This is a genomic window from Echinicola soli (assembly GCF_006575665.1).
In the GTDB taxonomy this organism is placed as follows: domain Bacteria; phylum Bacteroidota; class Bacteroidia; order Cytophagales; family Cyclobacteriaceae; genus Echinicola; species Echinicola soli.
Map to the genome: position 1 here is coordinate 67,501 of NZ_CP041253.1, position 115,343 is coordinate 182,843.

103 protein-coding genes, 1 tRNA gene and 1 pseudogene (2 of these 105 only partly in view) are annotated in these 115,343 nt (G+C 44.5%); 39 read left to right on the forward strand and 66 right to left on the reverse strand.

Annotated elements, in window-relative coordinates; translation table 11 throughout:
- On the forward strand, nt 1-663 hold the 3' portion of the coding sequence (locus FKX85_RS00325; protein WP_141612848.1) for a porin family protein. 78 nt of this gene lie to the left of the window's left edge; only the last 663 of its 741 coding nucleotides appear in the window; its start codon lies off the left edge, out of view; it ends in the stop codon at nt 661-663.
- Between the two features lie 53 nt (nt 664-716).
- Here FKX85_RS00325 and FKX85_RS00330 read toward each other — a convergent pair whose 3' ends face one another.
- Genes FKX85_RS00330 through rpoN form a run of 3 tightly spaced genes read right to left on the reverse strand, consistent with a single transcriptional unit; the run spans nt 717 to nt 3,574 of the window.
- Entirely contained in the window at nt 717-1,496 is a 780-nt protein-coding gene (locus FKX85_RS00330; RefSeq protein WP_141612849.1) for an enoyl-CoA hydratase/isomerase family protein, read from the reverse strand.
- Nucleotides 1,497-1,502: 6 nt separating this feature from the next.
- Complete coding sequence (locus FKX85_RS00335; protein ID WP_141612850.1) at nt 1,503-2,123, reverse strand: PA-phosphatase; 621 nt, start codon at nt 2,121-2,123, stop codon at nt 1,503-1,505.
- Entirely contained in the window at nt 2,123-3,574 is a 1,452-nt protein-coding gene (gene rpoN, locus FKX85_RS00340; protein ID WP_141612851.1) for an RNA polymerase factor sigma-54, read from the reverse strand. The genes FKX85_RS00335 and rpoN overlap by 1 nt, the downstream gene beginning before the upstream one ends.
- 207 nt (nt 3,575-3,781) lie before the next feature.
- On the opposite strand from rpoN, the gene asnS reads away from it, so the two are divergent.
- On the forward strand, nt 3,782-5,233 hold the full coding sequence (asnS, locus tag FKX85_RS00345) for an asparagine--tRNA ligase (RefSeq protein WP_141612852.1): 1,452 nt from the start codon (nt 3,782-3,784) through the stop codon (nt 5,231-5,233).
- A 65-nt stretch (nt 5,234-5,298) separates the two neighbouring features.
- Here the strand turns inward: asnS and FKX85_RS00350 are convergent, their stop codons facing one another.
- The 6 genes from FKX85_RS00350 to FKX85_RS00375 form a co-directional block, all read right to left on the reverse strand.
- Nucleotides 5,299-6,810, reverse strand: coding sequence for an NAD(P)H-hydrate dehydratase (locus FKX85_RS00350; protein ID WP_141612853.1), 1,512 nt, complete (start codon nt 6,808-6,810; stop codon nt 5,299-5,301).
- Between the two features lie 10 nt (nt 6,811-6,820).
- Nucleotides 6,821-8,125, reverse strand: coding sequence for an MFS transporter (locus FKX85_RS00355; RefSeq protein ID WP_141612854.1), 1,305 nt, complete (start codon nt 8,123-8,125; stop codon nt 6,821-6,823).
- A 78-nt stretch (nt 8,126-8,203) separates the two neighbouring features.
- Nucleotides 8,204-8,668, reverse strand: coding sequence for an ExbD/TolR family protein (locus tag FKX85_RS00360; RefSeq protein WP_141612855.1), 465 nt, complete (start codon nt 8,666-8,668; stop codon nt 8,204-8,206).
- Nucleotides 8,669-8,670: 2 nt separating this feature from the next.
- Nucleotides 8,671-9,303 (reverse strand): ExbD/TolR family protein, encoded by a 633-nt coding sequence (locus tag FKX85_RS00365; RefSeq protein WP_141612856.1) that lies wholly within the window; start codon nt 9,301-9,303, stop codon nt 8,671-8,673.
- 6 nt (nt 9,304-9,309) lie between these two features.
- Nucleotides 9,310-9,639 (reverse strand): hypothetical protein, encoded by a 330-nt coding sequence (locus tag FKX85_RS00370; RefSeq protein ID WP_141612857.1) that lies wholly within the window; start codon nt 9,637-9,639, stop codon nt 9,310-9,312.
- A 63-nt stretch (nt 9,640-9,702) separates the two neighbouring features.
- Nucleotides 9,703-10,518 (reverse strand): MotA/TolQ/ExbB proton channel family protein, encoded by an 816-nt coding sequence (locus FKX85_RS00375; protein WP_141612858.1) that lies wholly within the window; start codon nt 10,516-10,518, stop codon nt 9,703-9,705.
- A 232-nt stretch (nt 10,519-10,750) separates the two neighbouring features.
- Between FKX85_RS00375 and FKX85_RS00380 the strand changes: the two genes are divergently transcribed.
- Nucleotides 10,751-11,041 (forward strand): hypothetical protein, encoded by a 291-nt coding sequence (locus FKX85_RS00380; RefSeq protein ID WP_141612859.1) that lies wholly within the window; start codon nt 10,751-10,753, stop codon nt 11,039-11,041.
- Between the two features lie 251 nt (nt 11,042-11,292).
- Here FKX85_RS00380 and FKX85_RS00385 read toward each other — a convergent pair.
- From FKX85_RS00385 to FKX85_RS00420, 8 genes are all read right to left on the reverse strand, one after another.
- A tRNA-Ser gene (locus FKX85_RS00385) sits at nt 11,293-11,380 on the reverse strand.
- A 206-nt stretch (nt 11,381-11,586) separates the two neighbouring features.
- Nucleotides 11,587-12,663, reverse strand: a complete 1,077-nt coding sequence (locus FKX85_RS00390; RefSeq protein WP_141612860.1) for an asparaginase — start codon at nt 12,661-12,663, stop codon at nt 11,587-11,589.
- Nucleotides 12,660-13,436 carry a TatD family hydrolase gene (locus FKX85_RS00395; protein WP_141612861.1) on the reverse strand — a complete coding sequence of 259 codons (777 nt, stop codon included), beginning with the start codon at nt 13,434-13,436 and terminating at the stop codon, nt 12,660-12,662. The genes FKX85_RS00390 and FKX85_RS00395 overlap by 4 nt, the downstream gene beginning before the upstream one ends.
- Nucleotides 13,436-14,539, reverse strand: coding sequence for a glycosyltransferase (locus FKX85_RS00400; protein WP_141612862.1), 1,104 nt, complete (start codon nt 14,537-14,539; stop codon nt 13,436-13,438). Before FKX85_RS00400 ends, FKX85_RS00395 begins: the two co-directional genes overlap by 1 nt.
- Complete coding sequence (locus tag FKX85_RS00405) at nt 14,536-15,162, reverse strand: polysaccharide deacetylase family protein (protein ID WP_141612863.1); 627 nt, start codon at nt 15,160-15,162, stop codon at nt 14,536-14,538. The genes FKX85_RS00400 and FKX85_RS00405 overlap by 4 nt, the downstream gene beginning before the upstream one ends.
- Nucleotides 15,163-15,169: 7 nt before the next feature.
- The gene (locus tag FKX85_RS00410; protein ID WP_141612864.1) at nt 15,170-16,381 is read right to left on the reverse strand and encodes a PP2C family protein-serine/threonine phosphatase; all 1,212 of its coding nucleotides are present in this window, start codon (nt 16,379-16,381) and stop codon (nt 15,170-15,172) included.
- Between the two features lie 11 nt (nt 16,382-16,392).
- A complete protein-coding gene (locus tag FKX85_RS00415; protein WP_141612865.1) occupies nt 16,393-16,644 on the reverse strand; it encodes a hypothetical protein in 252 nt (83 codons plus the stop codon).
- Between the two features lie 40 nt (nt 16,645-16,684).
- Nucleotides 16,685-17,803 carry a glycosyltransferase gene (locus FKX85_RS00420; RefSeq protein WP_141612866.1) on the reverse strand — a complete coding sequence of 373 codons (1,119 nt, stop codon included), beginning with the start codon at nt 17,801-17,803 and terminating at the stop codon, nt 16,685-16,687.
- Nucleotides 17,804-17,835: 32 nt separating this feature from the next.
- On the opposite strand from FKX85_RS00420, the gene ruvC reads away from it, so the two are divergent.
- Nucleotides 17,836-18,405: a crossover junction endodeoxyribonuclease RuvC gene (ruvC, locus tag FKX85_RS00425; protein WP_141612867.1), complete on the forward strand. Its 570-nt coding sequence runs from the start codon at nt 17,836-17,838 to the stop codon at nt 18,403-18,405.
- 125 nt (nt 18,406-18,530) lie between these two features.
- Here ruvC and thiL read toward each other — a convergent pair whose 3' ends face one another.
- Both thiL and mce read right to left on the reverse strand, forming a co-directional pair.
- Nucleotides 18,531-19,574 (reverse strand): thiamine-phosphate kinase, encoded by a 1,044-nt coding sequence (gene thiL / locus FKX85_RS00430; protein ID WP_141612868.1) that lies wholly within the window; start codon nt 19,572-19,574, stop codon nt 18,531-18,533.
- Nucleotides 19,575-19,640: 66 nt separating this feature from the next.
- On the reverse strand, nt 19,641-20,060 hold the full coding sequence (gene mce / locus FKX85_RS00435) for a methylmalonyl-CoA epimerase (RefSeq protein ID WP_141612869.1): 420 nt from the start codon (nt 20,058-20,060) through the stop codon (nt 19,641-19,643).
- 187 nt (nt 20,061-20,247) lie between these two features.
- Between mce and FKX85_RS00440 the strand changes: the two genes are divergently transcribed.
- From FKX85_RS00440 to FKX85_RS00450, 3 genes are all read left to right on the forward strand, one after another.
- On the forward strand, nt 20,248-20,574 hold the full coding sequence (locus FKX85_RS00440) for a HesB/IscA family protein (protein WP_141612870.1): 327 nt from the start codon (nt 20,248-20,250) through the stop codon (nt 20,572-20,574).
- A gap of 362 nt (nt 20,575-20,936) precedes the next feature.
- Entirely contained in the window at nt 20,937-22,031 is a 1,095-nt protein-coding gene (gene gcvT / locus FKX85_RS00445) for a glycine cleavage system aminomethyltransferase GcvT (protein ID WP_141612871.1), read from the forward strand.
- 187 nt (nt 22,032-22,218) lie between these two features.
- Entirely contained in the window at nt 22,219-22,941 is a 723-nt protein-coding gene (locus FKX85_RS00450; protein WP_141612872.1) for a 2-phosphosulfolactate phosphatase, read from the forward strand.
- A gap of 157 nt (nt 22,942-23,098) precedes the next feature.
- Here the strand turns inward: FKX85_RS00450 and FKX85_RS00455 are convergent, their stop codons facing one another.
- Nucleotides 23,099-23,635 (reverse strand): hypothetical protein, encoded by a 537-nt coding sequence (locus FKX85_RS00455; protein WP_141612873.1) that lies wholly within the window; start codon nt 23,633-23,635, stop codon nt 23,099-23,101.
- Between the two features lie 613 nt (nt 23,636-24,248).
- Between FKX85_RS00455 and FKX85_RS00460 the strand changes: the two genes are divergently transcribed.
- The 3 genes from FKX85_RS00460 to FKX85_RS00470 are packed head-to-tail and all read left to right on the forward strand — an operon-like array spanning nt 24,249 to nt 27,121.
- Nucleotides 24,249-25,370: an aminotransferase class I/II-fold pyridoxal phosphate-dependent enzyme gene (locus FKX85_RS00460; protein ID WP_141612874.1), complete on the forward strand. Its 1,122-nt coding sequence runs from the start codon at nt 24,249-24,251 to the stop codon at nt 25,368-25,370.
- A complete protein-coding gene (bioD, locus tag FKX85_RS00465) occupies nt 25,363-25,965 on the forward strand; it encodes a dethiobiotin synthase (RefSeq protein WP_141612875.1) in 603 nt (200 codons plus the stop codon). The genes FKX85_RS00460 and bioD overlap by 8 nt, the downstream gene beginning before the upstream one ends.
- Before the next feature lie 22 nt (nt 25,966-25,987).
- Complete coding sequence (locus FKX85_RS00470) at nt 25,988-27,121, forward strand: beta-ketoacyl synthase N-terminal-like domain-containing protein (RefSeq protein WP_141612876.1); 1,134 nt, start codon at nt 25,988-25,990, stop codon at nt 27,119-27,121.
- 305 nt (nt 27,122-27,426) lie between these two features.
- On the opposite strand, the gene FKX85_RS00475 is transcribed toward FKX85_RS00470, so the two are convergent.
- The 3 genes from FKX85_RS00475 to dtd form a co-directional block, all read right to left on the reverse strand.
- Nucleotides 27,427-27,753: a nucleotide pyrophosphohydrolase gene (locus tag FKX85_RS00475; RefSeq protein ID WP_141612877.1), complete on the reverse strand. Its 327-nt coding sequence runs from the start codon at nt 27,751-27,753 to the stop codon at nt 27,427-27,429.
- A 79-nt stretch (nt 27,754-27,832) separates the two neighbouring features.
- A complete protein-coding gene (locus FKX85_RS00480) occupies nt 27,833-29,341 on the reverse strand; it encodes an ATP-binding cassette domain-containing protein (RefSeq protein WP_141612878.1) in 1,509 nt (502 codons plus the stop codon).
- Between the two features lie 135 nt (nt 29,342-29,476).
- Entirely contained in the window at nt 29,477-29,929 is a 453-nt protein-coding gene (gene dtd, locus FKX85_RS00485; protein ID WP_141612879.1) for a D-aminoacyl-tRNA deacylase, read from the reverse strand.
- Between the two features lie 34 nt (nt 29,930-29,963).
- Between dtd and FKX85_RS00490 the strand changes: the two genes are divergently transcribed.
- Nucleotides 29,964-31,175 carry a hypothetical protein gene (locus FKX85_RS00490; protein ID WP_141612880.1) on the forward strand — a complete coding sequence of 404 codons (1,212 nt, stop codon included), beginning with the start codon at nt 29,964-29,966 and terminating at the stop codon, nt 31,173-31,175.
- 22 nt (nt 31,176-31,197) lie between these two features.
- On the opposite strand, the gene FKX85_RS00495 is transcribed toward FKX85_RS00490, so the two are convergent.
- The 4 genes from FKX85_RS00495 to FKX85_RS00510 are packed head-to-tail and all read right to left on the reverse strand — an operon-like array spanning nt 31,198 to nt 33,529.
- The gene (locus tag FKX85_RS00495; RefSeq protein ID WP_141612881.1) at nt 31,198-31,917 is read right to left on the reverse strand and encodes an NAD-dependent epimerase/dehydratase family protein; all 720 of its coding nucleotides are present in this window, start codon (nt 31,915-31,917) and stop codon (nt 31,198-31,200) included.
- Between the two features lie 11 nt (nt 31,918-31,928).
- Entirely contained in the window at nt 31,929-32,540 is a 612-nt protein-coding gene (locus FKX85_RS00500; RefSeq protein WP_141612882.1) for a thioredoxin family protein, read from the reverse strand.
- Between the two features lie 38 nt (nt 32,541-32,578).
- Entirely contained in the window at nt 32,579-32,995 is a 417-nt protein-coding gene (locus FKX85_RS00505; protein ID WP_141612883.1) for a YkvA family protein, read from the reverse strand.
- Nucleotides 32,996-33,007: 12 nt separating this feature from the next.
- Complete coding sequence (locus FKX85_RS00510; RefSeq protein ID WP_141612884.1) at nt 33,008-33,529, reverse strand: DUF7935 family protein; 522 nt, start codon at nt 33,527-33,529, stop codon at nt 33,008-33,010.
- Between the two features lie 104 nt (nt 33,530-33,633).
- Between FKX85_RS00510 and FKX85_RS00515 the strand changes: the two genes are divergently transcribed.
- A complete protein-coding gene (locus FKX85_RS00515; protein ID WP_141612885.1) occupies nt 33,634-33,954 on the forward strand; it encodes a HesB/IscA family protein in 321 nt (106 codons plus the stop codon).
- Nucleotides 33,955-34,915: 961 nt separating this feature from the next.
- Here FKX85_RS00515 and FKX85_RS00520 read toward each other — a convergent pair.
- The 4 genes from FKX85_RS00520 to FKX85_RS00535 are packed head-to-tail and all read right to left on the reverse strand — an operon-like array spanning nt 34,916 to nt 37,627.
- A complete protein-coding gene (locus FKX85_RS00520; RefSeq protein WP_141612886.1) occupies nt 34,916-35,377 on the reverse strand; it encodes a DUF4268 domain-containing protein in 462 nt (153 codons plus the stop codon).
- 8 nt (nt 35,378-35,385) lie between these two features.
- Nucleotides 35,386-35,751, reverse strand: a complete 366-nt coding sequence (gene folB / locus FKX85_RS00525; protein ID WP_141612887.1) for a dihydroneopterin aldolase — start codon at nt 35,749-35,751, stop codon at nt 35,386-35,388.
- Nucleotides 35,752-35,753: 2 nt separating this feature from the next.
- Nucleotides 35,754-36,710 (reverse strand): DivIVA domain-containing protein, encoded by a 957-nt coding sequence (locus FKX85_RS00530; RefSeq protein ID WP_141612888.1) that lies wholly within the window; start codon nt 36,708-36,710, stop codon nt 35,754-35,756.
- Complete coding sequence (locus tag FKX85_RS00535; RefSeq protein WP_141612889.1) at nt 36,707-37,627, reverse strand: WD40 repeat domain-containing protein; 921 nt, start codon at nt 37,625-37,627, stop codon at nt 36,707-36,709. The genes FKX85_RS00530 and FKX85_RS00535 overlap by 4 nt, the downstream gene beginning before the upstream one ends.
- 39 nt (nt 37,628-37,666) lie before the next feature.
- Here FKX85_RS00535 and FKX85_RS00540 point away from each other — a divergent pair, with 39 nt between their 5' ends.
- Together FKX85_RS00540 and FKX85_RS00545 are read left to right on the forward strand one after the other, a co-directional pair.
- Nucleotides 37,667-38,296, forward strand: coding sequence for a 4'-phosphopantetheinyl transferase family protein (locus FKX85_RS00540; RefSeq protein WP_141612890.1), 630 nt, complete (start codon nt 37,667-37,669; stop codon nt 38,294-38,296).
- A 60-nt stretch (nt 38,297-38,356) separates the two neighbouring features.
- Complete coding sequence (locus FKX85_RS00545) at nt 38,357-38,941, forward strand: redoxin domain-containing protein (RefSeq protein ID WP_141612891.1); 585 nt, start codon at nt 38,357-38,359, stop codon at nt 38,939-38,941.
- Here the strand turns inward: FKX85_RS00545 and FKX85_RS00550 are convergent.
- From FKX85_RS00550 to FKX85_RS00560, 3 genes are all read right to left on the reverse strand, one after another.
- The gene (locus tag FKX85_RS00550; RefSeq protein WP_141612892.1) at nt 38,934-39,785 is read right to left on the reverse strand and encodes a transglutaminase-like domain-containing protein; all 852 of its coding nucleotides are present in this window, start codon (nt 39,783-39,785) and stop codon (nt 38,934-38,936) included. The two genes, FKX85_RS00545 and FKX85_RS00550, sit on opposite strands and share 8 nt — an antisense overlap.
- A gap of 78 nt (nt 39,786-39,863) precedes the next feature.
- Entirely contained in the window at nt 39,864-41,489 is a 1,626-nt protein-coding gene (locus FKX85_RS00555) for an acyl-CoA carboxylase subunit beta (protein ID WP_141612893.1), read from the reverse strand.
- Between the two features lie 138 nt (nt 41,490-41,627).
- Entirely contained in the window at nt 41,628-42,428 is an 801-nt protein-coding gene (locus tag FKX85_RS00560; protein ID WP_141612894.1) for an N-acetylmuramoyl-L-alanine amidase family protein, read from the reverse strand.
- Nucleotides 42,429-42,492: 64 nt separating this feature from the next.
- On the opposite strand from FKX85_RS00560, the gene FKX85_RS00565 reads away from it, so the two are divergent.
- The gene (locus tag FKX85_RS00565; protein ID WP_141612895.1) at nt 42,493-45,255 is read left to right on the forward strand and encodes a putative LPS assembly protein LptD; all 2,763 of its coding nucleotides are present in this window, start codon (nt 42,493-42,495) and stop codon (nt 45,253-45,255) included.
- Between the two features lie 441 nt (nt 45,256-45,696).
- Here the strand turns inward: FKX85_RS00565 and FKX85_RS00570 are convergent, their stop codons facing one another.
- The 4 genes from FKX85_RS00570 to FKX85_RS00585 all read right to left on the reverse strand — a co-directional run bounded on the left by FKX85_RS00570 (nt 45,697) and on the right by FKX85_RS00585 (nt 52,208).
- The gene (locus FKX85_RS00570) at nt 45,697-46,914 is read right to left on the reverse strand and encodes an arginine deiminase (protein WP_141612896.1); all 1,218 of its coding nucleotides are present in this window, start codon (nt 46,912-46,914) and stop codon (nt 45,697-45,699) included.
- A gap of 202 nt (nt 46,915-47,116) precedes the next feature.
- On the reverse strand, nt 47,117-49,177 hold the full coding sequence (locus FKX85_RS00575; protein ID WP_141612897.1) for a M13 family metallopeptidase: 2,061 nt from the start codon (nt 49,175-49,177) through the stop codon (nt 47,117-47,119).
- A gap of 98 nt (nt 49,178-49,275) precedes the next feature.
- A complete protein-coding gene (lysS, locus tag FKX85_RS00580) occupies nt 49,276-50,994 on the reverse strand; it encodes a lysine--tRNA ligase (protein WP_141612898.1) in 1,719 nt (572 codons plus the stop codon).
- Nucleotides 50,995-51,011: 17 nt separating this feature from the next.
- The gene (locus FKX85_RS00585; RefSeq protein ID WP_141612899.1) at nt 51,012-52,208 is read right to left on the reverse strand and encodes a proline dehydrogenase family protein; all 1,197 of its coding nucleotides are present in this window, start codon (nt 52,206-52,208) and stop codon (nt 51,012-51,014) included.
- Nucleotides 52,209-52,753: 545 nt separating this feature from the next.
- Between FKX85_RS00585 and FKX85_RS00590 the strand changes: the two genes are divergently transcribed.
- The 6 genes from FKX85_RS00590 to FKX85_RS00615 all read left to right on the forward strand — a co-directional run bounded on the left by FKX85_RS00590 (nt 52,754) and on the right by FKX85_RS00615 (nt 59,148).
- On the forward strand, nt 52,754-53,857 hold the full coding sequence (locus tag FKX85_RS00590) for a chorismate mutase (protein ID WP_141612900.1): 1,104 nt from the start codon (nt 52,754-52,756) through the stop codon (nt 53,855-53,857).
- A 25-nt stretch (nt 53,858-53,882) separates the two neighbouring features.
- On the forward strand, nt 53,883-54,920 hold the full coding sequence (gene aroB / locus FKX85_RS00595; protein ID WP_141612901.1) for a 3-dehydroquinate synthase: 1,038 nt from the start codon (nt 53,883-53,885) through the stop codon (nt 54,918-54,920).
- A complete protein-coding gene (locus tag FKX85_RS00600; RefSeq protein ID WP_141612902.1) occupies nt 54,917-56,131 on the forward strand; it encodes a 3-phosphoshikimate 1-carboxyvinyltransferase in 1,215 nt (404 codons plus the stop codon). The genes aroB and FKX85_RS00600 overlap by 4 nt, the downstream gene beginning before the upstream one ends.
- 139 nt (nt 56,132-56,270) lie before the next feature.
- Nucleotides 56,271-57,110: a prephenate dehydratase gene (locus tag FKX85_RS00605; RefSeq protein ID WP_141612903.1), complete on the forward strand. Its 840-nt coding sequence runs from the start codon at nt 56,271-56,273 to the stop codon at nt 57,108-57,110.
- Between the two features lie 5 nt (nt 57,111-57,115).
- Entirely contained in the window at nt 57,116-58,276 is a 1,161-nt protein-coding gene (locus FKX85_RS00610) for a pyridoxal phosphate-dependent aminotransferase (RefSeq protein ID WP_141612904.1), read from the forward strand.
- A gap of 23 nt (nt 58,277-58,299) precedes the next feature.
- Complete coding sequence (locus tag FKX85_RS00615; RefSeq protein ID WP_141612905.1) at nt 58,300-59,148, forward strand: prephenate dehydrogenase; 849 nt, start codon at nt 58,300-58,302, stop codon at nt 59,146-59,148.
- A 10-nt stretch (nt 59,149-59,158) separates the two neighbouring features.
- On the opposite strand, the gene FKX85_RS00620 is transcribed toward FKX85_RS00615, so the two are convergent.
- The gene (locus FKX85_RS00620) at nt 59,159-59,926 is read right to left on the reverse strand and encodes an ABC transporter substrate-binding protein (RefSeq protein WP_141612906.1); all 768 of its coding nucleotides are present in this window, start codon (nt 59,924-59,926) and stop codon (nt 59,159-59,161) included.
- A 296-nt stretch (nt 59,927-60,222) separates the two neighbouring features.
- The gene (locus FKX85_RS00625; RefSeq protein WP_141612907.1) at nt 60,223-60,690 is read right to left on the reverse strand and encodes a type I restriction enzyme HsdR N-terminal domain-containing protein; all 468 of its coding nucleotides are present in this window, start codon (nt 60,688-60,690) and stop codon (nt 60,223-60,225) included.
- A 50-nt stretch (nt 60,691-60,740) separates the two neighbouring features.
- On the opposite strand from FKX85_RS00625, the gene FKX85_RS00630 reads away from it, so the two are divergent.
- The gene (locus FKX85_RS00630; RefSeq protein WP_141612908.1) at nt 60,741-62,372 is read left to right on the forward strand and encodes an amidohydrolase; all 1,632 of its coding nucleotides are present in this window, start codon (nt 60,741-60,743) and stop codon (nt 62,370-62,372) included.
- Between the two features lie 83 nt (nt 62,373-62,455).
- On the opposite strand, the gene FKX85_RS00635 is transcribed toward FKX85_RS00630, so the two are convergent.
- A complete protein-coding gene (locus tag FKX85_RS00635) occupies nt 62,456-63,154 on the reverse strand; it encodes a ComEA family DNA-binding protein (RefSeq protein ID WP_141612909.1) in 699 nt (232 codons plus the stop codon).
- A gap of 281 nt (nt 63,155-63,435) precedes the next feature.
- Between FKX85_RS00635 and hemA the strand changes: the two genes are divergently transcribed.
- A complete protein-coding gene (gene hemA, locus FKX85_RS00640; RefSeq protein WP_141612910.1) occupies nt 63,436-64,707 on the forward strand; it encodes a glutamyl-tRNA reductase in 1,272 nt (423 codons plus the stop codon).
- Between the two features lie 155 nt (nt 64,708-64,862).
- Nucleotides 64,863-66,431 carry a WG repeat-containing protein gene (locus tag FKX85_RS00645; RefSeq protein WP_141612911.1) on the forward strand — a complete coding sequence of 523 codons (1,569 nt, stop codon included), beginning with the start codon at nt 64,863-64,865 and terminating at the stop codon, nt 66,429-66,431.
- 295 nt (nt 66,432-66,726) lie between these two features.
- Here FKX85_RS00645 and floA read toward each other — a convergent pair whose 3' ends face one another.
- From floA to proS, 3 genes are all read right to left on the reverse strand, one after another.
- Nucleotides 66,727-67,734, reverse strand: coding sequence for a flotillin-like protein FloA (gene floA / locus FKX85_RS00650; protein WP_141612912.1), 1,008 nt, complete (start codon nt 67,732-67,734; stop codon nt 66,727-66,729).
- 6 nt (nt 67,735-67,740) lie between these two features.
- Nucleotides 67,741-68,199: an NfeD family protein gene (locus FKX85_RS00655; protein ID WP_141612913.1), complete on the reverse strand. Its 459-nt coding sequence runs from the start codon at nt 68,197-68,199 to the stop codon at nt 67,741-67,743.
- A gap of 335 nt (nt 68,200-68,534) precedes the next feature.
- Nucleotides 68,535-70,016, reverse strand: coding sequence for a proline--tRNA ligase (gene proS, locus FKX85_RS00660; RefSeq protein WP_141612914.1), 1,482 nt, complete (start codon nt 70,014-70,016; stop codon nt 68,535-68,537).
- A gap of 132 nt (nt 70,017-70,148) precedes the next feature.
- Between proS and FKX85_RS00665 the strand changes: the two genes are divergently transcribed.
- Nucleotides 70,149-71,438, forward strand: coding sequence for a hypothetical protein (locus FKX85_RS00665; RefSeq protein WP_141612915.1), 1,290 nt, complete (start codon nt 70,149-70,151; stop codon nt 71,436-71,438).
- A gap of 113 nt (nt 71,439-71,551) precedes the next feature.
- Complete coding sequence (locus FKX85_RS00670; RefSeq protein WP_229239725.1) at nt 71,552-73,054, forward strand: OmpP1/FadL family transporter; 1,503 nt, start codon at nt 71,552-71,554, stop codon at nt 73,052-73,054.
- 620 nt (nt 73,055-73,674) lie between these two features.
- On the opposite strand, the gene FKX85_RS00675 is transcribed toward FKX85_RS00670, so the two are convergent.
- From FKX85_RS00675 to FKX85_RS00685, 3 genes are read right to left on the reverse strand one after another with little or no spacing between them, the layout of a single operon-like run.
- Nucleotides 73,675-74,208 carry a shikimate kinase gene (locus FKX85_RS00675; RefSeq protein WP_141612916.1) on the reverse strand — a complete coding sequence of 178 codons (534 nt, stop codon included), beginning with the start codon at nt 74,206-74,208 and terminating at the stop codon, nt 73,675-73,677.
- Complete coding sequence (locus tag FKX85_RS00680; RefSeq protein ID WP_141612917.1) at nt 74,208-75,299, reverse strand: BT_3928 family protein; 1,092 nt, start codon at nt 75,297-75,299, stop codon at nt 74,208-74,210. The genes FKX85_RS00675 and FKX85_RS00680 overlap by 1 nt, the downstream gene beginning before the upstream one ends.
- Complete coding sequence (locus FKX85_RS00685; RefSeq protein WP_141612918.1) at nt 75,292-75,843, reverse strand: DUF1599 domain-containing protein; 552 nt, start codon at nt 75,841-75,843, stop codon at nt 75,292-75,294. Before FKX85_RS00685 ends, FKX85_RS00680 begins: the two co-directional genes overlap by 8 nt.
- A gap of 17 nt (nt 75,844-75,860) precedes the next feature.
- On the opposite strand from FKX85_RS00685, the gene folP reads away from it, so the two are divergent.
- On the forward strand, nt 75,861-76,745 hold the full coding sequence (gene folP / locus FKX85_RS00690) for a dihydropteroate synthase (protein WP_141612919.1): 885 nt from the start codon (nt 75,861-75,863) through the stop codon (nt 76,743-76,745).
- The gene (cdaA, locus tag FKX85_RS00695) at nt 76,742-77,608 is read left to right on the forward strand and encodes a diadenylate cyclase CdaA (protein WP_141612920.1); all 867 of its coding nucleotides are present in this window, start codon (nt 76,742-76,744) and stop codon (nt 77,606-77,608) included. Before folP ends, cdaA begins: the two co-directional genes overlap by 4 nt.
- An 80-nt stretch (nt 77,609-77,688) precedes the next feature.
- Here cdaA and kbl read toward each other — a convergent pair whose 3' ends face one another.
- The gene (kbl, locus tag FKX85_RS00700) at nt 77,689-78,882 is read right to left on the reverse strand and encodes a glycine C-acetyltransferase (protein ID WP_141612921.1); all 1,194 of its coding nucleotides are present in this window, start codon (nt 78,880-78,882) and stop codon (nt 77,689-77,691) included.
- A gap of 259 nt (nt 78,883-79,141) precedes the next feature.
- Here kbl and FKX85_RS00705 point away from each other — a divergent pair, with 259 nt between their 5' ends.
- A complete protein-coding gene (locus FKX85_RS00705; protein WP_141612922.1) occupies nt 79,142-80,098 on the forward strand; it encodes an NAD-dependent epimerase/dehydratase family protein in 957 nt (318 codons plus the stop codon).
- Between the two features lie 7 nt (nt 80,099-80,105).
- On the forward strand, nt 80,106-80,591 hold the full coding sequence (locus tag FKX85_RS00710) for a copper resistance protein NlpE (RefSeq protein ID WP_141612923.1): 486 nt from the start codon (nt 80,106-80,108) through the stop codon (nt 80,589-80,591).
- Nucleotides 80,592-80,725: 134 nt separating this feature from the next.
- Here the strand turns inward: FKX85_RS00710 and FKX85_RS00715 are convergent, their stop codons facing one another.
- The 13 genes and pseudogenes from FKX85_RS00715 to FKX85_RS00775 form a co-directional block, all read right to left on the reverse strand.
- Nucleotides 80,726-81,082 (reverse strand): Spx/MgsR family RNA polymerase-binding regulatory protein, encoded by a 357-nt coding sequence (locus tag FKX85_RS00715; protein WP_141612924.1) that lies wholly within the window; start codon nt 81,080-81,082, stop codon nt 80,726-80,728.
- Nucleotides 81,083-81,090: 8 nt separating this feature from the next.
- Nucleotides 81,091-82,380: a glutamate-1-semialdehyde 2,1-aminomutase gene (gene hemL, locus FKX85_RS00720; RefSeq protein WP_141612925.1), complete on the reverse strand. Its 1,290-nt coding sequence runs from the start codon at nt 82,378-82,380 to the stop codon at nt 81,091-81,093.
- Nucleotides 82,381-82,389: 9 nt separating this feature from the next.
- Entirely contained in the window at nt 82,390-84,063 is a 1,674-nt protein-coding gene (locus FKX85_RS00725; protein ID WP_141612926.1) for an ABC transporter substrate-binding protein, read from the reverse strand.
- A gap of 220 nt (nt 84,064-84,283) precedes the next feature.
- Complete coding sequence (guaA, locus tag FKX85_RS00730; RefSeq protein WP_141612927.1) at nt 84,284-85,813, reverse strand: glutamine-hydrolyzing GMP synthase; 1,530 nt, start codon at nt 85,811-85,813, stop codon at nt 84,284-84,286.
- A 154-nt stretch (nt 85,814-85,967) separates the two neighbouring features.
- Nucleotides 85,968-87,380 carry a Gfo/Idh/MocA family protein gene (locus tag FKX85_RS00735; protein WP_141612928.1) on the reverse strand — a complete coding sequence of 471 codons (1,413 nt, stop codon included), beginning with the start codon at nt 87,378-87,380 and terminating at the stop codon, nt 85,968-85,970.
- A 60-nt stretch (nt 87,381-87,440) separates the two neighbouring features.
- Nucleotides 87,441-88,367 carry an amidohydrolase family protein gene (locus FKX85_RS00740; protein ID WP_229239727.1) on the reverse strand — a complete coding sequence of 309 codons (927 nt, stop codon included), beginning with the start codon at nt 88,365-88,367 and terminating at the stop codon, nt 87,441-87,443.
- Nucleotides 88,368-88,424: 57 nt separating this feature from the next.
- A complete protein-coding gene (locus tag FKX85_RS00745) occupies nt 88,425-89,249 on the reverse strand; it encodes a class II fructose-bisphosphate aldolase (RefSeq protein WP_141612930.1) in 825 nt (274 codons plus the stop codon).
- A gap of 8 nt (nt 89,250-89,257) precedes the next feature.
- Complete coding sequence (locus tag FKX85_RS00750; RefSeq protein WP_141612931.1) at nt 89,258-90,202, reverse strand: carbohydrate kinase family protein; 945 nt, start codon at nt 90,200-90,202, stop codon at nt 89,258-89,260.
- Nucleotides 90,195-91,118, reverse strand: a complete 924-nt coding sequence (locus FKX85_RS00755) for a 1-phosphofructokinase family hexose kinase (RefSeq protein WP_141612932.1) — start codon at nt 91,116-91,118, stop codon at nt 90,195-90,197. Before FKX85_RS00755 ends, FKX85_RS00750 begins: the two co-directional genes overlap by 8 nt.
- On the reverse strand, nt 91,118-92,293 hold the full coding sequence (locus FKX85_RS00760) for an SIS domain-containing protein (RefSeq protein WP_141612933.1): 1,176 nt from the start codon (nt 92,291-92,293) through the stop codon (nt 91,118-91,120). Before FKX85_RS00760 ends, FKX85_RS00755 begins: the two co-directional genes overlap by 1 nt.
- Before the next feature lie 482 nt (nt 92,294-92,775).
- Nucleotides 92,776-93,843: a M42 family metallopeptidase gene (locus tag FKX85_RS00765; protein WP_141612934.1), complete on the reverse strand. Its 1,068-nt coding sequence runs from the start codon at nt 93,841-93,843 to the stop codon at nt 92,776-92,778.
- 366 nt (nt 93,844-94,209) lie between these two features.
- Nucleotides 94,210-94,377: pseudogene (locus FKX85_RS21830) on the reverse strand (four helix bundle protein); the annotation flags it as partial.
- Between the two features lie 165 nt (nt 94,378-94,542).
- Complete coding sequence (locus tag FKX85_RS00775) at nt 94,543-96,126, reverse strand: acyl-CoA carboxylase subunit beta (protein WP_141612936.1); 1,584 nt, start codon at nt 96,124-96,126, stop codon at nt 94,543-94,545.
- Between the two features lie 198 nt (nt 96,127-96,324).
- Between FKX85_RS00775 and FKX85_RS00780 the strand changes: the two genes are divergently transcribed.
- The 3 genes from FKX85_RS00780 to FKX85_RS00790 all read left to right on the forward strand — a co-directional run bounded on the left by FKX85_RS00780 (nt 96,325) and on the right by FKX85_RS00790 (nt 99,143).
- Nucleotides 96,325-97,290: a Ppx/GppA phosphatase family protein gene (locus FKX85_RS00780; protein ID WP_141612937.1), complete on the forward strand. Its 966-nt coding sequence runs from the start codon at nt 96,325-96,327 to the stop codon at nt 97,288-97,290.
- A 163-nt stretch (nt 97,291-97,453) separates the two neighbouring features.
- The gene (locus tag FKX85_RS00785; protein WP_141612938.1) at nt 97,454-98,530 is read left to right on the forward strand and encodes an Ldh family oxidoreductase; all 1,077 of its coding nucleotides are present in this window, start codon (nt 97,454-97,456) and stop codon (nt 98,528-98,530) included.
- 121 nt (nt 98,531-98,651) lie between these two features.
- Nucleotides 98,652-99,143 (forward strand): OsmC family protein, encoded by a 492-nt coding sequence (locus FKX85_RS00790; RefSeq protein ID WP_141612939.1) that lies wholly within the window; start codon nt 98,652-98,654, stop codon nt 99,141-99,143.
- Between the two features lie 113 nt (nt 99,144-99,256).
- Here FKX85_RS00790 and FKX85_RS00795 read toward each other — a convergent pair whose 3' ends face one another.
- Entirely contained in the window at nt 99,257-100,327 is a 1,071-nt protein-coding gene (locus tag FKX85_RS00795) for a mannose-1-phosphate guanylyltransferase (protein ID WP_141612940.1), read from the reverse strand.
- 8 nt (nt 100,328-100,335) lie between these two features.
- Entirely contained in the window at nt 100,336-101,304 is a 969-nt protein-coding gene (locus FKX85_RS00800; protein WP_141612941.1) for a KpsF/GutQ family sugar-phosphate isomerase, read from the reverse strand.
- A 100-nt stretch (nt 101,305-101,404) separates the two neighbouring features.
- On the opposite strand from FKX85_RS00800, the gene recQ reads away from it, so the two are divergent.
- From recQ to FKX85_RS00820, 4 genes are read left to right on the forward strand one after another with little or no spacing between them, the layout of a single operon-like run.
- A complete protein-coding gene (gene recQ, locus FKX85_RS00805) occupies nt 101,405-103,582 on the forward strand; it encodes a DNA helicase RecQ (RefSeq protein ID WP_141612942.1) in 2,178 nt (725 codons plus the stop codon).
- Nucleotides 103,583-103,599: 17 nt separating this feature from the next.
- The gene (gene purD / locus FKX85_RS00810; RefSeq protein ID WP_141612943.1) at nt 103,600-104,892 is read left to right on the forward strand and encodes a phosphoribosylamine--glycine ligase; all 1,293 of its coding nucleotides are present in this window, start codon (nt 103,600-103,602) and stop codon (nt 104,890-104,892) included.
- Between the two features lie 60 nt (nt 104,893-104,952).
- On the forward strand, nt 104,953-106,350 hold the full coding sequence (locus tag FKX85_RS00815; protein WP_141612944.1) for a PSP1 domain-containing protein: 1,398 nt from the start codon (nt 104,953-104,955) through the stop codon (nt 106,348-106,350).
- Nucleotides 106,340-106,828 (forward strand): gliding motility lipoprotein GldH, encoded by a 489-nt coding sequence (locus tag FKX85_RS00820; RefSeq protein WP_141612945.1) that lies wholly within the window; start codon nt 106,340-106,342, stop codon nt 106,826-106,828. The genes FKX85_RS00815 and FKX85_RS00820 overlap by 11 nt, the downstream gene beginning before the upstream one ends.
- A 1-nt stretch (nt 106,829) precedes the next feature.
- On the opposite strand, the gene FKX85_RS00825 is transcribed toward FKX85_RS00820, so the two are convergent.
- Both FKX85_RS00825 and FKX85_RS00830 read right to left on the reverse strand, forming a co-directional pair.
- A complete protein-coding gene (locus tag FKX85_RS00825; RefSeq protein WP_141612946.1) occupies nt 106,830-110,822 on the reverse strand; it encodes an AAA domain-containing protein in 3,993 nt (1,330 codons plus the stop codon).
- Between the two features lie 6 nt (nt 110,823-110,828).
- Nucleotides 110,829-111,641 carry an SDR family oxidoreductase gene (locus FKX85_RS00830; protein ID WP_141612947.1) on the reverse strand — a complete coding sequence of 271 codons (813 nt, stop codon included), beginning with the start codon at nt 111,639-111,641 and terminating at the stop codon, nt 110,829-110,831.
- A 687-nt stretch (nt 111,642-112,328) separates the two neighbouring features.
- Between FKX85_RS00830 and rlmD the strand changes: the two genes are divergently transcribed.
- Together rlmD and FKX85_RS00840 are read left to right on the forward strand one after the other, a co-directional pair.
- A complete protein-coding gene (gene rlmD / locus FKX85_RS00835) occupies nt 112,329-113,738 on the forward strand; it encodes a 23S rRNA (uracil(1939)-C(5))-methyltransferase RlmD (RefSeq protein WP_141612948.1) in 1,410 nt (469 codons plus the stop codon).
- A gap of 193 nt (nt 113,739-113,931) precedes the next feature.
- On the forward strand, nt 113,932-114,306 hold the full coding sequence (locus FKX85_RS00840) for a hypothetical protein (RefSeq protein WP_210416889.1): 375 nt from the start codon (nt 113,932-113,934) through the stop codon (nt 114,304-114,306).
- Nucleotides 114,307-114,330: 24 nt separating this feature from the next.
- On the opposite strand, the gene FKX85_RS00845 is transcribed toward FKX85_RS00840, so the two are convergent.
- Nucleotides 114,331-115,343: the 3' portion of a DUF4347 domain-containing protein gene (locus tag FKX85_RS00845; protein ID WP_141612950.1), read on the reverse strand. The gene runs 1,660 nt beyond the window's last position; the window shows 1,013 of its 2,673 coding nt (coding positions 1,661-2,673); the start codon falls outside the window, past its right edge — the gene reads right to left on this strand; the stop codon is at nt 114,331-114,333.

Genomic DNA, 115,343 nt, shown 5'->3' on the forward strand with positions numbered 1-115,343 from the left:
CCTTTAAAAGGGCGTCCGGATCTAAAAGGAGACCTATTTCTGGATTTTGGTTTTAACATGCTCACCAATAATAATGCGGCTGAAATGAACAGGCGGTTCTTTCCTTCCAAGACAGCCAATATCTACTTCCAACGCCCGATCAATTTGGGCGAAAAGTCTGGTTTCACGTTAAACCCAGGTATCGGATTTGGGCTGGACAAGTTGGCTTTTAAAGATGATATGATGCTGGTCAATGATCCCGATAAAGGAGCCAACTCCAGTAAACTGGTAGAGGTGGAAGATGTATATGGCGAAGGCATTTCGGTAGACAAGAACACTACAGCCCTTAACTATATTGATATACCTATTGAATTCCGCTATCACTTTAATAGGAGTGACTACCAGCAAGGTTTCAGAATTGCCCTTGGAGGAAAAGTAGGTATGCTCTACGAAGCACATACTAAAGTTAAATACACAGATGCCAATGGGTTAACACAGAAGGTAAAAACTTCAGGGGATTTTGGACTAAACAAATTCCGCTATGGCGTATATACCAGGGTAGGACTGGGTGGATTTAATCTTTGGGCTTATTATGGATTAAACGAAGTATTCAAAACAGGTCAAGGGCCTTTTGAAACAGAGGCCAAACAATTCAATTTTGGAATGTCGGTAGCCCTGTTTTAAGTAAACCCAACTCCATAAAAAAAGCCTTCACTTTGCAGTGAAGGCTTTTTTTATTACTCAAATCGAGGTTTTCTTTTTTCCAAAAATGCAACCACCCCCTCTCTAAAATCGCGGTGCCTTCCTGCTTTTTCCTGATATTCTGCTTCCATTTCCACAACGGCCTCTAAGGACATCCCATCGGCCCTATTGAGCATTTCTTTGATCATTCCCACTGCATTGGCGGAGGCATTTACGTAAACTTCTATATATTGCGCCACCACTTCATCCAGGGTGGTATGCTCTACCGCTTTATTGACCAAACCTAGTTTTTCCGCCTCCTCTGCAAACACTTTTCTACCGGTGGTTGCCAGCTCAAAAGCCAAAGGGTACCCTACCCTTTTCGGCAGAAAGTAAGTAGAGCCAGCGTCCATCACTAGCCCGATGTGGGCAAATATCTCGGCCAAATAAGTATCTTTAGAAGCAATTATTACATCGGCAGCTAACGCCAAAGAGCACCCTGCTCCAGCCGCTACACCATTGAGTTTACAAATAATAGGCTTGGATAGGCGTCGCATTAGTAAAATCAGCGGATTGTAGTAATCCCTGATGATTTCTTTAAATGGAATATTATCCAAATCATTCCCTACAGCCTTCAAGTCCTGTCCACTGCAAAAAGCCTTTCCTGCACCAGTTAAAACAATGCACCTGATGTCGCTGGTTTCCCCCGCTTGGCCAAAAGCAACTTTAAGCTCTTCCAGCACTCCCCTATTAAGTGCATTATAGACTTCCGGTCTATTAATTGCTATCTCCACCCAATTTGCGTGAAGTGTGTAAGTGATATATTTATAGGCCATTTCTGATCATAATAGAAAGTAGTAAAACGCCACAAAGCACGTGATAAAACCGAGCCCAAATCCAGCTGCCAGCTCTGCAGGTTTATGTGCGTCCAAATACAACCTACATGAAGCCACTACGCCACATAACAGCACGGTACCGATTACAGGGTATAACAATGTCCCTCCGGGGAATTTCCAACTCATCACCACCAAAATGGCCAAGAAGCCTGACAGGCCTGTCAAATGCGCACTGACTTTCCAAAAAAAAGTCACTACGGTCAATAAAATAATGGTACCTGTCATGGCAATCATGCTAAATACGATCAACTCATCGTAGTTTAGTCTGGCATAAAAGAAATAGGTGACCACTACATAAAATATGCTCACCATCCCGAAAGGCAGGAAACGCTCCCTTTTGTTTGCCATATGAATACTTGGAATGGTATCCATATACCTCAGCCCAAACACGCTCAGCATAGGAATCAACAAAGTGGTCACCAGAACCATCAGCAACAGTGATCCCTTAATTTCATCCGGCACGTTGGTGGCATTTGGAACCAGGTAAAGGATCACGGCAAACACCATTGAAGGGACCACCAATGGCTGAAACACAATAGAAAGGAGAAGTGCTAGTTTCCTGTACACTATAATTCTTTTCTTAGTCTGGCCACTGGAATCTGTAGCTGTTCTCTATACTTTGCTACGGTTCTCCTGGCAATATTATACCCTTTTTCGTTCAATAGTTTTACTAGCTTATCATCGGAAAGTGGCTTACGCTTCTCTTCATTATCCACCAATTTCTGCAGAACGCTCTTCACTTCTCTGTTACTTACATCCTCCCCTCCTTCTGTAGAAATCCCTTCTGAGAAAAAGTACTTAAGCGGAAACACACCAAACTCGGTTTGGATCGCCTTGCTGTTGGCCACCCTGGAAACAGTAGAAATATCCATATCGATTCGCTCAGCAATATCCTTTAGAATCATAGGCCTGAGCTTCGTCTCATCGCCCTCCTCAAAAAACTCTTCCTGGTAATCCAAAATCGCATGCATGGTCTTTAACAAGGTCTGTTGTCGTTGCTTAATGGCATCGATGAACCACTTGGCGGCATCCAGCTTTTGTTTCACAAAGCTGACCGTATCCTTCAATTTCTTATCCTTCTTATCACTTTTTTCATACGCCTCAAACATTTCTGAATACGACCTGCTCACCCGGAGCTCTGGTGCATTTCTGGAATTCAGGGTAATTTCCGGTTTTCCATTTACCATATTGAGCAGAAAATCGGGAATAATATACTGTGTCCTCATAAGCCCATCGGACCCTCCCCCTGGCTTAGGGTTCAGGCGGGTAATCATCTGAATGACTTCTTTGAGATCCTCTTCGGTAAGATTACACTTCTTTAGGATTTTATCGTAGTGCTTTTTGGTAAACTCATCAAAACAATCATTGACCACCCGGATGGCTTTTTGGACTACCTCATCCTCTTGGTGCTCTTTTCGCTCCAGCTGAATAATCAAACATTCCTGTAGGCTTCTGGCTGCTATTCCGGCCGGATCAAAGTTTTGGACCTTTCTCAACACTTCTTCCACCTCATCCAAGTCCGTCTCCACATTTTGGCTAAAGGCCAGGTCATTGATAATGGCCTCCAGGCCCCTTCGGATATAACCGTCACTTTCTATACTCCCAATCAATTGCTTTCCAATGAGCTTTTGGCGCTCATCCAATCTCAAGAAACTGAGCTGGGAGAGCAATTGCTCATGAAGGGAAGTCCCACTGGACAGTGGCATTTCACGCTCTTCCTCATCTGGGGAATAGTTTCCATCTCCCTGCATTTTATATCCACCATAGTCATCCGATAGATAATCGTCCAAGTTGATATCTTTATCATCCTTATTACCTTCTTCAAAATTATCCGCCAACACCTCCTCTTGTGTATCTTCGCCCTCTTCTTTTCCCTCCTCAAGTGCCGGATTGATCTCCAGCTCCTCTTCCACCCTAGCTTCGAGTTCGGCGGTAGGTACTTGCAATAATTTTATGAACTGAATCTGTTGTGGACTCAGTTTTTGGGAAAGTACCTGACTTAAATTTAGCTTTTGCATATATCGCTTACTACTTATCTCTATTTTAAAAACATTCCTTGCTAACCAATTTACAAGCAAGGCCCTTTTCTTGTATTCAAATTTAGGAAATTACAGCAAAATTTTGACAAAAAGGTGATTATATCGTTTTTTTGCATTCCATTTTAAAACATTGATTAGCTTTAAAACTTGAAAACAACGTATTAAAGTTTCAAACCTTCAATTCCTATGGCATTCAACAAACGATCAAAGATAAAATTATTGCTCGAAAGCAGCAAAACAGGTGAAAAAACCACCATCATGGGCTGGGTACGTACCAAAAGGGGAAATAAACACGTCTCCTTCATTGCTGTCAATGATGGCTCTACCATCAGCAACTATCAGGTCGTTGCAGATCCGAATGTCATCAGCGAGGATATCCTAAAGCGCATCACTACCGGTGCCTGTATCAAAGTAACCGGAGAAGTGGTTGCCTCCCAAGGGGCTGGTCAGGATTCAGAATTAATTGCAAAGCAAATAGAAATATTGGGAGAGGCAGACGCTGAAAAATATCCCCTCCAACCCAAAAAGCACTCGATGGAATTCTTACGTGAAAACGCCCATCTTAGATTGCGTACCAATACATTTGGAGCAGTATTCCGAGTGCGCCATGCGCTGGCATTTGCAGTACACCAATATTTTAATGATAAAGGATTTTTCTACATCCATACCCCTATCATCACGGCATCGGATGCCGAAGGAGCTGGGGAGACATTTAGGGTAACAACATTGGACATGAAAAACCCTCCAATGACAGGTGATGGGGCAATAGACTATACCCAGGATTTCTTTGAAAGAGAAACCAACCTTACCGTCTCTGGACAGCTTGAAGGAGAACTTGCCGCCATGGCTTTGGCAGAAATATATACTTTCGGGCCTACCTTCAGGGCTGAAAATTCCAACACCACCCGTCACTTGGCCGAATTTTGGATGATCGAACCTGAAATGGCTTTTTACGATGCAGAGGACAATCAAGACCTGGCAGAGGATTTTCTGAAGTACATTATCTCCTATGCAATGGAACATTGCAAAACAGACTTGGAATTCCTCGATAAAAGGGCTGCTGATGAAAATGCCAATAAGCCTACCAATGAAAGGACTGAGCTAGGCTTATTGGAGCGCCTTAGGTTTGTGGCAGATCATGATTTTGAACGTATTACCTATACAGAAGCCATTGATATTCTCAGAAATTCGAAGCCAAACAAAAAGAAAAAATTCAATTATCTTATTGAAGAATGGGGCGCCGACCTGCAATCTGAACATGAGCGATTCTTGGTAGAAAAGCATTTCAAAAAGCCCGTCATCCTTACTGACTACCCTAAAGACATCAAAGCTTTCTATATGAAACAAAACGATGACGGAAAAACTGTCGCAGCGATGGACATTTTATTCCCAGGCATTGGTGAGATCGTTGGTGGTTCACAGCGTGAAGAAAACATGGAAAAGCTTACCACCCGAATGGATGAGATGGGAATCAGTCAAGAAGAGTTGTACTGGTATCTGGATACGAGAAGATTTGGGGCCACACCACATTCCGGATTTGGACTTGGGTTTGAGCGAATGGTACAGTTCGTTACCGGCATGGGCAATATCCGTGATGTCATCGCCTTCCCAAGGACACCTGGAAATGCAGCGTTCTAACGCCAAACTCCACTTATGAAAATCAAAAAAACTGGCCAGCGTATGAAAATACGTTGGCCAGTTTTTTAATCCACACCCAATGTCACATAACTCTTGGGAATCGCTTTAATAATGTCGGTGGCTATTGTGCCTCGCTTTTTGTCTACAGAAGCTATCTCCCCGGCCAATCCATGCTGGTACACTCCACAAAGCACAGCATTCTTCACCCCATATCCCTGTCCCAAAAAAGAAGTGATCATCCCTGTCAAAACGTCTCCTGCTCCACCAGTGGCCATGTGCTTATTTCCTGTTGAATTAAAGTACTGCGTGCCATCCGGAAAGGATATACAGGTATGTGCCCCCTTTAAAACCAACACACAACCATGTGCCTTGGAAAACTCCAGTGCTTTTTCCAAGCGCTGCTTATGGTTCTCGCAAATTCCTACTAACCGTTCAAACTCTTTAATATGCGGTGTGAGAACATCTTCCCGGCCAAGGTATTGCTGAATTCCTTTATTCCGCGCAAGTATATTTATAGCGTCGGCGTCTATTACTTTTGGTCCCTTAAAAGTCATTAAAAAGTCCAAAAGAAAGTCTTCTGCCTCAGCTGTAGTTCCCATTCCAGGGCCAATTCCCACGGCATCAAACCGCTCAAGTCCTTCTTTCACATAGGGTAGACTCAAGTATTTTTCGGAACTGGAAGAGAACACCTGAATTTCAGGTAAACTGGCTTGGAGGATATCCACGCCACAAGAGGGAACCAGGCAAGTGGCCAATCCACTACCTGTTCGAAGAGATGCCTCGGCTGCCATTCTGATGGCCCCCATGGAGCCATAACTTCCCCCCACCAACAGTACCCTGCCAAAATCGCCTTTATGAGCAAACCTGCTGAAATTCAAATGCCGGCTTACGACATCCTTTCGCTGCAAATAGTACCTGTTTTGGGAAAATTGACGCATAAACTTATTTCCGATCCCTATATTAGCCACATGGAGAATCCCCACGAAAGCAGCATGTTCTGGAAACATTAAGGAAAACTTAGGGTATTGGAAAGTTACCGTAACATCAGCTTTAAAGGCCTCTCCTTCCAGGCACTCATCAGAGGGAAGCCCTGTGGGGATATCCACTGCCACCCTGTTGACATTAGGAAGGGCATTAAGCTTGATAACCATGTTTAAAAAATCTCCGGCCAACGGCCTGTTCACACCGATTCCCAGCATGGCATCAACGACCACATTAAGATCAAATTCCATATGGGCTATATCGTCGCTGCTCATGGAAATGGCCGGTAACTTATCGGGTAATAGCTCTCTGTTCAGCCTACAGTCGGCAGAAACTTTTGCATCACCCCCCACCAGAAAAATGATTACATCATATCCCTTTCTCCATAACAAGCGCCCAATGGCCAAACCGTCACCGCCATTATTGCCATGCCCACAAAAAATCCCCACTTTGTCATTGCGATGATATTCACCTTCAAACCAATCACAGAAAGCTTGGGCGGCATTTTCCATTAATCGGTGCGAGGTAATGCCCTTTTCAGCAATAAAATCCGTATCTAGTTTCTTAACGGCAGCACCGGAGATTATTTCTAACATCTTCGTTACATTAAGCTTTTACCAATTTATACCCCGGGAAGGTCACCCTTAACAAGAATAACATACCAATGATAAAAAAAACACCAAGAACAAGGGAACTATCCCTCATACTTCCAGTAAATTTTTCTATGATTCCATATGAAAATGTTCCAAACACAATGGCCATCTTTTCTGTTACATCATAAAAGCTAAAATAAGATGCGTTATCACCTGTATTTTCTGGTATTAGCTTTGAGTATGATGACCGTGATATAGCTTGTATACCTCCCATGACCAGTCCTACTACAAAAGCCAGACCATAAAACTCATATTCGCTCGTTACAAAATAGGCTGACATACAGATGCCGATCCAAATCAGCACCATGCTCATCAGAGAGATTTTATTCCCTCTATTTTTGGCAATCCACCCAAACAGAAAACTCCCTAAAATAGCCACGACTTGAATAATCAATATGGTGAGAATCAATTTATCTCCCTCCAATCCAAGCTCCTTATCACCAAATGAAGCAGCCATGTACATCACGGTCTGAACCCCCATGCTATAAAATAAAAAAGCCAATAAAAACTGCTTGAGATCACCTCGATCGGTAAGCTCTCCATAGACTTTCTTGATCTCACTATAACCAGACCAAAACAAAGATTGATTGGTAATGCGATTAGTCCTTTCCGTACTTTTGGGCAAATACCTGAAAGGAATCCCTGCAAAACCTAACCACCAAACACCTGTAATCAGAAACGACCAACGGGCAGCTGATCCACCATCACTTAACAGAAACCATTCCGGTTTCTGAATCATAACAAGATTGATGATAAGTAAAATGACACTTCCTATATACCCTAATGCAAAACCACGCGCACTGAGGATATCATATTCCTCAAAATCACTTATTTCAGGTAAAAACGCATTATAGAAAACGATACTTCCTGCATATCCTATGCTGGCCAATACACTGAAGATAATCCCCAGTTCCAAATTACTACCGTCAAAAAAGAACAACCCCATGCAGGACAAAGAACCAATGGTTGCAAAGATTTTCATAAATAACAGTTTCTTACCACCATAATCTGCCATTCCTGATAAGAGAGGTGACAGCGATGCGATAACCAAAAAAGAAAATGAAATGGACCAGGAATACAAAACTGTATTTACCACGTGAAACCCAAAAAATGTCACCACATCTCCTTTTCCGTGAGAGGCGGTGACATTGTTAAAATATACCGGGAATATCGTAGAAGTGATCACCAAGCTATACACCGAGTTTGCCCAATCATACATGGCCCAAGCAAACTGCACTTTCTTCTTTTGTGCACCCATTTGTTTACAAAAACATCGTTAAACTAAAAAAGCTATTCGCAGTCGCGAATAGCTTTCATAATGAAATTAGTTATTTTATTATTCTTCATTCAGTTTCCCAACGGAAGCGTACAGGATTTTTCTTGCATCTGCTTCTCTCAGTTCTAGCTGAATGTCGGCCACAGGTCCCATTTTCACGTCTCTGTCAGCCTTTAGGGAAATATAAATCTGGTCTCTTTCTGCTTCTGACAGCTTATCTTTCTCTTGGTTTACCCACTGAATGATATCTTTAGTGGTGATCAAAGCATCGTTAGCTTGTATCCTAGGCTCGGTACCATAGACACTTGGGTTTTTAGGCTTTCCCAAAAACAGATAGGAAATCAAAGACTTCTTCTCCAATTTTTGAAGCTGCGTTGCTTGTGGCAATTTCTGCTCTACCAATAGCTCTTGCTCTCTCAATACAGTAGTCACCATGAAGAAGAATAGGAGCATAAAGATGATATCTGGCAATGCAGAAGTCGGAATATTCTCTTCAGTTTTCGTCTTTTTCTTAAACTTAGCCATAATTATTCTCCTCCTTTATCTGGTTCTGCAATTGAAATCGCCATTGGAAGGTTTTCCTTACCCCTGTCCATAAGCTCTTTCTCAGCAGCAGTTCTACTGGACAGTGCCCGGTATTCATCTGCTGTAAGGCCTACTCTTTCGGCATAGATTTCATAATACGCTTTCTTCACTTTATCAAGCACCTCTAAATAAAGATCATAGCTTGTACCACGGTTTGTCTTGATAGAAACTACAGCTTCATTAGGATGGTCAGATGAATTGGGATCCTGACCTGCCTGTGCCTTTAAAGACGGTGGCAAGCTATTGAAAAGATCCACATTCTCTTGATCAGGATCACCAAAATTGAGGATAAATTCTTTTATTTCCTTATCCAAACCATCCGTATTGTCCCGGAAATCTTCCTCCACCAATAATTGGTCATTTGAGTTGATCAATATCTTAAAGATATTCCGCTCATTTTTATCAACCTCAGGCGGTGGCTGATTCGGGTCAATTTTAGGAGGTAGTACGTTGGTAATACCCTTGTCAGAAGCAATTGTCGTTGTCACAAGAAAGAAGATAAGTAGCAAGAAGGCGATATCCGCCATGGACCCTGCATTTACCTCCTGACTCATTCGGCTTTTCTTTCTTGGCATACTAGATTACTTTATAAGTTTATTAAGTTCCGTTGCCACAATTCCTACAAGAGATAGTAAGAATAGTGCATAAGTAGTAAATAGAATACCACCTACTGCCTTTGAGCTTGAAGCGGTGATGTTAAAAGGATCCACCGTATATTTTGGGGCTACTTCATCGCTCGCAAGAGAGTAAGCAATGAAGAACAGTACGGCAACACCGATCACACCAATACCTATCTTAAGCAAACTTTTAGGATTATCTAATGACTTTACCAAGGGCATAAGAATCGCTGCTAGCGCGCCCAGGCCAATCAGAAGATACCCTACATATAACATTATATCGTAAGAATCCATATTGTTAAGTTCTTTGGTTGATTGTAATTAATTAATCAATTTTTTAAAGCAACTAGGGACCTATTATTTGGTCAGTTTGTGCTTTACAAGGATATCAACCAACGTAATGGAAGCATCCTCCATATCGTTTACCAAAGAGTCGATCTTCGCTACACAATAGTTATAGAAAAGTTGAAGGATAATCGCAACGATCAAACCAGCAACCGTAGTCAAAAGGGCGATTTTAATACCACCTGCTACGAGGGAAGGAGAGATATCACCGGCAGCCTCAATGGAGTCGAATGCACCGATCATACCAATTACCGTACCCATGAAACCAAGCATTGGAGCCAAGGAGATGAATAGTGAAATCCATACCAAGCCTTTTTCCAAACGGCCCATTTCTACAGATCCATAGGCAATGATTGACTTCTCTACCATTTCGATACCTTCTGAGTATCTCATCAGGCCTTGTGTAAAGATAGAAGCTACTGGTCCTTTAGTGCTCTTCGTCACGTCTTTAGCAGCTTCGATACCGCCTTGGTCAAGTGCATCTTCCACTTTGGCAAGAAGTTTTTTGGTGTTTGTAGTAGCCAGGTTAAGTGTGATGATTCTTTCCAATGCTACAGCAAGACCCAAAATCAAACAAATCAATACTGGAGTCATGAAAGTAGGATCACCTTCGATGAACTTGTCTTTGATAATTTGGTGGAATGGTTGCTCTTCAACTACAACTTCATCATCTGTAACTACAGGAGCTGGGGCTGGCGCAGCAGCTTCTTCCTCCATCATTTCAGTAGTGTCTCCTGCAGAAGCTTCTTCTGAGGTGTCTTGTGCTTTTGTAATAACCGGAGAAATAAGCAGTCCGGTAAGCATGAACAAAGCGATTAACTTTTTCATAATTTAGTTTTTAATAGACTTTAAATAAAGGTTAAACGGTTTCTAACTTTAATATTGAGCTTTTAAAGATATAATTTTTTCAATTCAAATGACAAGGGATGATGTTATAATTTTTTCTCGCCTCGCCTTTTTAACAAATGTTCTTACAATGTAACCATCTTTTTATGAACTAAAAAAGCTTTACTTAATAAGAATAATGAAGGGTTCTGTAATTATGAAGTGGAGTAGCTGAATGAAAGAACTTTTTGAGTTTGCCAAAATGGGTGAAGCAGAAAATCAAAATGATTGCTTGTCAGGTGGTTTCATGCCACCTATGCCTTACGGCAAAATTTTTAAAATCTCCCGATGGTCGATTTCAAACCCGAGGGATCTCATCCCTTCCTTTTTACGGAGACTGGATGTTGAACCCTTTATGTTTTCCAATCGTCATTGGCAGAATTATGCTGCAGAGAGGAAGGGATTACTCGTACCCGCCTGGCATGCCGCACTTGCCTCTCGTGAATCTCCCTATGGTCGATTTTAAACCCGAGGGATCTCATCCCTTCCTTTTTACAGAGACTGGATGTTGACCCCTTTATGTTTTCCAATCGTCATTGGCAGAATTATGCTGCAGAGAGGAAGGGATTACTCGTACCCGCCTGGCATGCCGCACTTGCCTCTCGTGAATCTCCCTATGGTCGATTTCAAACCCGAGGGATCTCATCCCTTCCTTTTTACAGAGACTGGATGTTGAACCCTTTATGTTTTCCAATCGTCATTGGCAGAATTATGCTGCAGAGAGGAAGGGATTCGAACCCTCGATACCCTTTAGGGGTATACACGCTTTCCAGGCGTGCTCCTTCGACCGCTCGGACACCTCTCTGTGTTTTTTTGGCCTCAATTGAGGCGACAAATAAATGGATAAAATTTAGTTCCTGCAAGGAAAATGGTGCTTTATTTGTCCTAATTCACTCCACTTCGATGGCACTTCATCGCATTTCCAAACTACACCTCTGAAAATCAAAAGATTGCCCTTTTTAAATATTTTTGATTTTTTAGGCCTTTATTCTTAAAAATAAAGGCAAAGCTTTACTTACTGGTAAGGGACATCTCTCCTGCAAGTGGCGTAATCAGCTTCCTTCTGATTTCATCCTCATCAGTTTCATTGGCCAGTAAAAACATCATCTTACAAATGGCCGCCTCTGAAGTGATGTCCCCTCCACTGAGCACTCCCAGCCGTTTCAGTTCCTTACTGGTTTCGTACCTGCCTTGGATTACCCGACCTCCATTGCACTGGGATACATTCAAAATGATAATCCCTCTCTCCACAGCCTTGCGGACAGTTTCTATGAACCACGGTTCTGTCGGACTGTTTCCAGAGCCATAGGTTTCCAAAACGACTCCTCTCAGTCCCTTAATGCTAAAACAGCTATCGATTACCTCTGCTGTGATCCCAGGAAACAACTTCAGGATCATCACCCGCTTGTCCAGTTTGTTAAGGTATTTTAGCTGTACGCCTTCTTTGTATGGTTTTATGGCAGCGTAATTATAATCGATCACAATTCCTGACTCGGCCAGCGGCGGATAATTTTCCGACTCGAATGCATCAAAATGAACACTCTGCATTTTCTTTGCCCGATTCCCCCTGAGCAGCATGTGGTTAAAGAAAATACACACCTCAGGAACAATCGGTTTGCCATTTGCCTGGCTGACAGCAATCTCCAGGGAAGTCATCAGGTTTTCGCGAGCATCGGACCGCATCGCACTAATGGGCAACTGCGCCCCAGTAAAAATCACCGGTTTGCTCAGTCCTTTAAGCATAAAACTCAGCATCGACGCAGAGTATGCCATGGTATCGGTACCGTGCAGCACCACAAAACCATCATAGGTGTCGTAATTCTCATATATAATATAGGCCATATCCACCCAATGCTGCATGTTGACATTGGAACTGTCGATGGGTTCTGGAAATGAAATCACCGTAATGGCTATATTTAGATTGCCAAGATTAGGGATTTTTTCCATTATTTGGCCAAAGTTAAAGGGAACCAAAGCTCCCGATTCGTCATAGGCCATCCCCAAGGTGCCCCCTGTATAGATGATCAGTACAGATGACTTTATCTCACTTTTTGCTGCCGTATTTAACCTTACGATTTTATAGTTCATCCTTTCCCCCAGTTAAAAACCTTATTGGCGTTTGAATTCGTAATTTCTGACACCTTCTCCATGGTAGAAGCTGTTAGATCCCCCACTCGCTCCGCTATAATCGGGATGTACTCAGGAGTGTTTCTCTTCCCCCTATGAGGGACAGGGGCCAAATAGGGCCCATCGGTTTCCAACACTAAATGATCCAGGCCAATTTCAGGCAGTACTTTATCCAGTCCTCCGTTCTTGAAGGTAGAAACACCTCCTATGCCCAGCAAAAAACCCATTTCGATAATTTCCTTGGCCTGCTCCACCGATCCACTAAAACAATGAAATATCCCCGTGAGATGTTCATCATTCATCTGGCCAATAATCGCAATGGTCTCATCAATGGATTCGCGACAATGCAGCACTATTGGAAGTTGCTTCTTCTTTGCCCAATCCACTTGGATCTTCAGGGCTTCCTTTTGGATTTCAAAGCTTCCCTTATCCCAATACAAATCCGTACCGATCTCTCCAATAGCCACAAAAGACCGCTTGGACAGCCAATCCTCCATCACATACAGCTGCTTTTCGAAATCCTTGTCCACATCACAGGGGTGCAGCCCCATCATTGGTATGCACATTCCCGGATAACGCTCCTCAGCTTCCAACATGGCATCAATCGATTCCACATCTACATTGGGCATGTAAATTCTATTTACTCCATTTGCCTTGCACCGCTCGATAACTTCATCACGGTCACTATCGTACTTTTTGGAATATATATGGGCGTGGGTATCAATAAACTGCATTAGTATTTTCTCTCTTTCCAATTAATTTTCGAAGGCCAAAAATAACACACTATTGTTGACCATGAAATTACTAGATAATAAACTTCAAAAATAAACAATTCCCATAAAGGAATATAAATATCTACTTTTTTTGCCAATCCCCTGACAAAAATCACCTGAAACACCAACTTACACATCCATAGGCCCGCCCCTAACAACGGAGCGTAAAATAATATACTTATCACCATTGGAAAAAAAAGCACCTGAAATACCAGCAATGCTTGCCAATACCAGGGCAAACTCCGCGCCCCTTTCATCCAGCGCTTTCGCTGTTCCAGTAAGCTTACCAGCCCAGTTTCTGATTTGGTCAGCAATTGGCTCTCTTTACTATATTGAAAAACGGGATAAAAACCTGCTGTTTTCATGGCTTTACCCATCATAAAATCTTCCGTTACCGAAAATGGCAGCCCTTCAAAACCTCCAACCCTTCTGTACGCTTTATGGTTGATCAGCATATTATTTCCCACTGCTGTCAGTAGGTTGCCCAAATCGGAGGAGACCTTTATCATGCCCAAAGTAAGCCACCAGTCCTGGCCTTGAAGCTTCCCAAACAGCCCTACCCTGCGTACGCTCGTGAGCCCAACTACCAATCCCGCTCTGGGGCTAAATGCCTTCACCATGGCTTGTACCCACTGTGGATTCACTTCACAATCCGCATCCGTAAAGAGGAGGAATTCTCCCGACGCCTCATGGGCCATCTGGGCCAAAGCATTCGCTTTTCCATTTAGATGGGGATATTTCCCTGCGATTTCCACTTTTAAACGATTTGGTGATTCCCCCACCCATTCATTCAGGATCCTTCCAGTCTGATCATCGCTATGGTCATCAGCCACGATCACTTGCAGTTTTTCCTCTGGATAATCCAATCCGGAAAGACCTTTCAAGCAGACAGGCAACACGTTCTCTTCATTTCTGGCCGGAACCAGAATGCTCACAGTAGGCAAATCCTCCTTTGTCAGCGGCGACTGATCATAACTTTTAAACCGACGATAAAAGAAATATACCAGCAAAAGATCCTGCACCAGCAATGCCGCTACGACCATCAATGCCCCCCAAAGTATCATAACAGTGCCGCCTGAAATCCACTTTCCTGAATAAACCTCAAATATGCCGGCAACACTTCCCTGATAACCGCTGCTGTCTTCTGCTGATCATGAAACAATATAATCGCCCCGTTTTGGGTATGCCTTTTTGTTTTTAAAAGGCACGTTTTGGGTGGTTGGTTTTGATCAAAATCTCCCGAAAGCACATCCCACATCACCACCTCAAAATCCTTACTTAAAAAAGTAGCCTGCTTTCCTTTTATCCTTCCATAGGGTGGACGAAATAACGAAGGGCGGATTTTGGTCACTTCATAAATAGTATCGCTGCATTTAGCGATATTATCAAAATACCGGGCATCTTCCGTCTTGGAGCCATTCAGGTGGTTATACGTATGGTTACCTATTTGGTGCCCCTCCTCGACGATCCTTTTGGCCAGATCAGGATGCTTCCGCACATTATCCCCTACACAGAAAAACGTTGCCTTAACATGGTGCTTCCCCAGCTCATCCAGCACAAAATCCGTAACTCCTGGCACAGGTCCATCATCAAAGGTCAGGTAAATGTAATGGTCTTGACGGCTCCTGTTCCAAGTGAGTTTTGGGAAAAGCCATTTTACTATTTTAGGCACATGATGAACGACCATATTGACCTTATTTAAACCGCATGCTCAACAGTGTGATATCATCCCTTCGTGGCTCCCCTCCTGCGAATTCATTCCACTCCTTAAAAAAATCCTCGTGGAATTGCTCTGGTTCCACACACATATTCCTATGAACGAAATCCAAAAACCGCTCATCGCCATATTCTACGTTTTGCGGATCAAAGACCTCTGTTAGTCCATCTGTAAACAAATGAATGGTGAAATCGCTTAGGCCATAACGCTTCCCCACTTCCAAAAACGGCAACTCAGGAAATGCCCCTAGAATCGTCGTTCCTGCATCCAACACTTCGCTCTTCCCTTCCTTTTCCCGACAAAGTACAGGAGGATTGTGGCCGGCATTGATATACCTGAGGGTTTGTGTCTTATAGTTATAATGCCCCAAGAAGAAGGTAATAAACCGTTCTCCATTGGTATTTTCGAAAATCGTGAAATTCAGCTGATCCGTTATCATCTTTAGATCAGAAGAACTCCTCAGCAATGTCCTTAAGGCAGCTTGGAAATTGGACATCAGCAGTGCTGCGGGCATTCCCTTTCCTGAAACATCGGCTATACAGAAAAAAACCTCATTGTCAGATTTCTTGATCAGGTCATAATAATCCCCCCCCACTGTGCTATGTGGAAAATATGTCACCTTCGCTCTTAAACGATCGGTTTCAGGAAGGGTCGCAGGAAAAAGCATCCGCTGTACATTACTGGCAATTTCCACTTCCTTTTTCAGCCTTTCCTGCTCCAGTTGTCTTCTGGCAAAGCGCTTGTTCTCCAGTGCCACCACCAGAATATTGGTCAGGGCCTGGGTGAAATCCAAATCAAGATCTTTTTCACTATCCTTGGTCTTCAGCAGTAAAATAGCCAGCATTTTATCCTTATGGTAAACGGGCACATAAATATCCAGTTCGGTAAAGGAATACTCTGGAGGCATCACCAAATTAAGCTTACCGATTTCTCGGTTATCATCGACGTCACCATATGGTATCAACGGGGGCAAATTCTGCTTCACCCCATGCTTTACACGCTCCTCAAAGCCCGTCTGATTGGCCACATACAATACCAAGGCTTTGATATTCAAATGCACCAAACAGGTGAACTTAAATATATTGAGCAACACAGATTCGTCCTTATTCTCGTTGATCGCCTGGGTGATCTCGAGCAGTGCCTTTAGCTCTAATTCTTTTCGTTGGTATTTGAGGGTTTCTGCAGTCAAGGTTTTATGATTTACAAGGTATTATGCTCCATCAGTCCCTTTTTGGTGGCCAGGTAATAGTAAGACTTTCCATTTTCCAAGATCTCAGCATCTCGGAAAATCTCTTCATCAGGCTCAGAAAGACACTTGATCAATCCCTTATTGTATAGCCCTTGCAAGGTAGTCAAAAGCTCCTCATCATCCCAGTTGAGTACTTCTTTTAAATAGGTAAACGGCTGCACAAAATACAGCTCATCCATCATTTCGTATTCTTCTTCAGACATCGTGCTGGTCTTTTCGATTTGGTCAAATGATCTTTTATCATCACTTTCTCCCTTTCCAGCTGGTTTTCACAAAGAAAGAAAGAAACGCCACCGCTACTACATAAATAGGATGGCAAATACTCGCCACTATAAAGTACCCTATAGATGGTTTTATTTCATAGGTCTTGAGCACCCTACCGAGTACAAAATATTCAAATATAAGTTTTAAAAACCAGTATAAGGCAAACATCCCCACACCTGTTGGCCCTGCCAAGATTAGCAGCACGCTACAGATACTGGCAAAAGACAGCACAGCACTCAGCATGGCTCCTCCTGCATTTTGCCAAAACTGGTGCTTATTCCACTTGCTGGCCCATCTTGCTCGCTGCGCGAGAAATCTTCTAGGGCTACTGGCAGGGTTGGTTTTGACCAATACATTGCTTTCAGGCAAATAGCGGATAGCCTGAGGACCAAATCGCTGGTATACCTTTTCCAATAAAAAGGAATCGTCTCCGGAAAGATTTCCATGGTTTCCCTGATATCCCTTCACATGGTAAAACACCTCCTTACGATACCCCATATTTGCTGCACTGCACATAATGGGCTTTTTGATACTAAAAAAGAAATTGGTCATCAACAAGATTCCCGCCCAATCGATCTGCTGGAAATGGTCAAAAATCCGGTTACCGCCTTTGGTCATTATAGGTCCGGCCACCATCTGCACGGAAGGGTCATCAAATGCCATTAGCATATTCTGCACCCAATCTGCTGAAAGGGCACAATCCGCATCGGTAGTCAGGATGATATTGGCATTGGCCATGACCACTCCCTGCTCAAGGGCGGCCTTCTTCCCCCGTCCTTGATTGGAAATCAATTTAAAATTATGCTTCTTTTCGGTCGATATCCATTCTTCCACCAGCTTTTCCCCTCCGTCTTCACTATGATCGTCGATAAGGATAATTTGCAAATTGGGATAGCTTAGATTGGCCAAGTTGCCTAGCAACTTATCAATATTTTCCCTCTCGTTTCGAAAAGGCACCAGCAGGGTCACGGGATAATCCACGCCTCCCTGTACAGGCTCCTTGGTAGCTTTTATCCGTTTCCATTTTGACGACAACACCACCAACGCGAGCAGGTATACCACTAAGGCCGCAAATAATAAAATTGGCAAAAGGTTCATGTCGATGGAAGGATTTCTAGTACATTGCACTAATGAGCAAAATAGCGAAAAAGGAGGTAAAAGAGCAAATCATTTTGGGAATAGATCCAGGCACGAACGTCATGGGCTATGGCTTGGTACTGGTGAGAGGCAACAAGTATGAACCGCTCCAGTTTGGTGTAATCCATCTGAAAAAATATGGCTCCCATGAATTAAAGCTCAAAAAGATCTTCGAAAGGGTAACCGGCATCATCGATGAATTTTTACCGGACAAGGTTGCTCTGGAGGCTCCGTTTTATGGCCAAAACGTCCAATCCATGCTCAAATTGGGGCGCGCTCAGGGAGTAGCCATGGCGGCAGCTTTGGCCAGAGATATCCCCATCGCTGAATATTCTCCAAAAAAAGTCAAACAGTCCGTCACTGGCAATGGAAACGCCTCCAAAGAACAGGTGGCCGAGATGCTCAAAACCCTGCTCCATATCGACGTTCCCAAACTCTTGGATGCTACCGATGCCTTAGCCGTAGCCCTTTGTCATCATTTTCATGATGGGCGCCTACAGACGCGCGGCCGCTCAGCAGGCTGGAAATCCTTTCTCGACGAAAACCCCGGTAGAATTAAATAAAAGCCAATGTCGCAGAAGTCATGAGTCATGAAGTAATGCCTGGCTTGGCCCATCGTATCGACCAATCCATAGTTGGCACACACTTCTTCCGAACCGCCAGGCCTCTGCGACCTTAGCACTCACATTTATTTTGAATCCCCGGAAAAATGCACCCAGCCTTGCGCTTTCAGCTCCACAGCAGTTTCACTCTTGGTCACCATAAACTTCCCGCTTTCCTCATTGGTGATGTGACCAATGAAGTGGATATCCGGATGTTTTTCCAGCTTTGAAAAATCTTTTTGGTCAATAGTGAAAATCAGCTCATAATCTTCACCTCCATTTAGCACACAGGTGATTGGATCCATATTGAATTCTACGGCAGTATCGTAGGTTTGCTTGTCTATGGGCAGCTTGTCCTCATAGATAGTCACACCGACTTTAGATTGCTTACAGATATGAAAAAGCTCTGAAGCCAGCCCATCGGAAACATCCATCATGGAAGTAGGCACCACACCGAGATCCCGTAACTCATGGATGATATCCATCCTTGCATCCGGCTTCAGTTGCCTCCCCGTTACCAAGGTATATTTCTCCAACTGCGGTTGCATATTAGGATTGGCCATAAAGACTTCTTTTTCGCGTTCCAAGACCTGCAAGCCCATCAAAGCTCCTCCCAGATCACCGGTCACACAGACGATATCGTTCTCCCTGGCACCTGAGCGGTACACCTCTTTGCCTTTTTCCACTTCGCCAATAGCCGTAATCGAAATCACCAACCCTGATCGGCTCGAGGTCGTGTCACCACCGATCACATCAAGGTCATAGTGCTCCGCGGCGGCATTGATCCCAGCATAAAGTGCTTCTACCGCCTCCACCGCAAACCGGTTGCTGAGGGCGATGCTCACGGTAATCTGCCTTGGAATCGCATTCATCGCCGCAATGTCCGAAACATTCACGGCTACTGCCTTGAATCCCAAATGGTGCAAGGGCGCATAGGAAAGGTCAAAATGAACGCCTTCCAGTAATAAGTCGGTGGTCACTACCTTGACCTTATCGCCTGCATCCAGCACAGCAGCATCGTCACCAATACCTTTTAGGGTATCTCGATGGCGAATTTTTACTTTTTCATTGAGCCGATCGATCAGCCCAAACTCTCCTATTTCACCTATTTCCGTTCTCTTCTCGCTCATAAACTATTGTTTCAAATCTATTTTGTACTCGTGTCTTTATTCTCATGTCTCAATACTCATATCTTGCTACTTGATACTCGACCCTCCTCCCATATCTTGACACAACTCCACCAATACCCCATTGGTACTTCGGGGATGCAAAAATACAACTAATTTATGATCTGCCCCCCTTTTTGGAATATCATTGAGCAATTCGAAGCCCTCTTTCTTCAGCCTATCCATCTCTGCGTAAATATCGTCCACCGCAAAAGCCACATGATGGATTCCCTCTGACCTTTTATCGATAAATTTGGCGATTGCACTGTCTTCCGAAGCAGCTTCCAGCAATTCTATCTTGACATCTCCAATTTGGAAAAACGAGGTCACCACGGCTTCTCCTTCCACTTTTTCTACCTTATAGGCTTCCTGACCAAACAACCTGGAAAACAATTCATTGGATTTTCCCAGGTCTTTTACCGCTATTCCCAAATGTTCGATTTTTCTCATGGCCGAATTTTGTGTATTTTTGTATCAGGAATTATTTCTAAGGTAAGTATGTTTCCTAAATAATAATTCTCAGTTTATTAATTTTTGCCCAATATGGCCGCAAGAACCTAAAGATTTTCTTTATAATCTAAGTTTCTTATGGCATTGGAGAGCAAAAAAGCGTTAAAAATAAAAACACTATAGCAATATGATCATCGTTTCAGACCAAGCAAAAGAGCGGATTAAAGAATTGAGACAGGAAGAGGGCCGAACGGAAAATGAAAACATCCGGGTATCTGTCAAGGGCGGTGGCTGCTCAGGACTTATGTACGACCTGGGCTTTGATGAAAGCATCACAGACAGCGATCAGGTATTTGAGGACCAGGGCGTCAAAATCGTCGTGGACAAAAAAAGCCTGCTCTACCTGGCTGGCACCACCTTGGAATTTTCTGACGGCCTCAATGGCAAAGGCTTTCAGTTCGTCAATCCCAACGCCTCCAGAACCTGCGGCTGCGGGGAAAGCTTTTCGATTTAGTTTCTGGTGTAATTTAAGTCATAAGCTATATTAAGGCTTTGATATTTTAAGTAAAAGACCGGTTTTGTCCGGTCTTTCTTAGTTTAAACCCAGATTAACCATAAAGAATCGTAGTAGCCTGTCCTCCCGAAGGGTTTCAGCAGGACAGGCTGACAAATGTCGGGAAGAGCTGAAAGTACCATAAATTTAATTCCACCGACTCTTCGCTCTTGGGCAGAAAGAAAAACAATACACCGCATTGCCCCAATGACAAATACTTTTTCTTTGATTTAGGTATAAGCAGCCTTGCTTTTTCCCCAGCCCATTCGCTATGTTAACTGGCTTTTATTACCTTTGCCAAAACTGAAATTAAACCCAGATATATGGAAAATACGATTAAAAAAGTCGCGCTAAACGACAAGCACATTGAATTGGGCGGAAAAATGGTGCCATTTGCAGGATATAATATGCCGGTACGCTATTCTTCCGATAAAGAAGAGCATAACACCGTCCGCAATGGCGTTGGGGTATTTGATGTTTCCCACATGGGCGAATTTATGGTCACTGGTCCCCATGCCCTGTCCCTGATCCAAAAAGTCTCTTCCAATGATGCTGCCAAACTGGTTATTGGCCAGGCGCAATACTCCTGTCTCCCCAACGAAGCAGGAGGAATCGTAGATGACCTGCTCGTGTACAAAATGGATGAAGAAAAGTACCTGCTCGTGGTCAATGCTTCCAATATCAAAAAAGACTGGGACTGGATCAACAAACACAATGACATGGGGGCGGAGTTGGAAAACATTTCTGATGACATGTCCCTATTTGCTGTACAAGGCCCAAAGGCAGTGGAAACACTCCAGAAAATAACCCCCGTAAACTTAGATGAGGTGAAATTTTATCACTTTACCGTTGGTGAATTTGCGGGCAAAAAAGACGTCATTATCTCTGGCACAGGTTATACAGGCGCTGGCGGATTTGAGATTTATGTCAAAAATGATGATGCACTGGAAGTATGGAATGCCATCTTCGAAGCTGGTGCCGCTGCTGATATAAAACCCATAGGATTGGGTGCACGGGACACCTTGCGGATGGAAATGGGCTACTGTCTTTATGGCAATGACATCAACGACACCACTTCTCCACTGGAAGCTGGCCTTGGCTGGATCACCAAGTTCACCAAGGACTTCATCAACAGCGAAAACCTGAAAAAGCAAAAAGAAGAAGGTGTCAGCAAAAAACTGGTAGGCTTTAAGTTTAAGGACAAAGGCATCCCAAGAACCCACTATCCGATTGTCAATGAATCAGGAAGACAAATTGGAGAAGTGACCTCCGGCACCATGTCTCCGAGCATGAGTATCGGCATTGGCCTTGGCTATGTGGAAAAAGAATACGCCAAACCGGGTACTGAAATTGCTATTACTGTTAGAAACAAAAACTTGGCTGCTGTAGTAGAAAAGCTCCCGCTGCTAAAGAAATAAAGTATAAATCAAACCAAGGCTGTTTCAAAATATGAAATACGTCCCCGAATGCTTTCGGGAAAGACTATCACGAACGAAGCGAAGTGATGTTGACGTGCCTTCATGGCGCGTAGAAAGGGATTGTTTCTCTTGGCTATCGCTACGATCGCAATGACGTTGACTTTTGAGACAGCCTCTTCTTCCTAAAATGAACAAAATCGAAGTCTGTCTAAGCCCAGAGCTGATCCACCTCCATGACCTGAAGGGAAAAATCGTGGTAGTTGTGGATATTTTTCGTGCCACCTCCACCATGGTCACCGGACTGGCCAACAAGGTAACATCCATTACGCCTGTCGCTGGACTGGAAGCATGTCGGGACATGAAAGACATCGGTTACATCATCGCCGGTGAACGCAATGGCCAAACGGCACAAGGCTTCGAATTGGGAAACTCTCCACTCAGCTATCTTAACAATGCCTTTGAAGGCAAAAAAATAGCCGTTACCACCACAAATGGCACCCTCACCATCGAAAAGTCCAAAAAAGATGCTTCGGAAGTGCTGATTGGCGCCTTTCTAAACCTTAGGGCCACGGCAGAATACCTTACGCGGCAAGGCAAGGATGTTGTGGTACATTGTGCTGGCTGGAAAGGTATGTTTAACCTCGAAGATTCATTGTATGCCGGTGCCTTAGTAAGTGTGTTGGCAGACCACTTTGACTTTGATTGTGATGGAGCCATCGCCATGAAGGCACTTTACGAACAGCATAAGAAAGACCTTAAAAGCTTCCTTGGCCAAGCCTCCCATGCCAAACGCCTCCAAAACCATAATATCGAAGCAGACATTGATTTTTGTCTGACCCTGGATAAGTTTGACTTTATCGGCAAGCTCCAGGGGGAGGAACTTGTGAAGGTAGACTTGCAGGTTGTATAAAGCCGAAGGGCTAAAATACAAAGGAAAAGCTCCCCCCATTATTGGGAATTCCAGGCTATATCAGAAAATGGTATTGGCACAAACCAGGAATACCATGAACGCTGGGTATTTGGGGAGACTGTAAATCAAGGACAGTTAATTTTACTAGGCTTTCGAATCAATCTATCTGCAGCGCTACATCGTGTTTTTCCGCATATGGAATAGCGAGATCATACAACGCGTCAAACCGTCTGGCCATTTCAACATCGTGAGCATCAAACACCCCCTGAATCGCCCTGTCTATCTCTTCTGATGGGCGGTTTTCATCCATCATCTTGGCAATCACTGGATATTCACTTTCAAAAATCGTCTTTCCATATTTCAGCACCTCCAGTGAAGCCGCCAACATCTCTCTCGTCTCGCTGCCTACTGCAAACCCCTTTACACGATCGTAGGACTCCTGTATCCTATCAAAAAGGTATTCTTCCATGTACTCTTCTACAGAGACCTTTTTGTACCCTCCATCTTTGTACACCTTTATGCGGTCCTGCTCTTTCAGCTGTTTTAGCTCTAAGAAATACTGCTCCGAATATCCTGTTGAAACGATATTGGTATGTGTCACAGCCACCTCCACCGATTTACGGGGTGATGGACTGCACGACTGGAACAATAAAAAAACACCTAAAAAAATGATTGATATACTGCTCTTTTTCATTACTTGCCTCAATGTAAATCCAATTTTTCGGTTTATTCGGAGCAAATAACATCTTTCATGTGACATTGGCAAATGAATATCCCACTTTTGCCATCGGCCTCCTGCCCTGTCCTTGGTTCGGAACACGGCTAATCTTACATCCCAATTTGAAATATTATATTTTCAGAAATGACCTTCTGATATCTTGCTGTAAATCCCTGATTAGTGTTGACCCGATTAATTATTAGATTTCATTGTCAAACATCGTCATAACTGGTCTTTCCTGGACGGAAGTTTTGACCAATTCCTTTCAAACCTTCCCAAACTTTTGCCCATTATTTGGTGATGACGGGGGCTGTGTCCAGGCAGGGGGACTCAATGTTTCTTAGCACCGTGGCAGAGACCTGGTACAACCGTGTCTTAGCGTTGTCCCGCCGTCTCTGACGCGGGACAACAAATACTGAGTCTCCCGACTCAACCTTATATTTTTAATATCTGCATTTCTACTTTGCTCTTTTCCCCGATCTTCCCCCCACCTAACCTCCCCGCTGCGGCGGGGAGGAACAAACATGCTACTTGATACTAAATACTAGTTACTTGCTCCGTGCTACTTTTCAATTTACCTTTGTGCCCCATGGAAAAGCACCACCAATTTATCCAGGCCAAATTGGCCCAAGCCACCACTTCCAATCGGCTGAGGACGCTAAAAACGCCTCCAAAGGATAATATTGACTTCTTTTCCAATGACTACTTGGGTTATGCCACCAAAGGTCTTTTGGCGCAACATACTTCCCTACCCACTCCGTCACATTGGTCGGGGGCCACTGGCTCCAGGCTGATCAGTGGCAACCATCCAGAAATGGAGCAACTGGAAAGAGACGTTGCCCAATTGCTGGACAGTCCTTCTGCATTGCTGTACAATTCAGGTTATATGGCCAATACAGGATTGCTCTCCGCGTTGGGAGAAAAGGACAGCGTGTTCATTTTTGATGAGCATGTCCATGCCAGCATCAAGGAAGGCATGCGGCTTGGCTTTGGCCAGAAAGCAGCTTTCCAGCACAATGACCTTGAAGACTTAGAGAAGAAATTGACCTTCCATTGTAAACAGGACAAAAGGTTATTTGTGCTTACAGAAGGGCTCTTTTCCATGCATGGTGATGTACCTGACGTAGCCCAAATGCTTAGGATTTGCGAAAAATATAACGCTGCACTGATCATCGATGATGCACATTCCTTAGGCACATTAGGGGATGAAAACAAAGGTATTTCCTACCGATTTGCACAACACCCTAATCTCTGGGCGCGGGTAATTACTTTTGGCAAAGCTGCCGGTGCCCATGGCGCAATGGTCTTGGGCACGGAAAGCCTTCGGAATTTCCTGATCAATTTTAGTAGGGCTTTTATCTACACCACAGCTCCTTCAAGAGATCAAGTAAATAGCATCCGCGCAGCACTGGATTTGTTCGATTCCAAGACAAATTTCCCGGCTCTGAAAAACGCCGTCACCACCTACCTGGAATTGACCGGAACGCTTACATCCCAATTTTCCAATAACCAAAGTCCCATACAATACTGGCTATGCAGTGATGTGCCACTACTAAAAGAAAAAGTGACCCAATTGCAAAAATCAGGCATCAATTGCTACCCTATTCTTTCGCCCACCGTAAAAACAGGAGAGGAAAGGATAAGGATCGTATTGCATGCATTCAATACAAAAGAAGAGATTTCTAAATTGATCAATATACTCAATGCATAAAATAAAGGATAAGGTTTTTATAACTGGCATTGGTACGGGTATCGGAAAGACCGTCTGTGCAGCAGCACTCTGCAAAACCTTTGGCCATGCGTATTGGAAACCGGTTCAGTGCGGTGATCTGGAGCAATCAGACGCCATGTTTGTAAAACGACACAGCCCACAAACGGAGGTACTACCGGAAGCCTACCGCCTCAAAACACCCCAATCCCCACACTTGGCAGCCGAATTGGAAAACACCACGATCCAATTGACCAAGCAACTGATCCCGGACCATCCAAAATGCTGTATCGAAGGAGCAGGCGGACTGATGGTTCCACTGAATGATGAAGAGACTTTTTTAGATTTTCTCATATCAAGTCGCTTTCATCCAGTGATCGTCATTCGCCATTATCTTGGGAGCATAAACCACAGCCTTCTTACGTTGCAGGCACTAATGGAAGCAGGGATAACGGATTTCACCATCATTTGGAACGGGCCAGAAAACACCTCATCCGAAAGTGCCATCCTTAAGCGTTTTACCCCTACTGCACAATTTCGGATGCCCGAATGGAAAAATCGGCAAAGAGGGCTTCCTTTATTAAATCCATTGGACTAACAACTTAAATCGACATTTTTACATGGGCAACAATCACATCAGCATTAGCAAGGCCATGGGCATCAATCCGCTTGGATTTTATGCTTCTGAAGAGAAAGACCGATACAGCTCGTCCCATCATTCACTTGATCAAAATGAACGGGGCGACTGGAAAGGGAGCATTCCTGATGAAATATGGAGAAGCATCAATGGCTATGTCAACGGTCTCGGCCATAGATCAGAACGCTTTCCGGAAGAAGCTAAACTGCTTTCATTTTTAATCCATCATATGAACCTCCAGCCCCATGAAAAGCAAATGATCAATGCCGCTACTTCGAGGGGAAGCATTGATTTCCTCAGCCAAATGCAAGCGGACAATCACAGTTTGCCGGTTTGGACCTCCCCCCATTCCACCCTCGGATTTCCCAGCAGCTGGCCGGCATTATTGCATGAATCCAATGCTCCCCTGTTCTTTCAGTCATCCACCTGCAGCAGCTTTGGGCTTACGCTCCAAAATGCCTTTGCCTGGCTGAACAGTGGTATGGCTGATACTTTTATTGCGGCTGCCGTAGAATGCCCCACTGCCGCACTAACAATTGACCAGATGAAGGCCGTTAGGATTTACGCCAAAGATGAAGCAATACCTTACCCCTGCCAATCCATGGATTTTGAGAAAGCCAATAACACCATGGTACTCGGTGAAGGCGCTTATGCTTTTCAATTAGAAAAAAACAAATCAGGCGAATTGGCCCAACTCAAAAGTGTAGGGTCCGCAATGGAAAAAATCAACCATAGCACCGAACTTTCCCAAGCGGGTGATTGTATCGTTTCGGCGGCCAAAAATGTTTTTGGAGAATTTCCTAAAGAAAAAACTGACCTGATCATCGGACATTTCCCCGGGACAAAGCTGGGGGATTTGGCAGAAAAAACAGCCTATGAAAGGATCTTCGATAAAGTACCTTTTACCATTTCCAACAAATGGAAGATCGGACACTCCCTTGGTTCCAGCCTGGCGGCCAATATGGACTTGGCCATTAACATCCTCCACCATCAAGAACTGCCCAAGCTCCCAGCTTATATCCAACAGAAAACCTCCCCTCCCACAGCAATCAATAATATTCTGATAACGGCACTGGGCTTCGGTGGACAGGCCATTTGCGCCGTGGTGGGAAGGTAAGAGGTTAGATAAAAGATATTAGAAGCAAGATACAGGAAGCTCAATGTATATCCCTGGTTATAGTTGACCGAATTAAATTATTAGATTTTATTGTCAAACATAGTAATAACCGGTCTTTCCTGAGATGGAATTTTAGACCAATTCCTTTCAAACTCCTCCGGACTTTTGCTCATTTTTGCTATAACGAGAGCTGCAACCATCCATAACGAACTGTACTTGTCTGCTCCAATCTACCCCACCTGACCTCCCCGCCGCAGTGGGTAGGAACATGAAGCACATTTCTCAATACTTATGTCTCAAATCTATTACTTTAGCTTATCATTATTCCTATGCCGATCCCTATCGCGGATATTTTTCTTTTCGAAGTTCTTTTCCAGTGCTTTGGTGAGGTCCACCCCCGTTTGGTTGGCCAGGCACATTAGCACCCACAGTACATCGGCCATTTCATCGCCAAGGTCACCATCCTTATCACTTTCCTTGAATGACTGCTCACCATACTTTCTGGCAATGATCCTGGCTAGCTCCCCCACCTCTTCTGTAAGGATGGCCATGTTCGTGAGTTCATTAAAATACCGGACACCAACGGTCTTGATCCAACGATCAACTTGCTCTTGTGCTTCCTCTATTGTCATGGGCAGTAATTGATTAGTGTATTATTTAGTTATTGGGCAGGCACTCTCTATCACCTTACCATATTCCAGCATAAAACCTCTAAACCTTCTTAACCACTTTCCCTTCTTCCAACACCAGTTCATGATCCACTACATTGGGAATATCCTGATCATAGTGGCTGACATAGATCATCGACACATCTGGATGGCTGCCAATATGGGCGACAGTTTCTCTAAAAAGTGTTCGCTGCTCATCATCCATTCCCTGCGCTGCTTCATCCAACACCAGCAAAGCGGGCGACTTGATCATCGCCCTGGCCAGTAAGCAGAAACGCTGGTTTTCGAGAGGGATTTGGGTCAACCGCATCTGGGCAATATGTTCAATACGAAACAACCTTAACCAATCCATCGCCTGTCCCTCCTGCTCAGGAGTCACTTTCTTAAACAAACCAATCGTATCGAAAAGCCCTGAAAGCACCACTTTCAGACAGGTCTGATTGGCAGGAAAGTATCTGGCCAACTCCGGGGACATAAAACCAATGGGCCGCTTGATGTCCCAAATGGTCTCGCCTGTTCCGCGCTTTCGGTCAAAAAGCACCAGGTCATTCGCATAGGCCTGCGGATTTTCGCCATTGATCAGGCTAAGCAAAGTAGATTTCCCGGCACCGTTATGGCCGCGAAGCACCCAGCATTCTCCCTGGCTGACGCTCCAGTTCACATCGTCCAGAATAACTTTTCCATTGTACTCAATATGAATATTGTTCATTTGAATCAAGGTATCAAACTTGGTAACTGGCTTTAGCTGTATCAGTTCGTCCAGCTTGTTATGATCGAACTGGCTCAAAGCAGCATGATTCACCAAATCCACCTGCAGAAAGTTCTCTCTCTTTTCTACCTGATTGATCCTTCCTCCATCCAAGATGGCCACATGAGTAATGGCCTCGGGGATTTCATCAGGAGATGTGGCCATGATCACCTGGATTCCCGATTCGATGATCACCTTTAATACATCTCCAAAGTGGGTCCGTGTATCTACATCCAATCCTGTCATGGGCTGGTCCATCAGAAAAAGCTTCGGATTGCGGAGCAAGGCACAGGCAATGGCCAATCTCCGGGATTCACCATTTGATAGTTTTATCAGTGACTTTTCCTTGAGTTTCTCAAGCTCCAGCAATTCCATCACATTCCTTACATTCCAATGCCCGTTTTGCTTTGCTTCCACATTTTCGAGTTCTTCCTTAACCGTAGCAGCTTCTTCTGACTCCGAGGAGTTGAACCGCTGTTGGTAGTAGAAGTTTTGCAGGTTGGACTTATTGGTAAAGGTATATTTTTGGGAAACCACGGCGATCAAATCCCGAAAACTATTGATCTTTCCTGCGGCAGTCATCTCCTGCTGGTAATCAATGGCAAAATCACGTGCCACCCTTCCTGCTGACAAAATAGTCTTGCCAAGGATCGTGTCCAAAAAGGCGGTCTTCTCCGCTCCCGAAGCACTGAGAATGGCCCAGTTTTCCCCTGTACTCATCGCAAAATCCAGCCCATGAAAGATCGTCCTGTCAAGGTACTTCACATGTGCGTTTTCTATGGAAAGAAATAAATCCTGTGTCATTGCTTTTCTACTCTTTGCGCCTTACCCTTCTTGATACTTGTGCTTTGCTACTTAAAACCATTTTGCCTTTACTCAAATCTTAATATTCACGTTCCTGGTACGTTGTGCCGCGTACCTTCTGTTTTCCCTGGCACCTTATATCCTGTTTTTGGTGTCTATGGTAATGGTCACGGGGCCGTCATTGACCAAAGCCACTTTCATATCTGCCCCAAACTCACCTGTCCGAATGGTTTTCCCAAGATCCTTTTCCACGGTGGCAATAAACTGTTCATAGAGCGGAATGGCCACTTCCGGCTTGGCGGCTTTGAGATAGGAAGGACGATTACCTTTTTTGGTGCTGGCATGAAGGGTAAATTGGCTGATCAGCAGTATTTCTCCGCCAATATCGATCAGGCTTTTGTTCATCACACCATTGTTATCCCCAAAAATCCGGAGATTGACCATTTTTTTGCTCAGCCAGGCGATGTCCTCTCCACTATCCGAATCCTCAATTCCCAATAGCACCATGAGCCCCTGGCCTATTTGCCCCTTGATACGGCCATCAATTTTAACCGAAGATTCAGAAACCCGCTGAATAACTGCTATCATTGTATTGCTGTGTTTAATAAAAAGTTGAAGATAGTTGAAATCAGGCAAGATATATAGTTTTACCGATGTCATTTTGGCAATGGCCCTTACACTGGGTGGCTTTATGGTCTTCAGCGGTCTCCAACCTCCACTCCAGCATCAGCTCAACCCGCTATTTGATGCCAACCAATACGAAAAAGCTTATGGGTATTTTACCGGAAAATCCGACAACTATCTGGTAAACTATCCTTTTAGCATCCGTATTCTGGTACCTTGGTTTGCTGCCCAATTACCATTTGGAGACATTATCGACAACTTCAAGGCCATCAACCTATTGTTTTCCCTAGCTTGGATTCCATTGTGGTTTTTGGTCTCTAAAAAATTCGGTTTAGACCGTTTCAAAATGTGGATAGGATGGTTTTGGATCACTTTTCACTGGGTAGGTGTATTAAAAGGAAACCTCTCCGATCCCATCACCGTGGATGTCCCGATCTATTTTTTCCAATTACTGTTGGTTTATTGCTTAATCGGTAGAAAGTGGGGATTATTGTTACTGATCACACCATTGATGACCATTCAAAAAGAATCCCTATTGCCACTGTTGCTCGTGCTCATTGTTTATCCTGGAATATCACTATGGCGTCACCATGACAAAAAAGCCCCAATAGCCCTTGCAGCTGCTTTTTTTATTAGCTTACTCACCCTAAAAATAACTGGACACTATTTCCCTCCAGCTAATGCCGGGAAGAACGGAGCGGTAAACCTTTTCTATAACACCGTGGGATTACTTGGCCACCCTGATCTTTTCCTTCGTTGGATATGCGCTGTCACCTTGGCTTATGGGGCATTTTTATGGGCTTCGATTCGTAATCGCCAATTTTGGACAATACCTATCATACCGCATCATCAATGGCTGATTCCACTTGCCCTTACCTATGTGTTTTTCAGTCTTTTTGCAGGAGGTGATTTTACGAGAATAGCTTTTTTGGGCAGTCCCTTTATTATGCTTGTTTTGTTAGGAAAATTGGAATTGACCAGAATACAATGGGGGATTTTGCTGGTCATGAGTATTCCTGCTATGAGATTATTTGGATTTCTTCCGGATGGGGGAGCCGATTTCGAAACATGGAAAACGTGGCACCCCGAATATGCCCCTTGGAAATCGCTGGGGCGCTACTGTCTTTATACTGCAATAATCGTATTGGTTTCCTGGAAATGGCTAAAGAATCACTTTGTCACGCCAAGAATGAAAAAAGCTCCAAAATAATTTTTTCAGAAAGGAACCCTGCTCACTCAAAAATCTGCATCTGCTTGGACTCTATGATTTTCACCACCTCCAATTCATCATTGAGCGCTTGGTGCAGCATCGCCTTGGCCACTTGATGATCATAGATGGGCTTGTATTTCTTGAAAAGACCAATGGAAGTAACCGCCTTGGCTGCCACTTTCCCCAAGCTTTCACCGATCCTTGTTTCCTTTCGGTCGCCAAGCAATATGGATGGTCTAAATATCCCTAAATAACTGAAAGGAATCAACTTGAGATCCTCCTCCACTTCCCCTTTCACTTTAGAATAAAATACAGACGATCGCTGGTCTGCCCCCAGTGAACTGACATATAGAAATTTGGTAGCCCCCCATTGATGAGTCCATTTGGCAAAACCGATCACATAATCATGGTCAATCTTATAAAAATTTTCTTTGGACTTGGCCTTTTTGATGGTCGTCCCTAACGCACAAAAAGCGTGAATAGTCACCTCTTTTTTTTCAAAAGCCTGGATAAGCCCGTGGTTTTCGCCTCCAATATCCTTTTTGCGGAATGCATCCAGCAAACTTGTCTGGTCTAAATGATCGAAATCCACCACTACTTGAATAAGCTTTTGATGCTTAATTGCCAACTCACGTCGGGAAACGGTAACCACATGATCGTATTGCTGCGCTTTAAACAGCTGGTGCAGGAGCTGCACACCTATCAGACCAGATGCTCCCGAAACTATGGCAATGGTTTTCATATCATATCATTTTATTGGGTCAACAGTACTTTAAACTCTGAGTCCAAGGTTTGGTTCTTGTCTTTGGCATACCAAAGATGAATGGTCTTTTTAAACTCCTCTGTAGAAACTCCCTGGGGATCTTCCTTGAAAGCCAGCATCATTTCCTGCAATGGTTGAGGTCGTGGCCCCCAGGTGAACAAAACGTCCAACGTTTTTTCATCCAATGCGATAAGCTTGGGGATCGAACGTCCTCCATTGGTCAGAAACTCATCCATCACGGCTAAATTTTCATCCCTTAAAATATAACGTACCTTCACCTTTTCATTAAAAGCCGCCAGTTTTTCAATATACGAAATATTCTGCGCAGCATCCCCGCACCACGCTTCGGTCAGCACTAACCATATCTGCTTCCGTTCTAACTTCTTCACTAATGCTACCGCCTCTTCGCTTACCTTGGAGGTCTTATCCCAACGTTTCATGCGCTGTACATTGATACGGGTATAGTCCATCATCGCTGCAGAATGGTTGTTTCCCGTGGTCTTGTTCTCTAGCAGCAACTGGTCAATGAGTATGCGGTACTGGGCATAATCCATGGACTGATCGATCAGCTCCCTGGTAATCGTAGAAGTAATGGCTGTCATAAAATTCCCCTGTTTTTTTTAGCTTCCAACAAGCTCCTTTACGCCTTCGTTCGTTCCCACTCCAAAAAATCCTCAATATCGCTCTGCATACTCTTGGTAACAGCCAGAAGCACTGAAAGGTCATCTACAAAACCCAATCCAGCGATAAAGTCCGGGATAAAATCCAATGGCATCACAAAATATAATAAGCCCAACACCAACAACACAAGGGTCTTAGTGGAAAACGCCCGATATTCATTTTTATAATAAGCCTTTACCATCCGGATCAATGTTTCCAAATAATAGCGAGATTCCTGAACAGTGGGATTGTCGGCGACTTGGTGCAGCTTTTCAGCAACCCGCTCCAACAGCTGATGTAGTTTTTCTTTACTTTGGGCGATCCTCTCAGCTTTCTTTTCATACATTCTTTTTGCCCTGCCAAGCAAATTCACTTGTTCATTGTTGCTATATACCATGTTCATCGTCGCTTAAAAGTAGATTCTAATTTCGGATTTCACTTTCTTTAATGCAAAAGATATGCCGTCATTCTTTTGATCTAGAGAGCGTTGGAAAATCCTTTTGGCCAAATCCACCCCTTTATCATCAGGGTTTACGTCATGCATAGCGGAATTTACCAGTGTGATGACCCCCTCCACTGCGCTCTTTACACTCTCCCAGGTATCGTCGGAGAAATAGACCTGCTGGGAAAGATTATGGTTAAATTCTTCCCTTATCTCTTGCAACAACAGCCCATGAAGTTCCCTTGCCGAATAGGGCTGATCATTCACTCTTCGCACCAAATTATTTGGGGTAAGCCGCTCCAACAGGAGGCAAAGTCGCTCCCCTGCTTGTAACCTAATAGGCATGATGACTTGGGTGTTTTTGGTTTTCAATGCTACCAATTTGGATTCCCGGTCTTTGGAAAGGAAGGATACCACTACCAAATACATCCCATAAATTACAAGCCCTGCCGGCAAAATAATCTTTAACAGTTCAATTATGTACTCCATTTACTATTTTTGATTAATTCCCGAATATCTAAAATATTTCAAAGACAAGTTGATTATTTGTCATTAATTTTGAACTATCCAATTGTTCGGAACATTAATAAGTCATGCTAATTCCAATTACCATTACAGAAAAAGCTCAGAAAGAGATTAAAAATATCATGGAGCACAAAAACATCCCCGACGACTATTCCCTCCGGGTAGGCGTAAAAGGCGGCGGATGTGGCGGAATGTCCTATGCCCTGGGTTTTGACAAGCTGAAGGAGGGGGATCAACAGTTTGAAATGGGGGGGATTCCTGTATTGATAGAAAAGCGCCATGTTATGTTTTTGATGGGCATGCAGGTGGATTTTTATGAAGGGAATGATGCCAGAGGATTTACCTTCGAAAATCCGGACATCCCGAAAAGGCATGATGTAGCGGAATGAAGTATTGAGTAGTGAGACTTAAGACAAAGTTTCCTGACTTGTCGGTACGTCATTGCTTCACTCCGTTGCTCTGCGTTTGCAGTGACGGTTTTTGAAAAAAAGTAAGAGAAAAGTGTCAAGTAAATTCAGTTCCTGACATCCTTACAGGGGATATTAGGCGGGGTTCTTTTGGAGCAAAGGCAAATCTCAGAGGGCTTGTGGCACTTATAATGGAAGCCACGAAGTCGCCAAGCCTGTCAGAGTTTATTTGTCTTCTCTTAACTTTTCAAATTTTAAAAATAGAATCAGCGAGAATCTGTCCCATCTTCGTGCTATCCAAAACGACTCTGCAGAGCCCCCAACTTTTCCGCTGGACCCAAAATCCAACTAAACCTTTTTGTGCCTTGGAGCCTTTGTGGCCTATTATTAATCCACCATTAAAATAGTAAAGGTTAAATGTATTCACACCAATCGTGTTCTATGCTCCTCTGTGCTTAACGTCAAATCATGTCCGAAAAAACAACTTCAGTTGGGGGTGTTGGGTTAAAAACTCAATACTAATGGTTCTGCAGCTCAGCTGTCGGAACAACAGGTAAAAAACAGACTTATACCTTGGCTTTTAACACAGAATCTTTGTGGCACTTATAATGGAAGCCACGAAGTCGCCAAGCCTGTCAGAGTTTATTTGTCTTCTCTTGACTTTTCAAATTTTAAAAATAGAATCAGCGAGAATCTGTCCCATCTTCGTGCTATCCAAAACGACTCTGCATGGCCCCCAACTTTTCCACTGGACCCAAAATCCAACTAAACCTTTTTGTGCCCTGGAGCCTTTGTGGCAAAAAATAAAAAAGAACTCATAAAAATAAAGGGATTCATGCCCCGCGGCTTGATCCACAGTATTTTTGAGTACCCGATCTATTGGGGACAGAAAATTGATTTTCTCTGAATACAAGGTCATCCGTGAAATCCGCAAGTAATAACCCTACAGAAAATCCTCAAAAGCCGGCTTCACATTGCTCCAAAACTCATCCAATGCAATGATCCGGGGTTTTAAAAAAGAGATAATGGCCGGCCAGTCGTCCTGGTTCATAACACTTACACCATCGAGTCTTTTTTCTATTTTTGAGGTGGCTTTGCCATAGTCATCATAGGCAAGGAGCTGCCAGCACCATTCCTCTCCCAAGGTACCGTGAAGCAGTTTTTTAAACGTTTCAAACTGCTCAAAAACCAATTCCTGTAATTCAATATCCTTAAAATTAATTTCAATGCCAATAGAGGCAAATCCGCGTTCGGCCTCCATTCGAAAAAAAACTTGAGGCACGTGGGTCTTGTAATTTTGCCAGTTTACCCGGCCACCCTCTGCAGAAGGCACGGGCTTCATGTACTGTCCAAATGCTGTCCAAAAATCCTTTTTGGTTTTGGTGATTTCTGCTTTCTTATACACTTACCTTATTATTCATAATCTAATGGATAGGAGACTTTTACTACAGAATAATTGACCACACCTCCCAGGGCAGGATTATGTTTTTTGATGATAATATCTATGGATTCCAGATTTGGATAGACCTTGAGAATATCCTGCAGCATTAAGTGTCCCAAGTGTTCCAAAAGCTTTACAGGCTCCTCCATATGGGATTTGGCGATTTGGTAAATGCGCGAATAATCCACTGTTTCATTCAGGTCATCGTCCAGCATGGCTTTCTTAAAGTCCGTCTCCACATGAATATCCACCGTAAACCGATTACCCAGCTTCTTCTCTTCAGAAAAAACCCCGTGAAATGCATGAAACTCTATTCCTTCCAGTGATACTTTTCCCATAATCAATCAAACTGGTCAAAAAATGAGCCTGATGCTTTCTTCTTCTCGGGCTGAGACGCCTCTTCCTCAGCATTATCCTTAGGCTCCTGAGGAGCTTTATCTTCAGCCTTTGGCTCATGCTTTTCAGGTTGCTGTGTCTTGGGTTCTTCTTTTGCACCGGGTGCATGAGGATCTTCCTTTTGTGTACCTTGCTCGGATTGCATACCCTCTCCATGACCTTTTACCTCCGGAGCATGGGGATCCTCTTTTATTTCAGCGGCCGGAGCAGTGGGGGTTTCCTTCTCTGCTAAAGCCTGTTTTTGTGGCTCTTCCTTCTTGGGCTCGATCACAAACGTATGGGACTTTTCTTTATGCTGCTTGACCGGGTCTTCCGAATTAAAATGAGGTGATTTTCGGCTCAGCTCTTTTACTGCCTTGGTATGTACATCCAGGTCAATACGCTTGATGTCCTCTTGTGATTGCTTTACGTTTTCAAGGCTATCGCTGGCCATGTTTTTAAGGTTACGAATGACAATCTCCCGCTGTGCAAGCAACTCCTCATAGCTCTCTACCAATGCACTGACGTCAGTTTTCAAATCCTCCATGATCCTCTTTGACCGACTCTCTGCCTCTTCTATAATACTTCTCGACTTGTTCTTGGACTCAGAAATCATCGCATCGGCGTTCATTTGGGCCTCTTTCAGGATCAGTTCAGCAGTTTTGTTTGCCTGCTCGATCATGTTGGCACCGGTATCTTCGGCAGCTTTCAGGGTCCTGAAAAGTGAATCCTCCACTTCTCTGAGCTTGGCCGATTCTTTTTGTGCTTGCTCCAGCTTCACTTGGAGTTCACGCCTTTCATCCATTTCACGCTCCCATGCTTGCGAAAGGGAAACCAAAAAGGAACTCACCTCATCCTTATCGAAACCTCTGAAATTTTTCTCAAATGTCTTCTGACGTATTTCTAATGGTGTAATCTTCATAAATTTTCGTCTAATGCAATGTCCCAAATAGATACCGTGCGGTCATCGCTGACAGCTACTACTTGCTGGCTATATCGGCTCCAAATCACCTTATTTACGGATGTTCCATGCCCTGCGTGGCGGGATTTATCAATCACTTTCCGCAATTGAAAAGTCTCCGTCTCCCAGAGTTTTATGGATTTGTCCATACTACAAGTTACAAAATATTTGCCATCTTCTCGAAAGGCCAGGTAGTTGATCGCATACATATGGGCAACGATATTTTCCACCTGATGATAATCCTCAGCATCCCATATTTTGAGTTGGGCATCCCGTCCTCCACTGATCAGCAACTTCCGGTCGGGAGAATACCTTAAAGCAAACACAGAATTGGTATGGCTTTCTATTCTACTGATCGGCTCATACGTTTTCAGGTCAAGGATGCTAACGGTATGATCGCTTGCCCCAACGGCCAAATGTCCCCTATCGGCGTTCACATCCAATACCCGAATATTTTCTCCTCCAAGCTTGATATGCTTCCTTAACGACCTTTCCTCTATATCCAGTACAGTAATCACTCCGTCCCCGGTTGCCACATAAAGCCGCCCTTCGTGTGCTTTGATATCAAAGATAGCTGCATCCGTAATTTTTAACGACCAGATTTCTTTATTGGTATGAAGATCAATCACATGAATGCCTTCAAAATTATGGCCAATGAAAAGCAGGTTTCGATCACTATCCACCTCTAGGGCATATACCGAATTGGGTAATTTTGCGATCAGTTTACCGTCTTTTGGGTTTGCCAGGTCCCACTTGACCACCATGCCGTCTCCGGCACCGGTAAAAAAAAACCGCGGATCATTCCCCTCAACCAAGGCAAATATGCTATCATTGTGTCCTGTCAGTGTGTAAAGTTTATTTACTTGAATTTTTGACATATATTGCATTTAAATTCTTTCAATTCCGCGCTACGCTATATGCAAGCAAAAATAGAAAAAATAAGTCCTTTATCTGCTTTGGCCATCAAGAATATTGAAGAACAGGAGAATAAACCTATTGATTTCCTGAGCTTCCGCGAGAAACTATCCTTTGCCAACATCAGCCATCCAGAAAAGCAAAAAGAATGGAAAGGTGCACGACTCGCCATCAAATCCGCCTTGGATGCCATTAACATGACATACCCTGGATTTTATAAAGATGAGCATGGAAAATCCTATCCCATGGACGGGTATGGCAATGTCTCCCTGACCCACACCAAAGGGCTCGCCGCAGCCATATTTCACAAAGAAATGCCCGTGGGCATTGATATCGATTACGTAAAGGAAAAAGTAGTAAGACTAGGGCCAAAATTCCTGGATCCCTCGGAAATCGATTTTTTAAAAGACGACCCCATCCTTTATACCATCGCTTGGTCGGCAAAGGAATCCATCTTCAAATGCCAGGGGAGAAAAGGCATAAGTCTAAGGCAGCACATCCTACTTTCTCCATTCACTTCGGCAGACAAGGTCATCAAAGGTAAAATCCACAATACTGATTTCGCTGACCATTATTATACTGTCAAAGTCGAAAGAACAGATGACATGGTCATGACATACACCATTTGGTAAACGCAACAGCACTTTAGCCTGATTTTTGCTATACCTGAAACCTATCAATCCTACATTACCATGTGGAGATTTCTTTTAGTGCCGATTCTGGCCATCATGGCCTCTACAAACGCTACTGCCCAGGAAATTGATGATTTCCAGTTGCAGGATTTGGTTTCCAACAGCACGTTTACGCTACAGGATCATCAAGACGCTTCCGCTGTAGTACTGGTTTTTGTATCTAACGGCTGTCCTTTTGTTCGGCTTTATGAAGACAGGGTGATTGCACTGCAAAGCAAATTCGGTCCTCAAGGCGTTGTTTTTGCTTTTATCAATCCATTGATTGGAACTGATGAAGAAGAAAGCCAAAACGCTATCCAAGAGAAAATAAATTCCAAAACACTGACCTTCCCCTATCTTGACGACGGTAAACGTGTCGTCACCAATGCATTGGGTGCCCAGAAGTTACCCGAAGCATTCGTCCTCACCCCAAGTCCTACAGGCTTTGGGGTGGTTTACCATGGAGCCATTGACAATAATGCCCAGCTTCCACAGGCGGTCACCAAGACTTACCTACACGATGCCCTCTCTCATATTAGCAAGGGAGATCTCCCTACCCAGCATTATTTCAGGCCTGTCGGCTGCAATATACTGCCCGTCAAATAACCGGCGGATCCAAAATCAGCAGCAGCTGACGGATTTCATCCACTTTTTCCGGTTCCCCAAGTTTGTCAAACGAGACAATCAAGTTTCGCAATGTACGCTTGACAATATCCAAATGCGTACATGGTTCGAAAAACTCATCCTTCGGGGAAATTTTCAAATGTTCCAAGTAATTATTTACATCCTGCCTACTAAAAATCAGGCCTTTGTTAAATGCATTTATGTAGATGGCTGCATCAGGGGCTTTATAGGTAAGGACGAATAGATTGGGCAGATTCACCCCGTAAACTGGCAGCCCCAATTTCTGGGCTACCAAATAGTACACCGAACACAAACTGATCGGATTGCCCCTGCGGGTGTCCAGTACATTGCTGATCATACTGTTTCCAGGGGAATGGAAGTTTTTGGTATTGGCAGAAAACCGCAGCTGACTGAAAAGAATATTATTGATCAGGCGGATTTGATCATATGGAGACAAATCAGCATTGAACCCGGTCCATACTTCAAAATAGATTTGGTTCATCTCCGCATTTAATGTTTCAAACTCCAGATCAGGGTATTGATACGTATTGATAATCCATAACCCTTTCAGCAAATCCTCTCCACCAGAAGCCTTCCATTGTTCGAGTCTTTCCTTTAGCAAGTCAAACTGTAGCTGATGGACTAGCTCCTCGATTTCTTTCTGAAGGTCAGGATTAAAACTACTTTCCCATTTCTTCTCTAAAAAAGGGATGATATTATTTCCCAAAGAAATGATTTTATCTTTTACATGATCTTTGACTTCCCGATCGGTATCATCCAATAAAGACACCAATGCGTTCAGCTCGTTTTCCGTTAATTTTTCCATAAACATTCACCCAATAGCTGGCCAATAACAACTTTTCCGGAGTACCTCCTTCACGCTCCATAACACCCAAATTTACGATCAAGTTTGTATAACTCCTACATTAAAGCGCCCCGTGATCGGAGAATGGTCGGCTGCGGCGATGCCTGCAGCTATTACTCTCCTGGTTTGCAAGGGATTGATAACCTCATCCACCCACAGCCGGGCTGCTGCATAATATGGGCTCAATTCTTCCTGATACTTGTCTGTAATTTCCTTGAGCAATTTTGTCTCATCTTCAGGTGTGATCACTTTACCTTCCTTTTTGAGAGAGGCCACTTTAATCTGCAAGAGGGTCTTGGCAGCGGAAGCCCCTGACATGACGGCCATTTGGGCAGTCGGCCAGCTGACGATCAACCGGGGGTCATATGCCTTTCCGCACATGGCATAGTTTCCGGCACCATAAGAATTGCCGATCACCACCGTAAATTTAGGCACTACCGAATTGGCCATGGCGTTGACCATTTTTGCACCATCCTTGATGATCCCACCATGCTCTGCCCTACTCCCTACCATGAATCCGCTTACATCTTGGATAAACAACAGCGGAATTTTGCGTTGATTACAGTTCATGATAAAGCGTGCCGCCTTATCGGCCGAATCCGAATAAATCACACCGCCCATTTGCAGCTCTCCTTTTTTGGTCTTGACCATTTTCCGCTGATTGGCCAAGATTCCTACGGCCCATCCATCTATTCTTGCCGTCCCACAGACCAAGGTCTGCCCAAAACCGGCCTTGTATTCATCAAAACTCCCCGCATCCACCAAGGTCTCCAAGACCTGATGCATATCATAAGGTTTCGCCCTGTCCACGGGAAATAGCTCAAAAATCTTTTCCGGTGCCACTGCTGGTGCTTTGGTCTCCTTTCTATCAAAGCCTGCACGCGCTGGTTCCCCTATCGTTTCAAAAATCCGCTTAATGGCGTCCAGACAATCCTCATCGTTTTCATATTTGCTATCAGTGACACCCGAAATCTCACAATGCGTCGTAGCGCCTCCAAGGGTTTCATTGTCCACATTTTCTCCGATGGCCGCCTTTACCAAATATGAACCAGCCAGAAATATAGAGCCCGTCTTATCCACAATCAATGCTTCATCGGACATAATGGGCAAGTACGCTCCACCCGCCACACAACTGCCCATGATAGCAGCCACCTGTACAATGCCCATGGAGGACATTTGAGCATTATTCCTGAATTGTCGTCCGAAGTGTTCTTTATCCGGAAAAATCTCGTTTTGCATAGGGAGAAATACCCCCGCACTGTCTACCAAATAGATGATTGGGAGCCTGTTCTCCATGGCTATTTCTTGTGCCCGGAGATTCTTTTTGGCCGTCATGGGAAACCAAGCTCCCGCCTTGACAGTGGCATCATTGGCAACGATGACACACATTCGGCCACTTACCGCCCCCAGGCCCGTAACGACACCGGCAGAGGGACACCCCCCTTCCTCTTGGTACATTCCATCGGCCGCAAACGTACCCAACTCCAAAAAGTCCGATTCATCATCGACCAAATAGGTTATGCGCTCACGGGCTGTTAACTTTCCCTTCTTATGCTCCTTAGCTATGCGCTGTTCTCCTCCTCCACGTTTGGTTTGGGTGGTTTTTTCTATAAGCTGCTGGATAAGATCCAGGTGCTTTTCTTTAGGATTTTGCAAATCACTCATGGGTTTATATCTGAAATGGTTGCCAAGGATCTTTCACTATCTCGTTATTCTAAATATAAAAAATTAAGGTGATTATCAGTACATAATACCCATAAACTAGCGACAAAAAAGATCTTCGGTACGCCTACCACCCCAACCTTAAAAAGCCTCCACTTCTTCTTTGTAGGCCTTAATAGAGCGGTAAATGGCTGACGCGATATAAGCCTGTCCATTCTCACTGTTCAGGTATCTTTCTTCATTGGAATTGGACAGAAAGCCTGTTTCGATCAGGACACTTGGCATACTGGTCGTCCACAGCACATAAAGCGGCAACTGTTTCACGCCCCTACTGTGGCGATTTAGCCGGGTCTTAAAATCATTCTCCACCTTCTGGGCCAACGAAAGGCTATTGGCAAAATAAGCTTTCTGCATCAAATTGATCATCATGTATGACTCGGGAGAGTTAGGGTCAAAACCTTCATAGTTTTCTTTATACCCATCCTCCTGCAGGATCACGGAGTTTTCACGCTTCACCACATCAAAATTCCTTTCAAAGTGGTTGGACCCCATCACATAGGTTTCGGTGCCATAGGCATTTGAGCCCCTGACGGCATTGCAGTGGATACTGACAAACAAGTCCGCCTTGTTTCGATTGGCGATGTTTGCTCTTTCCTTCAGCTCAATGAAAACATCCGTCTTTCGGGTGTAGATCACCTCCACATCCGGGACATACTGTTTTATATAATTCCCCACCTTAAGGGCAATGGCCAATGCCACATCTTTTTCCTTTGAGCGGCTTCCCATGGTCCCTGGATCTTTCCCACCATGTCCCGCATCAATGACCACCCTGCGCATCTTGAATTTCCGGGCACTATCCCCTGCAGGGACAAATGCTGACATCAAAACCGCACAGGTCAGAAAAAGAATTATTATAACATTTTTGACACTGGTTCGTTTCATAAACATTATTAAGCTTAACTTTACGCAAAATTTAAAAATTTTTGAAGCAAATAGAAGTAAATCGGTGCAGAATATTAAGGTAGCTTATCTTTCCTTTATCCTACTGTTCATTTCTTTCCAGAGCTCCTTTGGTCAAACCAAACTCCAAAGGCGTCCTGCAGAAAAGGAGATCGTGGCTCCGGACCTGTCTCCTTTTACGGACACTATTGCTCCGACCCTTCCCGATAGCCTTGTTCTTAATGATTCCATACCTGCAGGAGACACTACAAAGGTTGTGCCCAAAGGAGATATAGAAACCATTATCAAGTACGCAGCGCAAGATAGTATATTGTCTGATTTCAGAGAAAAAAAGGTTTACCTTTATAACAAGGCCTGGTTCGAATATGGCAATATCAGACTGGATGCTGACTATATCGAAATCGACTGGCAAAAGAACGAACTCTACGCTTCCGGCGTCACCGACAGCACAGGCTCGGTACAGGGCAGCCCAATCTTCAAGGAAGGCAGCAGCACCTACGAAATCCGTAAAGAGATGCGCTATAATTTCAAAACCCGTAAAGCCATCATCTCTGACGTCGTTACCGAACAACAAGAAGGCTTACTTCGTGGAGAAATTGTCAAGAAAGACGATAATGGAGACGTCTACCTTTACCACGGATACTATACCACTTGTAATTTGGCAGAGCCCCATTGGCATATCTCTTCCAAGAGACTTAAGTCAGTGGAAGGCAAACAAACGATCTCAGGTCCTTTTAACCTTTATTTTAACGGCATCCCCACCCCTGTGGGATTGCCTTTTGGGTTTATCCCTGATCAGAAAGAAGAACAAGTTTCCGGCATTATTATCCCCTCTTATGGTGAAGAAAGACGCCGTGGTTTTTACCTGAGGGATTTTGGATATTATTTTGCCTTTAACGATTACATCCACTCGCGGATCACTGGAGAAATCTACTCAAAAGGTGGCTACGGCGCCAAGTTGGCAACTGCCTACAAAAAAAGGTACCGATTTAGTGGTGGGTTCAATGTCGACTATCAGCAGTTCCGAAGCCCCGAAACCGATGAAAACCCATTGGACTATACCACCATGTGGATCAACTGGAGCCATAGCCCGGAATCACGGGGAAACTCCCGGTTTTCAGCATCGGTCAATGCCGGTACCACCAACTATAATAACCTGGTGGTCAACCCAAACAACTACATCAGGAATACAAATTCAGAATTCACCTCCAATATTTCTTATAGCAAAACCTTCACCGGCACGCCCTTCAGCATGTCAGCAAACCTAAGACACTCCCAAAATGTGCAGACCAGTGAGGTAAGGCTGATTCTTCCGGACATTTCTGTCAACATGAACAGACAGACCCCATTCCGGAATTCGAATTTCGAACCGCTTAAAACCCTGAATTTTGCCTGGAACTTCAATGCCCAAAACTCCATTGACAATGCTGAAGTACCTGTGTTGGGGGTTCAGGATGACTTCCTACAGGATGATGCTTTTGAAGATGATTTGGAAGCCCCGGATGTGATCCCTTTTACTTGGGCCAATTTACCAACGCTGCTTAAACAAGCAGAAAATGGCTTCCGCCATACCCTTCCGGTATCCTCTAATTTTACCTTGTTTAAATATTTTACCGGTACGGCAAGTTTCCAGTACACTGAACTCTGGTACTTTGACCGCATCAACTATTATTATAATGCGCCTGAACAACGGGTAGATAAGATCCTGGAAAATGGCTTTAGCCGCGTAGGCTACTATAACACATCCTTCAATATGGCTACCAACGTGTATGGTTTTTATCGTTTTAAGCCAGACTCCAAACTCGAAGCCATCCGCCACCATATCCAGCCTACCGTGGGGATGTCTTTCACACCTGATTTCAGTGATCCCAAATACGGATATTACCAACAAGTACAAGTCGACCAGGAGGGCAACACACAGCTCTATAGCCGTTTTCAAGGCTACCTCTATGGAGGCGCACCTAGGGGCGAATCACGATCACTGAACGTCTCGATCAGAAATACACTGGAAGCCAAGAAGCGAGTGGAAAATGACAGCACTGAAGCCACTACCGAGAAGTTCCCCTTGCTCCAGTCTTTCAACATTTCCACCAGCTATAACTTCGTAGCAGACTCTTTCAAACTGGCACCGATCAATATGAGTACTCGGACGACTTTCTTTGACAATAAGATTTCCGTTGCACTCTCTGCTACCCTGAACCCCTACGCTACTACCAGCTACATGAATGGAACCGAAACCTATTACAGGAAAGTTAACGAATACGCTTGGAATAACGGGCAGGGCATTGGCTCTATCAGCCGTGCAAACCTAAACCTGAACGGCAGCTTCAATCCCAAAGGCTCACCGGACAAAACCCCTGCAGACACTCGGGAGGAGCTCACCAATGAATACCTCCAGGACGGTGGCCAAATGAATGAATTTGTCGAAAATGAAATCGAACGGATATCCAATGACCCCAGTCAGTACATAGACTGGAGCATCCCCTGGAATATCAATTATGGATATAACCTGAGCTATAGCAAAAGTGACCGCACTGGAGACTCCAATATCACGCAGGCCTTAAACGTATCCGGCGACCTCAGTTTATCAGAAAAGTGGAAAGTGAACTTTAATACCGGCTATGATTTTTCGACCAACAAAATTACCCAGACCATGATTGGTATTGCCCGGGACCTGCACTGCTGGCAGATGAATGCCAGCTGGATTCCATTTGGCGCATTTACCAGCTATAATATCGACATCCGTGTAAAGGCAAGCATCCTCCAAGACCTAAAGGTTTCGAGAAGACGGTCTTTCTTTGATTATTGATGGAAAGGTTGAAAAGTTGGAGTGTTTGAAGGTTGACACGTTCGTGAATTTCCGGCATTTCATCATGCTTATTGGACAAAAATTTACCTAGGGAATATTTCTATTTGATAAAAAATTGCTTGACTCCAGAAAAGAACCTAACCTCCCCTGCAAGCGGAGGATGAGGCATCTTGTTACTTTGTATCTTTGTCTTGGCTCTTTGTCCGTCCTTCTATCTTGATACCTGATTCCCGATTTTCTCAGTATCCCAATACTGGGTCAAGTGAAAAAGTTGGAGGGGGGGGATTGGGATTGATTCCGATAGCACGCAGATGGCGCTGATTTTTTATACTGGATCACGCATTCCTATTGCTAAATTAAAGAGAAATATACTTACCAAAACAACCTAGAAATCTCTCATCCCCCAGAAATATTGCTTGGCCCGCAATACTCACATCTTTACTAAATCTTCGATCTGCTCAAAGGCATGGTCATGCACCTTGGCCCTCCCAGGCCACGGGAAAGCTCTGAGGAAGGAATGTCCAGCACCTCCACGCCCATGTCCCGTAAGGCCCTGTTGGTATGTTTGTTTCGTCGGTATGAGATCACCTTTCTCGGCCCGATGGCAAAGACATTGGCTCCATCAAACCATTGCTCTCGCAGGGCGTAATCCTTGTTACCGTTACCACCGAGATGAATGATCTCCAAGTAAGGGATTTCTTTCTCCAAGACCGTCAGCAAGGATTCTTTCAATACTGTCCGCTTGATATGCACTTGGTCACCATCATTACTTTTTAGCGTGTAAAGTGAGGTCTGCAGCACCGCATCCATGGCATCGGGATACGTCAGCACCAGGTTTTCATCCAAAATGGTAAATACCGTATCCAAATGCATAAAATTACGTTGCTGGGGCAAGTGAACCTCGTACACACGCTCTACCGTCCCCTCGGCAAGCAAGCTTTTGGCCACATGGTAAATGGCCTTTTCGTCCGTTCGCTCTGAATTGCCTATGGCCACCGCCTTATCGGAGATCACAATAATGTCCCCTCCTTCTATACAGGCAGGGTCTTTGTGCCCGTCGATAGGATAGATTTTGTTCACCTTATCCTTAAAGAGCGGATGGTTTTCAAAAATTGACCTGATCACATTGGCTTCGCGCTGTCTTCCTTCCATCTTCATGCTCGAAAAGACCACTCCACCGGGTGTGAGCGCTATCGGATCCCGCTGAAAATATAAATTCGGACAAGGGGGAATGATAAAGGCAAAATCCATCAAGTCCACCAAGGGCAACTTACTGATTTTCTTTTTCAGTTCGTGCACTTTGATCCCGGCGATCAGCGCAGTGGCACACTCCGAAGTAGAAAGTCTTCCGAGTATACTTTCTGTAAAATGTGACAATCTGCTAAACGAAAGCGCTTCCTCCATCATTTTAAAAAGTATATCATCATCGGCCATGGTCTCCATGAGTAGCTCATGAAGACTGTACACTGTCGCTCCAGTGGTTTGTTTGATGATATTGGTATAGTAATCATGCTCCTTCTGCATAGCTTCCAGGTAGGGAACGTCTTCGAAAAGCAGTAACTCCTTGTTATAAGGTGTCAACCGATCAATTTCCTTTCCCGGTCTGTGCATCAGTACTGCTTTAAGTGTTCCAAATTCAGAATTTATCCTCAGATCCATAAAGTATTCTACCCTGCTATTTTAACAATACTAACAAAATAAATATAATTTTACCAAAATAGAAAAATAACCATCAATTTATTACAACAAAAATAAAAAGGACGACATTAAATTTTGCCGTCCTTTCTGTATTAATTCGAATGAATGCCTGGAAAATATCAACATACCTCACTTGGATGTTGAATACTAACTTCCAGTTATATTACCAAATCCTCACCCTATCGTCCGGTGCTTTGTACATTTCATCACCTTCTTTTACGTCAAAGGCTTCATAAAATCCATCAATATTCACCAGAGGTCCATTGCCCCGGTACTGGGCAGGTGAGTGCGGATCCGTCTGGATTTGTGTCCTAAGCGCTTCCTCCCTGCTTTTCATTCTCCATATGGTTGCCCAAGAAATAAAATAGCGTTGCTCGGGAGTAAATCCGTCGATGTTCTCAGGTCTTCCATGTTCTTTAAAATGATGCTGAAGCCCGTCATAGGCCACCAACAAACCGCCCAAATCACCAATATTCTCACCCAAAGTAAGCGCTCCTTTTACATGCACTCCCTCAATTGGTTCATAGCCATCAAACTGGGCCACCAACTGGCCGGTACGCTTTTCGAAATTCTCACGATCCTCATCTTTCCACCAGTTCTTCAGATTGCCCGCTGCATCATACTGGCTTCCCTGGTCATCAAAACCGTGTGAAATCTCATGACCAATGACCGCTCCAATACCACCATAATTAACCGCAGCATCTGCCTTATAATTATAAAACGGCGGCTGAAGGATGCCTGCAGGGAACACGATTTCATTCCATGTTGGATTATAATAAGCATTCACCGTTTGAGGGGTCATAAACCACTCATCTTTATCGATGGGCTTACCCAGCTTTTCGATGTTCCGCTCAAAATTAAAACGGGACGATGCCATTACATTATCGAAGTAGGAGGCTGTTTCTGGATCTCCGTTGACCTTCAGAGCAGTGTAACTCTTCCACTTATCAGGAAAGCCAATCTTCACCTTGAATGTCCCCAGTTTTTCCAAGGCCTTGGTTTTGGTCTCTTCAGACATCCATGGCAGGTTTTTGATACGTTCGCCCATGGCCACAAGGATATTGTCCACCATCTCCTTGGCCTTATCCTTGGCTTCTTGTGGAAAGTATTTCTCGGTATACAGTTTGCCAATTGCTTCTCCGGCAGCCCGCTCAGTGGTCCCCAGCACACGCTTCCATCTTGGTCGCATCTGGTCTGTTCCCTGGAGCTCCTTACCATAGAAATCAAAATTATTCTGAACAAACGCATGGCTCAAATACGGAGACGCGGCGTCGATCACATGCCATTTCAGGTAATCCTGCCATGTCGCTACCGGCACTTCATTCAAGACGGCTTCTACTTCTTCCATGAATTTAGGTGTGGAAACAATGACCTCATCTACGTCAGCTCCGAGGGAGGACAAGTACCTTTCCCAATCCACCGATGGCAGCAAGGTCTTCATATCGGCCACTGTATACTTATTATAACGGCCTTCAGGATCACGTAGCTCGATCCTGGTCTTACTGGCATGTGCCAATCGTGTTTCCAGTGCCATCACCGCTTTTGCGGCAGAAGTCGCCCTGGCTTGATCATAGCCCATAAGGCCAAATGTTCTTTCCAAATGGGCCAAATACTTGGTCCTGATTTCAGAAAACTTCTCATTGTCTTCGGTATAATAATCCCGGTCCGGTAGGCCCAATCCTCCCTGAGAGATGTACAAGGCCATGGCATCAGAATTTTTCAGATCTGTATTGACCCCAAGACCAAAGAACGCTCCTCCACCGTGTGTTTGTTGATAGGCCAGATATTCCTGAAGTGATGGCTTGTCCGTGATCTTTTCAATTTCCTCAAAAACAGGCTTTACCGGATCCAGTCCTCGTTTTTCAGCTAAAAGTGAATCCATGCCAATTTGGTAAAAGGCCACCGCCTTGCCTTGATCCGAAGATGCGGAAAACTGCTCGTCGTTCATCGCTTCTTCCAAGACCGTAAGCACTGCCTCATTGTTAAACTCCCTAAGTTCATTGAAACTACCCCATCGACCTTGATCTGCTGGGATTTCTGTTTTTTCGATCCATTTTCCATTGACAAAACCAAAAAAATCATCCTGGGGACGGATGGTGCTGTCCATATTGTCCAAACTAATAGCCTGGACTTTTTCTTCCTCATGGTTTTCTTTTGGAGAGCAGGCAACCATCATTGCCCCTGCCAACCCCAATCCCATTGCTGTTTGTAGGCTTTTATTCATCTCTTATATTTTTAAAGGTTTATATTTTCTTAGGGTGAAGTTAATAAAAAAACCGAATCGGATAGATTCGGTTTTTTTAATTTTATCGTTGGCTATTCTTATGCCAGCCAATTGGCCACATCCTCTTTACTTGGATTTTTGGCCTCTAACTTCAGTTTTTTGCGTTTTCCGCACACATCATTAAACAGCTTGTTGGCATCCTGCTCTTTCAGCTGCTCAACGGTGTGAATGTTCAGCTCACGGATGGCAGGAATCAGCCCTGCATCGATACCAAGAGCAATAAAATCCTCATCGGTAGCGATCTTCACCTTTTTCTCGGGCCGCATCTGCGGGAAGAAAAGCACTTCTTGGATAGTGCTGTTATCGGTAAGCATCATGGTCAGTCGATCGATCCCGATACCAAGGCCGGAAGTTGGCGGCATACCATATTCCAGGGCACGCAGGAAATCCTCATCCATCGCCATGGCTTCATCATCACCCCTTTCGGCCAATTTCAATTGATCCTCGAAACGCTCCCGCTGATCGATTGGATCATTAAGCTCGGTATAAGCGTTTCCTAGCTCCTTCCCGTTGACAAATAGTTCAAATCGCTCCACCAAGCCTTCCTCCGTACGGTGTTTTTTGGCAAGGGGTGTCATTTCTATTGGGTAATCTGTAATGTAGGTAGGCTGGATCAAGTGGTCCTCCACTTTTTCACCAAAGATCTCATCGATCAACCTCCCTTTTCCCATCGTATCATCAACTTCAATATTAAAATCAGCACAAACTTTTCTAAGTTCTGCTTCATCCATTTTGCTGACATCCACTCCTGCATATTCCTTGATGGAATCAAACATGGTCAACCTTCTGTAAGGACCAGCAAAATCAATCTCCTGACTTCCTACTTTCACTTTGGATGTACCATGGAGGGTCACGGTTATTTTTTCCAACATATCTTCCACCATCTCCATCATCCAGATATAATCCTTGTAGGCTACATAAATTTCCATCGAGGTATATTCTGGATTATGAGTACGATCCATGCCTTCGTTACGGAACATTTTACCAAACTCATACACCCCATCAAAGCCTCCAACGATCAAACGCTTCAGATGAAGTTCGTTGGCGATCCGCAGGTATAGCGGCATATCCAATGAGTTATGGTGGGTTCCAAAAGGCCTGGCTGCGGCACCGCCATGCACAGCTTGTAGAATCGGCGTCTCCACTTCCAACCAACCATGGTCATCAAAGTACTTCCGCATATTGGTAATGATCCTGGATCGTGTCAAAAACACCTTTTTCTTTTCTGGGTTTACCGTCAAATCCACATACCGCTGGCGATAGCGTAATTCTGGATCGGTAAAGCCATCGTACACGTTCCCTTCCTCATCTCGCTTCACCACTGGTAGCGGCTTCACAGACTTACTAAGGACGGTCAGTTCCGTGACATGCAAGGATATTTCACCGGTTTGGGTGGTAAAGATGTAGCCTTTTACACCAATGAAGTCGCCAATGCCCAAGAGCTTTTTAAACACTTTGTTATAGAGCGTTTTGTCCTCACCTGGACAGATATCATCACGACGTACATAAATCTGCAATCTTCCCGAGGAATCCTGGATTTCGGCAAAAGACGCAGAACCCATAATCCTTCTGCTCATCAACCTCCCCGCTATGGTAATGTCCTTGTAGTCGTTCTTGTTGTTTTCATAATTCTTATGAATATCTTCGGCAGATGCGTTGATGGAAAACTGGATGGCCGGGTATGGATTGATGCCTAGCTTCATCAACTCTTCACGGTCTTTCCGTCTTTCTATCTCTTGTTCACTCAGTAATTGCATAGCAATATAATGTATTGTTAAATTATTGTTTTCTTGAGCGACGCCCTTCGCGCCATCTCATTTTTGATCAAGTCAAATTCTCTACTACTCTGGCCAGCCACACTGGTGTTTTCCGATGCTCTTCTGTACAGGTAAGGCATCACCGACTCCACTGGCCCATAAGGGACATATTTGGCCACATTGTAACCGGCAAAGGCCAAATTGTAAGAAATATTATCACTCATTCCATACAATTGGGAGAAGAACACCCGCTTGTCATTTGCCGACACCCCATGTAGGTTCATCAGCTCGGTAAGGATAATATTGCTCAACTCATTATGGGAGCCACTGACCAGATAAATACGGTCTTTATTTTCCATACTGAATTTAAGCGCATCATTGTAGGCATTATCTGTATCTTCCTTGGTATCATGGATAGGGCTGGGATAGCCTCTGTCTTCGGCACGTTCCCTTTCCTTTTCCATATACGCTCCACGTACCAATTTCGCTCCCACATGGTAGCCTTTCAGCTCCGCCTCTTGGTGTGCCTGCTTCAGCAAGCCCAGCATATCCTTACGGTACATCTGGAAGGTATTGTACACGATGGCTTTTTCCTTATTGTACTTCTCCATCGCCTCATATGCCATGTCATCAATAACCCCCTGAAACCAACTCTCCTCCCCGTCTATCATAATGCGGACATCATTTTCATGTGCCGCCCTACAAAGTGTATCCACTCTGTCTTTTAACCGCCCAAAAGCCTCTTGCTCTTTGGCATTTAACTTTTCTCCTGCTTGGACCTTGGTCATGATTTTATAGCTTCCCAATCCAGTTACTTTAAAAACTGAAAACGGGATCTCACTAGCTCCTGCAGAACGCTTAATGGTCCTAAGGATCTGGTTACGGGTAAAATCATAACTCTTTTCTGTTCCGGTTCCCTCTACGGAATAATCAAGAATGGTCCCGATACCAAATTCTTGTAATTCCTTAATGGATTTTGAACAATCCTCGACACTTTCACCACCACAAAAGTGGCCAAATATCGTTTTTTTCATGATCCCTTTTACAGGCAACTTCAACTTAAAGGCGATAGCTGATAAATTTGTACCTAGCTTTACCGCCCAATTCTTATCCATTGCTGCAAAAAAAAGATACATTTTCTTGAGCTCCACATCCGTCCTGGATGCAAAGGCAATTTCAGTATTTTCAAAAGAAATATTGGGTTTTGTATTCATCGTTTTGAATCAAGGTGCAAATATATAAAAAAACACATCCTGACTACCTTAGCCAGTGCAAATAATCTTGCAAGAAACTTGCCACAATCCCATCTACATATTTCCTCAAACATGCCTTATCAGGCCTATTTGACATCTTTTTCCAATCTAATACGCATAAACGGATTTATTTATACGAAACACCAAAAAAAAACAGCCCCAAAGAATAATTTACAATAATTCCAACATCACTCCATTACCGAAATATTATACGGAAAACCACTCACTCATTTCACCTTTATACTGTCACTATTCTCACGGATTCAAAATTTTCACGTTTAATAAAAATTTAATCTAGTTTTTATTGGTTTTTAAACATCCACCCACTAATTTTGGAGCCATGATAAAACAAGCAGCAAAATATTTTACCTTTTTCTTTTTTTACTTTCGTCCAAAAGGTCGAATCGGAGCTGTTTATTGCCTGAATGAAAAATAAAAATTCAAACATAAACTAAGAAGCCCGATTCGAAAGAGTCGGGCTTTTTTTATTTCAAACCAAATCAATAATGAAAGATCACTTAAAAACATCGGAATGGGGACTAGGCCTTAAAGGTCATGTCATCATCGCTGGCCCTTGTAGCGCCGAAACGCCTGAGCAGGTAGAGAAAGTTTGCCTGGAAATGAAAGAGCAAAACGTCATCCCTTCCATGTTCCGTGCAGGCATCTGGAAACCAAGAACCAGGCCAGGAAGCTTCGAAGGAATTGGTGAAGATGGCCTGAAGTGGATGGAAATTGTTCGCCATCACCTGAACATCCCCATCACTACAGAAGTAGGGAACACTGCTCATGTAGAACTAGCCCTAAAGCACAATGTAGATGTGCTATGGATCGGTGCCAGGACTACTGTAAACCCTTTTGCAGTACAGGAGATCGCAGAAGCCCTAAGAGGCACTGACATCCCCGTAATGGTGAAAAACCCGATGAACCCTGACCTGCAACTTTGGATCGGCGCACTGGAACGTCTCCATGCAGTTGGCATCAACAAGCTTGCTGCCATCCACAGAGGCTTCAGCGATGCTTACGACAAGCGCTTCAGGAATAAACCAAACTGGTCCATGCCAATCCACCTGAAAAGAGAATGGAAGGGAATGGAAGTGATCAATGACCCAAGTCACATCGTTGGAAAAAGAGATGGTATCCTGGAAATCTCCCAGAGAGCGATCAATTTCGGACTGGACGGCCTGATGATCGAAACCCATCACGATCCTGACAATGCATGGAGTGATGCCAAGCAGCAAGTAACCCCTGCCCAACTAAAAGATATCCTCTCAAAAATTGATTTCAAGAACACCTTGGACGCCGAAAAACCAAGTGAAAAACTGCATGATCTCAGAACGGCCGTGGACCACATGGATGATCAGCTGATCGACCTGCTGGCGGAAAGATTCTCAGTTATCGACCAAATCGGAGCCCATAAAAGAGAGCATAAGCTGACCGTTTTTCAATCCGACAGATGGAAAGAAGTAATGGATTCCAGAACAGACAAGGGAGTTAAAAAAGGACTTAGCGAAAAATTCATGAAAGAATTGTTATTTTCGATCCACGAAGAGTCCGTTAAGAGACAAGAAAAACAACTGAGAGCCGGTGATCCGGTAAATAAAAACGCTTAACTGAGATTTAAACATAATCGATCCATTGGAATCAATCATTTTCTCCACGCAAATCGCACCAGACCTGGAGAGGTTCTTGAAATCAAAGAACTTCTCCAAACTTGGTGTCATCACTGATAGCAACACTTACCAAGCCTGCTATCCCCTCATTCAGGACGCACTTCCAGCCCATGAGCACTTTGCTTTTGAAGCCGGCGAAGTGAACAAAACCCTGGACACCTGCCAAAAAATCTGGCAATGGATGACCGATTGCGGCTTTGATAGAAAATCACTGATCATCAACCTTGGAGGGGGTGTGACAGGCGATATGGGTGGATTTTGCGCCAGCACCTATAAACGTGGCGTAAAGTTCATCAATATCCCCACCACACTGCTTTCCCAGGTAGATGCCAGTGTCGGCGGCAAGCTCGGGGTGGATTTCAACGGCTATAAAAACCATATAGGGGTTTTCAATGAACCTGAAGCAGTCATCATTTCGGCAGCTTTTCTGTCCACTTTGCCACTACCAGAGCTGCGATCTGGATACGCCGAAGTCATCAAACACGGCCTGATATGCAATGAAAATTACTTCAATAGCCTAAAGCTTCAGAACTGGGAAAACCAAGGCTGGACAGAGATCATTGAAAAGTCGGTTTACATAAAAAAGGAAGTGGTCACCAAAGACCCCAAGGAAGACGGACTCCGTAAAATCCTTAACTTCGGCCACACCGTGGGGCACGCAGTGGAGTCATTTTACCTCGATACCGAGCGACACTTGCTTCACGGGGAAGCCATTGCCATTGGCATGATCGCAGAGGCATATCTTTCAAAGGCCCACATCAGGCTAAGCAAGGAAGACCTGGAAACCATTACAGACACACTGCTCCATGTCTTTGGCAAAGTGGATATCCCCGCCGAGGATCTGGATGCAATCGCGCAGCTCTGCTTCCAAGACAAAAAGAATGATGGCAGAACCATCAATTGCTCTTTACTCAAAAAGATCGGCGAGTGTGATTACAACATCGCCGTGAGCATGGAAGACATCATCGATTCGCTGCATTTTTACAACACCCAACATCCATGAACGACATTACATTGCCCGTCAAACAGCATTTTGGCGAAGTAACCATACCGCTGCCTTCTTCCAAAAGCGAAAGCAACAGGGTCCTGATCATCGATGCCCTGACAGAAGGCAAAAACCAATTGTCCAACCTAGCAGAAGCGCGGGACACGCAGACCATGATCCGCCTGCTAAGCGAAGATCCCGAAACCCTGGACGTACTTGATGCCGGCACCACCATGCGATTCCTGACTGCTTACGCTGCCCTGACCAATCGCCACAAGACACTTACCGGAACGCCCCGGATGTGCGAACGCCCTATCGGGATTTTGGTAGATGCCCTCAGGCAAATCGGTGCAAAAATAGAATACAAGGGCAAGGAAGGCTACCCACCAATGGAAACCCTAGGCTTTGAAAAGCAACTGACCAACAAAGTACAGATCAGAGGTGATGTCAGCAGTCAGTATATCTCCGCCCTTTTGATGAATGCCCCCTTGTTGCCAGAGGGGCTTAGCCTTGAGCTCACCGGAAAGATCGGCTCAAGAACCTACATCGAAATGACCCTGGAGCTGATGAAGCAGTTTGGAGTAGCCTATTCTTTTGATGATAACATCATAGCAATAAGTCCCCAGCAGTATAAAAACACCACCTTTGCTGTGGAAAGTGACTGGTCTGGTGCCAGCTACTGGTTCAGCCTACTGGCCTGTGCAGAAGAGGGAAGTTTTTTCCTGAAAGGCTTGAAAGAAAGCAGCCTTCAGGGCGATTCGAAGATCGTGGAGATCATGGACAAGCTTGGCGTACAAAGTGAATTTAAGGAAGATGGCGTCCAGCTGACCAAAAAACCAGTAATCGGATTGGAAAGCTATGACTTCACGCACTGCCCTGATCTGGCCCAAACCGTAGTGGTCACATGTGCCCTGATCGGGCAAAAAGCCCAGTTTACAGGATTGGAAAGCCTCCGTATCAAAGAAACCGACAGGATTTATGCCCTCCAGCAAGAACTGGCAAAATTCAACGCCAAACTGGAAGAAGGCGAAAACGAGGTGTTTACCGTCATCCCTTCCACAAGCATCCCTGCAAAAGTGAGTATCGAAACCTACGATGACCACAGAATGGGCATGGCGTTCATGCCACTGGTGACACGCACAGAGGTAACACTTGTGGACAAGGATGTTGTCAACAAATCTTATCCTAGTTTCTGGAAACACTGTATATTAGCAGGGATAAAGAACTAAGATGATCATTTACCGAAAACCCTCCACAATTTGCCGAAAACCCGCTTCTCTCATCGGTTTGTGGATATAGTGGATCAACAGTCCTGTTTGTCTCTGTCTACATCATTGCCATATATTTTCAAATAAACTATTCAAACAAGTGTCCTCGACTCCACAACAGCAAAAAGTAGCCATACAAGGCATCAAAGGTTCCTACCACTACCAAGTGGCCCTTAACCAGTTTGGCCAGGACATTCATGTCATCGAGTGCCTTACCTTTTCGGAACTGGTCAAAAAAATCACTTCCAATCATGCTGACATTGGGGTTTTGGCACTGGAGAACTCCATTGCTGGAGCTATCCTCCCCAATTATGACCTGATGGACAGAAACGACCTACAGGTAATTGGCGAATTTTACCTACCTATTTCGCATCAGCTGATGGTGCTCAAAGGGCAGTCCATCGAAGACATTACAGAAGTCCGCTCCCATCCCATGGCCCTGCTTCAGTGCAAGGCGTTCTTTGAGCAATATCCACAGATCAAACTGATAGAGGATATGGACACGGCATCCGTAGCCAAAGAAATCAGCGAGCAACACCTGGAAGGAATAGGTGCCATCGCTGGTAAGTCAGCAGCCGATTTTTATGGACTGGACATTTTGGCTTCCGATATCCAAACCGTCAAAAACAACATCACGCGCTTCTGCATCGTTAAAAATGCAGCAGATGCCCAACCTGTTGAAGGCTTTGACAAGGCCTCCATCAAGGTCATCATTAAAAACGAACAGGGCAGCTTGGCTAAGGTCCTTACCACCATGAGTGCCTATCAACTGGACCTGACCAAAATCCAGTCGTTACCGGTGATTGACCAACCTTGGCATTATGCTTTTTTCATTGACCTGATCTTCGGGGAATTATCGGATTACCGACAAGCACTGGAAGAACTAAAAAGCAGTGGCCACCAAATTAAAGTTTTGGGAGAATACAAAAACACTAAATAACCATCATGATAGCTCCAGCAGATCGCCTTGCCAACGTAAAGGAATATTACTTTTCCAAAAAGCTACGTGAGGTCGCCCGCCTGAAAGCAGAAGGCCATCCCATTATCAACATGGGCATCGGCAGCCCTGACCTGCCGCCGCACCAGGATGTCATCGATGCGCTGAACACCACTAGCCTGCAACCTACGGCCCACGGCTACCAAAGCTATCAGGGCATTCCAGCCCTTCGTGAAGCAATCGCTGGTTTTTATCAAAAAAATTATAGCGTCTCCCTGTCTCCGACCAATGAAATCCTGCCCATGATGGGATCCAAAGAAGCCATCATGCACATTTCTTTGGCTTACCTTAACCCAGGAGACAAGGTTTTGATCCCCAATCCCGGCTATCCCACCTACTCTTCTGTCACTGAGCTGGTCGGTGCCAAAGCGGTGTTTTATGACCTTAAAGGAGAAAACCAGTGGCTCCCGGACTTTGACCAATTGGAAACATTGGCAAGTACCGGCATCAAGCTGATGTGGATCAATTACCCCCACATGCCCACTGGAGCGAATGCCCCAAAACAGACACTGGAAAAACTTGTGACATTTGCCAAAAAACATCAGATTTTATTGGTCAACGATAATCCTTATAGCTTTATCCTTACCAAGAAACCTGTAAGCATTCTTGCCATTGACGGCGCAAAGGACATCGCCCTAGAACTCAATTCACTCAGCAAAACTTATAATATGCCAGGATGGAGGGTGGGAATGCTGTGTGGTCAGGCTACTTACGTGCAGGAAGTGCTAAAGGTCAAAAGCAATATGGACTCAGGAATGTTTCTGGGCATCCAAGAAGGTGCCATTGCAGCCTTAAAACTGGATAAGAACTGGTTCGAAGCAATGGACACTATTTACCAAAAACGCAGGGAAGCCGTTTGGAAACTGGCCGATAGGGTCGGCGCCATTTGTGAACGTGAAAGTTCGGGGATGTTTGTCTGGGCGAAATTAGCAGACCAAACCGACCCCATGGCTTTAGTCAATAAGTTATTGTACGAAAACCACATCTTTATCACACCAGGCGATATTTTTGGCAGTAACGGTCATGGATACATCAGATTTTCGCTTTGTGTACCAGAAGATCTCATCCAAGAAGCCTTTGACAGAGTAAACAGGTCTTGGACCAAATAAACAGGGGCAAAAAAACGATCTATATGAAGCATATTCACATTATAGGACTTGGCCTTTTGGGGGGCTCGTTTTCACTTGGCCTAAAAAAGGCCTCAGCGGGAATTAAAGTCACTGGCTTTGACAAGAACAAAACCCACTTGCAAGAAGCCCTATCACTTGGCATTATCGACCAAAGCAACGAAAAAATCCCAAAGGATGCTGATCTGGTCATTGTGGCCACGCCCGTGGATACGATCAGTGGCATTGTAGCCAGCTTGCTCGATGAAATATCCCCGGAAACGCTCATTATGGATTTTGGTTCGACAAAAGAACAGATCTGCACCACCCTGGCCGCACATCCCAACAGAAAAAACTTCCTGGCCGCCCATCCAATCGCCGGCACTGAGTATGCAGGTCCATCAGCAGCTTTTCCAGATTTATTAAGAAGTAAGATCATGATCCTCTGTGAGCCTGAAAAGACGGCCCTTCACCTTAAATCAAAGGCTTACGAGACTTTTGAATCCTTGGAGATGAAAGTCCGGTTCATGGAACCGCATGAGCACGACAATCAACTCGCCTTCGTGTCCCACTTATCCCATATCAGCTCCTTTATGCTCGGCAAAACGGTACTGGATAAAATGGAAGACGACAAGCATATCCTGAACATGGCCGGAAGTGGCTTTGCTTCCACTGTCAGGCTAGCCAAAAGCTCTCCGGCAATGTGGACACCTATCATGAAGGAAAACAAGGAAAATATCCTTGAAGCACTGAATGGCTATATCGAAAACCTCACTGCTTTCAGGGACCACCTCACCGGCGACCAGTTCGAGAAATTGGCCGAAAAAATGAAAAATGCCAACCAGATCGGCGACATTTTGGATTTAAAAGGCTAGCTGCCTGCTCTTATATCGATCTAAAATAATCTACAGCATACCGTAACCGGCTTCCATACCAAGAAAACATTTCACCGTCCACTAGCTGCACCTTTGTCTCAGGAAGTTCCCTTTGCAAGGCCTGTACATGTTTCTCCTTAAAGGGAAATGGCTCAGAACTCAGCAAGAGAAAATCGGGACACAACTCCTTTATTTGCTCCAAGGTAACCGTTGGATACCGGACTTGGGCAATCAAATTTTTAAAACCCGCTTTGGCCAACATCTCATCGATGAACGTCGCACCACCTACCGCCATATGCGGCTCTTGCCAAATCAGGTAAACTGCTGACCCTTTGCTATCGATCGCTGCATGGAAACACTGGCTAATTTCCTTGGCCAATAACTGGGATACTTCTTTTTTTCCGGTGATATTCCCGATTTCCTGTATCATCCGAAGGGCATCTTCCAAATTAAAAATATCACTCATCCATACTGGATACTTCTCAGCCAGCTGCATGATTCCCTCTTTATAGTTTTCCTCTTTGTTTCCGATGATCAAATCCGGCCGCAATTCATCGATCACCTCAAACCGAAATTTCTTGGTACCGCCGACGATGGCTTTTTTCTTCCGGAGCCCGCCTGGATGAACACAAAACTTCGTGATACCCACCAACTGCTCTTCCAGTCCCAAATCGATCAGCAGCTCCGTCTGAGAAGGCACCAAGGAAACAATGCGCCTGGGAAAGTACGGAATGGTCACTTCCCTTCCCATTTGGTCGATGTACCGCTTATCTGTCATTTGTTTTCATTCAAAGATCGAAACTAAAAAAAAATCCCCGAATGCTCCGGGGATTTTTTGATATTAAACCGTATGAAGAAAATTTTTGACAATTAATCGTATTGCTTGGGGAAAGGGGATAGCCTTCTTTGCTCCGCTCTTCTCATGATTTATAATTGGGCTTATACCCTGGATGGGCATCTACACTTCAAAAGTAAGAAAGTTTTTGAAACTAAAAAAATTTCATTTCCTTTAATATTTAATCATCTATTCAACGATCCTTACGTAAAAAGATAGAAGGTTATGATATTTAGAAGCTAAAAAGCGGGGAATTCCCGTATCTGCTTATAAGCGCCTGAACCAGTATCGAACTGCAAACAAATATGCTGCATTCCGTTGCTAATAGCCATATATTGTGCCTGAATGGTTTTATTATACATGCAGACCTGCTCCACCACTTTTTGACTAAGCTTCACTTCTGGAGCCTTGCACTCCACCAGGAGAAAGGGCTGCCCAGCTCGGTCCAGTACCAAAATATCAAAGCGTTTTTTCAGCCGATTATATTCCAGCCCCTTTTCGAGTGCAAAAAGGCTTTTTGGATATTGCTTAAAGGCTATCAAATAGTATATGATATGCTGTCTGACCCACTCCTCTGGCGTCAAAATCAAAAACTTCTTTCGCAATGCATCAAAAATGGTTAATTTCCCACTTTCTGCGGTAAGTTGGAAATCAGTGGTGGGCAAGTTTAGCGGGGTGTTCAAAAAAGGATAGTCTGCAGCTGTCATACCACAAATATCCAAGCTTATTCGATCAATTAAAACGAAGTCTGACAAAAATGAAAAGAATTTATACAATCCTGTGCAGCGTGACCCTTTTGCTTGCTTCCTGCACCAAAAAGCAGAACGTAGACCTTATCGTCCATAACGGACTGGTTTACACCGTTAACGAAACATTTGATCAGATGGAAGCCTTTGCCATCAAGGACGGTAAGTTCCTTGAGGTCAATTCCAGCGACTATATTCTAAAAAAATACTCAGCTCCTAGCATCATTGACCTGAAGGGCAAATTCATTTACCCGGGACTGATCGATGCACATGCGCATTTCTATATGTATGGCACAGGGCTGAAAGTAGCTGACCTGACCGGACTAACCTCCTTCGGAGCATTGGTAAAGGCCGTAAAAACCCACCGTAAAAGCCACCCCAACCAAGCATGGGTTTTAGGCCGCGGCTGGGATCAAAACTTATGGCCTGAAAAATCCTTTCCTGAAAAAACCATGCTGGACGATGCCTTTCCTGACACTCCAGTGCTCCTTACCCGGATCGATGGCCATGCAGCCATCGCTAACCAGAAAGCCTTGGACATGGGCGGGATCTCTGCTGACACCAATATCCTGGGAGGAAAAGTCATCCTCGAGAATAACCGGCCCACCGGCCTATTAATTGACAATGCCATCGATCAAGTTTCTTCAAAAATCCCGGAGATTTCCAATGAGGAATCCCGCCAGGCATTGTTGGACGCGCAGGAAAACTGCTTTGCGGTAGGCCTCACCACGATAGTAGACGCCGGACTCGACAAATCCACCATAGACCTCATCGAAAGCATGCAGAAAGAGGGCAGTCTAAAAATGCGCGTATACGCCATGATCAACCCTACTGAAGAAAATAAGGCGTATTATTTCGAAAAAGGGCCCTTCCAAAACGAATCACTGACGGTTAGAAGCTTTAAAATCTATGGTGACGGGGCACTCGGATCGAGAGGTGCCTCCCTGCTAGCCCCTTACCATGACGCCCCTGATGAACTCGGTTTACTACTGAACACTCCAGAAAACTTCCTATCATTGGCAGAAGAAATCCATGACCATGGTTTTCAGATGAATACCCACTGCATTGGGGATTCCGCCAATCGCACACTGCTGAACATTTATGGCAAAGTACTGATGGAAGACAACGATCAGCGATGGAGGATCGAACACGCCCAAGTGGTCAATCCACAGGACGTCGAAAAATTCGCAGCCTATAACATCATCCCCTCCGTCCAGCCCACTCACGCCACTTCCGATATGTATTGGGCCGAAGACAGGCTTGGCCATGAAAGGATCAAACACGCCTATATCTACAAGGACCTGATGGATCAAAATGGACTTGTCGCGCTGGGAAGTGACTTTCCAGTAGAAAGCATCAATCCGCTCTTTGGCTTCCATGCCGCAGTAGCACGCCAAGATGCAAACAACTGGCCAGCTGATAGATTCCAAGCCGAAAACAGCCTTACCCGGGAGCAAGCATTAAAAGGCATGACCATTTGGGCGGCCTATGCCAATTTTGAAGAAACCATTAAAGGAAGTATCGAAAGCGGAAAGCTTGCCGACTTCATCATTACCGACAGGGACCTGATGACGGCTCCCGAAGAAAGCCTACGCAGCATCCAAGTGGAAGCCACCTTTGTCGGTGGAGAAAAAGTATATTGACACGACAGGCGATAGCCCTGAAAACCAGACGAACTGACCAATATTATACTGGTAATTAGACCTTTACACGAGTTTACTCTCCACTAATCCAATTGAAGACATGGCTTAACCCTTTCCAGCCAATCTTTGGAAAGGATCTTTATGTTGAGCAAATCTTCTATTTGCTGGTATTCTCCATGCTGGTCACGGTAAGCCACAATTACCTTGGCCTCACCATAGCGGATATAGGGATGCGCCGCCAAATCCTTCGTCCCCGCAGCATTCAGGGAAAGGTGATGACCTATGGAAGGCGTAAAGGTAAAATACTCAAACACCCTTTTGGCCACTGCTACTTTTAGGCCATAAACATCCAACAATTGCTCTTGTCGGTGAAGTCCTCCCAAGCTCTCCCGAAACTTCACAATTCTAGCCGCAAGTGCAGGGCCAATCCCCGGCACTACCTGCAAGACCACTGAATCAGCCTCGGCAAAATCCATTTTGTTCAACGTCGGCTTTTTGCTTTGGTATTCCTCCCACCTTCCCGTATCTTTCCTCACCTGCCTGTTGGCCACCCGGACAAATCCTCCAGCTGAAGAATCATCTTCCATTACCGCCAGCAAACTGTCCGTCCTTGCGAGGTATTGTTGATATTGCTCCATCGCCGCCTTACTTTGGTACCACTTCACTCCCTTTGGGACAAAGGCCAAGACCACCAAAACAGGAACCACCAATAAAAAACCATTGGACTCCCGTTTTGTGAAACCAAAATACTCCCTTAAAAAATAGTGTAGTTTCTTTTTCATAATCTCCAATACTCCACCAGTGTACCCTACAAAAAGTCAACACCGATATTAACAACATATAGCAGCTTGCCCCTTCACTTGCCCCCTCATAGATTCCTTCTATCCATCATAAAATAAACATATTGGAATTATTTCCAAAGTTTTGTCATTATTGCAGTGTATAAAGGCAAAAAAATACCCAGCCCACTATTTAGATAGATTTTAAATTAAGAAGAGCTTGTGGAAATAATTCATTTCGTGGAGTTTCTGTAATAAATTTGCAACATATAAAAGTACCAATAATGCAGCATCAGTTTAGCGCCATAAGTCTTTCCTATAAAAATGCCCCTGTAGAAATCAGGGAGATTATAGCATTGGACGACAAGGCCATACAATCTCTCTTGATAAAATTGAAGGAGTTTTTCAATGTGAAAGACACTTTGATCTTGTCTACCTGCAATAGGACAGAGGTGTATTATGCTCATGAACTGGATCTTAGTACCGAGATCATCAAACTCATTGGTACTGAAAAAGGGCTGCACAATGTGATCTCCTACCTAGAGTATTTCACCATCATCCATGATGACAAAAAAGCCATAGAGCACCTTTTCAAGGTCTCCATGGGGCTGGAAGCCCAGGTGGTCGGTGACATGCAAATCTCCAATCAAGTAAAAAGGGCTTATCAAGCATCTGCGGATATGGAAATGGCCGGGCCTTTCCTTCACCGATTGATGCACACCATTTTCTTTACCAACAAGCGAGTGGTGCAAGAAACAGCCTTTAGGGATGGTGCCGCATCCGTTTCGTATGCAGCTGTGGAACTGATCGAGGAAATCACTTCAAACACCATCAATCCCAGAATATTGCTCGTGGGACTTGGTGAAATAGGTGAAGACGTGGCCAAAAACATGGTCTACATTCCTCATGCAGTGGTAACCATCACCAATAGAACGCATGAAAAAGCTGTCCAGATGGGGGCAGAACTAGGATGCAAAGTGATCCCCTTCGAGGAAGTCCACAGCGCCATGCAGGAGGCAGATGTGGTGGTTTCTTCCATTTCATCTTCACAGCCATTCATTACAAAAGACTTGGTCAAGGCATTTGATATAAAAAGTTATAAACTTTTCGTGGACATGTCTGTACCCCGCAGCATCGAGACTACTGTGGAAGATGTCCCTGGCGTACTACTCTATAACGTAGACAATATCCAGAGCAAGACCACTGAAGCACTGGAGAGAAGACTTGCCGCAGTTCCACAAGTAGAAGCCATCATCAGTGAGAGCATTGATGAGTTTTACAACTGGAAGAAAGAAATGATGGTATCACCGACCATCAACAAGCTCAAGAACGCCCTGGAACAGATCCGCACCGAAGAACTGGAGCGGTATATGAAAAACGCCAGCGAAGAGGAATATGCTGTCATCGATAAAATCACCAAGAGCATGATGCAAAAAATCATCAAAGTGCCGGTGGTACAATTAAAAGCAGCCTGTAAAAAAGATCAGGCAGAAGAAATGATCGGAATTATTTCGGATCTTTTTGACTTGGAAAAAGAAAACTCCAAGCATTCTTAAATTCGAGCATTAAAGTAAAGAGGCGACTATTTTAAAACATCTGGAGCGGATTTTACATCAAATTTGTTGCAGATGTTTCTCTTTGTTTATGAGGTATTTTTTGATAAACATTTGCTTTCGACTTACTTTAGTGGCAAAATCAAAACGCTACTTCAATGTCAACAGTAATCGGTAAATGGGCCATTGCCCTTTGTTTGTTTTTAGTATCCATTGACTTCACGCAGGCCCAGATGTATGAAGTCTACAATCCACAACTGGAGCTCATCCAAAAAATCAACAATGACCATATTTTTCTATTGAGCGAATCCATTCGGGTAAGTGACAAAGACCAACAAATCAAGCTCCTCAATCGTAACTACGAACCATTTCTGGAGCTGGAAGGATCATCGATTTACCAGTACTTAAGTCCTTGGATATTGGTAGAAAAAGACGGAAAGCTAGGGGCTTACCATGAATATGGCGAGCAGATCATGAAGCCACAATACGACCATATTGACACCCGATACAACGAGCTGCTTGGCAAAAAGGGGAACATCTTCTATCATTACGATATTGGCACCAAAATCCTGAAATCCCTGGGTTCCTTCCAGGAAGCTGAAATCGCCAAAAACGGACAGATCATCGCCAGAGTACCTGCAGGCTACCAATTACCGCTCTCTGATAACCCTCAGCGCATTTACCAACATTTAGAATCCTCATCAAACGGGGCTATCCTTTCCCATGAAACCAGTGGATACGGATTAATCAATAGGCACGGCGATTATATCCTGGAGCCTATTTTGGATACGCTGATGCACCTCGAAAAAGAATTCTTCTTCGGCTATAATGAAAATCAATATATGCTCATCAAGGCCACTGAAGATGATGCCGAAATCAAGTACAGTAGCTATCATAAAATCGCCTTGGAAAACGATGTCATCCTGGAATACATCCATGGACGGCTCAGAAGGATCATGAAAAATGACGGCATATTGCTGGATATCATGGGCATGGCAGACGTAAACCGAATTGACGCAGACCATTATAATGTTTACTTTAAAAATGGCAAGGTAGGCCTTTTGGACAGCAAAGGAGTCTGGCAGGTCGTCCCCGCAGACAGCGTCACGTCCATTCTCCCCGGTAAGGAAGAACGTTACGGAGCCTTACACGGCAGATTCTACGGATATGTAAACCGGGCAGGAAAATGGGTGATCCCAAATACATTTGAAGGAACAGGACGGTTTTCAGAAGGGCTGGCCGCTGTAAAATCAGCAGGAGCCTGGGGCTATATTGACAAGCATGGGAGCATGGTTATCACTCCACAATACGATGAAGCCGATGAATTTCACAATGGGCTGGCTATCGTCAAAAAAGGTGGAAAAGCTAACCTGATCGACCGCAATGGAAAGGAAGTACTCTCTTCATTCTACCAACACATTGCTCGATCAGACGACCATTATTATATTACCGAAAACGAAGGCATGTTTGGAATGATCGATCCTAATGGGAAAGAAATCATCAGCCCTACTTTCCAATCTGTGAGAAGAGAAGGCTATGACCGGATCATTGTACAAAGAAACGGACGGTTTGGCATCATCAATGAAGCCGGAGAAGCGCTGCTACCTGTCTATTACCAAGACATCATTATTGACAACAGCGCCCAAAAAATACTTGCTGAAGACCTCTATAAACCTATTGTCACGGAAGAGGACGAAAAAGGAAAAAAGAAAAAGAAAAGAGGATAAGCTGAACCCGCACTATGCAGTAGAAAATCTATTACGGTCTTAAATAGCTTTGAATCAGTCCTTACACTAAGTTTTATGGTTCTACCTGGCCGGCAGACAGGTTCATCATCCGCCGCGGCGGATGCAGTCAATCATAAAATTTCCTGATTCTTTGCTATTTAAAACCCTTCCCGACTGTAGTTGGGATCCCAATGAATAATGCGTGGTTGAAAAAAATAATCGGTCATCAGTATTCAGTATATCACTGAATCTTGATGACCGATTTTATTTAACCAAGGTCTAATAATAGATCAATCTATTTTTTATCTCCTTTGGACTTGTCATTGCCCTTGCCTTCGTCAGGCTTGGCGATGGAATCCCTCATGTCCGTATCGGACTTAATATTTTCCATTCTGTAATAATCCATTACACCGAGGTTTCCAGACCTGAAGGCCTCTGCCAAAGCCTTGGGCACTTCTGCCTCTGCTTCGATTACTTTGGCCCTCATTTCCACATTACGTGCTTTCATTTCCTGCTCAAGTGCCACGGCCATGGCCCTTCTTTCCTCGGCCTTTGCTTCTGCCACTTTTAGATCAGCAGACGCTTGGTCGATCTGGAGTTTAGCACCGATGTTCGTCCCCACATCAATATCGGCAATGTCAATCGACAATATTTCAAACGCCGTTCCTGCATCCAGTCCACGCTGTAGTACCAGTTTGGAGATTTTATCTGGATTTTCCAACACGCTCTTGTGCGTAGCCGCCGAACCAATGGAAGTCACAATCCCTTCTCCTACCCTTGCCAAAATGGTGTCTTCACCAGAACCACCTACCAATTGGGCGATATTGGCACGAACCGTCACCCTGGCTTTGGCGATCAGCTGGATACCGTCCGCCGCTACGGCCGCCACATTGGGAGTATTGATCACTTTGGGGTTTACAGAGATCTGCACTGCCTCAAACACATCCCTTCCGGCCAGGTCAATCGCCGTTGCTTGTTTAAAGGTCAAGGTTATATTGGCTTTATCGGCAGAAATCAGAGCCCTGATCACATTGGGGACATTCCCCCCTGCCAAGTAATGTGTTTCCAATTCATTAGTGGTCAGGTCAAGTCCTGCTTTAGTGGCTGTGATCAGTGAATTGACGATAACGCTGGGCGGGACTTTTCGTATCCTCATCCCGATCAGCTCGCCAATCCCTACTTTCACATTGGCAAAAATAGCGGTGATCCACAGGTTTACCGGTACAAAATAAAGGAAGATGAACAGTAAAATCAGTCCTCCAAAAGCTGCAATTAAAATAATTGCCGAGTTAGCTATTTCCATAGTTTCTTATTTAATGATAATTCTGTTGTATTCAAGTTGCTGGATTTCGACTTCCTGACCTGTTGGGATAAAGCCTGAATTGGACTTTACCTCATATATGGTATCGCCAAATTCCGCTTTGCCATAAGGCTTGATATCGGAGATCGTTTTCCCTCTCAGCCCTACTTGCAGGCCTTCCAAACGATCATCATAGGTACGGCTTGAGATGGTATCCTTCAGTGAAAACCGCTTCCATACGCCGGACTTGAAACCGTAAAAAATCACCCCAACATTGGCAATTGCCGTAAGGCCAAGCACCCAAAGGGCTGTCGATGAATCATAATTTACAAAAGCAAGATAAACACCAAATGCACTAAAGGCCAATCCCAAAATCCCCACTACGGTGGTTCCTGGAACAAAAATCACTTCCAGAAGGATAAGGATCAACCCTAGCACCAATAATCCAAGAATAAGCGCCCAAGTCATGGTTCGTTGTTAATTGTTCTGCTCAAATTAGAGAGATTTTTTGGATTTAGGAAATCCCTCCTTTTAAATCTCCATATAAAAATCAAGAAGGCCGAAACTTAACAATAGCAACTCGTGCTTTGCCAAATTCCGGCCATCCCAATATTTCCTGGTACTGTCCATGTTTCGAGATGACAAATCACAACTGCTTTGTTGTTCCGAACTGTAAATTCAGCACAGTGTAACCTGTCTTTGTCATTGCTCCAATCTATCCCACCTGACCTCCCCGCCGCGGCGGGGAGGAATTTGTCTCAAGTATCACTACTCTTATCTCATTACTTGATACTTGTTACTAATCAATAAGCCTTCGCAAACAATACCCTTCCGACGGAAGGATTGCCGGTCAGCACACATTTACCATCTTCTTTCACCTGGTCCAAAGGAATGCAGCGTATCGTGGCCTTGGTCTGCTCCTTGATTTTTTCCTCCGTCTCTGGAGTACCATCCCAGTGTGCAGAAACAAATCCGCCCTTACCATCAAGTACTTTTTGGAATTCCTCCCAGGTATCTACCGATGTGGTGTTCTCTTGTCGGAATTGCAATGCCTTTTGGTAAATGGTCGCCTGGATCTCTTCCAGCTTTTCGGTGATATAGGTACCAATCTCCACCTCCGCAAGATTGACCATTTCTTTGGAAAGGGTATCCCTTCTGGCGATCTCTATGGTATTATTGGCGAGGTCCCTTGGCCCCATGGCAATTCTCAGGGGAACCCCTTTCAGCTCATACTCAGCAAATTTCCATCCTGGCTTATGCGTATCACGATGGTCAAAATGCACGGATATGCCCAAAGGCTTCAACTTATCCATGATTTCATGGGCCTTTTCCTCTACCGCCTGCAATTCTTCCTCACTTCTGAATATCGGCACAATGACTACTTGGATAGGCGCCAGCTTAGGCGGAAGTACCAATCCATTATCATCGGAATGCGCCATGATCAATGCGCCCATCAAACGCGTACTTACGCCCCAAGAGGTGCCCCAAACGTGCTCCAGCCCTCCTTCTTTGGTGGCAAATTTCACATCAAAAGCATTGGCAAAGTTTTGTCCCAGAAAATGGGATGTACCCGCCTGCAGTGCCTTCCCGTCTTGCATCAGTGCTTCGATACAATACGTCTCCACTGCTCCGGCAAAACGCTCGCTGGCAGTTTTAATACCCTTTACCACCGGCATCCCCATATATTCTTCCGCAAACTGGGCATAGATATTCATCATCAACTCAGTCTCCTCTATGGCTTCTTCACGGGTGGCATGAGCGGTATGGCCCTCTTGCCACAAAAATTCCGCTGTTCGCAGAAACAACCTGGTCCGCATCTCCCACCTAACGACATTTGCCCATTGGTTTACTTTCAGCGGCAAGTCCCGGTAAGACTGGATCCAATTACGATAAGTGCTCCAGATTACCGTCTCCGAGGTAGGCCGCACGATCAGTTCCTCTTCAAGTTTAGCCTCAGGGTCCACGATCACCCCTTTGCCCCCTTCATCATTCTTTAAGCGATAGTGGGTCACCACAGCGCATTCTTTCGCAAATCCCTCCACGTGGCTGGCTTCCTTGGACAAATAAGATTTTGGAATGAACAAGGGGAAATAAGCATTGCTATGCCCTGTGTCCTTAAACATCTTATCCAGCTGCTGCTGCATTTTTTCCCAAATGGAATAGCCATAAGGCTTGATCACCATGCATCCTCTAACGGCGGAATTTTCCGCCAGGTCAGCCCTTTTTACCAATTCATTGTACCACTGTGAGTAGTCCTCACTTCTTTTAGGCAGTCCTTTGCTCATGAGTAAAATTTGTTGTTTTCGAAAAACTCTTTAACTTTCGTCCCTATTTTGGGGAGCAAATATAATTTAAAAAAATATAACCCTCCTCCCATGAGCACGTATATAGTGTTACGAGTTGTAAACTAAATAATTATGAAGAAAAATACCTCATATCGTTATCTTGCCCTCCTGGCTGCAGTAGGATTAGTTTCCTGTAGCAGTAGCTATAGTGCGATGCAGGGAGAAACAGATGACCTCTACTTTATGGCATCTGATGATGCAGTGGTTACTTCCAATGCTGTAACCAACAATACGCCTGAAAGTTTTGATAATTACAATCAGGTAAGTGCAACAAATCAGTACCAACAAGAGAGTTTTTCTGCTAAAAATGTCAATCCGGAATATGTCGCCAAATATCAGGTCCAAAATGATACGGTACCTGATGATGATATCGTGTATTTTGATGACAATACATCTACCCAAAGCACTACCACAGATGCTGAGGGCAATGTAAATGTTTATAATAATTTCTACGGATACAATGACCCGAGCGGTTCCAGTAGCAGAAACTCTTGGATGCCTTATATGTCCATGAACATGATGTACGGCCCTTGGGGCATGTACCCAGGTTTTGGCATGGGATTCTATGACCCCTTCTGGGGTCCCGGATACGGGTTTAGACCAGGCTTTAACATGTCCATTGGTTTTGGGATCGGATTCGGCATGGGCGGCTGGGGATACCGACCTTACAGTCCATTCTACGATCCTTTCTGGGGACCTCGCTATGCTTATGGTGGATACGGCGGTTACTATGGCGGCTATTATGGACGCCCAATCATCGTAAACAACATATATAGTGGAGAAAGCCGTCAGATCGTCAGAGCAGCGAGAACAAGCAGGGGCAGTGCCTCTCCCACCAGAGTAACCAGAAGAAGTGCTTCGGAGCCTGGTACTTCCCGCGCAGTGGCTCGCAGAAGTGCTGTGAGCAGAGTGGACGGCAACAGGTCCAGAAGTGACTTCAGCAGGTCTGAAAACGACTATATGAACGGCAGAAGTCGTGTAACGTCCGCATCTTCAAGCAGAAGAGCTACGAATTCAGCGGTCATGACCCGGCCTAGCAGTTCAGAAAGATCAAGAAGTGCTTATACCCCTCGTTCATCAAGCAACAGAAGGGAAGTTTCAACTCGTCCATCAAGCACTAATAGATTACGATCAAGCTATTCTACTCCTTCAAGGAGCACCTCTCCTTCTTATAATACCAGAAGCAGAAGCTCTTCAAGCAGCAGAACATACTCTACACCAAGTAGAACTAGATCAAACAGCAGTTATACACCTTCCAGAAGTAGCAGCAGTAGTAGAAGCTACAGCAGCGGCTCCTCGTCATCCAGGAGCTCAGGAGGCGCAAGCCGCAGTTCTGGAGGATCAAGAAGAGGGGGAAATTAATCCCCCTTTTTTTACCATTTTTTCCACTATCACCGTTATGTAATCAGAACCTTATTAGCAAAACATTGCACAGCTATCTGCATGGCTGAATGGAATCATATTATTAAAGAAATATGAAAAGTACTAAAACAACTATTATTTTGGGAATCTCCTTGCTTTTGGGAGGAATCTCCATTACACCCACATTAGGCCAAACCCTCGAAGATGCCTTAAGGTATAGCCAATATAATGCTACCGGCTCTGCAAGAATAATGGGAATCGGCAGAAGCCAATTTGCCATTGGCGGTGATGTTTCCAACATATCAGGAAACCCAGCAGGTCTTGGCTTTTTCAGAAAATCTGAATTCAGCTTTACGCCCTCCTATGGAAATTGGAAGTCTACCTCTTCCTTTATGGATCAACCTCAAGAGGACAATACAGGAAACTTTGCACTGCCCAATATCAGTATTGTCATGGCAAAAGTAAAGGATCCATTGAACCAAGATGCTTGGAGAGGACATTCCTTTGGTATTAGTTTCAATAGGATTAGCAACTTCAATAATACCTTTGGTTATTTTTCCACCATTGGTAGCCCTACTTCATTACTTGATTACTATGCTAGTGATTACAACAGGTATGGAGATCCAGCTATCGGGGATCCAGCCGGCCTTCCACTGGATGTCGGACTGGTAGTCAATGATGGAGGGACGTTCTATCCTTCTGATTTTACCTACAACCCTAATGATGACGGATCACCAAACTACGATAACCCAATTGCTCCCTTTCAAGATGAGTTGATTGAAAACGAAGGTAATCTCAGCCAAATCACCTTTGCGTATGGTGGAAATTACAAAAACAAACTATTTATTGGAGGATCATTGGGAATAACCTCTATAAATTATACGTCCCGTAAGGTTTTCAATGAAGAATTCATAGATCAGGATGGCAACAACTCGTTATATTATTCTTTGGCAGAAAACCTTTACCACAGTGGAGCCGGAGTCAATTTAAACCTAGGGGTGATATACAAACCTATCGATCAAATCAATATCGGAGCATCCTTCAGTTCACCTACTTGGGCTCGATATGATGAAGAATTCGACTCAGATATCTTTGCCGAATTTTATGATCTTAATGGTAATCCTGAATCCGAAGATGAAGCCTTTAGTGACATTTATATGTCCTCGATAAACCTCACCACTCCAATGAAGCTGAGCGGTGGTGTGGCATTCTTTATCAACAAAAACGGCTTTATTACAGCCGATGTAGACTATCTGAACTATTCATCCATGAACCTCTCCTCATCGGACTACAGGTTGGATGCTGCCAATGAAAACATAGACAATACACTGGGCAATGTCTTAAACTATCGCATAGGTGGTGAATGGCGTATCAATATGTTCAGATTAAGGGCCGGTACCGCTCTATATGGCGATCCATATAAAGACTCAGCATTAGACCGCTCAAAAACCCAATTTACTGGAGGAGCAGGGGTAAAACTGGCAAATATGTACGTGGATTTGGGCATCGTGCATAGTCAATTTGACTCATTTTATACCTCCTATCCAGGTGCCGAGCTGACCACTATCGACAATTCTAACACGCAAGGCCTCCTCACGCTCGGATTTAACTTCTAAAAAAAAATCAATTCAGATATCAGATGCTCAGTGGAAATATCATCTCCGCTGAGCATTATTTTTTATCGCCTCCAATGCCAATTCCCGGCAAAATGCATAAAAACATCCTTGGTGGCATATTTTCATTTCATTATTGTGCTTTATTAATTTGTTTAGCCACTTTTCTGTTTGCTTTAATTCGTCTTGATTTGGTTCTATATGGAATACTGTGGGTAAATTATCCACGGGACTGTCCCACTTGTGCGGATAGATCAGGGGAATAGTTTTGTTCCTACCGCACAAAGCCCCCTGGAGGCAACCTGATTTAACCAGGCTTAAATGCCTAGTGGCATTGGCCAGGACTCCCTTCTCACTATTTGTAGCTGACAGAAGTGTAAGCAGGGATGCTCCGTTAGGAGCATTAGCTTGGTAACAGAAATTGGATACAGCATCCTAACAGTGCCGTAGGTACTGGCCATGGGCAAGGAAAACATATATCATTATCGACTGCATCAGGAGCATGGGCACCCAAATTCATCCGTCCACGCGATGCTTCGATCTCCATAGCCCACTAGCGCTCAGTTTACCCATAGTAAATCATATAGAACCAGAAAAATAAGGTAGAAAAATCCTTCAATACATTAAAAACTTCTAAAAAAACTCATCAATTCAGATATCAGATGCTCAGTGGAAATATCATCTCCGCTGAGCATTATTTTTGCCTGCTCATAATACATCTCCCTGTCCGCCAAAAGGTCTTGTAGCTTTAGTCTGATCGCAGAGGTGTCCATCCCCCTAAACATCGGCCGCTTATCCGCCTCATTCTCCGTGAGCCGCAGAAGCAGTTGCTCGATGCTCACATTCAGGAAGACGGAAATCCCGCGCTGGTTGATCAGCTCCATATTTTCGTTGAAACAAGGAGCCCCACCACCTGTCGAAAGCAGAAAAGAAGAATCCCTATTCAGAAACTTTTCGATCATCTTGGTTTCCAGACGGCGAAAATACCCCTCTCCTTCGTCCATAAAAATATCGGGAATGCTCTTACCTTCCTCCTTTACGATCTCCTCATCCAGATCATAAAAATCAAAATCCAACTGTCTTGCGACAGCTTTGCCCAAGGTGGATTTCCCACTCCCGGGCATCCCTATCAAAACGATCTTTGCGGAATTATTCATTAATAACGGTAACTATTTTTCACTTCCTCCAGGTCGGGAGCATTGTTAATATGATATTTTTTCAGCACAGTACCATCTTTCAGCAGCACTATCCCCGGATTGGAGCGTATAATGGTCTTTAGCACAGTGGCATCACCAAAATAATAAGGAACCTCCCAACCTTGTACCGCCATCACCTGTTCTATTTCATCTGCCGCCGTCGCAGTGACAATCACCGTTTCCACCCCTTCGACATCCATGATATCATCCAAGTTACCTAGCTTTTTGGCATCCATCTTATCATAACTGCTGATCACAATCAACAATTTGTCCCCTTCCAAAATCGCTTCCGTAAAATCGCCCTCATCGTTCCATACTCCAAAATCGGCTATCTTGGGCAGCGCATCTGGGTTCTTCAGCTGCATGTCCACAAATTCATAACGCTCATCGGTAGGGTATTCATCCATCACGATTTCCTCTCCATCCTTTTTCATAATATAGCGATACTCCAGCACCCCTGATGGCTGCATGGCCTCGGTGATATCCACCCCTTCCTTATAAGCCCTAAAATCAATGAAAGGCAAATTACGAATCGCCAACACGGATAAAATGAGGCATACCACTGCACTCCCCCCTACCAACACAGAAGTGACCTTTGAGGTATTGTCAGGTAGATCTTTTCGCAGAACAAACAACACACCGATCATCACCACCAAGACAATATCCTTATAAAAACTCTGCCAAGGAGTAAGCTTAATGGCATCACCAAAACACCCACAATCGGTCACCTTGTTAAAGTAAGCCGAATAAAAGGTCAGAAACGTAAAAAACAGGATCAGTACCAGTAATAGGCTTACCGTAAGATTCCGCTTGTAATTTAAAAGCAACATAATGCCCAAAGCCACCTCTAAGACGATCAGAAAAACCGATAGCTCAAGCGAGAATGGTTTAAACACCTCAAAGAATGAGGCAATATCATTTGAAAACACTTCGAAGTATTCTTCAAGCTTAATGGAAGTCCCCACCGGGTCGTTGACTTTGATCAGGCCTGAAAAAATAAACAGCCCCCCAACCAAAAACCTGAACAGGGTCAATATGATTTTTTTAAGCATGCTCTTGTTCGTTTAACTTGATGAGACAAAATATGGCATAATTGATCATGTCCTGGTAATTGGCATCCACACCTTCCGAAGCAAGGGTTTTGCCGCTGTTGTCCTCTATTTGCTTTACGCGGTACAGTTTCATCAAAATGATATCAGTCATCGAAGACACACGCATATCACGCCACGCTTCCCCATAATCATGGTTTTTATTTTCCAGCAGTCCCCTTGTAGCGTCCACCCACTTTTCATATAGCGGTTCCAGCTCTTCATACCCTAATTCCAACCGCTCATCATTTATTAAATCCAATTGGATCAAGGCGATCAGGCAATAATTGACAATACCTATAAATTCATCCTGCACCGGATCCTGTACCCGCTGGGTTCCTTTATCTTGGATAGAACGGATGCGCTGGGCTTTGATAAAAATCTGATCGGTAATGGACGATAAGCGCAACACTCTCCACGCCGTCCCATAATCGACGGTTTTCTTCTTAAAAAGTTCTTTACAAAGGGTAATAACTTGATTATATTCGCTAACAGTTTGCGTTTTCAAAGCAATGATTGATTTTAATGAAAGATACTCCGAACTCATCTTCAGAGACCGAAGATAAATTATTTCCCTCAAAAATAACACTCCAAATCAAAGGAAAGCTTATTCTATTGGATGATCCTTGTGTAATGGGCATTCTCAATGTCACACCGGATTCATTTTATTCAGAAAGCCGCATCAGCCCCGATGAAAATAAATTGTTACAAAAAGCAGAAAAGCTACTTGGTGAAGGTGCGGCCATCCTTGACCTTGGAGGATACAGCAGTAGGCCCGGCGCCGCTGAAGTGACTACAGAAGATGAGATAAACCGCATTCTCCCCGCTGTAAAAGCCTTGAAAAAACACTTCCCCGCCGCCATCATTTCGGTGGATACTTTTAGGCACAAAGTCGCCGAAGCTGCCTTCTCAGAAGGAGCAGATATCATTAACGATATTTCCGGTGGCGAACTGGACAAAAAGATGATCCCCACCGTCGGAAAACTAAACATTCCCTACATCTGCATGCATATGCGTGGAAATCCTGAAACCATGCAGGACAAAACGGAGTATAATAACATAGAAAAGGATATTTTATTATTTTTTAACGAAAAATTGAACCAATGTTATAAAGCTGGCATTAAAGATGTAATAATTGACCCAGGGTTTGGTTTTGCCAAAACTTTGGTACAAAACTATAGGATTCTTAAAAATTTATCTTATTTTAAGACTATAAAAAACCCTATATTAGCTGGTGTCTCCAGAAAATCTATGATTTACAAAACTTTGGGCGTATCGCCCGAGGAGGCACTTAATGGAACAACGGCCCTCAATATGGCTGCGCTCCTTAACGGAGCAAAAATATTAAGAGTACACGACGTAAAAGAAGCTACTGAAACCGTAAAATTATATAAACAACTTTACCCTTGAATCTACTTTTCAAAATAGGATTTTTAGACATTTCCATCGTCAATATTATAGACATCACCTTGGTGAGTATCCTGATTTACCAGGTCTATAAATTGATGCGAGGCAGTGTGGCCATAAAAATCTTTTTGGGGTTCTTGTCCATTTACTTGGTTTATTTGGTGGTCAATGCTGCCAGAATGGAGCTCCTTTCCAGTATTTTGGGTCAGTTTATGGGCGTGGGTGTTATCGCGGCGATCATCCTTTTTGCACCTGAAATCCGAAAGTTCCTTTTAATTATCGGCAGAAGTTCTATCCTCTCCAATGAAAATGTCCTCCAAGAGCTCCTTTTTTGGAGAAAAAAGGAAACCAATGCATTTAACATCACCCCCATCATCGATGCCTGCAAATCGCTTTCTGGCACCAGTACCGGTGCGCTGATAGTTGTTTCACGAAATACAGAATTGAAATTTTACGCAGAAAGTGGTGACCTGATCGATGCTATTGTATCAAAAAGGTTATTGATCAGTATTTTCAACAAGTACAGCCCCTTGCATGACGGGGCGGTCATCCTATATAATGGCAAAGTAAAAGCAGCCAGGTGTATCCTGCCGGTTACGGAAAAAGAGGTTCCGGCCAAGTTTGGCCTTCGTCACCGTGCGGCGATCGGCATGTCCGAAGCAACAGACACTTTGGTACTGATCGTTTCGGAAGAAACCGGCCAGGTTTCCATGGCCAAAAACGGCAATATCCTGCACAATCTTTCTTTCCAAGAGATTCGTGAGATGCTCAACAACTACCTTACAGGGGTGGATATTGACGATAAATTTGAAATGATCAGTTCTTTTGAAAGCAGGAAGTTAAAGTCCCGCCCTGCTGAGGCGTAAGGTGGATATTTCACTCATGCCGCGACTTAGGGCCACGGCATGAATGAAACCAGTCCGGCTAAGGCGGACCAACCTTTACCTCAAATCACCCCAAGTTCCTTCCCTACTTCCGTAAAGGCTTTAATTGCCGTATCCAAATGTCCTCGATCATGGGCGGCTGATATCTGCACGCGGATCCTGGCTTGGCCTTTTGGCACCACTGGGTAATAAAAACCTATCACATACACGCCCCGCTCAAGGAGCTTCTCGGCCATCTGCTGGGAAAGCACCGCATCATACAGCATTATTGGAACGATCGGATGGACACCAGGCTTGATATCAAAACCGGCTTCAGTCATTTTCTCCCTGAAATAAGTGGTGTTTTCTTCCAATTTGTCCCGGAGTTCGGTCGTTTCCGAAAGTAAATCAAAAACAGCGATAGAAGCTCCCGTAATGGCAGGCGCAAGGGTATTGGAGAAAAGATAAGGCCGCGAACGCTGACGTAGAATGTCTATGATTTCCTTTCTGCCCGAGGTAAATCCTCCTGAGGCACCTCCAAGTGCTTTCCCTAATGTACCGGTAATAATATCCATTTTGCCCATCACCCCTTTCAGCTCATGTACACCGCGTCCTGTTTTACCGATGAATCCAGTCGAATGGCACTCATCGGACATCACCAGCGCATCATACTTCTCGGCCAGGGCGACGATCTTATCCATCTGGGCAATGGTACCATCCATGGAAAAGGCCCCATCTGTCACGATAATTTTTTGCTTTGCCCCTTTTTCATTGGCATCCTTCAACTGGACTTCCAAGTCCTCCATATCATTGTGCTTGAAACGGAATCTCATTGCTTTACAAAGCCGTACACCGTCAATGATGGAAGCATGGTTCAAGGCGTCGGAGATAATGGCATCCTCAGGCCCTAAAATAGGCTCAAAAACACCCCCATTGGCATCAAAAGCCGCCGCATATAGGATCGTATCTTCGGTACCCAAAAACTCACTAATCTTCTTCTCCAGCTCTTTGTGGATATCCTGCGTGCCACAGATAAACCTCACTGAAGACATCCCATAGCCATGGCTATCTATTGCTTTCTTAGCGGCTTCTATCACCTTGGGATGACTGGAAAGCCCCAAGTAATTATTAGCGCAAAAATTCAGCACCTTCTTCCCATCCCCGGTGGTGATTTCTGCTCCCTGTGGAGAAGTAATCACCCGTTCTGACTTATACAGCCCCAAATTACTTATTTCTTTCAGTTCCTTTTCTAATTTTGGTTTTAAACTTTCGTACATGATATATTTGGATTTTATTTCGTATTATTGTAATTGAAAAACTTTCATATAAAAGTAGTTTAAAATATTTACAATCGGTAAAATTGAATTTATTAATTTTGCGTAAACTCGTATTGTATATTAGGCCACGTTATGAGAGCCAAAAATGCGTGAAAATCAATTTCTGACCGTAGAAGAAAGGTTAACGCATATTTCGAGTTAATATAAACCCTAAACGTAAAAAAGCCCTTGTTCATTCATGACAAGGCTCATAGAGATTATGGAAACAATTCTTATCACTGGAGCTGCAGGTCAACTGGGTTCCGAACTTACCTTGGCTCTCGCCCACATGTACGGGGGTGACCGTATCATAGCCACGGACATCAACGAAGCCTCAGCTCATAAGTTTGACTATTGCCGCTTTATGCCCCTGGACGTAATGGACAATCAAAAAATAGCTGAGATAGTAAAAACCGAAAAGGTTACCCAGATCTATCACCTTGCAGCCATCCTTTCAGCCACCAGTGAAAAGAATCCGATTTTTGCCTGGAACCTAAACATGGAAAGCCTCCTTTCCATTTTGGAAATAGCCAGGGAACAAAAGCTTAACAAAATCTATTGGCCTTCCTCCATCGCAGTTTTTGGCCCCAATACACCTATGCAAGACACCCCTCAGGACTGTGTGATGGATCCAAACACGGTTTATGGCATTTCCAAACAAGCCGGGGAAAGATGGTGCGCTTATTATTATGAAAAATACGGTGTGGATGTAAGGAGCTTACGTTATCCTGGTCTGATCGGCTACAAGTCCATGCCTGGTGGCGGCACCACAGACTACGCTGTAGATATCTTTCACAAGGCCATTGAAGGCGAGGACTTTGAGTGTTTCCTGAACGAGGACACCTATCTGCCCATGATGTATATGGATGATGCCATCAAGGCTACCCTGGACCTGATGCACGCCCCTTCCGCGCAAATAAAAGTACGTTCCAGCTATAACCTTGGCGGTATCAGTTTTTCTCCCAAAGAAATTTATGCATGCATCAAACAGCATTATCCAAATTTCAACATCACCTTCAAGCCTGATTTCAGGCAACAAATTGCAGATACCTGGCCAGACAGCATCGACGACAGCGCTGCCAAAAATGACTGGGGATGGAAACATTCTTACGGTTTGGAAGAAATGACTAAGGATATTTTAGCTAACTTACCGGCCTATTTGGTACACCTAAAATAGAATTTGAATGAAAAAACTACTGCCATATGTCCTTTTGATGGGATTTACTTTTGCATGCGACAAGCCGGCAGAAGAGACCGCAAACGAAGAGATGACCACAGAGCATACCTCAGAACCAGCAGACAAAATTCTTCAACAGAAGGGGTCTACCTGGTTCACCTATGAGGGCACTGTACCTTGTGAGGATTGCAGCGGTATCAAGATGACATTGCGATTAGAAAACCGGGCCGAAAAGGATACAAGAGAATACAAGCTTACCCAAGTCTATCTGGACACTCCAGATGGCAATAGAACCTTTGAATCCTCAGGTGTTTATGAAGTTTCTTATGGGATGGAAGGGAATCCCGGAGCCATGGTCATCACCTTGCTGGACGGTCAGGAAAATCCCGTCAAACATTTTCTTCAGGAAAAGGACAGTGATAAGTTCATTATGCTTGACATCAACAAAAAGAAAATAAAATCCGATCTTAATTATTCGTTGATCATAAAATAAAGAGACTGTCCCATAAGCAGTCTTTTCGATCCTCCTTGGACACAAAAAAGGAGGAATCTCACATCACACTTGTAAATGCGCATTTGAGATTCCTTCCCAATGTATCGGGGTCGGAATGGCAATGAGCCAGGCTTTTATTTTTTATCCAATATCTTCTCCTTCTGAAAACCCAAAAGCACATCACCATCAGGATAAACCATCACAGGCCTTTTGATCATACTGCTATTGGCCACCAATACGGGGATCGCTGTACTAGCCTCATCCATCCCGTCTTTTTCTTCCTCAGATAGTTTTCTGTAAGTGGTTCCCCTTTTATTGACCAATTGCGCAAGTGGCACCTTTTCCAAAAAAACCTCCAAAAGCTTGGCCGTCGGAGGCGTCTTTTTATAATCCACAAATTCGTAGGCGACCCCTTCTTCTTCCAGTAATTTAAAGGTCTTTTTCATGGTATCACAGTTCTTGATACCGTACACAGCAAGTTTAGCACCCATAATTCAAATTATACTATTTCATTAAGTGAGGCTTCATTGGCTTCGAGGATATGAGCTACATGCTCATCTGTCAAAGCAGCACTCAAAAAGAGACTTTCAAATTGGGATGGTGGCAAGTATACACCTCGCTTCAACATGGCCTGGAAATATTTCCCGAATAATGCAGTATCAGCTGTTTTTGCTGTCTCAAAATCCACCACTTTCTCGGATGTAAAAAACAAACTGTACATACTTCCAAGATGCGTCATGGTATAGTCCAGGCCCATTTTGTCAAGAGTACCTTTTACACCAGCCACCAGCCTGCTCCCTGTTTGGTCAAGTTTCTTGTACACTTCCGGATGCTGAGAGAGATAATCCAGCATGGCCATTCCCGCAGCCGTGGCGATGGGGTTTCCAGACAAGGTACCCGCTTGATAAACGGGCCCAACAGGCGAAACAAAATCCATGATTTCCTTCTTTCCTCCATATGCGCCCACAGGCATGCCGCCACCGATGATTTTACCCATGGTAGTCAAATCCGGTGTAACACCAAACACTTCTTGGGCGCCTCCAGGAGCAAGACGAAAACCGGTCATTACTTCATCGAAAATCAGAACAATACCTTCCTCATCACATAACTTTCTAAGGCCTTGCAGAAAGCCTTCTTCTGGCAATACCAATCCCATATTCCCCGGCACAGGCTCTAAAATAATCGCAGCCACTTCATCCCTATTCGCCTCCACCACTTCCTTCACGGCATTCAGATCATTATATGGAGCCAATAGGGTATCCTTTGCGGTGCCCTTGGTTACCCCTGGAGAATTAGGGGCTCCCATCGTAATCGCTCCTGATCCAGCAGCAATCAAGAATGAATCGCCATGACCATGGTAATTTCCTTCAAATTTGATAAACTTATCACGGCCGGTATATCCCCTGGCGAGCCTTACTGCAGACATGGTGGCTTCGGTCCCGGAGTTGACCATCCTTACTTTTTCTACAGAAGGGACCATCTTACAGATCAATTCAGCGATATCGATTTCTTTTGCCGTAGGTGCGCCAAATGACGTTCCATTTTCAACAGCCTTGATGATCGCCTCATTTATTGCTGGATGGTTATGCCCCAAAATCATCGGCCCCCAGCTATTGATCAGCTCAATGTAGCGGTTATCATCCTCGTCATAGAGATAGGCTCCTTCCGCCTTTTTGATGAACAGGGGATCTCCACCTACAGCCTTAAAAGCCCTCACTGGTGAGTTTACACCTCCTGGTATGAAATTTTGAGCATTAAAAAAAAGCGACTTACTATTTTGGATATTCATTAAAACGTGTTATTTTATTTCCTTAATTTCACCTTCATTAAGTTTCAGTACAGGTACATACCGATTGGATTGGCTCCCATTAAAGTCCAGTCCAAAACCAAGATCAGATTGGACTGCACCTTGTCTATTGAGATTTTTTCTAAAATCAAATCCGGCAGTGGCATTGACCGAGCCTGCCACCCACTTCATCAGCTCGAAGCCAATGTAAGCATTGGAGCCAGGATAGGTGCTGTATTTTTCAAAAAAACGAAACCTGAAATCTTCTGTTTGCGACTTACTAAAGTCCACCGTATTGTTTCCGATATAATTCAGGTCATTGCCTTCCAGCATTTCAAAATTGGCAAAATTAAAATACAGCCAACTGTCCATCACAAAAATAGGAACACTGGTACTGAGAGATTCCAACAGAGACAAGGTAGGTGAGGCGATATAAGGATCATCTGAGAATATGACGATTTGGTCAGCACGCGCGGTCATGCCCGGCTTTAGCCCTACATTGGACAAAAAGTCCCGAATGTTGCTAGCCCCTACTTTCTCATTGAATACAATGCGATACCCTCGTTTAGAGGCCTCTTCAGCCAACTGACGTGCCATCAACTCATCCCGCGAGGAACCCGAGTAGGCAATTGCTATCCGGTTTCCGGCCACATGCTTTCTGCCATAGTTCAATAACTTGTCAACAATCACTTCGGTAGAAGGCCTGAAAAGATAGGCATAATCGGTATCACCAAACGTCTCCTTGATATTGGAAAGCGGATTGATGAATGGAATTTTATGACGGTCTGCAAAATTGGCCACCAACGCTGTTTCTTCAGGATAAATAGGCCCTATAATAATATCCGCCTTGTTGAAAAACGGATCGGACAGAATTTTTTGTACTACGGCATTTTTTCTTTCCGTGTCAAAAGTCTTTACATTGATGTCCATTCCTTTGCTCTTGGCATCCTTAATGGCCATGTCCAAACCTTGATAAAGCTCAAAAACAAAGTTCCCCCCGTCCAGGCTCCTAACACCTGAACCACCTTGATAGTTAAACGGAAGCACAATGGCTACATCCAACGTATTGTTTTTAATCCTATCCAATACCCGTCCATCTCCTTCTTTTCCGGCCAGGTTCATATCGTTCAGTTCTGCCAACAGTTTCTTCTCATTGGAAGAAAGTACCGATTGTTGTAGTAATTTCTCTTTCAAGGCCAGGCTGTATCCTTTGTTTTCTTTAAAAGAAGCATAATGCGCCACCAGCAAACTTACGGTCACGCTATTACTGCAATAATCATAACTGGCCCGATAGCTTTCCTCTTTGATTGCTTCGCCATCGATTTTCCCCATAGCCTTCAGTCCGTCATAGGCTTGGTTCAGTGAAAAATTGGTAGTCCCCAATAAGTACAAGGCCTCATCTTCTTTCTCCCAGTTGTAATCGGTCACCAGCTGCTCCAAGGTCACTTTGGCAAGCTGGTACTGTTGGTTTTTATTGGCTGCCCTTGCAAAATGATAGTGGGCATATAAGGCCAGCTTTCCATAATTATTATAATCCAAATAAGGCCTCAGCTGCTCCATCGCCTCCTCTGGACTTCCGCTGTCAATCAATCTCACGGCAGAGCTGTAGCCTGTCCCTGTCTGCTGGGCCAGCACTGGACTGCCCAACAATATGACAAGCAATAAAAATATGTTTATCTTTCTCATGGGTAAATTTTACTTACAATCATTTTGAAGACACTGGCTGCCCTGTCCAAAATAGCAGGTAGTTCATTTTGAATGATGTGAAACTGAGCAGCCTCTAAACAACCAGTGTCCGTCCACGGTTAAACTCAAATTCTATACCTTATTTAAGACGGATTACGAATTTAATTGATTTTGAAACAAAACCACATAAAAAAAGCCTGATTTACATCAGGCTTTTGCTTTATTCCCATTCAATGGTCGCAGGCGGCTTAGAGCTGATGTCATACACCACTCGATTGACCCCTTTTACCTTATTGATAATTTCATTGGATATTTTTCCCAAAAACTCGTACGGCAAATGCACCCAGTCAGCGGTCATGCCATCCACAGACGTCACCGCCCTCAGCGCTATCACTTGTTCATAGGTCCGCTCATCTCCCATCACACCTACAGACTGAACAGGAAGCAAAATCGCACCTGCCTGCCACACGCTATCATAGAGCTTATCGTCTTTAAGGCCTTGGATGAAGATATGATCGACCTCTTGCAGAATGGCCACTTTCGCTGGGGTAATGTCTCCCAAAATCCGAATAGCCAGTCCTGGCCCAGGAAATGGATGCCTCCCAATGATATTCTCAGGAATCTGCAGTGCACGCCCCACTTCCCTTACTCCATCCTTAAACAGGGTATTGAGTGGCTCCACCACCTTCAATTTCATAAAATCCGGCAAACCACCTACATTATGGTGCGACTTGATCGTGGCAGAAGGCCCATTTACAGAAACAGATTCAATGACATCAGGATAGATCGTTCCCTGACCAAGCCATTTTACTCCTTGGATTTTATGCGCCTCATCGTCAAAGACTTCGATAAAAGTATTCCCGATCGCCTTTCGTTTATCTTCAGGATCACTCTTTCCAGCCAAAGCATCATAAAAACGCTGCTTGGCATCCACCCCGATCACATTCAGACCAAGGTACTTATAGGAATCGAGCACTTCTTCGTATTCATTTTTTCGCAACAGGCCATTGTCCACAAATACACAGGTCAGGTTATCCCCTATCGCCCTGTGGATCAGCGTCGCGGCCACAGAAGAATCCACTCCTCCTGACAGGCCCATGACCACTTTATCCCCCCCGATCTTCTCCTTCAATTCATCAATGGTCGCATCGATAAACACATCAGAAGTCCAATCCTGACTGCACCCACAAATCTGCACGACAAAATTTCTCAGCACGTTTTTGCCCTCCTCAGAATGCGTTACTTCCGGGTGAAACTGGATACCAAATGTCTGCTCATTTGGCACCTTAAATGCAGCCACCTTCACCGAAGCAGTACTGGAAATTATCTCCCAGCCATCCGGGAGGTCCTTGATCGTATCACCATGGGACATCCACACTTGGGAGCCATGCGAGACCTCATGAAACAAATCATTGTGCTTGTCGATAAAATTCAGGTTGGCCCGGCCGTATTCCCTGATTTCAGAAGGCGCCACATTGCCGCCATACTTTTGGGCGAGCAATTGGGATCCATAGCAAACACCCAAAAGGGGCAATTTACCTCTGAACTGCTCAAGGTCTATATCTGGAGAGCCTTCATCCCTAACCGAGCAGGGGCTGCCCGATAGGATCACACCTTTTATATCGGAGGTGATTTCCGGGATGTTGTTATAGGGGTGGATTTCACAGTACACATCGAGTTCTCTTACTCTTCTGGCAATAAGCTGTGTGTACTGGGATCCAAAATCTAGGATAAGTATCTGTTCTGCCATGCGCAAAGGTAATCACACTTCCATTAACGGAAAAGCCGGAACTGAAAATTTCGAAATTTTATTTGGAAAAAAAATGTCACCCTTTGCTTTCGCTCAGGGTGACATTCCGATCTTCTATGGTAATCTAAAAGATTTACAGTCTAACTATTTGTGGTTATATTCTCACACCGGTATTTCCTCCCCCTTCAAGGGTAATGCTTACAGGCTTGTTGGTTTTCCAAGAACCTCCTGTAAAGTCCGGCACATCGATGGAAGTGGCCCTATTGGCCACAGACCATTCGGACAGTGGTGAGATCGCACTCCAAAGCGCAGCGTCATACACATCCTGATCCAGGGGAAGGCCATTTCTCAGGCAATCCACCAGTCTCCAGGTCATCATAAAGTCCATGCCACCATGACCACCGATCTTTTTGGCCATTTCACCCACTTTTTTGGTGATTTCTGGCGTATATTTTTCTTCCAGTTCAGTCATCTGCTCATCCGAAAACCAGCGGTGTCCTGTTGCCACACCTTGCTTAGGCCATTTTCTGGCGATGCCTTTGGTACCGCTGACCAAGTGAATTCTTGAATATGGCCTTGGAGAAGTCACATCGTGCTGGATCATGATGGACTTGCCTTTCTTGGTTTTCACCATGGTCGTATTCAGGTTGCCACGGAACTGCATATTGGCATATGAGGCAAAGAAATCATCATCCTCTGCCAGTTCCTGGGCGTGCTTCTGCATCATGAAATCATTGCTGGACAAGGAGGTCAGGTAATCCATCTGGTCACCCCTGTTGATGTCCATGACTTGGCAGATTGGACCTAAGCCGTGTGTCGCATAGAGGTTGCCGTTTCTGTGGGCGTTTTCCTTAAGCCTCCACATGTCCTCATAGCCACCTTCTTTCTTAAAGTTTAGCCCCAGCAGATCATGCAGATAAGCACCTTCTCCGTGGATCACATCCCCAAAGAAGCCGTCCCTGGCCATATTGAGCGTCATCATTTCGAAGAAATCATAGCAGCAATTCTCCATCATCATGCAGTGCTTCTTGGTACGCTCGGAGGTCTCCACCAGCTCCCAGCATTCCTCTAGCGTCTTGGCAGCAGGCACCTCGATGGCCACGTGCTTGTCAGACTCCATTGCATGCACGGCCATTGGCACGTGCCACTCCCAAGGCGTTAGTATAAACACAATATCCAGGTCATCACGATCCACCAGCTTTTTCCAAGCATAGGCCGACCCAGAATAGGTATCCGGATCATGCGGGGAATCCTTCAGCATTTCCTTCACCTTGTCCACTTTCTCGGGAACCAGGTCACAGATTGCTTTGATCTCTACGCCTTTTATCTTACTCATTCGTTCCACATGTCCAGGACCTCGCATGCCCAAGCCTATAAAGCCAGCCCGTACCGTATCCAACTTAGGAGCACCGTAACCCGACATGTTAAATCGTTGGTTATTTTTTCTTTTGCTCTGTCTTAATACTTCGTCCAACTGTGGCTGGGTAAACCCGCTCATACCAGCTCCTACCAACCCCATACCTGCAAGCCCGGAAAGCTTAAGAAAATCTCTTCTATTATTGCTCATAATGATGACTTTTATGGTTAGTGTAATTATTAATTTTCCAAAACAGCTTTGTTCCGGTCGTCATTCAAAACCGTAAACCCTGGCCGCATTGGTATAGAATAGTTTTTGTAAAACTCCTTTAGGTAAATTAAGTCCGCGGAATTTACCGGAAAACTCAGGTGCCTCCAGCTCCTTGTCGGTTGCGAAGAAGTCCCAGTGAAAATTCCACAAATGTTCAAATCGATCCGCCACTCCCTGATCGCCAAAAGAACCATCGTCGATCACATCCGTACCGTACATGATCCTATCCTGGTACTTGATCATAAACGCCCGTACATCCTCCCGGCGTTCTTTGGCCTGTAACTGTAAATGGCAAACCCTCTCGGCCACATCGGTCAAAAGATTAGGATACTTATCCAGCCTTGTGGCCACTTGGTCTATGCTCCATTCCATGCTCAGCAAGTGCAAGCCTACAAATTGAAGATTTGGATGGCGCTCCAACATCCTGTCCCTTGCCTCCATTTGCGCTTGATATGAAGGGTATTCCGGATGTAGGAACATATGGTATTCAGGATGGCCACTAAAATAATTCCGGTCCGAGTCCACCGTCATTTCTTCCAAAGGAAGCCAGCAGTTTTTTGGCTCCCCCTGATGGCCAATCAACAGGATGTGATTTTTCTCAAGATAATCCAAGATAGGCGCGACCCGCTCATCATCTATCATGATAAACTGACCTTGGCTGTCTTTTAGATCCATCCCAATATTCTTCCAAATCTTCACCCCGGAAGCTCCCTTCTCCAAGCCCCGCTTTATTTGTTCGATGGCCCTCGTGGCCCAGCCCTCCTCATTTATCCCTTCTGTAGAAAATGAGGTGACAAATCTAATCCGGTTTGGGTATTGGCTGTCCAGTTGTTTGAGTACCTCTTGTTGGCCCTCGATGGAATCAAAAAAAGGTATCTCTGTATTGATCGAAAGAAAGGAAGCGCCATACTCAAGGGCTTTTTCCATTTTTTCGATGGAATGTGTATTTAAATGTACGTGTGCGTCTATAAAAGGACGAATCATTTATTTATCGTTTTTCATGATATCCAACTTATAACTCACCAAATCAGTCACTTCTTTGGTGGCTTTCGGGAAGACCTTCCGCAAGTCGATTTCTTCATTTTCAAGCAGCAGTTGCTGCAAGGTCTTCATGAAAATATTTTTGATTTCAGTCGCCAGGTTCACTTTGCAGATGCCTCGGGTGATGGCTTTCCGTAACTGTTCCTCAGAAACTCCTGAGCTACCATGAAGGACCAAGGTCGCCTCTGTGGCCGCTGCTATTTCACTTAATAGATCAAATTGCAATTTAGGCTCTTGTTTATAAAAGCCATGTGCCGTACCAATGGAAATCGCCAGTGCATCCACCCCGGTTTGCTCGACGAAGGTTTTGGCCTCCTCGGCTGTTGTAAACCCTTGGTGCTCGTGAGACTGACCCAGTTTGGCCACATACCCCAGCTCAGCTTCCACGTTTGCACCGTATTTATGTGCTCTCTTTACCACTTCCTGGGTGATTTTCACATTTTCATTAAAAGGCAACTCACTACCGTCAATCATCACCGAGTCAAATCCGGCATCCAAGCAAGCCTGTACCAGCTCGACACTGCCACCATGATCCAAATGGATCCAGCCTTCTACTCCATACTCCTTCAGTGCTGCACGCCCCATGGCGACTGCCGTATTAAGCCCCATATAGTCTATCGAACTCTTGGTCAATTGTAAAATCACGGGCTCGTCCAAGGTGGACGCAGCCTTCATGACACCCTGTAGTGTTTCCAGGTTATAGAAATTGGTGGCCAATAACCCACGTTTTTGGGCTGTAAATCCCTGTAATTTATGCTTTAACTTCATGACAATGATTAGATTTTTTGATTAAACTGGGACTTTGCCCGTTCTTTTACTGCCGCCAGGGATTTAAAAGCCCCCGTTCCTCCTGCTGCGGTGGTGTTCAGAGCCCCCGTGAGATTGGCCTTGCGCAAGCATGCTTCCCAGTCCGCCCCCTCAAGGAACTTACTGATAAAACCTGCATTAAAACTGTCCCCGGCACCAATGGCATCCACAAACTGATCGTTCACAAAAGCCTCCAACTGGATTACCTCGCTTTTGTCATATACCATCCCTCCTTTCGTGCCCCTTTTCAGTGCTACCGTATTGGCAACTGGCTTAACCGCAGACAAGGCTTCCTCGACCGTGGCCTTTCCTGTCAGGGAAAGTAACTCTGATTCATTCGGGAGAAAAATATCCACATACGGCAGGCATTTTTTATAGTCAAAATCCCACTGATCATCAGGATCCACTTGTAGGTCTAAAGAAGTGGTCATACCAGCTGATTTTGCTTTTTTGAAAATGGCTGTTATATCTTTTTGAATCCCTTTCTGGAGAAAATAATTGGAAAGGTGAAAATGCCTGAACGTATCGGCTTTATCCCAAGGAATGTCCTCCATGGTCAATGCTTCCATCGCTCCACAATAGGTGATATTGGCCCTGTCCTGATCATAATTCATGACCACCGTAAGGCCAGTCTGAAACTGGTCTGTCGCCGAAATGAAGGTGGTATCCACATTTTGGGCATCCAAGGTTTCACTCACCATTTGGCCAAAATCATCTTTTCCCACCTTACCACAAAAAGCAGTATCCACGCCCAGTGTAGCGATATTAGCCGCAAAAATGGCGGAGGAACTCCCCAAAACCACATCCATTTTTTGGGCCACTTTTTCACTGCCCAGTTCAGGAAATCCCTGAATTTGGTTTAGGATCAGATCAATGTTCAGCTCACCTACTACCAGCAAATCCCTTTTACCCATAAGTCAATTCATTTATAATTACCCGAGGGAGCAATTGCTCCACGTCTGCTTTATATATCATTCCCAAATCCGCCCTGAGGCAATTGGCAGCGCCAAAAGCAGCACCATACCTGGCAATTTCTTCGACGCCAACCCCTTGGCTGACCCCATGCGCCACACCGGCAGTAAGGCAGTCGCCACAGCCCACAGTGCTGATCACTTTTTCCAAGGTGACATTGGCATGGATGAGTTTTCCTTGATAACTAAGGTACAGCCCCTCTTTGCCTTTGGTCAGAGCGATCAAGTCGACTTTTTCGTGCAGTTTATGAATCGCATCCAGAACATCTGGGGTCCCACAATATTGCTTGGCCTCATGTTCGTTGAGATGGATTCCAAACACATTTTCTTCCAACGCACGCTCTAATTGGACACCGCTACAGTCCAATATGACATTTTTCTCTTCCCTATTTGCTATAGCAATCAATTCCTGGTACGCAGTTTCCGGAGCACCTTTTGGCCAAGATCCTGACAGTACCACCACATCCGCTTTCTCAAGTTCTCTCTTAAATACCCCGGCAAACCGGTCAAAGTCCTTCTGGGTCATTTCCGGCCCTGGCTCCATCAATTCGGTGTTTTGTACGGAAGAAGTTTCAGACAAGAAAGTATAGCACTTCCTGTTCATGCCCCTTAACTCCACACCTGTCGTGGCTATTCCAAGTTCCTCGCAGGTGGATTTGATCCATATCCCTGAATGTCCCGCCCACGATGCCAGCAACTTGGTGGACTCCCCGGCTTCATTAAGGGCCATCGCCACATGAACCCCCTTTCCCCCAGGAAATTCCTGCTGCTTGGAAATGCGGTTGGCCTGGCCAAGGCGAAAATCCTCCAGCCATGCATAGGTATCAATAGAGGGATTTGGACAAACAGAAAGAATCATTATTTCTCTTTTCTATAAATGGTCACTCCTTGCACCACCCTACTGATGGCTCCGCTTACAGAAGGGTTATCAGGATGCAGCCCCAGCTGCAAACACTTATAAAACCCTAACAACTGTCCCACCATCGTAGCAGGAAGGACATTGAAAATGGCTTTTTCATTGGCACCGACAGCAGGCAGATCCAAAATGGAATGATATCCATCTGTATTATCAGCTGCAAAGCTAAGGGTCTTTATCTTTCTTTTATCTTGGCCAATGCTTTTTGCCAAATCTGTTTCATATCGAGCCACATGAGTGTCTTTTGAAAACAGGTAAACCACAATGGAATCTTCATTTGCTACCGCTCTAGGCCCGTGCCTGAAACCTAGAAATGAATCATGCTTGCATACTACTTGGCCATCGGTCAGCTCCTGGAGCTTTAAGTGGCACTCCCTCGCGACACCAAGCATGGTCCCCGATCCCAGGAAGATCACCCGCTTAAAATCCAGCTTTGCTACCTCTTCAAACTTGTCCAAATCATGATGCAACATGCTGTTTGCAGTCTCCACCGCATTCTCAAACTGTTCTTTCAACTGACCCAATTGATCAATACCCGCTACAAGCAAGATCGCAAGCAGCATGGAAGTAAAGCTTCCGGTCATGGCCAGGCTATTGTCATTGGAGCCTTCGGGCAGGACCAAAGCGAAACAGTTTCCTTCGCAATCATTAGCATAAGCAGCAAGCTCCCCATCTGGATTACATGTAATGATCAGATGGTAAATTTCTTTGCAGTGCTCATCAGCAAGCTTTACTGCTTCCACACTTTCAGGGCTATTGCCAGACCGGGCAAAAGATACCAATAGCGTGGGCACGTCCCCAAGAAAAAATAATTCGGGATGCGTCACGACATCCGTGGTAGCTATAGCTTGTGTATGGACACCTGTCATTTGCTGTACTGTCCCCTGTGCAGACTCCCCAATAAAAGCTGAAGACCCTGCACCGGTGAGGATAATTCGAGCATTTCCTTTTTCAAAAATCGGCTTTAGAAAAGCATGGATGGAGCCCTTATCTTTTGCTACCTGGCTAAATACTTGTTGCCACAACTCAGGCTGTCCTGCTATTTCCTTTGCCGTGTGAAATGCCCCCAGTGCCTCAGCTTTCTCCGCGTCCAGGGTCAAATATGTCGTTTGTATCATATCTTAAAGTAAAATCTAGCTTATGCTGTATATCCAAAACAGCCTCTTCCCATAGAAATGAGCGAGCGCTGCACTTTCGTTTTACATATACATCAAATTAAACGAAATAAAATGAAACAAAAAAATTTCAATTTATTTTTAATAATTAAAACTTTAGAAATTTCCCTGATGACCATTACACTATAAAAAACCGAAATTAACTTACAAAATTGAAATTAACTTCCTTAAAACCTTGAAAAATCCCTTAATAACAATCATCCATCAATAAACTCTCCCCAGATACAAATAGTGAAATTTTCATGATCCATCAACCATCATCGGATAAAAATTTTCACTTACTTTCGCTCTTACCCTAATATTGTTCCATTTAAAAAACGCTCACTCCTTTTAAATAAAAAAGCCAGCGGAAACTAGTCCCACTGGCCCATACTGCCTTCCATTTTTAATTGTCAATGGCACCGGAAGCGTCCTCATGTAAGCCTCTAATCAATGTACTTAAAGTTATAATTTGGATCCAAATCCTCCAGGAAACCTGTAATCAGGTCGATCACGCTATTTATATCCTTTTTGCTAGCCGTCTCCACGGTGGTATGCATATACTTCAGCGGCAAGGAGATCAATGCTGACGGTACCCCGTCATTGGAATAGGCAAATGCATCTGTATCCGTCCCGGTCCCTCTGGAAGCAGCCGCTCGCTGGAATGGTATCTCGCGTTTATTGGCAACGCCAATAATCATGTCCAGCAATTTCTTGTGAACAGAGGCTCCATATGTCAGTACAGGTCCTGATCCGGCTACTTGCTCCCCGCTGGTAACTTTATTGTACATTGGGGCGGTCGTATCATGGCAAACATCTGTAATCACTGCCACATTTGGTTTGATCTTAGCCGCGATCATCTGGGCGCCCCGTAGACCAATTTCTTCCTGCACAGCATTTACAACATACAGTGCAAAAGGAAGTTTTTTCCCTGAATCATGCAGTTTTTTCAGCACTTGGGCGATCATATAGCCTCCTACCCGGTTATCCAATGCCCTACCGGCAAAGAAATTACCATTTAGATCAATCAACTCATCCTGAAAGGTCGCAACACATCCGACATGAATGCCCATTTTCTCCACTTCCTCTTTACTCCTGGCGCCGACATCTATAAAGATGTTTTCCAGGGAAGGTTTGTCTTCTTTGTCCCCTTTACGAACGTGAATTGCCGGCCAGCCAAAAACCCCGGGGATAACTTTTTCATCCGTATGGATGTTCACACGCATGGAAGGGGCTATCATATGATCCGAGCCACCATTCCTACGCACATAGATGTACCCTTCTGGAGTAATGTAATTTACAAACCAGCTGATCTCATCAGCGTGCGCCTCAATGACCACCTTAAAAGGCGCATCTGGATTGAGCACCCCCACGGCAGTACCATAACTATCGGTGAAATGCTGATCCACAAATGGCTTGATGTAATCCAGCCATAATTGCTGGCCGGACGCCTCAAATCCCGTCGGCGACGCATTGTTGAGGTATTTGTAAAGGAATTTTTCGTTTTCTTGCATGAAATAGTTATATATTTTTGTTTATCATAGTCCACGGTCGACCGACCACTGCCCTCTGGTAAATAGAGTGATTTATATTTAACCCGAAATCAATGCCGTTTTAGCTAAGAGCAGACAGTAACAAAACTGTCATCTCGCCGCGGCGAAGGAATCTCTCTCATACTACACATAACGATTGAAAAGATCCTTTCCCAATCTGTCGGGATCAGGATAGCCTGCCCCGCATGACTATCGGGGACATACGGTAACTAAACGGCATTGATCCCGAAATGTGCATTTCCTATCTACGCCACAGCCTGTCCCTGACTATTTCGGGAGCGCACAGGTATTACAACCTGAAAGGACTTCAAAACCAGCCGCTTTGATTTATTCTATCACCATCCTTTTTATACCAATATAAAGACAACTCACCATTTCTCCCCCTGACCTTATCGCAGAACCAAGAAGCCTTCTACATCCCCTATTGGATTGCCTTGTTGATCCTTTAGCAATATTCAAAGCTACAGAATCGTCGGTTCTTTGGAACTGTTGCGCTAAGACAAATTTTTACTCATTGGGCATTTTTCCTTGCAACCAAGCTTATTTCGGCACTCAATTCCAATGCTTTTTCCCAAACCCTTAGTTTCTCAAATTTAAACGACATAACAAAATCATAAAATGCAAAATTTACGGTGGGCTGCAGACTGATAACTGTAAACTCTACAAAGGTATATTCCCATGCTTCTTCCGGGGCAGGTTATCCACTTTGTTTTGGAGCATCTTGAAGCCGCTGATCAATTTACCCCTGGTTTCGGAAGGTAAGATCACCTCATCAATATACCCCCTGTGGGCTGCCTTGTACGGATTGGCAAACTTCTTAGTATACTGGTCAATCTTCTCCTGAAGCTTTTTCTCCGGATCGTCCGACTGACCAATTTCCTTTCTGAAAATAATTTCCGCTGCGCCCTTCGCTCCCATTACCGCAATCTCTGCGGTAGGCCATGCAAAGTTCAGGTCGGCACCGATGTGCTTGGAGTTCATCACATCGTAGGCGCCTCCATAGGCTTTTCTGGTTATCACCGTAATCCTCGGCACGGTGGCCTCAGAAAATGCATACAGCAGTTTGGCGCCATTGGTAATGATCCCATTCCACTCCTGGTCCGTTCCGGGCAAAAAACCTGGCACATCCACCAAGACCAGCAAGGGGATATTAAAACAATCACAAAACCGCACAAAGCGGGCTGCTTTTATCGAGGCATCATTATCAAGTACTCCTGCAAGTGACTGGGGCTGATTCCCCACCACACCAATACTTCTCCCGGCTATCCGGGCAAAACCAACGACCATATTGTCTGCGAAATTTTTATGCACCTCCAAGAATGAACCTTCGTCTACTATTCCCCTTACCACATCGCGCATATCATAGGGATGATTGGGATTCTCTGGCACCACCTGATTCAATTCCGCTCGGGATTCATCATCCAGCAATTCATACGGGTAGGACGGTGCATCGTCCTCGCAATTTTGGGGAATATAGCTCAAAATACTTTTTATGGTCTTGATGCACTCCACTTCATTTTGGCAGGCAAAGTGCGTGACCCCACTTTTGGTGCTGTGCGTACTCGCTCCTCCCAATTCTTCCGAACTGACATGCTCTTGTGTAACAGTCTTGACAACGTTTGGCCCGGTCACAAACATATAGCTGGTTTCCTCCACCATAAGAATAAAGTCAGTAATGGCAGGTGAATAAACTGCTCCACCTGCACAAGGCCCCATAATCGCCGACAGCTGTGGAATCACTCCTGAAGCCCTGGTATTTCGGTAAAAAATATCCGCATACCCTCCCAGGGAATTAACGCCCTCCTGGATGCGGGCACCGCCGGAATCATTTAAGCCTATCACAGGCGCTCCGTTTTTCATGGCCATGTCCATGATTTTACAGATTTTTTCGGCATGGCTTTCTGACAGTGAACCGCCAAACACCGTAAAATCTTGGGAATACACATAAACAAGCCTGCCATTGATCTCTCCATACCCGGTCACCACTCCATCACCTAAATAATATTCCTTATCCAGTCCAAAGTCCTTACACCGATGCATTTTGAATTTATCGATCTCCTGAAAAGTCCCTTCATCAATGAGCAGATGAATCCGCTCACGAGCTGTCAGCTTGCCCTTTTCGTGCTGGGTAGCTACCCGCTGTTTGCCCCCGCCCAATAAGGCTTCTTCATTTTTCTTTTTTAATAGCTCCAGCTTCTCCTTGTTACCTGGCAATGTATAGACTCCTTTTGTAGAACTTTTCATAAAATCAGCATCGTGGGTTCATCATACAATATAACGAACTGTTTTTTATAGAAGAAACTTTTTCCGCTACCCCACTCAAAACTACGCAGGGATACACTTACCTACTCAATTAAAACCTTTCCTTTATTAAACTGGCAATTATCATAAAGCATTTTAAATAAACTTTTTATATTCGCACAACTAAAAATCCGGGGCTACATGAGACATGAGAAGGCAGCCATAATTGACATGGGTACCAATACATTTCACTTGATATTGGTAAATCTGAGGGAAGAGGATTTTAATATTCTTTTCAAAGAAAAAGCCCCAGTAAAAATAGGGCAAAAGGGCATCAGCAAAAACGAGATTCATCCCGACGCAAAAAAACGGGCAATGGACACCCTTAAGCATTTCCGGGAGTTGATCGACGGAGAAGAAATCGAGCATATTTATGCCTTTGCAACCAGCGCAGTACGAAATGCCCACAATGGGATGGAACTGGTTCAGGAAATCAAAAATACGTTTGACATTGATGTACATGTGATCGATGGGGAGCAAGAAGCACAGCTCATCTATGAAGGCATCCGGTTTAGCAAGTCATTGGGAGAAGAAAACAGCCTCATGATGGACATTGGTGGTGGATCGGTAGAATTTATCATCGGAAACGAAGCCAAAGCACTCTGGAAGCAAAGTTTCGAAATCGGTGGTCAGCGGCTATTGGATCTTTTCCATTATCACGACCCCATTCTTCCCGAAGAGATCGACAAGCTGAAGGATTATCTTTCTGAGCGCTTACAGCCGCTAATCACTGCTCTCAAAGAGCACCAACCGAAAAGGCTAGTGGGTGCTTCGGGGACCTTTGACACCTTAACAGACATGTACTATGCCGCTGCCCACCTTACCAAAACGAAGAACCAAACGGTTTTCCACTTGCCAAGGGCTGAATTCAAGCGCTTGGCCCAAAAACTGGTCACACTAAATAAGGAGCAACGACTGGAAATCCCCGGTATGATCCCCATGCGTGTGGACATGATCGTGGTCGCTTCTTATCTGATTGAGTTTATCCTACAATATGTAGACGCTGACGAACTGATCTGTTCTAATTATGCGTTGAAAGAAGGGGTGATCTCAAAAATCCTGAAAAATGAATCAATCATCCCCTGCATGGGAATAGAAAAACATTAAACCAACCAAGCCTGTCTCATCAATGGAAAATACGTCATCACGATCCCGCCATGGCGGAGAAGTGATCTCTATGTGCGCTCATTACATGTTTAAGAGAATTGCTTCTCTTCACTATCGCAATGACGTGCATTTATGAGATGGCCGCTTTAATTTTAACAGCATCATGAATTTTGATTTTAAAGACCTATTTGCGTTTACAAAAGATATATTCATAAAAATCGGATGTCCCGAGGCCGACGCACAATCTGCTACCGAAGTACTACTTTCTGCAGACCTTCGCGGTGTGGATTCGCATGGGGTAGCGAGACTTTCCGGCTATGTCAGGCTTTGGGAAGCGGGCAGGATCAATCCCACCCCCAACATCCGTATTGTCCATGAGACCCCCAGCACAGCAGTTGTCGACGGGGACGGTGGATTAGGATTAGTGGTCGCACCTATTGCCATGCAAATTGCCATTGGCAAAGCAAAAAATGCCGGAACTGGCTGGGTATCTGTCAAAAACTCCAACCATTACGGCATCGCCGGCCACCACGCACTACAGGCCGTAAAAGAAGATATGATCGGCATGTCCATGACCAATGCCAGCCCATTGGTCAGTCCTACCTTTTCGAAAGAAAGACTACTGGGCACTAACCCCATCGCTGTGGCCATCCCTGCTGGCGAAGAACCTCCCTTTGTAGCAGACATGGCCACCACGACTGCCGCCAATGGCAAACTGGAGATCCTCCAGCGAAAGCAACAGGAAGCCCCGACCGGCTGGGTACAAGACAAGGACGGAAATCCCACCAACAATGCCTTTGGTGTCAAGGAAGGTGGCGCCCTGCTCCCTTTGGGCGGTGACCGGGAACACGGCTCTCATAAGGGCTATGCACTGGGCTCGATAGTGGACATATTTTCAGCCGTACTTTCAGGTGCCAATTACGGCCCGTGGGTTCCACCGTTTGTAGCCTTTTTGGAGCCCGATCCAAATCCAGTCGGTGAAGGCATAGGCCATTTCTTTGGAGCAATGCGTGTGGATGCCTTTCGCCCTGCGGATGAATTCAAAGGCCATATGGACAATTGGATCAAAAGATTCCGTGCTGCCGAAACGACTCCAGGCCATAAGAAAGTCCTTATTCCCGGGGACCCGGAAAGAGCGCTTGAAATAGAACGAATGGAAAATGGCATTCCATTGCTGGAACCCGTCCAAGAAGACCTGAAAGCATTGGGCGAAAAGCTGGGCATCCCCTTCAGGGGATAATTAAAAAAAACCAACCATTCGACCATAAATTATCGTATGCACTAAAATAGAAATTCAGTGCATACGATAATTTTACAATATTTTAATTTTTCAATATTCCATTTTTCCCTATCTTAATGACATGTCAAAATTCCACCATTATCAGACACTAATCACATGGACCGGAAATACCGGTATGGGGACAAGGGGATACCTTGCCTACCAAAGAAACTTTGATGTCGTCACAGAGGGCAGGCCTGTTGTTTACGGAAGTGCAGACCCCCATTTTCGCGGAGATAAGTCCCGCCATAACCCGGAAGAACTATTTTTGGCCAGCATCGCTTCCTGTCACATGCTTTGGTACCTTCACCTGTGTGCTGAAGCCGGAGTGAGTATTGTCTCATACGAGGACCATGCTGAGGGGATCATGCAGGAAAATAAAAATGGCTCGGGGCAGTTTAGCGAAGTGGTATTATACCCTGTGGTAACCGTGGAAGCTGAGTCCATGAAAACCAAGGCCATGCAGCTTCACGAAGAGGCTAACAAATATTGTTTTATCGCCAACAGCTGTAACTTCAAAATTCGCCATAAACCGGTGGTAAGGATCGCCTCCAAAAAGCAAAGTTATAGCTGACCTTGGGAATCTAATCTCCATAGTGGAAATGGGGCTTACCAGATCAATTATTCATTAGCCCTTTTGTGTCACTTATCGTATAATAACATAAGGAAGAGCAAGGATCAGAGTCATCAAATAAAGTCCTCTCCTTTGTTCTTGGCATCAGCCACAAATTCCTTGAATTTCTTTTCAGCATCCAGCTTACAGATCAAAAGTACATTTTCGGATTCATTGATCAGGTAGTTATCCAATCCATGGACAACGACAAGCTTCTGGGGAGAAACTTTGATATAGCTGTTGGACGTATCATAGAGCATTGCATTAGCATCCACGACGTTATTGTTTTTATCTTTGGGTTTCAGTTGGTGGATACTCAACCAAGAACCAAGATCAGACCATCCAAAATCGCCCAATATCAGGTAAACATCATCTGATTTTTCCATAATACCAATATCTATGGTGACATTTTTCACCAGAGAATAAGCGCGTTTCACGAACGCCTTTTCCTCAGGAGTGGAATAAAAATCAGCTCCTTCTTCAAACACCTCAGCCATTTCAGGCATCTGTTCTTCAAATGCCTTAATGATAGACCTGTTTTTCCAAACGAACACACCACTGTTCCATACGAAATCCCCACTTTCCAGAAAGGTTTTTGCCAGTTCCGCATCGGGTTTTTCGGTAAAGGTCTTCACCTTCTTGACTTCTTCCTGGCTATCGATGTATTGGATGTAGCCATAGCCTGTATCCGGTCTATTGGGCTTGATGCCAATAGTAATCAAGTGGCTGTCCTTTTCAGCTTCACTTAAGGCCAGTGCAATGGTTTCCTGAAAAGTCACTTCGTGCAAGATCAGGTGATCAGACGGCGTCACGATTACCCTTGCACCCGGATCTTTCTTCTGAATCACGTAGCTGGCATAAGCAATGCACGTGGCTGTATTCCTTCGTAGCGGCTCTCTTAAAATCTGGGCATCATCTAAGTCAGGAAGCTGTTCTTTGACAATGTGCGCATAGATATGGTTGGTCACCACAATAAACCTGTCAGGGCTGGATAGTTTCACAAATCGGTCGTAGGTGTTTTGGAGCAAACTCCTCCCTGTACCCAATAGATCTAAAAACTGTTTTGGAAGGTTGTTTCTGCTATGCGGCCAAAATTTAGTACCAACTCCCCCGGCAAGAACAACAATATATGGTGTATTTCGCATGATCTTTATTAAACAATCCCCTCTTTCATTAAATCGTGGATATGAATGAATCCAAACACTTCACCATCCTCTTCCACCACCAACTGTGTAATATTACACTCCCTCATTCTATTCAACGCCCTCACGGCGTATTCCTTGCGAGCAATGGTCTTTGGTTTTTTGGTCATAATATCTTTAGCTGTCACCTCGGATAAATCTCGGTGTTTTTCGAGCATTCTTCTGAGGTCTCCATCGGTAACGATTCCTATTAACTTCTTATGGGCATTTAGCACTGCGGTGGCCCCAAGGCGCTTTCCACTGATTTCCAGGATTACTTCGGTGAGGACTGCCTCGGCATCCACCACAGGAACAGCATCCTTTACCATCAGGTCATCCACCGTGAGATAAAGTTGCTTGCCTAAAGATCCGCCGGGATGGTAGCGGGCAAAATCATCGCTACTAAAGCCCCGGGCTTCCAAAAGACAAACAGCAAGGGCATCACCCATCGCCATATGCGCCGTGGTACTTGTGGTAGGAGCCAAATTTAACGGACAAGCCTCCGCGGCAATGGTCGCATTCAGCACAAAATCAGCATGTTCTGCCAAGTAGCTTTCGGTGTTACTAACCAGGGCCACTAGCTTCGACCCCATCCTCTTGAGCATCGGCACCAGTACTTTCACCTCTGGAGTATTTCCACTCTTGGAGATACAAAGTACAAAATCTTCCTTTTGGATCATACCTAAATCACCATGAATAGCATCGGCGGCATGCATAAAAAGTGCTGGAGTACCGGTGGAATTTAAGGTGGCCACGATTTTGGTGGCAACAATGGCACTTTTGCCCACCCCGGTAATCACCACACGCCCTTTGGAATGGAGAATCCCTTCCACGCATGCTTCGAAGTCACCATCAATATTCGGAATCAAATTTCGGAGTGCTTCTGCCTCTGTTTGGAGAACTTTAATGGCGCTGTTTCTAATATTTTTTATTATATTCAATTTTACCGAGGTTATTAATTAAATTTGTACAAAGGTAAAATTATTTGCGGTAAAAATTTAATGAAACGCTATCGGCCCATCATTAAAAATAGATAATGGAGTGGACATAAAAATTAAAGAGAACCTCAAGAAGATTTTTGGCTTCAATCAGTTTAGAGGAAATCAGGAAGCTATTGTTGACAACATATTACAGGGCAACAATACGTTTGTGATCATGCCGACAGGAGCCGGAAAATCCTTATGCTATCAACTTCCAGCTGTCACCAAAGAAGGTGCGGCTATCGTCATATCTCCTTTGATCGCCTTGATGAAAAACCAAGTAGATCAACTGAACGCTTTTGGCATTAACGCCCATTTCCTGAATTCGACACTCAGCAAGACGGAAACCAACAGGGTCAAAAAAGAAGTCCTTTCAGGCGCGACAAAACTGCTTTATGTAGCACCAGAGTCCCTTACCAAGGAGGAGAATGTAACGTTCCTAAAGTCTGCCCAACTCAGTTTTGTCGCCATCGATGAGGCCCACTGTATTTCAGAGTGGGGCCATGATTTCAGGCCTGAATACCGAAAGATCAAAAGTATTATCGGGCAAATCGGCGACTCACTTCCTATCATCGCGCTCACTGCAACGGCCACCCCAAAAGTTCAACAGGACATTCAGCGAAACCTCAACATGGAGGAAGCCGATCTGTTTAAGTCTTCCTTTAACAGGACCAACCTTTTCTATGAGGTAAAGCCAAAAGCAAAATCAGATACCAAAAAGCACCTCATCAAGTATGTCAAATCCCAGAAAGGCAAATCGGGGATCATATATTGCCTGAGCAGAAAAAAGGTGGAAGAAATCGCCGGGCTCCTCAAGGTCAATGGCATCAATGCCGCTCCCTACCATGCTGGCCTTGAATCCGCCATGCGGATAAAGAACCAAGATGACTTTCTTAATGAAGAAGTGGATGTGGTCGTGGCCACGATTGCTTTTGGGATGGGAATTGATAAACCCGACGTCCGCTATGTCATCCACTATGACGTCCCCAAGTCACTGGAAGGCTACTACCAAGAAACCGGAAGAGCAGGACGTGATGGGCTGGATGGGCATTGCCTGATGTTCTACAAATACGAAGACATTGTCAAACTCGAAAAGTTCAATAAAGACAAACCTGTCAATGAGCGTGAGAATGCCAAAGTACTGCTTCAAGAGATGGCCGCTTACGCAGAAAGCTCTGTATGCCGCAGGAGAGTCCTGCTGCATTATTTTGGGGAAAGCCTGAATGAAGACTGTGGTTTTTGTGACAACTGTAAGAAAAAAAGAGACTCTTTCGACGCGAAGGAAGATATCCTGACCGCCATAGAAGCGGTGAAGGAAACCCACCAGCGATTCAGCCTGGACCACATCGTAAATGTCATCCGTGGTGAACAGAATGAATACATGGAGAGCTACAACCACGATGGGCTTTCTGTATTTGGCAAAGGTCAGGAAGACAGCGAAAGATACTGGAGGTCTGTCATAAGGCAAACCATGATTCATGGGCTGTTGGAAAAAGACATCGAAAACTATGGTGTCATCAAGCTATCCAAAGCCAGCGAGGACTTCCTGAAAAGCCCTCACGAGATCACCTTCACTAAAGATCATGATTTTGAAGAAATGATCGAAAACGATGAGGCTGAGGAAATCGCCAATACCAATAAAGCTTATGATGAAAAGCTCTTTGAACTGCTAAAGGTAGAGCGAAAAAAAGTAGCCAAAAGCAAAGGCCTGCCCCCTTACGTCATTTTCCAAGACCCGTCTTTGGAAGAAATGGCGACCGTTTACCCTACTTCCAAAGAAGAACTTGCCCAAATAAATGGGGTAGGTATGGGAAAAGTCACTAAATTTGGAGCTTCATTTCTCAAGTTAATTACCAATTATGTTGAGGAAAATGACATTATTACGGCTTCGGACGTTGTCGTCAAGACCGCCGGTACACGCTCCAAAGTAAAGATATCAATCATCCAGCAGGTAGACCGCAAGATTGATCTGGATGAAATCGCCAGTAACCTGAACATAGAAATGTCAGAATTACTGCAGGAAATCGAACAGATTATCTATAGTGGCACCAAATTAAATATCAATTACTATATCCATAACATTATGGATGAAGAGCGGGAAGACACCTTACATGATTACTTCATGACCGCCGAAACAGACAACATCAGAGAAGCACTTCAAGAACTTGAGGATGAAGACTTTGGAGAAGAAGAAATCCGGGTCTACAGAATTAAGTTTATTTCTGATCATGCCAATTAAAATTTAGATTTAAATAAATGAACATACTGTTATTAGGAAGCGGAGGAAGAGAACATGCCTTCGCCTATAAAATTGCCAATAGCCCAAAATGCGACCGTCTATATGTAGCCCCAGGAAATGCTGGCACTGCCGGCATCGCTACCAATGTATCCATTGGAATCACGGATTTTGGCGCCATGAAGGAATTTGTCCTTGCCAATTCGATTGACTTGGTGGTGGTAGGCCCCGAAGAACCCTTGGTCAAGGGTGTGGCAGATTATTTTGCTTCCCAAGAAGAGACGAAAGCATTGCCTGTGGTAGGGCCAAAACAAAAAGGAGCCACCTTGGAAGGAAGCAAGGATTTTTCTAAACAGTTTATGCAGCGCCACCAAGTGCCCACCGCTGCTTCAGCGACCTTTACCATAGATACTATCGACGAAGGATTGGCGTTTATCAAAAAACAGCAGCTCCCAGTGGTGCTCAAAGCCGACGGGCTTGCGGCAGGGAAAGGTGTGCTGATCTGCGAAACCTTAGAAGATGCTGAAAGTTCATTTAAGGAGATGCTGCTGGAAAGCAAATTTGGTGCAGCCTCCGAAAAAGTGGTCATTGAGGAGTTTTTATCAGGCATTGAGCTCTCTGTATTCGTGGCGACAGACGGTAAAAGCTATAAAATCCTCCCTGAAGCGAAAGATTATAAACGCATCGGTGAAAAAGACACAGGCCTCAATACAGGTGGTATGGGAGCAGTCAGTCCGGTGCCTTTTGCAAAAGGTGAGTTCTTAAGAAAAGTCGAAGAAAAAGTGGTCAAACCGACCATTGAAGGCCTTGAAAAAGACCAAATAGATTATAAGGGATTCATTTTCATCGGTTTGATGAATGACAATGGAGAACCTTATGTGATCGAGTATAACGTGCGTATGGGAGACCCTGAAACCCAAGCAGTACTTCCTCGTATCAAGAGTGATTTTGTGGACTTGCTCTATGCCATGGGTACAGGCACCCTGAAAGATTATGAATTAACACTGGAAGACTTTACGGCCACGACTATTGTAATGGTAGCGGGTGGATACCCAGGTGCCTATCCAAAAGGTGATGTGATCAGTGGACTTGATAATGAAAATGGCAACAGTATCACATTCCACGCAGGCACCTCCACAACCCCCCAAGGAGATGTGGTCACCAATGGCGGCCGTGTATTGGGAATCACAGGCAAAGGAAACAGCATAGAAGAAGCGCTGTCCAATGCCTATTCCAGGGTACATGAAATATCCTGGAAAGATGTCTATTTCCGAAATGATATCGGTCAAGACATCCTAAATTATGGTAAATAAAACCATAATTTATTCACGAGGAACATGCACTGAGCATGTTCCCTAAATAATATATGTGTTATGGCAGGATGTAGTAGCTGCTCTACCACCGCTGGAAGCGGAGGGTGCCAAAATAATGGCACTTGTGGTACGAGCGATTGTAATAAAATGAATTCCTTCGATTGGCTGTCCCATATGGGCATTCCAAACGTGGATAATTTTGACATAGTAGAAGTCAAGTTTAAAGGCGGACGAAAAGATTATTTCAGAAACGTAAACCACCTTCAACTCACCACTGGTGATCCGGTGGTAGTGGATGTGCCCAGTGGCCACCATATCGGCTATGTCTCCCTCCAAGGGGAGCTGGTCAGGCTTCAAATGCAAAAACGAAAGATCAAAAATGATGACAACATCACCAAGATCTATCGTGTCGCCTCACCAAAAGACCTTGAAAAGTGGGAAGAAGCCAAAAACAGGGAAGTACCGACCCTATATAGGACCAAGCAAATCATCGACGAAATAAAGCTGGAAATGAAATTGTCCGATATAGAATATCAGGCGGACAATTCGAAAGCCACCTTTTACTATTCTGCCGATGAGCGGGTAGACTTCAGGGAACTGATCAAAATACTGGCTTCTGAATTCAAAATCCGTGTGGAAATGCGACAAATCAGCCTTAGGCAAGAAGCAGGTAGATTGGGAGGAGTTGGTGTATGTGGCCGTGAATTATGCTGCTCTACCTGGATCCATGATTTCAAAAGTGTCAGCACTTCTGCCGCACGGTACCAGAATCTTTCCTTAAACCCCACCAAGCTTTCCGGACAATGTGGAAGGCTGAAGTGTTGCCTCAATTATGAGCTGGATACATACATGACCGCTTTGGAAGATATTCCAAACATCGAAAAGCCCTTGGTGACAGAAGCCGGCCATGCAAAACTCCAGAAGACAGACATCTTCAGGAAGCTAATGTGGTTTAGTTATAACAATGAAAACAACTGGCATTCGATTGATTGCGGCAGGGTAAAAGAGATCATCGAGATGAATAAGGAAGGGGAAAAACCTTTCAGTCTTGAGTTCAACGATGTCATGGACCTTGATGAAGATAAGAGCAACTCCAATATCGATTTGGAAATGCTGGACAAAAAATTCAGTAAGAACAATAAGAAGAAGAAAAAACGAAAGCCCAGGCCAAAACAATCAGCTAACAAACCGGCCGGAGCCAAAGCCGACACGCAAACTTCTCCGCCAAACAAGGACAATAAAGACAAGCAACAATCTCACCGCAAACCTTCCAACCGAAGAAAAGGCGGTGAACAAAGAAAGGGACCATCCCCTCAAAAACAGCAGCCTGCAGGTGACCAGAAAAACCCTCAAACTGCTCAAGGTGCAAAACCAAAAGGCAACAAGCGCAGGAACAATCGTAAAAAGGGAGGAGGAAGACCCTCCAATAATAAAGGCAATCAGCAAAATGAACAATAGATCGATGGTCAAAAAGCTTTATGGGACTTTGCTGATATCATCCCTTCTGCTTTCCTGTAACAACGACCGGGTATATGAAGAATACCATGGCTTGGAAAATCTATCTTGGCCTATCGCTGATACCGTTACGTTTGACATTGAGACGAAATATGATCATGATGACGTAATTTCTACGCTTCGTGTCAAGTACAATAAGGATTATGATTATTACAACCTTTATGTACGGTATTTGGTCAGGGACAGCCTTGGACAAATCAGGAATAACGAATTGTTAAACCTTAATTTATTTGATCCCAAAACCGGAAAGCCCTTAGGTAGTGGTTATGGCAACAGCTTTACCCAAATGGACACCTTGCCGTTAAGCAAAGTGAAAGATGGCGAAAAAATAACGATACAATTTGTCCAATACATGCGAAGCAATGACTTGGACGGCATAGAAGCCGTGGGAATCAAACTTAAAAGAGGAGTGGATGATTGATTCACTCCTTCTTTAAGTTTTCATGGATCTTTGTCTGTAACAGATCCTCACGATCCATCCAATACTGCCGGCTAAACACCTGAGTGATATGCCAGCCTTTTTCCTTTAATATCCTTGGATGATACACAAAAGCCTCTTTTGCTGTTTTGGCTGTAAATAGCCGGTTGTCATCTGTTAGAATAGCTCCCACATACTTACCGCTTTCAAGCAGTTCCAAATCCATATTCCTTGAGATTGTGCTGTTTCTAACAGTGTGTCCGCCATAGGTGCCTTCCAGCTTATTCTTTAGGTACCAGGAGACCTCGAACCCTCCCGAGGTCTGCTCTTGGACACCCACTTTTCTCCCTTTGGAAACCTCCTCGGCGTAGTGCAGGTAATCCCTTAGCATTCTGATGCCAGGATTGTAAATTTGCTTTGTCCTGAAATCATCTGCCGAGATACTCGTAATCACATAGACCCTTTCCCTAGCCCGTGTAACCGCTACATTTAGCCGATTCACACCCCCATCCTTAGATAGAGAACCGAAATTAGCGATAAACTTCCCGGCCTTATTTCGAGCATAGCCAATCGAAAAAAGCACCACGTCAAACTCATCTCCCTGGACATTCTCAATATTTTTGACCTTAATTTTCTTTCCGAACTTGCCCCTGAGGCCCTTCTCATTTGCGATCAGATCAACAATCAGCTCCATTTGGTAATAGTTAAAGGTAATCACACCAATCGACAGCCCAGAAGATTCCGCTACCAGCTCCTTCAATTCTTTAACCACCCTTTCTGCTTCGACCGTATTGGTTTGCTTGTCCCATGTGCCTTCCACCTTTATCCATTTATACGCGCACACTTCCTGATTTAGACTATCCATTTCAGGTAGCATTGTTAGTTTATTGTCATAGAAATGTTCGTTGGAAAATGCTATCAATGGCAGTGACTTACTTCGATAATGCCCTTCTAAGGTATATTTCTTAAAATTATGGGAAGCCAGTTCCAACAGGGATTCCACCTCCAAATCCATTCCTTCCTGGTCAGCTTCATCCATTCGGACCCTATATAAATCAAAAGGCTGTAACTGCTGACTATCTCCGGCAATGACCACTTGCCTCCCTCTCAGCATGGCTGGAAGACCCCTTTCTGCATAGCACTGAGATGACTCGTCAAATACCACCAAGTCAAATCGGCTCTCTATTGGAAAAAGTGCTGAGACAGTCTCTGGTGACGCCAACCAGCAAGGAACCAACCTGAAAATTTCTTCTTGAAACTTTTCAACCAGTTTTTTTATACTCCACAATCGCTTCTTCTTGGTAACCTGGTGCTGTAGTTCCCGGTAAGTAATCAGATTATTTAAACGATTATATTCAAGTTTTTTAAATGTATTTTCCCTAAGCCGCATCTCAGTAATAAACCTGCTGATTTTTAGCTTTTCGTCCACAGCTTCCGAAAACTCCTCCAAAATATCCTTCACCTTGAACAGACTCATTTCCTGGAGTACCGGGTATTTAGCTTCGATATGCTCTATCCAGCTGAGCTTAAGCCCTGCTAGGAAAATCTGCTTGAGTTCTTCAAAGTCCTTATCTGGATAATCATCCAGTAGTTTATTGATCACTTCTATATCGATACTTCTCAGCTTCCGCTTTAGCCTGTCCATGGCCACTATCTCCGTAAAATTTTCCGTAATAGTGTCCTGAATCTTATCAAGTTTATCTTCATCCGAAGTGGTCAATAAATGCTTTATCTGAATCGTGCTGAAATAATTTCTCCATCCAGAAGTCTTATGTTCAATCAGCTCATTGATCCCTATCAGCTCTTGTAAAATCCTTCTGAAATGATCAAAATCGGCATTGTCAAAAATCAAATACGGGGTAAGCACTCCTAGCTCCTCAAGGATAAACCGAGCTTTCACAGCTTCTATCAGGACATGAAACTCATGGTTAAAAGCGGGAAACCCAAAGGGCTTTTCCGGAAGATTGATCCAGGGCTTTCGGTCGAGAAGGGTATATTGATGGTTTATGTTTAGCCTATTTCCCAACATCTTGACCAGTACTTGTAATCCCTCCAGGTTCCTTTCCAGCTCATTATGCTCTAAAAGCGACCATACCTCGCGATATTCTTTTCTATAAAAACGAAGCGTAAGTGATTTCCACCAAGAATCTTTCATTCCTATCACATGGAGTACTTTTTGATAGGTATCTTCTACGTTACCATCTTCAAGAGACCACTCGACACCTTCCGCTGCTAACAGGTTTTTGATGATATCCACCTTATTCTCCAGCCACAAAAGGTCCATATCAGCCTTTGGATATTTCATTAACCTCTTCAGAACCAAAAAAACATCTTTATTACTGATCAGTTTTTGTAATTCCTCAAGCCTGGCCTTCTGCTCAAAAGATTGGTATACCAAGGGAAATTCAAATGGCTGGTACAATAAGTCACCAAGAATCAACTCGGCGGTACTTTTCAGCTCTTTAATCTCCAGCAAGTTTTCCTTGAAACGATGGATAGCATTGGCCGTAAATTCAGCAAAATCCACGCGATGAAGCCAAAAGGAATCTGCCTGTCCGTACTTTGGATAATAATACAGGTATTCCTTTAAATCCCGTAAAAACTCATCCAAAATACTCCAGTGATAATGCTTATAATATTGGGTCAGGTTTAGGTGCTGATCATCTAGCGAAGAGCTCAAATAAAGTTCCTTCACAGGGACACCACATTCCTCTGTATTGAAGAGCGCATGCCTGTATTCCTCCAAATACTCGCTATGATGATCAATTACACTTACAATTTTACTAAAACTCCGCTCCAATTGGATGGCATCAAGGCTCCGGTTCAGTCCTTTGTAGATTTCAAGTGAGTTGATTTGATCAGCCAATTTCTTGAACATCGCAGGTCTATCTGTCCTGAAATCATGGACCAGTGCCATAAAGGCACCGAACCCTTGCTCGACCAACCTATCATGGACCACATCCAAAGCGGCTCTTTTTTGGGAAACCACCAGCACCTTCTTATCCCTTGAGATAAAATCGGCTACCAGGTTACAAATAAGCTGGGACTTCCCTGTACCAGGCGGTCCCTCCACGACACAAGAGCCTCCCTGTCGGACGGTCTTAAGCACTTCCTCCTGACTTGCATCCAGCGGAAGTGTATTGAACAAACTTCCCTCTGCACGGGATGGTTGTTCCTCTCTTTCATCGGCAAACCATTCCGTAAAAAGGCCTTCCAGGTTTTCGCCTGAAAATTTATCCATCAGCTCTTCATAGTCCTTGATCAAAAAGGAGCTTTTTTGGGAAAATTGACCCAAAATAGCATTGGGCCTTAATTTCAGCATTCCTGCTTTGAACACTTTACCTACCTCGGCAGCACTTTTCTCTTTAAAATCATCTAGTTTGTCCTGAAACAATTCCTGGCCAAAATTCAAGGTTAATTCCTTTTGGAGAAATTGGTAAAGTGCTGTTCTGAATGGGGTAGGTTCTTTAGGGAAATGCTCCAGGGGATTTTCCCACCACTCCTTTTTAAAAGACTGTTGGTGAGCGTTGGCATAAGCCAGCAAAAAAGCTCTGTTAAAAAAAGGTTGATCGCCAGATTTTTTCTTAAAGAACCACTTTTTCCCCTCTTCGACTATACGAACAGGGAAGAATAACAAGGGACATCTTATCGCTTGATCATTGGGAAGTTTTCCTTCTATAAAAGGCCATCCCACGTAAAGACTTTTCTCCCCGCTTTCTTCTTCAGCGAGCTTTACCCGCTGGCCAAGCCGCTTCAAACGGAGAGAGAGCTGATTTACCTTAGCATCTCTGGCATCCTCTGCGGGCACCAACGGAATCTTCTTCTTTCTGCCCAGTAACTCAGTAATATAGGCAAAGGAATTTTCATACTCCAAAAATTCAAATTCCTTCAGGTCTATCATTTGGGTACTCACCAGTTTTGGTAAAAAAACGGATCTATTCCTTGCAGACAAATCCATTAATCTGTTCATATAGACCTGAAAGACATCCTTTATCATAAAATCCTATTTAAATGGAGACTCCTTTTCCTTGGCCATATGGTTATAGACAATTCCATCCATGATACCCGGTATCCACTTGTTCAAAAACACGGCCAATTTCCCCTCTCGGGTCAAAACCAAATCACGTTTCCGCTTTAGTGTGGCCTTGAGGATATGCTGGGCCACCTCATCTGCTGTCATCATATCGTCCTCATTTCTGGGAGACTCTCCTTGAGAACCTCCATCAGCTGTCAAGGCATTGTTTCGGATATTGGATGCCGTAAATCCCGGGCAAGCTACTAAAATATGAACGCCTCTCTTCATCACCTCGGTGCGCAGCGACTCCATAAATCCATTCATAGCGTACTTGCTAGCCGTATAAGCAGTCCTGGCAGGAGTCCCTCGATATCCATTGATAGATGAAACCCCAATGATAGATCCTTTTTGCTCCAAAATTTCAGGGAGACAATACTTAGTAGCGTATACAGTCCCCCAAAAATTGGTGTCCATCACCTTATGAAAAACTGCAGTATCCAACTCTTCAAAAAGAGCCCTCATGGATATCCCCGCATTATTGATCAAAATATCTATCTTGCCAAAATGGCTTTTCACTTTTGCGGCCATCTTTTTATTGTCCTCCTCTGCTCCAGCATCCGCTAATACTCCGATACTCTCCACTCCCGCTTGCTGCAGTTTTACCAGGGTATTGTCTACTTTCACTTGACTTCTGCCCGTAATCGCCACCTTGGCCCCTGCTTTTCCAAACGCGAGGGCGCAAGATTCTCCAATCCCCGAAGTAGCTCCGGTCACTATTACTACCTTATCTCTTAAATTCATTATTGTTTCATACTTTAAGCCTAAATATAATCATTTCGGCCAAATTGGTTAATGGGTTATTGGTTAATTGAAATATTGGAGAAATGCAATAATGTTGAATCCTTGTCCAAATACAGGATTTCCTTTGTTTAGGGTTTTGGTAAGGGCTGGGCCTCGGCACGACAAAAAATTAGCCTATCGACTGTGGCCTTTGTCTATGCTCCAATCTACCCCACCTAACTGTAAACCCCTGATTAGTGTTGAGCGGATTAATTATTAGATTTCATTGTCAAACATGATAACAACCGGTTCTTTCCTTGACAGAAGTTTTGACCAATTCCTTTCAAACCTTCCCAAGCTTTTGCCCATTATTGGTGATGACGAGGGCTGTGCCCAGGAAGGGACTCATGTTTCTTAGTACCGGGGCAGAGACCCGGTACAACCACGTATTAGCGTTGTCCCGCCGTCTCTGACGCGGGACCACAAAGACTGTGTCTCCCGACTCCACCCTATATTTTGCTATCTGCATTTTTTCTTTGCTCTTTTTCTTTTCTCCGATCCACCCCACCTAACCTCCCCGCTGCCGCGGAGAGGAATACTGTTTTCTCTTGTACTCATATCTCACTACTTGTCTTTACTCTAATCTTGATACTTTACTGCTGTGATTCCATTGCCACAATTCAGATAATATGATTAATTTTGCAGCCTATGTCGAGAAAGATGAAAAATAAGGTTTTAAAAAACCTTACGATAGAGCGGATTGCCGCTGAAGGCAAAAGTGTCACCCACTACGAAGGAAAAGTGGTATTTGTCCAACATGTGGCACCAGGAGATGTGGTAGACGTCAGGATCAGGCGTGGAAAAAGTAGCTTTATGGAAGGTGAGGCCATCCACATCCATGAATATTCCAAAGACCGGGCAGAACCTTTCTGCTCGCATTTTGGCGTTTGCGGAGGATGTAAATGGCAGCACATCAACTATGACCTTCAGATGGAATATAAGCGGCAGCAGGTCGTGGACCAGTTTCAGCGAATTGCCAAGGTACCCATTCCAGAAGTCCTGCCCATCATAGGCTCTGCCGATACGAGGTATTATCGTAACAAACTTGATTTCACTTTCTCCAATAACAGGTGGCTCACCAGAGAGGAAATTGATTCTGGTAAGGAGTTTGAAAGAAATGCCCTTGGTTTTCATATTCCCAAGCGATTCGATAAAATCGTAGATGTCGAGCATTGCTATCTACAAGGAGGGGTGTCCAATGAGGTCAGAAATGCACTTAGGGATTTCGCCCTTGAGAAGGGGCTGACTTTCTTTGATATGATCAAGCAAGAGGGGCTCCTCCGAAACTTGATCATCAGAACCAGTGTCACCGACGAGACCATGGTAATCGTGCAGTTTGGGGAAGATAATCCCGAACAGGTTGATCAGGTGATGACTTTCCTTTCAGAGCGATTTCCCGACCTCACCTCACTGCTATACATCATCAACCTAAAAAAGAACGAGACTTTCCATGATCAGGATATCCATACTTTTATGGGCAGGGATTATATTATCGAAGAGATGGAAGGACTGAAATTCAGGGTTGGCCCTAAGTCGTTCTATCAAACCAATTCAAAACAAGCCTATGAGCTGTATAAAGTGGCACGGGAATTTGCTGATCTTAATGGGGATGAAGTCGTGTATGATCTCTACACAGGCACCGGAACGATCGCCAATTTCGTGGCAAAAAAAGCCAAACAGGTCATCGGCATTGAATACGTTGAAGCAGCGATCGAAGACGCCAAGCTAAACGCTAAGGAGAATGACCTTGACAACACCCTGTTTTATGCAGGAGACATGAAGGACATGCTTACTGATGAGTTTATCGCTTCACATGCAGCACCGGATGTGATCATCACCGACCCCCCTCGAGCGGGGATGCATGAAGATGTGGTCAGTATGCTTTTAAAACTGGCGGCTCCAAAAATCGTATACGTCAGCTGTAACCCTGCCACACAGGCCCGGGACATTGCGCTTTTGGGTGATAAATATAATGTGGATATCGTACAGCCCGTGGACATGTTTCCACAGACCTATCATGTGGAAAACGTGGTACTGCTGACATTGAAGACTGGGTAACCGGTGTCAGATACCAGATATGAGGTATCAAGCTGAAGGACAACCGATTAAATAGTGAATAATAAATCAACAAATGCGGCTGTGGTCTGTCGACCGTGGAGCTTGGACAATGTACCGATAGCAGTAATCAATAACGAATAAGCGGCCCCGTAGGGATGCCTACGGTATAACTTCATAACATATAACCAACATCATGAGAGACGATAATGATCCGGAACTAAGCGGCAAATATCTAGGAACAATCACTAATGACTTTGTCAAAGTGGCTGAAACGCTGAAAGAGGCTTCCTACCAAGTACGGTCCAGGAAATTTTCTGATTTCCCCATTTTCCCTGTGTGCAAAACAGGGCAACCGATTGGGCAACTATTGATAGGCAATACCGACCTAAAAGTAGATTGGAATTATTACATCACCTACCTGGATGAATTTATCCAACGAAAATTGGTAGATCAGGAGGCCATTGAAGACTTTAAGGGAGCTTACAAAAATCCTGATGAATACTGCTGTCTATTTGTGGTTGACCAGGACTTTACCAATTTCGTTTATATTCCTTATCCCAATGATTAAAGCTGAAGATCCCAACCGCTTTCATCATGGGACTCTCTTCCCAATGGTATGCATGGCCGGGTTAGTATATATTCTTGTGCACTTGTTTTTGTTGTTTTCGTTCCGCCAACCATCACTTCCCGGTGCACCGCAGCCTACCTTGGTGGTCAAACCTTTCGTATCCACACTCAGGGTATTGTCATAGGTGTTGTTTACATTATTGTTGGTCCCCTCTCCCCCCCTTCCAAAAGCTTCCCGGCTATCGGCGCAGTGATCACCGTCACTGTCCAAGTCCAAGTGATCGGATATACCGTCTTCATCAGTATCCAGTGGTATATCACAAGGCCTTACGGTAGCCCCTGAAGCACAATCATCTTCATCGACCGTACCGGGATCAAACGGTAGCCGGCAGTTTCCATCCAGGTCTTCATTTCTTATCCCGGTACAGCCTTCGATGGCATCCGGGATACCGTCATTGTCACTGTCCAAATCTAAACGGTCCACGATCTCATCTCCATCTGTGTCCCTGTCAAGGCACGATGTTGTTAATAACTCCAGTCCCGGACTTTCTTTATTTATAGCCGATGCGTTGATAAATTTATGCTTGAACGTATATTGATCTTCCGGGGAAAAAGGCAGGGTTGATGTTAACTTAATTTCATATTTGGTATTCGGATCAGTTAATTTATATTCCATCATATTTTGGACTAAATCCCCGACACCAATCCCCGAAATATCCCCCGACACCAATCTAGCGGTAAATAGGTCAACATTATATTCTATTTCGAAATGATCTTCATTGTGACTGTCATGTGGATCACCATTTCGGTTGGTAAGCATATACTCAACACGTCCGTAAACCTTTTGTGTCAGATCATATACGATCTTGCCCGGACTATCCCCCATATTTATACTGGCATTCAGCATATTTCCGGTTCCGGTAAAATCATCAGCGGGGGCACTTCCACCATATTCCGCACTGAATCCCGGTCTTACGGCCACCTCCACCAGGTTTTTTCCATTTCCCCCTTCCCATCTGGCTATTCTTTCCGTTGTAT

Excerpts from the sequence above, each read along its gene's own strand:
- FKX85_RS00765 (WP_141612934.1), bottom strand. The coding sequence starts at position 93,843 with ATGCAAGAAAACGAAAAATTCCTTTACAAATACCTCAACAATGCGTCG.
- FKX85_RS00775 (WP_141612936.1), bottom strand. The coding sequence starts at position 96,126 with ATGAAAAGTTCTACAAAAGGAGTCTATACATTGCCAGGTAACAAGGAG.
- FKX85_RS00630 (WP_141612908.1), top strand. The coding sequence starts at position 60,741 with ATGAAAAGAATTTATACAATCCTGTGCAGCGTGACCCTTTTGCTTGCT.
- hemL (WP_141612925.1), bottom strand. The coding sequence starts at position 82,380 with ATGAATATCCAAAATAGTAAGTCGCTTTTTTTTAATGCTCAAAATTTC.
- kbl (WP_141612921.1), bottom strand. The coding sequence starts at position 78,882 with ATGTACGAAAGTTTAAAACCAAAATTAGAAAAGGAACTGAAAGAAATA.
- FKX85_RS00550 (WP_141612892.1), bottom strand. The coding sequence starts at position 39,785 with ATGGAAAAATTAACGGAAAACGAGCTGAACGCATTGGTGTCTTTATTG.
- FKX85_RS00495 (WP_141612881.1), bottom strand. The coding sequence starts at position 31,917 with ATGAAAACCATTGCCATAGTTTCGGGAGCATCTGGTCTGATAGGTGTG.
- FKX85_RS00570 (WP_141612896.1), bottom strand. The coding sequence starts at position 46,914 with ATGGATCTGAGGATAAATTCTGAATTTGGAACACTTAAAGCAGTACTG.
- FKX85_RS00545 (WP_141612891.1), top strand. The coding sequence starts at position 38,357 with ATGTGGAGATTTCTTTTAGTGCCGATTCTGGCCATCATGGCCTCTACA.
- floA (WP_141612912.1), bottom strand. The coding sequence starts at position 67,734 with ATGGAAATAGCTAACTCGGCAATTATTTTAATTGCAGCTTTTGGAGGA.
- FKX85_RS00600 (WP_141612902.1), top strand. The coding sequence starts at position 54,917 with ATGAACGACATTACATTGCCCGTCAAACAGCATTTTGGCGAAGTAACC.
- FKX85_RS00365 (WP_141612856.1), bottom strand. The coding sequence starts at position 9,303 with ATGCCAAGAAAGAAAAGCCGAATGAGTCAGGAGGTAAATGCAGGGTCC.
- FKX85_RS00645 (WP_141612911.1), top strand. The coding sequence starts at position 64,863 with ATGTCAACAGTAATCGGTAAATGGGCCATTGCCCTTTGTTTGTTTTTA.
- FKX85_RS00675 (WP_141612916.1), bottom strand. The coding sequence starts at position 74,208 with ATGAATAATTCCGCAAAGATCGTTTTGATAGGGATGCCCGGGAGTGGG.
- folB (WP_141612887.1), bottom strand. The coding sequence starts at position 35,751 with ATGGGAAAAGTATCACTGGAAGGAATAGAGTTTCATGCATTTCACGGG.
- FKX85_RS00815 (WP_141612944.1), top strand. The coding sequence starts at position 104,953 with ATGGCAGGATGTAGTAGCTGCTCTACCACCGCTGGAAGCGGAGGGTGC.
- FKX85_RS00795 (WP_141612940.1), bottom strand. The coding sequence starts at position 100,327 with ATGCGAAATACACCATATATTGTTGTTCTTGCCGGGGGAGTTGGTACT.
- FKX85_RS00420 (WP_141612866.1), bottom strand. The coding sequence starts at position 17,803 with ATGAACCTTTTGCCAATTTTATTATTTGCGGCCTTAGTGGTATACCTG.
- FKX85_RS00635 (WP_141612909.1), bottom strand. The coding sequence starts at position 63,154 with ATGAAAAAGAAACTACACTATTTTTTAAGGGAGTATTTTGGTTTCACA.
- FKX85_RS00755 (WP_141612932.1), bottom strand. The coding sequence starts at position 91,118 with ATGATTCTTTCTGTTTGTCCAAATCCCTCTATTGATACCTATGCATGG.
- guaA (WP_141612927.1), bottom strand. The coding sequence starts at position 85,813 with ATGGCAGAACAGATACTTATCCTAGATTTTGGATCCCAGTACACACAG.
- FKX85_RS00665 (WP_141612915.1), top strand. The coding sequence starts at position 70,149 with ATGAAGAAAAATACCTCATATCGTTATCTTGCCCTCCTGGCTGCAGTA.
- proS (WP_141612914.1), bottom strand. The coding sequence starts at position 70,016 with ATGAGCAAAGGACTGCCTAAAAGAAGTGAGGACTACTCACAGTGGTAC.
- FKX85_RS00530 (WP_141612888.1), bottom strand. The coding sequence starts at position 36,710 with ATGAAGATTACACCATTAGAAATACGTCAGAAGACATTTGAGAAAAAT.
- FKX85_RS00440 (WP_141612870.1), top strand. The coding sequence starts at position 20,248 with ATGATCATCGTTTCAGACCAAGCAAAAGAGCGGATTAAAGAATTGAGA.
- FKX85_RS00480 (WP_141612878.1), bottom strand. The coding sequence starts at position 29,341 with ATGACACAGGATTTATTTCTTTCCATAGAAAACGCACATGTGAAGTAC.
- FKX85_RS00470 (WP_141612876.1), top strand. The coding sequence starts at position 25,988 with ATGGGCAACAATCACATCAGCATTAGCAAGGCCATGGGCATCAATCCG.
- asnS (WP_141612852.1), top strand. The coding sequence starts at position 3,782 with ATGGCATTCAACAAACGATCAAAGATAAAATTATTGCTCGAAAGCAGC.
- FKX85_RS00615 (WP_141612905.1), top strand. The coding sequence starts at position 58,300 with ATGAAGCATATTCACATTATAGGACTTGGCCTTTTGGGGGGCTCGTTT.
- rpoN (WP_141612851.1), bottom strand. The coding sequence starts at position 3,574 with ATGCAAAAGCTAAATTTAAGTCAGGTACTTTCCCAAAAACTGAGTCCA.
- FKX85_RS00780 (WP_141612937.1), top strand. The coding sequence starts at position 96,325 with ATGAGACATGAGAAGGCAGCCATAATTGACATGGGTACCAATACATTT.
- FKX85_RS00790 (WP_141612939.1), top strand. The coding sequence starts at position 98,652 with ATGTCAAAATTCCACCATTATCAGACACTAATCACATGGACCGGAAAT.
- FKX85_RS00610 (WP_141612904.1), top strand. The coding sequence starts at position 57,116 with ATGATAGCTCCAGCAGATCGCCTTGCCAACGTAAAGGAATATTACTTT.
- FKX85_RS00395 (WP_141612861.1), bottom strand. The coding sequence starts at position 13,436 with ATGCAGTTTATTGATACCCACGCCCATATATATTCCAAAAAGTACGAT.
- FKX85_RS00840 (WP_210416889.1), top strand. The coding sequence starts at position 113,932 with ATGAGAGACGATAATGATCCGGAACTAAGCGGCAAATATCTAGGAACA.
- FKX85_RS00560 (WP_141612894.1), bottom strand. The coding sequence starts at position 42,428 with ATGAAACGAACCAGTGTCAAAAATGTTATAATAATTCTTTTTCTGACC.
- dtd (WP_141612879.1), bottom strand. The coding sequence starts at position 29,929 with ATGATAGCAGTTATTCAGCGGGTTTCTGAATCTTCGGTTAAAATTGAT.
- FKX85_RS00820 (WP_141612945.1), top strand. The coding sequence starts at position 106,340 with ATGAACAATAGATCGATGGTCAAAAAGCTTTATGGGACTTTGCTGATA.
- lysS (WP_141612898.1), bottom strand. The coding sequence starts at position 50,994 with ATGCAATTACTGAGTGAACAAGAGATAGAAAGACGGAAAGACCGTGAA.
- FKX85_RS00360 (WP_141612855.1), bottom strand. The coding sequence starts at position 8,668 with ATGGCTAAGTTTAAGAAAAAGACGAAAACTGAAGAGAATATTCCGACT.
- FKX85_RS00555 (WP_141612893.1), bottom strand. The coding sequence starts at position 41,489 with ATGAGTGATTTGCAAAATCCTAAAGAAAAGCACCTGGATCTTATCCAG.
- FKX85_RS00400 (WP_141612862.1), bottom strand. The coding sequence starts at position 14,539 with ATGATACTTTGGGGGGCATTGATGGTCGTAGCGGCATTGCTGGTGCAG.
- FKX85_RS00740 (WP_229239727.1), bottom strand. The coding sequence starts at position 88,367 with ATGGAAAAAGCCCTTGAGTATGGCGCTTCCTTTCTTTCGATCAATACA.
- FKX85_RS00710 (WP_141612923.1), top strand. The coding sequence starts at position 80,106 with ATGAAAAAACTACTGCCATATGTCCTTTTGATGGGATTTACTTTTGCA.
- FKX85_RS00575 (WP_141612897.1), bottom strand. The coding sequence starts at position 49,177 with ATGAATAAAAGCCTACAAACAGCAATGGGATTGGGGTTGGCAGGGGCA.
- FKX85_RS00825 (WP_141612946.1), bottom strand. The coding sequence starts at position 110,822 with ATGATAAAGGATGTCTTTCAGGTCTATATGAACAGATTAATGGATTTG.
- FKX85_RS00670 (WP_229239725.1), top strand. The coding sequence starts at position 71,552 with ATGAAAAGTACTAAAACAACTATTATTTTGGGAATCTCCTTGCTTTTG.
- thiL (WP_141612868.1), bottom strand. The coding sequence starts at position 19,574 with ATGAGCGAGAAGAGAACGGAAATAGGTGAAATAGGAGAGTTTGGGCTG.
- FKX85_RS00655 (WP_141612913.1), bottom strand. The coding sequence starts at position 68,199 with ATGACTTGGGCGCTTATTCTTGGATTATTGGTGCTAGGGTTGATCCTT.
- FKX85_RS00355 (WP_141612854.1), bottom strand. The coding sequence starts at position 8,125 with ATGGGTGCACAAAAGAAGAAAGTGCAGTTTGCTTGGGCCATGTATGAT.
- purD (WP_141612943.1), top strand. The coding sequence starts at position 103,600 with ATGAACATACTGTTATTAGGAAGCGGAGGAAGAGAACATGCCTTCGCC.
- bioD (WP_141612875.1), top strand. The coding sequence starts at position 25,363 with ATGCATAAAATAAAGGATAAGGTTTTTATAACTGGCATTGGTACGGGT.
- FKX85_RS00505 (WP_141612883.1), bottom strand. The coding sequence starts at position 32,995 with ATGGTATATAGCAACAATGAACAAGTGAATTTGCTTGGCAGGGCAAAA.
- FKX85_RS00760 (WP_141612933.1), bottom strand. The coding sequence starts at position 92,293 with ATGATACAAACGACATATTTGACCCTGGACGCGGAGAAAGCTGAGGCA.
- FKX85_RS00625 (WP_141612907.1), bottom strand. The coding sequence starts at position 60,690 with ATGACAGCTGCAGACTATCCTTTTTTGAACACCCCGCTAAACTTGCCC.
- FKX85_RS00375 (WP_141612858.1), bottom strand. The coding sequence starts at position 10,518 with ATGAAAAAGTTAATCGCTTTGTTCATGCTTACCGGACTGCTTATTTCT.
- FKX85_RS00510 (WP_141612884.1), bottom strand. The coding sequence starts at position 33,529 with ATGGAGTACATAATTGAACTGTTAAAGATTATTTTGCCGGCAGGGCTT.
- gcvT (WP_141612871.1), top strand. The coding sequence starts at position 20,937 with ATGGAAAATACGATTAAAAAAGTCGCGCTAAACGACAAGCACATTGAA.
- FKX85_RS00500 (WP_141612882.1), bottom strand. The coding sequence starts at position 32,540 with ATGACAGCCATTACTTCTACGATTACCAGGGAGCTGATCGATCAGTCC.
- FKX85_RS00715 (WP_141612924.1), bottom strand. The coding sequence starts at position 81,082 with ATGGGTGCTAAACTTGCTGTGTACGGTATCAAGAACTGTGATACCATG.
- FKX85_RS00785 (WP_141612938.1), top strand. The coding sequence starts at position 97,454 with ATGAATTTTGATTTTAAAGACCTATTTGCGTTTACAAAAGATATATTC.
- FKX85_RS00460 (WP_141612874.1), top strand. The coding sequence starts at position 24,249 with ATGGAAAAGCACCACCAATTTATCCAGGCCAAATTGGCCCAAGCCACC.
- FKX85_RS00535 (WP_141612889.1), bottom strand. The coding sequence starts at position 37,627 with ATGTCAAAAATTCAAGTAAATAAACTTTACACACTGACAGGACACAAT.
- hemA (WP_141612910.1), top strand. The coding sequence starts at position 63,436 with ATGCAGCATCAGTTTAGCGCCATAAGTCTTTCCTATAAAAATGCCCCT.
- FKX85_RS00450 (WP_141612872.1), top strand. The coding sequence starts at position 22,219 with ATGAACAAAATCGAAGTCTGTCTAAGCCCAGAGCTGATCCACCTCCAT.
- rlmD (WP_141612948.1), top strand. The coding sequence starts at position 112,329 with ATGTCGAGAAAGATGAAAAATAAGGTTTTAAAAAACCTTACGATAGAG.
- FKX85_RS00725 (WP_141612926.1), bottom strand. The coding sequence starts at position 84,063 with ATGAGAAAGATAAACATATTTTTATTGCTTGTCATATTGTTGGGCAGT.
- FKX85_RS00705 (WP_141612922.1), top strand. The coding sequence starts at position 79,142 with ATGGAAACAATTCTTATCACTGGAGCTGCAGGTCAACTGGGTTCCGAA.
- FKX85_RS00455 (WP_141612873.1), bottom strand. The coding sequence starts at position 23,635 with ATGAAAAAGAGCAGTATATCAATCATTTTTTTAGGTGTTTTTTTATTG.
- FKX85_RS00380 (WP_141612859.1), top strand. The coding sequence starts at position 10,751 with ATGAAAGAACTTTTTGAGTTTGCCAAAATGGGTGAAGCAGAAAATCAA.
- FKX85_RS00540 (WP_141612890.1), top strand. The coding sequence starts at position 37,667 with ATGCAAGCAAAAATAGAAAAAATAAGTCCTTTATCTGCTTTGGCCATC.
- FKX85_RS00735 (WP_141612928.1), bottom strand. The coding sequence starts at position 87,380 with ATGAGCAATAATAGAAGAGATTTTCTTAAGCTTTCCGGGCTTGCAGGT.
- FKX85_RS00745 (WP_141612930.1), bottom strand. The coding sequence starts at position 89,249 with ATGAAGTTAAAGCATAAATTACAGGGATTTACAGCCCAAAAACGTGGG.
- FKX85_RS00475 (WP_141612877.1), bottom strand. The coding sequence starts at position 27,753 with ATGACAATAGAGGAAGCACAAGAGCAAGTTGATCGTTGGATCAAGACC.
- FKX85_RS00680 (WP_141612917.1), bottom strand. The coding sequence starts at position 75,299 with ATGCTTAAAAAAATCATATTGACCCTGTTCAGGTTTTTGGTTGGGGGG.
- FKX85_RS00515 (WP_141612885.1), top strand. The coding sequence starts at position 33,634 with ATGCTAATTCCAATTACCATTACAGAAAAAGCTCAGAAAGAGATTAAA.
- folP (WP_141612919.1), top strand. The coding sequence starts at position 75,861 with ATGAAAGATACTCCGAACTCATCTTCAGAGACCGAAGATAAATTATTT.
- FKX85_RS00390 (WP_141612860.1), bottom strand. The coding sequence starts at position 12,663 with ATGAACTATAAAATCGTAAGGTTAAATACGGCAGCAAAAAGTGAGATA.
- FKX85_RS00370 (WP_141612857.1), bottom strand. The coding sequence starts at position 9,639 with ATGGATTCTTACGATATAATGTTATATGTAGGGTATCTTCTGATTGGC.
- FKX85_RS00750 (WP_141612931.1), bottom strand. The coding sequence starts at position 90,202 with ATGGGTAAAAGGGATTTGCTGGTAGTAGGTGAGCTGAACATTGATCTG.
- mce (WP_141612869.1), bottom strand. The coding sequence starts at position 20,060 with ATGAGAAAAATCGAACATTTGGGAATAGCGGTAAAAGACCTGGGAAAA.
- FKX85_RS00405 (WP_141612863.1), bottom strand. The coding sequence starts at position 15,162 with ATGGTCGTTCATCATGTGCCTAAAATAGTAAAATGGCTTTTCCCAAAA.
- ruvC (WP_141612867.1), top strand. The coding sequence starts at position 17,836 with ATGAGCAAAATAGCGAAAAAGGAGGTAAAAGAGCAAATCATTTTGGGA.
- FKX85_RS00620 (WP_141612906.1), bottom strand. The coding sequence starts at position 59,926 with ATGACAGATAAGCGGTACATCGACCAAATGGGAAGGGAAGTGACCATT.
- FKX85_RS00590 (WP_141612900.1), top strand. The coding sequence starts at position 52,754 with ATGAAAGATCACTTAAAAACATCGGAATGGGGACTAGGCCTTAAAGGT.
- FKX85_RS00415 (WP_141612865.1), bottom strand. The coding sequence starts at position 16,644 with ATGTCTGAAGAAGAATACGAAATGATGGATGAGCTGTATTTTGTGCAG.
- FKX85_RS00330 (WP_141612849.1), bottom strand. The coding sequence starts at position 1,496 with ATGGCCTATAAATATATCACTTACACACTTCACGCAAATTGGGTGGAG.
- FKX85_RS00830 (WP_141612947.1), bottom strand. The coding sequence starts at position 111,641 with ATGAATTTAAGAGATAAGGTAGTAATAGTGACCGGAGCTACTTCGGGG.
- FKX85_RS00585 (WP_141612899.1), bottom strand. The coding sequence starts at position 52,208 with ATGAATACAAAACCCAATATTTCTTTTGAAAATACTGAAATTGCCTTT.
- FKX85_RS00350 (WP_141612853.1), bottom strand. The coding sequence starts at position 6,810 with ATGTTAGAAATAATCTCCGGTGCTGCCGTTAAGAAACTAGATACGGAT.